At 74.3% G+C, this 113,993-nt stretch carries 97 protein-coding genes, 3 pseudogenes and 1 riboswitch (1 of these 101 running past the window's edge); of the genes and pseudogenes, 46 read left to right on the forward strand and 54 right to left on the reverse strand.

Annotated features, from left to right (window positions below; translation table 11 throughout):
• Window positions 1-180 (reverse strand): annotated as a pseudogene (locus AB0947_RS15920) (cytochrome ubiquinol oxidase subunit I); the annotation flags it as partial.
• Window positions 181-286: 106 nt separating this feature from the next.
• On the opposite strand from AB0947_RS15920, the pseudogene AB0947_RS15925 reads away from it, so the two are divergent.
• A pseudogene (locus AB0947_RS15925) lies at window positions 287-781 on the forward strand (sigma-70 family RNA polymerase sigma factor); the annotation flags it as partial.
• 211 nt (window positions 782-992) lie between these two features.
• Complete coding sequence (locus tag AB0947_RS15930; protein WP_366750932.1) at window positions 993-1,967, forward strand: CU044_5270 family protein; 975 nt, start codon at window positions 993-995, stop codon at window positions 1,965-1,967.
• A 424-nt stretch (window positions 1,968-2,391) separates the two neighbouring features.
• On the opposite strand, the gene AB0947_RS15935 is transcribed toward AB0947_RS15930, so the two are convergent.
• Both AB0947_RS15935 and AB0947_RS15940 read right to left on the reverse strand, forming a co-directional pair.
• A complete protein-coding gene (locus AB0947_RS15935) occupies window positions 2,392-3,240 on the reverse strand; it encodes a bifunctional 5,10-methylenetetrahydrofolate dehydrogenase/5,10-methenyltetrahydrofolate cyclohydrolase (protein WP_366750933.1) in 849 nt (282 codons plus the stop codon).
• A 26-nt stretch (window positions 3,241-3,266) separates the two neighbouring features.
• Window positions 3,267-3,347: riboswitch (ZMP/ZTP riboswitch) on the reverse strand.
• An 81-nt stretch (window positions 3,348-3,428) separates the two neighbouring features.
• The gene (locus AB0947_RS15940; RefSeq protein WP_366750934.1) at window positions 3,429-3,794 is read right to left on the reverse strand and encodes a nuclear transport factor 2 family protein; all 366 of its coding nucleotides are present in this window, start codon (window positions 3,792-3,794) and stop codon (window positions 3,429-3,431) included.
• Between the two features lie 188 nt (window positions 3,795-3,982).
• Here AB0947_RS15940 and AB0947_RS15945 point away from each other — a divergent pair, with 188 nt between their 5' ends.
• The 5 genes from AB0947_RS15945 (at window position 3,983) to AB0947_RS15965 (ending at window position 8,104) form a co-directional block, all read left to right on the forward strand.
• The gene (locus tag AB0947_RS15945; protein ID WP_366750935.1) at window positions 3,983-4,285 is read left to right on the forward strand and encodes a hypothetical protein; all 303 of its coding nucleotides are present in this window, start codon (window positions 3,983-3,985) and stop codon (window positions 4,283-4,285) included.
• A gap of 190 nt (window positions 4,286-4,475) precedes the next feature.
• The gene (locus AB0947_RS15950; protein WP_366750936.1) at window positions 4,476-5,564 is read left to right on the forward strand and encodes an S-(hydroxymethyl)mycothiol dehydrogenase; all 1,089 of its coding nucleotides are present in this window, start codon (window positions 4,476-4,478) and stop codon (window positions 5,562-5,564) included.
• Entirely contained in the window at window positions 5,564-6,193 is a 630-nt protein-coding gene (locus AB0947_RS15955) for an MBL fold metallo-hydrolase (RefSeq protein ID WP_366750937.1), read from the forward strand. The genes AB0947_RS15950 and AB0947_RS15955 overlap by 1 nt, the downstream gene beginning before the upstream one ends.
• A gap of 152 nt (window positions 6,194-6,345) precedes the next feature.
• Window positions 6,346-7,260: an SDR family oxidoreductase gene (locus tag AB0947_RS15960; protein WP_366750938.1), complete on the forward strand. Its 915-nt coding sequence runs from the start codon at window positions 6,346-6,348 to the stop codon at window positions 7,258-7,260.
• A gap of 52 nt (window positions 7,261-7,312) precedes the next feature.
• Window positions 7,313-8,104 (forward strand): SDR family NAD(P)-dependent oxidoreductase, encoded by a 792-nt coding sequence (locus tag AB0947_RS15965; RefSeq protein ID WP_366750939.1) that lies wholly within the window; start codon window positions 7,313-7,315, stop codon window positions 8,102-8,104.
• 3 nt (window positions 8,105-8,107) lie between these two features.
• Here the strand turns inward: AB0947_RS15965 and AB0947_RS15970 are convergent, their stop codons facing one another.
• A complete protein-coding gene (locus AB0947_RS15970; RefSeq protein ID WP_366750940.1) occupies window positions 8,108-9,496 on the reverse strand; it encodes a pyridoxal-dependent decarboxylase in 1,389 nt (462 codons plus the stop codon).
• Window positions 9,497-9,698: 202 nt separating this feature from the next.
• Here AB0947_RS15970 and AB0947_RS15975 point away from each other — a divergent pair, with 202 nt between their 5' ends.
• Window positions 9,699-10,394, forward strand: a complete 696-nt coding sequence (locus AB0947_RS15975) for a L,D-transpeptidase family protein (protein ID WP_366750941.1) — start codon at window positions 9,699-9,701, stop codon at window positions 10,392-10,394.
• Window positions 10,395-10,409: 15 nt separating this feature from the next.
• Here AB0947_RS15975 and AB0947_RS15980 read toward each other — a convergent pair whose 3' ends face one another.
• A complete protein-coding gene (locus tag AB0947_RS15980; RefSeq protein WP_366750942.1) occupies window positions 10,410-11,612 on the reverse strand; it encodes a Gfo/Idh/MocA family oxidoreductase in 1,203 nt (400 codons plus the stop codon).
• A gap of 140 nt (window positions 11,613-11,752) precedes the next feature.
• Between AB0947_RS15980 and AB0947_RS15985 the strand changes: the two genes are divergently transcribed.
• Together AB0947_RS15985 and AB0947_RS15990 are read left to right on the forward strand one after the other, a co-directional pair.
• Window positions 11,753-12,901, forward strand: coding sequence for an ROK family transcriptional regulator (locus tag AB0947_RS15985; RefSeq protein WP_366750943.1), 1,149 nt, complete (start codon window positions 11,753-11,755; stop codon window positions 12,899-12,901).
• Between the two features lie 142 nt (window positions 12,902-13,043).
• Window positions 13,044-13,229: a hypothetical protein gene (locus tag AB0947_RS15990; protein WP_171150422.1), complete on the forward strand. Its 186-nt coding sequence runs from the start codon at window positions 13,044-13,046 to the stop codon at window positions 13,227-13,229.
• A gap of 74 nt (window positions 13,230-13,303) precedes the next feature.
• On the opposite strand, the gene AB0947_RS15995 is transcribed toward AB0947_RS15990, so the two are convergent.
• Both AB0947_RS15995 and AB0947_RS16000 read right to left on the reverse strand, forming a co-directional pair.
• Window positions 13,304-14,680, reverse strand: coding sequence for a S1 family peptidase (locus AB0947_RS15995; protein ID WP_366750944.1), 1,377 nt, complete (start codon window positions 14,678-14,680; stop codon window positions 13,304-13,306).
• A gap of 138 nt (window positions 14,681-14,818) precedes the next feature.
• Window positions 14,819-15,649: an SAM-dependent methyltransferase gene (locus AB0947_RS16000; protein ID WP_366750945.1), complete on the reverse strand. Its 831-nt coding sequence runs from the start codon at window positions 15,647-15,649 to the stop codon at window positions 14,819-14,821.
• Between the two features lie 203 nt (window positions 15,650-15,852).
• Between AB0947_RS16000 and AB0947_RS16005 the strand changes: the two genes are divergently transcribed.
• Window positions 15,853-16,239 carry a PPOX class F420-dependent oxidoreductase gene (locus AB0947_RS16005; RefSeq protein WP_366750946.1) on the forward strand — a complete coding sequence of 129 codons (387 nt, stop codon included), beginning with the start codon at window positions 15,853-15,855 and terminating at the stop codon, window positions 16,237-16,239.
• A 261-nt stretch (window positions 16,240-16,500) separates the two neighbouring features.
• On the opposite strand, the gene AB0947_RS16010 is transcribed toward AB0947_RS16005, so the two are convergent.
• Together AB0947_RS16010 and AB0947_RS16015 are read right to left on the reverse strand one after the other, a co-directional pair.
• Window positions 16,501-16,917, reverse strand: a complete 417-nt coding sequence (locus AB0947_RS16010; RefSeq protein ID WP_366750947.1) for a zinc ribbon domain-containing protein — start codon at window positions 16,915-16,917, stop codon at window positions 16,501-16,503.
• Between the two features lie 157 nt (window positions 16,918-17,074).
• Window positions 17,075-17,791, reverse strand: coding sequence for a TetR family transcriptional regulator (locus AB0947_RS16015; protein WP_366750948.1), 717 nt, complete (start codon window positions 17,789-17,791; stop codon window positions 17,075-17,077).
• Window positions 17,792-18,091: 300 nt separating this feature from the next.
• Between AB0947_RS16015 and AB0947_RS16020 the strand changes: the two genes are divergently transcribed.
• A complete protein-coding gene (locus tag AB0947_RS16020) occupies window positions 18,092-18,934 on the forward strand; it encodes a hypothetical protein (protein ID WP_366750949.1) in 843 nt (280 codons plus the stop codon).
• Window positions 18,935-18,979: 45 nt separating this feature from the next.
• Here the strand turns inward: AB0947_RS16020 and AB0947_RS16025 are convergent, their stop codons facing one another.
• Both AB0947_RS16025 and AB0947_RS16030 read right to left on the reverse strand, forming a co-directional pair.
• The gene (locus AB0947_RS16025) at window positions 18,980-19,288 is read right to left on the reverse strand and encodes a hypothetical protein (RefSeq protein ID WP_366750950.1); all 309 of its coding nucleotides are present in this window, start codon (window positions 19,286-19,288) and stop codon (window positions 18,980-18,982) included.
• A 256-nt stretch (window positions 19,289-19,544) separates the two neighbouring features.
• Entirely contained in the window at window positions 19,545-20,129 is a 585-nt protein-coding gene (locus AB0947_RS16030) for a DUF488 domain-containing protein (protein ID WP_366750951.1), read from the reverse strand.
• 310 nt (window positions 20,130-20,439) lie between these two features.
• On the opposite strand from AB0947_RS16030, the gene AB0947_RS16035 reads away from it, so the two are divergent.
• The 4 genes from AB0947_RS16035 to AB0947_RS16050 all read left to right on the forward strand — a co-directional run bounded on the left by AB0947_RS16035 (window position 20,440) and on the right by AB0947_RS16050 (window position 25,821).
• Complete coding sequence (locus AB0947_RS16035; protein WP_366750952.1) at window positions 20,440-22,224, forward strand: N-acetylglutaminylglutamine amidotransferase; 1,785 nt, start codon at window positions 20,440-20,442, stop codon at window positions 22,222-22,224.
• A complete protein-coding gene (locus AB0947_RS16040) occupies window positions 22,221-24,440 on the forward strand; it encodes a prolyl oligopeptidase family serine peptidase (RefSeq protein WP_366750953.1) in 2,220 nt (739 codons plus the stop codon). Before AB0947_RS16035 ends, AB0947_RS16040 begins: the two co-directional genes overlap by 4 nt.
• A gap of 100 nt (window positions 24,441-24,540) precedes the next feature.
• The gene (locus tag AB0947_RS16045; protein WP_366750954.1) at window positions 24,541-25,224 is read left to right on the forward strand and encodes a peptidoglycan-binding domain-containing protein; all 684 of its coding nucleotides are present in this window, start codon (window positions 24,541-24,543) and stop codon (window positions 25,222-25,224) included.
• A 78-nt stretch (window positions 25,225-25,302) separates the two neighbouring features.
• On the forward strand, window positions 25,303-25,821 hold the full coding sequence (locus tag AB0947_RS16050) for a flavin reductase family protein (RefSeq protein WP_366750955.1): 519 nt from the start codon (window positions 25,303-25,305) through the stop codon (window positions 25,819-25,821).
• A 29-nt stretch (window positions 25,822-25,850) separates the two neighbouring features.
• Here AB0947_RS16050 and AB0947_RS16055 read toward each other — a convergent pair whose 3' ends face one another.
• The 5 genes from AB0947_RS16055 to AB0947_RS16075 all read right to left on the reverse strand — a co-directional run bounded on the left by AB0947_RS16055 (window position 25,851) and on the right by AB0947_RS16075 (window position 32,802).
• Window positions 25,851-28,271, reverse strand: coding sequence for a SpoIIE family protein phosphatase (locus AB0947_RS16055; RefSeq protein WP_366750956.1), 2,421 nt, complete (start codon window positions 28,269-28,271; stop codon window positions 25,851-25,853).
• Between the two features lie 132 nt (window positions 28,272-28,403).
• Window positions 28,404-28,784, reverse strand: coding sequence for a hypothetical protein (locus AB0947_RS16060; protein WP_366750957.1), 381 nt, complete (start codon window positions 28,782-28,784; stop codon window positions 28,404-28,406).
• A gap of 342 nt (window positions 28,785-29,126) precedes the next feature.
• Window positions 29,127-30,044: a MurR/RpiR family transcriptional regulator gene (locus tag AB0947_RS16065; RefSeq protein ID WP_366750958.1), complete on the reverse strand. Its 918-nt coding sequence runs from the start codon at window positions 30,042-30,044 to the stop codon at window positions 29,127-29,129.
• Between the two features lie 78 nt (window positions 30,045-30,122).
• Entirely contained in the window at window positions 30,123-31,850 is a 1,728-nt protein-coding gene (locus AB0947_RS16070) for a phospholipid carrier-dependent glycosyltransferase (RefSeq protein ID WP_366750959.1), read from the reverse strand.
• A gap of 301 nt (window positions 31,851-32,151) precedes the next feature.
• Entirely contained in the window at window positions 32,152-32,802 is a 651-nt protein-coding gene (locus AB0947_RS16075) for a nucleoside/nucleotide kinase family protein (protein WP_366750960.1), read from the reverse strand.
• An 84-nt stretch (window positions 32,803-32,886) separates the two neighbouring features.
• On the opposite strand from AB0947_RS16075, the gene AB0947_RS16080 reads away from it, so the two are divergent.
• A complete protein-coding gene (locus AB0947_RS16080) occupies window positions 32,887-33,627 on the forward strand; it encodes a beta-phosphoglucomutase family hydrolase (protein WP_366750961.1) in 741 nt (246 codons plus the stop codon).
• Complete coding sequence (locus AB0947_RS16085) at window positions 33,624-35,999, forward strand: glycosyl hydrolase family 65 protein (protein ID WP_366750962.1); 2,376 nt, start codon at window positions 33,624-33,626, stop codon at window positions 35,997-35,999. The genes AB0947_RS16080 and AB0947_RS16085 overlap by 4 nt, the downstream gene beginning before the upstream one ends.
• Window positions 36,000-36,296: 297 nt before the next feature.
• Here the strand turns inward: AB0947_RS16085 and AB0947_RS16090 are convergent, their stop codons facing one another.
• Window positions 36,297-37,190, reverse strand: a complete 894-nt coding sequence (locus AB0947_RS16090; RefSeq protein WP_366750963.1) for a M56 family metallopeptidase — start codon at window positions 37,188-37,190, stop codon at window positions 36,297-36,299.
• A 24-nt stretch (window positions 37,191-37,214) separates the two neighbouring features.
• Window positions 37,215-37,598: a BlaI/MecI/CopY family transcriptional regulator gene (locus AB0947_RS16095; RefSeq protein WP_366750964.1), complete on the reverse strand. Its 384-nt coding sequence runs from the start codon at window positions 37,596-37,598 to the stop codon at window positions 37,215-37,217.
• Between the two features lie 173 nt (window positions 37,599-37,771).
• Here AB0947_RS16095 and AB0947_RS16100 point away from each other — a divergent pair, with 173 nt between their 5' ends.
• The 4 genes from AB0947_RS16100 to AB0947_RS16115 all read left to right on the forward strand — a co-directional run bounded on the left by AB0947_RS16100 (window position 37,772) and on the right by AB0947_RS16115 (window position 41,909).
• Window positions 37,772-39,409, forward strand: coding sequence for a hypothetical protein (locus AB0947_RS16100; RefSeq protein WP_366750965.1), 1,638 nt, complete (start codon window positions 37,772-37,774; stop codon window positions 39,407-39,409).
• Window positions 39,406-40,353: a lysylphosphatidylglycerol synthase domain-containing protein gene (locus tag AB0947_RS16105; RefSeq protein WP_366750966.1), complete on the forward strand. Its 948-nt coding sequence runs from the start codon at window positions 39,406-39,408 to the stop codon at window positions 40,351-40,353. Before AB0947_RS16100 ends, AB0947_RS16105 begins: the two co-directional genes overlap by 4 nt.
• 73 nt (window positions 40,354-40,426) lie before the next feature.
• Entirely contained in the window at window positions 40,427-41,281 is an 855-nt protein-coding gene (gene prcB, locus AB0947_RS16110) for a proteasome subunit beta (protein WP_366750967.1), read from the forward strand.
• 139 nt (window positions 41,282-41,420) lie between these two features.
• On the forward strand, window positions 41,421-41,909 hold the full coding sequence (locus tag AB0947_RS16115) for a DUF5709 domain-containing protein (protein WP_366750968.1): 489 nt from the start codon (window positions 41,421-41,423) through the stop codon (window positions 41,907-41,909).
• Window positions 41,910-42,028: 119 nt separating this feature from the next.
• Here the strand turns inward: AB0947_RS16115 and AB0947_RS16120 are convergent, their stop codons facing one another.
• Window positions 42,029-42,235: a hypothetical protein gene (locus tag AB0947_RS16120; protein ID WP_171150396.1), complete on the reverse strand. Its 207-nt coding sequence runs from the start codon at window positions 42,233-42,235 to the stop codon at window positions 42,029-42,031.
• Window positions 42,236-42,456: 221 nt separating this feature from the next.
• Here AB0947_RS16120 and AB0947_RS16125 point away from each other — a divergent pair, with 221 nt between their 5' ends.
• Both AB0947_RS16125 and AB0947_RS16130 read left to right on the forward strand, forming a co-directional pair.
• A complete protein-coding gene (locus AB0947_RS16125; protein ID WP_366750969.1) occupies window positions 42,457-44,295 on the forward strand; it encodes a glycoside hydrolase family 15 protein in 1,839 nt (612 codons plus the stop codon).
• 198 nt (window positions 44,296-44,493) lie between these two features.
• Window positions 44,494-44,730, forward strand: a complete 237-nt coding sequence (locus AB0947_RS16130) for a hypothetical protein (protein WP_014676749.1) — start codon at window positions 44,494-44,496, stop codon at window positions 44,728-44,730.
• A 12-nt stretch (window positions 44,731-44,742) separates the two neighbouring features.
• On the opposite strand, the gene AB0947_RS16135 is transcribed toward AB0947_RS16130, so the two are convergent.
• The 3 genes from AB0947_RS16135 to AB0947_RS16145 all read right to left on the reverse strand — a co-directional run bounded on the left by AB0947_RS16135 (window position 44,743) and on the right by AB0947_RS16145 (window position 51,481).
• Window positions 44,743-46,071 (reverse strand): hypothetical protein, encoded by a 1,329-nt coding sequence (locus AB0947_RS16135; protein ID WP_366750970.1) that lies wholly within the window; start codon window positions 46,069-46,071, stop codon window positions 44,743-44,745.
• A gap of 68 nt (window positions 46,072-46,139) precedes the next feature.
• The gene (locus tag AB0947_RS16140) at window positions 46,140-48,881 is read right to left on the reverse strand and encodes a SpoIIE family protein phosphatase (protein WP_366750971.1); all 2,742 of its coding nucleotides are present in this window, start codon (window positions 48,879-48,881) and stop codon (window positions 46,140-46,142) included.
• 41 nt (window positions 48,882-48,922) lie between these two features.
• A complete protein-coding gene (locus AB0947_RS16145; protein ID WP_366750972.1) occupies window positions 48,923-51,481 on the reverse strand; it encodes a SpoIIE family protein phosphatase in 2,559 nt (852 codons plus the stop codon).
• A 323-nt stretch (window positions 51,482-51,804) separates the two neighbouring features.
• On the opposite strand from AB0947_RS16145, the gene AB0947_RS16150 reads away from it, so the two are divergent.
• On the forward strand, window positions 51,805-53,010 hold the full coding sequence (locus AB0947_RS16150) for a hypothetical protein (RefSeq protein WP_366750973.1): 1,206 nt from the start codon (window positions 51,805-51,807) through the stop codon (window positions 53,008-53,010).
• Here the strand turns inward: AB0947_RS16150 and AB0947_RS16155 are convergent.
• The 5 genes from AB0947_RS16155 to AB0947_RS16175 form a co-directional block, all read right to left on the reverse strand.
• A complete protein-coding gene (locus AB0947_RS16155) occupies window positions 52,964-53,707 on the reverse strand; it encodes a 2-phosphosulfolactate phosphatase (RefSeq protein ID WP_366750974.1) in 744 nt (247 codons plus the stop codon). The two genes, AB0947_RS16150 and AB0947_RS16155, sit on opposite strands and share 47 nt — an antisense overlap.
• Before the next feature lie 54 nt (window positions 53,708-53,761).
• Window positions 53,762-54,049, reverse strand: a complete 288-nt coding sequence (locus tag AB0947_RS16160; protein WP_366750975.1) for a YkvA family protein — start codon at window positions 54,047-54,049, stop codon at window positions 53,762-53,764.
• Window positions 54,050-54,115: 66 nt separating this feature from the next.
• Window positions 54,116-55,330 carry a hypothetical protein gene (locus tag AB0947_RS16165; protein WP_366750976.1) on the reverse strand — a complete coding sequence of 405 codons (1,215 nt, stop codon included), beginning with the start codon at window positions 55,328-55,330 and terminating at the stop codon, window positions 54,116-54,118.
• 331 nt (window positions 55,331-55,661) lie between these two features.
• Window positions 55,662-57,026, reverse strand: coding sequence for an FAD-dependent oxidoreductase (locus tag AB0947_RS16170; RefSeq protein WP_366750977.1), 1,365 nt, complete (start codon window positions 57,024-57,026; stop codon window positions 55,662-55,664).
• Between the two features lie 167 nt (window positions 57,027-57,193).
• Window positions 57,194-58,855 (reverse strand): C40 family peptidase, encoded by a 1,662-nt coding sequence (locus AB0947_RS16175; protein ID WP_366750978.1) that lies wholly within the window; start codon window positions 58,853-58,855, stop codon window positions 57,194-57,196.
• Between the two features lie 391 nt (window positions 58,856-59,246).
• Between AB0947_RS16175 and AB0947_RS16180 the strand changes: the two genes are divergently transcribed.
• Both AB0947_RS16180 and AB0947_RS16185 read left to right on the forward strand, forming a co-directional pair.
• Window positions 59,247-61,256 carry a DUF1996 domain-containing protein gene (locus AB0947_RS16180; protein WP_366751205.1) on the forward strand — a complete coding sequence of 670 codons (2,010 nt, stop codon included), beginning with the start codon at window positions 59,247-59,249 and terminating at the stop codon, window positions 61,254-61,256.
• Window positions 61,257-61,349: 93 nt separating this feature from the next.
• Window positions 61,350-62,006 (forward strand): GNAT family N-acetyltransferase, encoded by a 657-nt coding sequence (locus tag AB0947_RS16185; RefSeq protein WP_366750979.1) that lies wholly within the window; start codon window positions 61,350-61,352, stop codon window positions 62,004-62,006.
• Here the strand turns inward: AB0947_RS16185 and AB0947_RS16190 are convergent.
• Entirely contained in the window at window positions 61,993-62,703 is a 711-nt protein-coding gene (locus AB0947_RS16190; RefSeq protein WP_366750980.1) for a lipoprotein, read from the reverse strand. The genes AB0947_RS16185 and AB0947_RS16190 overlap by 14 nt on opposite strands.
• 112 nt (window positions 62,704-62,815) lie before the next feature.
• Window positions 62,816-63,457 carry a class I SAM-dependent methyltransferase gene (locus tag AB0947_RS16195; RefSeq protein ID WP_366750981.1) on the reverse strand — a complete coding sequence of 214 codons (642 nt, stop codon included), beginning with the start codon at window positions 63,455-63,457 and terminating at the stop codon, window positions 62,816-62,818.
• A 172-nt stretch (window positions 63,458-63,629) separates the two neighbouring features.
• On the opposite strand from AB0947_RS16195, the gene AB0947_RS16200 reads away from it, so the two are divergent.
• Window positions 63,630-64,088, forward strand: a complete 459-nt coding sequence (locus AB0947_RS16200) for an NAD(P)H-dependent oxidoreductase (RefSeq protein ID WP_366750982.1) — start codon at window positions 63,630-63,632, stop codon at window positions 64,086-64,088.
• A 41-nt stretch (window positions 64,089-64,129) separates the two neighbouring features.
• Here the strand turns inward: AB0947_RS16200 and AB0947_RS16205 are convergent, their stop codons facing one another.
• A complete protein-coding gene (locus tag AB0947_RS16205) occupies window positions 64,130-64,888 on the reverse strand; it encodes a GNAT family N-acetyltransferase (protein WP_366750983.1) in 759 nt (252 codons plus the stop codon).
• A gap of 931 nt (window positions 64,889-65,819) precedes the next feature.
• Between AB0947_RS16205 and AB0947_RS16210 the strand changes: the two genes are divergently transcribed.
• The 4 genes from AB0947_RS16210 to AB0947_RS16225 all read left to right on the forward strand — a co-directional run bounded on the left by AB0947_RS16210 (window position 65,820) and on the right by AB0947_RS16225 (window position 68,793).
• Window positions 65,820-66,695: a helix-turn-helix transcriptional regulator gene (locus AB0947_RS16210; protein ID WP_366750984.1), complete on the forward strand. Its 876-nt coding sequence runs from the start codon at window positions 65,820-65,822 to the stop codon at window positions 66,693-66,695.
• A 99-nt stretch (window positions 66,696-66,794) separates the two neighbouring features.
• Window positions 66,795-67,610: an SAM-dependent methyltransferase gene (locus tag AB0947_RS16215; RefSeq protein WP_366750985.1), complete on the forward strand. Its 816-nt coding sequence runs from the start codon at window positions 66,795-66,797 to the stop codon at window positions 67,608-67,610.
• A 96-nt stretch (window positions 67,611-67,706) separates the two neighbouring features.
• Entirely contained in the window at window positions 67,707-68,183 is a 477-nt protein-coding gene (locus AB0947_RS16220; protein WP_366750986.1) for an SRPBCC domain-containing protein, read from the forward strand.
• Window positions 68,184-68,292: 109 nt separating this feature from the next.
• Entirely contained in the window at window positions 68,293-68,793 is a 501-nt protein-coding gene (locus AB0947_RS16225) for a hypothetical protein (RefSeq protein WP_366750987.1), read from the forward strand.
• 106 nt (window positions 68,794-68,899) lie between these two features.
• Here the strand turns inward: AB0947_RS16225 and AB0947_RS16230 are convergent, their stop codons facing one another.
• Entirely contained in the window at window positions 68,900-69,658 is a 759-nt protein-coding gene (locus tag AB0947_RS16230; protein WP_171150380.1) for an NPP1 family protein, read from the reverse strand.
• 231 nt (window positions 69,659-69,889) lie between these two features.
• Window positions 69,890-71,032 (reverse strand): PP2C family protein-serine/threonine phosphatase, encoded by a 1,143-nt coding sequence (locus AB0947_RS16235; RefSeq protein WP_366750988.1) that lies wholly within the window; start codon window positions 71,030-71,032, stop codon window positions 69,890-69,892.
• 618 nt (window positions 71,033-71,650) lie between these two features.
• Between AB0947_RS16235 and AB0947_RS16240 the strand changes: the two genes are divergently transcribed.
• The 4 genes and pseudogenes from AB0947_RS16240 to AB0947_RS16255 all read left to right on the forward strand — a co-directional run.
• Entirely contained in the window at window positions 71,651-72,337 is a 687-nt protein-coding gene (locus AB0947_RS16240) for a hypothetical protein (RefSeq protein ID WP_366750989.1), read from the forward strand.
• Window positions 72,334-72,612 carry a BON domain-containing protein gene (locus AB0947_RS16245; RefSeq protein ID WP_366750990.1) on the forward strand — a complete coding sequence of 93 codons (279 nt, stop codon included), beginning with the start codon at window positions 72,334-72,336 and terminating at the stop codon, window positions 72,610-72,612. The genes AB0947_RS16240 and AB0947_RS16245 overlap by 4 nt, the downstream gene beginning before the upstream one ends.
• Window positions 72,609-73,340 (forward strand): metallophosphoesterase, encoded by a 732-nt coding sequence (locus tag AB0947_RS16250; protein ID WP_366750991.1) that lies wholly within the window; start codon window positions 72,609-72,611, stop codon window positions 73,338-73,340. The genes AB0947_RS16245 and AB0947_RS16250 overlap by 4 nt, the downstream gene beginning before the upstream one ends.
• Window positions 73,341-73,455: 115 nt before the next feature.
• A pseudogene (locus AB0947_RS16255) lies at window positions 73,456-73,539 on the forward strand (metallophosphoesterase); the annotation flags it as partial.
• A gap of 100 nt (window positions 73,540-73,639) precedes the next feature.
• On the opposite strand, the gene AB0947_RS16260 reads toward AB0947_RS16255, so the two are convergent.
• From AB0947_RS16260 to AB0947_RS16295, 8 genes are all read right to left on the reverse strand, one after another.
• The gene (locus AB0947_RS16260; protein WP_366751206.1) at window positions 73,640-74,938 is read right to left on the reverse strand and encodes an MFS transporter; all 1,299 of its coding nucleotides are present in this window, start codon (window positions 74,936-74,938) and stop codon (window positions 73,640-73,642) included.
• A 339-nt stretch (window positions 74,939-75,277) separates the two neighbouring features.
• A complete protein-coding gene (locus tag AB0947_RS16265; RefSeq protein ID WP_366750992.1) occupies window positions 75,278-76,267 on the reverse strand; it encodes an aldo/keto reductase in 990 nt (329 codons plus the stop codon).
• A 199-nt stretch (window positions 76,268-76,466) separates the two neighbouring features.
• The gene (locus AB0947_RS16270; protein WP_366750993.1) at window positions 76,467-77,693 is read right to left on the reverse strand and encodes a cytochrome P450; all 1,227 of its coding nucleotides are present in this window, start codon (window positions 77,691-77,693) and stop codon (window positions 76,467-76,469) included.
• Between the two features lie 108 nt (window positions 77,694-77,801).
• Window positions 77,802-79,013, reverse strand: a complete 1,212-nt coding sequence (locus AB0947_RS16275; RefSeq protein ID WP_366750994.1) for a cytochrome P450 — start codon at window positions 79,011-79,013, stop codon at window positions 77,802-77,804.
• Window positions 79,010-79,648: an ATP/GTP-binding protein gene (locus AB0947_RS16280; protein WP_366750995.1), complete on the reverse strand. Its 639-nt coding sequence runs from the start codon at window positions 79,646-79,648 to the stop codon at window positions 79,010-79,012. Before AB0947_RS16280 ends, AB0947_RS16275 begins: the two co-directional genes overlap by 4 nt.
• Window positions 79,629-79,976 carry a DUF742 domain-containing protein gene (locus AB0947_RS16285; protein WP_014676780.1) on the reverse strand — a complete coding sequence of 116 codons (348 nt, stop codon included), beginning with the start codon at window positions 79,974-79,976 and terminating at the stop codon, window positions 79,629-79,631. The genes AB0947_RS16280 and AB0947_RS16285 overlap by 20 nt, the downstream gene beginning before the upstream one ends.
• Before the next feature lie 41 nt (window positions 79,977-80,017).
• Window positions 80,018-80,425: a roadblock/LC7 domain-containing protein gene (locus AB0947_RS16290; protein WP_366750996.1), complete on the reverse strand. Its 408-nt coding sequence runs from the start codon at window positions 80,423-80,425 to the stop codon at window positions 80,018-80,020.
• Entirely contained in the window at window positions 80,422-82,260 is a 1,839-nt protein-coding gene (locus tag AB0947_RS16295; protein WP_366750997.1) for an ATP-binding protein, read from the reverse strand. The genes AB0947_RS16290 and AB0947_RS16295 overlap by 4 nt, the downstream gene beginning before the upstream one ends.
• A 469-nt stretch (window positions 82,261-82,729) precedes the next feature.
• Between AB0947_RS16295 and AB0947_RS16300 the strand changes: the two genes are divergently transcribed.
• A complete protein-coding gene (locus tag AB0947_RS16300; RefSeq protein ID WP_366751207.1) occupies window positions 82,730-83,581 on the forward strand; it encodes a hypothetical protein in 852 nt (283 codons plus the stop codon).
• Between the two features lie 267 nt (window positions 83,582-83,848).
• Complete coding sequence (locus AB0947_RS16305) at window positions 83,849-87,223, forward strand: pyruvate carboxylase (RefSeq protein ID WP_366751208.1); 3,375 nt, start codon at window positions 83,849-83,851, stop codon at window positions 87,221-87,223.
• A gap of 394 nt (window positions 87,224-87,617) precedes the next feature.
• Here AB0947_RS16305 and AB0947_RS16310 read toward each other — a convergent pair whose 3' ends face one another.
• From AB0947_RS16310 to AB0947_RS16325, 4 genes are all read right to left on the reverse strand, one after another.
• Complete coding sequence (locus AB0947_RS16310) at window positions 87,618-88,100, reverse strand: hypothetical protein (protein WP_366750998.1); 483 nt, start codon at window positions 88,098-88,100, stop codon at window positions 87,618-87,620.
• 94 nt (window positions 88,101-88,194) lie between these two features.
• On the reverse strand, window positions 88,195-88,971 hold the full coding sequence (locus tag AB0947_RS16315) for a polysaccharide lyase family 7 protein (protein WP_366750999.1): 777 nt from the start codon (window positions 88,969-88,971) through the stop codon (window positions 88,195-88,197).
• A 176-nt stretch (window positions 88,972-89,147) separates the two neighbouring features.
• Entirely contained in the window at window positions 89,148-89,480 is a 333-nt protein-coding gene (locus tag AB0947_RS16320) for a hypothetical protein (RefSeq protein ID WP_366751000.1), read from the reverse strand.
• Between the two features lie 198 nt (window positions 89,481-89,678).
• A complete protein-coding gene (locus AB0947_RS16325; protein ID WP_366751001.1) occupies window positions 89,679-90,686 on the reverse strand; it encodes a Ppx/GppA family phosphatase in 1,008 nt (335 codons plus the stop codon).
• 345 nt (window positions 90,687-91,031) lie between these two features.
• Between AB0947_RS16325 and AB0947_RS16330 the strand changes: the two genes are divergently transcribed.
• From AB0947_RS16330 to AB0947_RS16340, 3 genes are all read left to right on the forward strand, one after another.
• Window positions 91,032-92,186, forward strand: a complete 1,155-nt coding sequence (locus AB0947_RS16330; RefSeq protein WP_366751002.1) for an NAD(P)/FAD-dependent oxidoreductase — start codon at window positions 91,032-91,034, stop codon at window positions 92,184-92,186.
• Window positions 92,187-92,462: 276 nt separating this feature from the next.
• Window positions 92,463-92,657, forward strand: a complete 195-nt coding sequence (locus AB0947_RS16335; RefSeq protein ID WP_366751003.1) for a hypothetical protein — start codon at window positions 92,463-92,465, stop codon at window positions 92,655-92,657.
• 401 nt (window positions 92,658-93,058) lie between these two features.
• Window positions 93,059-95,599: a discoidin domain-containing protein gene (locus AB0947_RS16340; protein WP_366751004.1), complete on the forward strand. Its 2,541-nt coding sequence runs from the start codon at window positions 93,059-93,061 to the stop codon at window positions 95,597-95,599.
• 19 nt (window positions 95,600-95,618) lie between these two features.
• Here AB0947_RS16340 and AB0947_RS16345 read toward each other — a convergent pair whose 3' ends face one another.
• On the reverse strand, window positions 95,619-96,563 hold the full coding sequence (locus AB0947_RS16345) for a helix-turn-helix domain-containing protein (RefSeq protein ID WP_366751005.1): 945 nt from the start codon (window positions 96,561-96,563) through the stop codon (window positions 95,619-95,621).
• 132 nt (window positions 96,564-96,695) lie between these two features.
• On the opposite strand from AB0947_RS16345, the gene AB0947_RS16350 reads away from it, so the two are divergent.
• Window positions 96,696-97,037 (forward strand): ANTAR domain-containing protein, encoded by a 342-nt coding sequence (locus tag AB0947_RS16350; protein ID WP_366751006.1) that lies wholly within the window; start codon window positions 96,696-96,698, stop codon window positions 97,035-97,037.
• A 57-nt stretch (window positions 97,038-97,094) separates the two neighbouring features.
• Here AB0947_RS16350 and AB0947_RS16355 read toward each other — a convergent pair whose 3' ends face one another.
• Window positions 97,095-98,261, reverse strand: coding sequence for an amidohydrolase (locus AB0947_RS16355; protein WP_366751007.1), 1,167 nt, complete (start codon window positions 98,259-98,261; stop codon window positions 97,095-97,097).
• Between the two features lie 142 nt (window positions 98,262-98,403).
• On the opposite strand from AB0947_RS16355, the gene AB0947_RS16360 reads away from it, so the two are divergent.
• Window positions 98,404-99,867, forward strand: coding sequence for an ornithine decarboxylase (locus AB0947_RS16360; RefSeq protein WP_366751008.1), 1,464 nt, complete (start codon window positions 98,404-98,406; stop codon window positions 99,865-99,867).
• Between the two features lie 459 nt (window positions 99,868-100,326).
• Window positions 100,327-102,609: a catalase gene (locus AB0947_RS16365; RefSeq protein ID WP_366751009.1), complete on the forward strand. Its 2,283-nt coding sequence runs from the start codon at window positions 100,327-100,329 to the stop codon at window positions 102,607-102,609.
• 90 nt (window positions 102,610-102,699) lie between these two features.
• On the opposite strand, the gene AB0947_RS16370 is transcribed toward AB0947_RS16365, so the two are convergent.
• The 6 genes from AB0947_RS16370 to AB0947_RS16395 form a co-directional block, all read right to left on the reverse strand.
• The gene (locus AB0947_RS16370; protein ID WP_366751010.1) at window positions 102,700-104,367 is read right to left on the reverse strand and encodes a PP2C family protein-serine/threonine phosphatase; all 1,668 of its coding nucleotides are present in this window, start codon (window positions 104,365-104,367) and stop codon (window positions 102,700-102,702) included.
• A complete protein-coding gene (locus AB0947_RS16375; RefSeq protein WP_366751011.1) occupies window positions 104,351-105,415 on the reverse strand; it encodes a SpoIIE family protein phosphatase in 1,065 nt (354 codons plus the stop codon). Before AB0947_RS16375 ends, AB0947_RS16370 begins: the two co-directional genes overlap by 17 nt.
• Window positions 105,412-105,858, reverse strand: coding sequence for an ATP-binding protein (locus tag AB0947_RS16380; protein WP_366751012.1), 447 nt, complete (start codon window positions 105,856-105,858; stop codon window positions 105,412-105,414). Before AB0947_RS16380 ends, AB0947_RS16375 begins: the two co-directional genes overlap by 4 nt.
• Window positions 105,858-106,238 (reverse strand): STAS domain-containing protein, encoded by a 381-nt coding sequence (locus AB0947_RS16385; protein WP_171150354.1) that lies wholly within the window; start codon window positions 106,236-106,238, stop codon window positions 105,858-105,860. Before AB0947_RS16385 ends, AB0947_RS16380 begins: the two co-directional genes overlap by 1 nt.
• The gene (locus AB0947_RS16390; protein ID WP_366751013.1) at window positions 106,235-107,128 is read right to left on the reverse strand and encodes an STAS domain-containing protein; all 894 of its coding nucleotides are present in this window, start codon (window positions 107,126-107,128) and stop codon (window positions 106,235-106,237) included. Before AB0947_RS16390 ends, AB0947_RS16385 begins: the two co-directional genes overlap by 4 nt.
• A gap of 754 nt (window positions 107,129-107,882) precedes the next feature.
• A complete protein-coding gene (locus AB0947_RS16395) occupies window positions 107,883-109,067 on the reverse strand; it encodes an acyltransferase (RefSeq protein WP_366751014.1) in 1,185 nt (394 codons plus the stop codon).
• A gap of 197 nt (window positions 109,068-109,264) precedes the next feature.
• On the opposite strand from AB0947_RS16395, the gene AB0947_RS16400 reads away from it, so the two are divergent.
• Both AB0947_RS16400 and AB0947_RS16405 read left to right on the forward strand, forming a co-directional pair.
• Entirely contained in the window at window positions 109,265-110,053 is a 789-nt protein-coding gene (locus tag AB0947_RS16400) for a TetR/AcrR family transcriptional regulator (RefSeq protein ID WP_366751015.1), read from the forward strand.
• Window positions 110,050-111,195, forward strand: coding sequence for a PP2C family protein-serine/threonine phosphatase (locus AB0947_RS16405; RefSeq protein ID WP_366751016.1), 1,146 nt, complete (start codon window positions 110,050-110,052; stop codon window positions 111,193-111,195). The genes AB0947_RS16400 and AB0947_RS16405 overlap by 4 nt, the downstream gene beginning before the upstream one ends.
• Before the next feature lie 33 nt (window positions 111,196-111,228).
• Here the strand turns inward: AB0947_RS16405 and AB0947_RS16410 are convergent, their stop codons facing one another.
• Together AB0947_RS16410 and AB0947_RS16415 are read right to left on the reverse strand one after the other, a co-directional pair.
• Window positions 111,229-113,460 (reverse strand): xanthine dehydrogenase family protein molybdopterin-binding subunit, encoded by a 2,232-nt coding sequence (locus AB0947_RS16410; RefSeq protein ID WP_366751017.1) that lies wholly within the window; start codon window positions 113,458-113,460, stop codon window positions 111,229-111,231.
• On the reverse strand, window positions 113,457-113,993 hold the 3' portion of the coding sequence (locus tag AB0947_RS16415) for a xanthine dehydrogenase family protein subunit M (RefSeq protein WP_366751018.1). It continues 465 nt past the right edge of the window; the window shows 537 of its 1,002 coding nt (coding positions 466-1,002); the start codon falls outside the window, past its right edge; its stop codon occupies window positions 113,457-113,459. Before AB0947_RS16415 ends, AB0947_RS16410 begins: the two co-directional genes overlap by 4 nt.

The raw sequence follows: 113,993 nt of genomic DNA on the forward strand, positions 1-113,993 counted from the left end.
GAACTGCTCGTTCGACATGAACTGCAGGCCCGGCCGGGCCAGCTCGGCGCGCATCAGCAGCGCCATCACGCCACCGATCAGGAAGAACGCGAACGCTGTGACCAGATACAGCGTGCCGATCGTCTTGTGATCGGTGCTGGTGAGCCACTGCACGGCTCTGGTGTCTCGGATCCTCTTCACGCCCCGCCTGTGTCCGCGCCCCGCCCGCGGGTCACACTCGGGGGACGCGAGGAACATCACGACAGGAGGGTGTGACGATCCGGCCAGTGCCGGACACGAACCGGGCATGAGCAACGACGAGATCTTCGCCGCTGCCTATCGCGAGCACTACTGGGCGGTCAGCCGTTATGTCGCCAGGCGGCTCCAGGGGCGGACCGACGAGGTGGAGGAAGTGGTGGCGGAGGTGTTCACGGTCGCCTGGCGACGCCGGGCCGACCTGCCGGCCGCGCCGCTGCCCTGGCTGTACGGGGTGGCCCGGAACTGCCTGGCCAACGCGGTACGCGGTTACGGGCGCCGGCGCCGGCTGGTGCACCGGCTGGGCAACGACGAGGCGGCGCACGGCCGGCACATCGAGGCGGGCCCCGACACGGAGGCGCCGGGCGCCTGGGTGCACGAGGCGCTGGACCGGCTGTCCCCGGCCGACCAGGAGATACTGCGCCTCGCCGCCTGGGAGGAACTCGGCGCCGAGGAGATCGCGGTCGCCCTCGGCTGCGGACGCCGCGCGGCAGCCATGCGCCTCCACCGCGCCCGCCGCCGCCTGCGCACGGAGATCGACCACCTGAGCGCTGCGGCACCGCCGTTCGGGCCGCGCCCGAGCCCCGCGGCGCCGCCGCCCGGGGCACCGGCCGAGGTGTCCTCCGGGGAACCGCCGCGCGAAGCGCTGCCCGCGCCGTGCCCCGGCGGACCGCTGCCCGACGGCGACGCCCGTCCCGGCCGGCGGACCTCCCGTCCCGCGCCCACCACCGACGCGACGCTGCGCAAGGACCCCCGACATGCCTGACGAACTCGAACTCCTCCGGCTCGCCAACCCCGTACCGGACGACGGGCCGTACTTCGGCGACGGGCCCCTGGACCAGCGCGCCGAGTGGCGGCTGGAGCGGCTGCTGGGCCGGCCCCGCGCGCCGCGCCGCGCCCCCCGCGCCCGGCTGCTGTGGGGCCTCGCGGCCACGGGCGTCGTACTGGCGACCGCCCTCGCCGCGCTGGTCGGCGGGCCGAACACCCCGCCGGCCCTCGCCGCGCCCCGGCCGCTGGCCGTCCGCGCCGACTCCCCGCCCGTCCCGCTGACGCAGCTCGCCGAACTGGCCGCGACCGCCGCCGCCGACGGCTCGCCGCGCCTGCGCAAGGGCACGCACGTGCAGTCGTGGAGCCTGAGCATGGCCGACGGCAAGCCGCCCGTCACCCTGCCCGAGGAGAGGGTCGTGCGCTGGCGCGCGGACCACAGCCACACCGAGCTGGTCGTGGCGACCGACCCGCGCCGTCCGGGCCGCCCGGTCCTCACCGACGAGGGCGGGGACCCTCGCGTGGTGGCCGACGGCCACGTCCTCAGCCGGGCCACCTACCCGCCGAGCTGGAGCGACGCCCCGCCCGAGGCGCCACCGCCGCACACCCCGGCCGCCCTGCGCGCCTACCTGGCCGAGACCGTCCGTACCGACTCCCTGGACACCCCCGGGCTCCTCGACGCCGTCGCGACGCTGCTGGACCACTGGACGCTGGGCGCGCGCGAGTCCGCGGCACTGGTCAGGGTCCTCGCGGACGCCAAGGGGCTGCGGGCCGCGGGACAGGTGACCGACCGCCTCGGCCGCCCCGGGCAGGCCTACGTGTACGAGGGCGGGGGCGGCCGGCGGATGCTGATCCTCGACCCGCGCACCGGCACCGTCCTCGGCCTGGAGACCACCTTCACCCGCGACGCCCCCGAGTACGGCGTCACGGCGGGGGACGTCATGGACTACAGCGCCTGGCTGCGCTGACCGGTGCCGGGTGCTGCTCGGCGCCGCCCCCGGGCCACCGCCGGGCGTCGCCGGACGACCCCGGGCGGCGGGTCACTGGCAGGCGTTGCCGGGCAGCCGGCGGGTCGCCGCCTGGCGCCTGCTGCCGCCCGGGTCGGCCCAGCCGGCGGGCGCCGCTTCTCGGTGGTCCCTGCCGTCCAGCGCGGCTCGGCCCGCCGCCCGGCGCCGCCCCACGGGCCACCGCCGGGCGTCGCCGGACGACCCCGGGCGGCGGGTCACTGGCAGGCGTTGCCGGGCAGCCGGCGGGTCGCCGCCTGGCGCCTTCTGCCGCCCGGGTCGGCCCAACCGGCTGGCGCCGGCCGGTGCCGCTTCTCGGTGGTCCCTGCCGTCCAGCGCGGCTCGGCCCGCCGCCCGCGGGAATCCGTGCCGTCCAGTCCAGCCGGCCCTACACCCCCAGCTGCCGGGCGGCCGCCGTCACCGTTTGGTCCAGGAGCGTGGCGATCGTCATCGGGCCGACGCCGCCCGGTACCGGGGTGATCAGCGAGGCCCGCTCCACGGCCGAGTCGAAGTCGACGTCGCCGACGTTCCCCGGGTTGTAGCCCGCGTCGACGACGACCGCGCCCGGCTTGATGTCCTGCCCCCGGATCAGCCGCGGCCGGCCGACCGCGGCCACGACGATGTCGGCCTCGCGGACCACGGCCGAGAGCTCGCGGGTGCGCGAGTGGCAGTAGGTGACGGTCGCGTCCCGGGCGAGCAGCAGCATGCCCACCGGCTTGCCGAGGATCGCGCTGCGGCCGACCACCACGGCCCGCTTCCCGGCCGGGTCGACTCCGTACTCGTCGAGCAGCCGCAGGATGCCGCCCGGCGTGGCGGAGACGAAGCCCGGCAGCCCGAAGCTCATCGCGGCGAACGACGCGAAGGTGACACCGTCGACGTCCTTCTCGGGCGCGATCGCCTCGAACGCGGCCCGCTCGTCGACGTGGTCGCCCACCGGGTGCTGGAGCAGGATGCCGTGCACCCCCGGATCGGCCGACAACTCCCGCAGCGTCGAGACGAGTTCACCGGTCGTGGTGGTCGCGGGCAGGGCGACGTGCCGGGACTCGATGCCGGCCTTGCGGCTGCGGTTCTGCTTCATCCGGACGTACGTCACGGACGCAGGGTCCTCGCCGACCAGCACGGTCGCCAGACACGGCGCGGTACCGGTGCGCTCGGTGAGGGCGGCGGCCCTCTCCGCGGTGTCCTCGACGATGCGGCGCGCGGGCGCGGTGCCGTCCATCAGACGGGCCTGGGTCATGCTGCACACTCCTGGGCTGGATCGGCTCTCCTCGCCCAGGCGCGCGGCAACCAGCGCGGACCGCTCCCCGGTGGTACTCCACCTCAGCGCCAGTCACGGCCCGCGTACAGCGTAACCGAGGGTGCGTACGGCCTCCCGGCCCCGACCCCGCTCGGCCTCCTTCCCGCTCCCGCCGTACCCGGCCGGGGCTACTCGTCCCAGGCCTGGATGATCAGCTGATCCGAGATCTTGCCGTCCCGCAGGGTGACCATCGACTCGGCGAGGACCCGGGTGCCGTCCCCGTACTCGCAGGACTCGCAGTAGGCCGCGTGGTCGCCCTGGACGACGCACCGGTCCAGCCTGTGCGTCATGTCGCGGCTGTAGACGTCGTCCAGCAGTTCGGCGATCTGGCCCCGGCCGTGCAGGACCGTGGGGTGACTGGGCTGGTTGTTGCGGTCGACGATGCGGATCTCCGCGTCGTCCGCGTAGAGCGACAGAAGGTTGTTGCCGGTGTTGCCCTCGATGGCCCGGCGCAGTGTGTCGGTGTCGAAGGCGGACCCCGCCGCGGTACCCATGGTGACCTCCTTCAGGTGCCCGTGTGGTCCAGGCGCCGTGCGGTCCGGCCAGGAGCGGGCCGCACGGGCCCACCTCCGAGACTCCTCCGCCCGGGCGGCCCCGGCAAGCCCGGCCGCGCGCTCCACCTCACGGGTGAGCGCGGCCCGCCGCCCGTGTCCGCCCGGGGCCCGGCGCCGTTGCTGAGGGCATGATCTCAACACGACGTATCGCCGCCGCCGTCGGTCTGGCCGCCGGGATCGCCGGCCTCGCCGTACCCCAGGCGAACGCGGCAGGAGCGGGCGTACCGCTCGTCGGGAAGCTCGGCGCGCTGAGCACGCTCGACTCGCTCGCCGTCAGTGACCTCCCGGCGGAGCAGCGGGGCCGGGTGCCGCGGGTCACCGAACAGGTGCAGGAGCTGAAGCACCTCCAGGAGCTGAACCAGCTCAACCAGGTGGAGCAGGTCCTCGCGCCCGCCGCGCCGCTGCTCGGTCTGGCCGGCGCCATCCACTGATCCCGCCCGCCGGCACGAGGGCCGTCCCGCCGGGGCGGCCCTCACCGCTGCCCGGGCCCGCCGGGCGATGCCCGCGCGCCGGTCCGGGAAGATCCAATAACCTCCTCGTGGTCCGCCCCGCTACCGACCCGCTACGGATCGGTGCCGCGTAGTGTCGGTGGCGAAGGCAAACGAAGGAAGGAACCAGACCATGGCGCAGGAAGTCCGCGGCGTGATCGCACCGGGCAAGGACGAGGCCGTACGGGTCGAGACGATCGTGGTGCCGGACCCGGGGCCCGGCGAGGCCGTCGTACGCGTCCAGGCCTGCGGGGTCTGCCATACCGATCTGCACTACAAGCAGGGTGGCATCTCGGACGACTTCCCCTTCCTGCTCGGCCACGAGGCCGCCGGGGTCGTGGAGTCGGTCGGCGACGGCGTCACCGACGTCGCCCCCGGCGACTTCGTGATCCTCAACTGGCGCGCGGTGTGCGGGCAGTGCCGGGCCTGTCTGCGCGGCCGGCCCTGGTACTGCTTCAACACCCACAACGCGCGGCAGAAGATGACCCTCGCCGCCACCGGCCAGGAGCTGTCCCCGGCCCTCGGGATCGGCGCCTTCGCCGAGAAGACCCTCGTCGCGGCCGGCCAGTGCACCAAGGTCGACCCGGCCGTCTCCCCGGCGGTCGCGGGCCTCCTCGGCTGCGGGGTGATGGCCGGTATCGGCGCGGCGATCAACACCGGGAACGTCGGCCGGGGCGACTCGGTCGCCGTCATCGGCTGCGGCGGTGTCGGCGACGCGGCGATCGCCGGGTCGAACCTGGCCGGAGCGGCGAAGATCATCGCCGTGGACATCGACGACCGCAAGCTGGAGAAGGCCCGCACGCTGGGCGCCACCCACACGGTCAACTCCAGGGAGAACGACCCGGTCGAGGCGATCCGCGAGCTGACCGGAGGCTTCGGCGCCGACGTCGTCATCGAGGCCGTCGGCCGCCCGGAGACGTACCGGCAGGCCTTCTACGCCCGTGACCTGGCCGGCACCGTGGTCCTCGTCGGCGTCCCCACCCCCGAGATGAAGCTCGAACTGCCCCTGCTGGACGTCTTCGGCCGCGGCGGCGCCCTGAAGTCCTCCTGGTACGGCGACTGCCTGCCCAGCCGGGACTTCCCCATGCTGATCGACCTGCACCTGCAGGGCCGCCTGCCGCTCGACGCGTTCGTCACCGAGACGATCCAACTGGACCAGGTGGAGCAGGCGTTCGAGCGGATGCACCACGGTGACGTGCTGCGTTCGGTGGTGGTGCTGTGATGGCCGCGCGCATCGAACGCCTCGTCACCTCGGGTCAGTTCACCCTCGACGGCGGCACCTGGGACGTGGAGAACAACGTCTGGATCGTCGGCGACGAGCGCGAGGTGATCGTCATCGACGCCGCCCACGACGCCGAGGCCATCGCCCGCGCCGTCGGCGACCGCCGGCTGACCGCGATCGTGTGCACGCACGCCCACAACGACCACGTCAACGCGGCACCGGAACTCGCCGACCGCACCGGCGCGACGATCTGGCTGCACCCGGACGACCTGGCGCTGTGGAAGCAGACCCACCCGCACCGCGACCCCGACCGGCACCTCCTCGACGGCCAGGTCATCGAGGCCGCCGGCGCCGACCTCACCGTCCTGCACACCCCGGGGCACGCACCCGGCGCCGTCTGCCTGTACGACCCGGGCCTGGGCGCCGTGTTCACGGGCGACACCCTCTTCAAGGGCGGCCCCGGGGCCACCGGGCGCTCCTACTCGCACTTCCCGACCATCATCGACTCCCTCCGCGACCGCCTCCTCACCCTCCCGCCGGAGACCAAGGTCCTCACCGGGCACGGGGACGGCACCACCATCGGCGACGAGGCCCCCCACCTGGAGGAGTGGATCGCCCGCGGCCACTGACCACGGCCGCCACCGCGCCCCCGCCGCCACCGGGTCCGGTGGCGGCACATCGCGGGGCTCGGCGTAAAAGCCGACAGAAGATGTCCGGCTTCCCGGCGACAGTGGGCGACGACAACAGTCGCAGCGCAGTCGTACCGCACGGGAGGCCGGACATGTCAGGACCGCTGGAAGGCAAGGTGGCGCTGGTCGCCGGGGCGACCCGGGGCGCCGGGCGGGGCATCGCCGTCGAACTCGGCGCGGCCGGCGCCACCGTCTACGTCACCGGCCGCAGCACCCGCGCCCGCCGCTCGGAGTACGACCGCCCCGAGACCGTCGAGGACACCGCCGACCTCGTCACCGCGGCCGGCGGGCAGGGCATCGCCGTGGCCGTCGACCACCTCGACCCGACCGCCGTACGCGCCCTGGTGGACCGCGTCGCGGCCGAGCGGGGCCGCCTCGACGTCCTCGTCAACGACATCTGGGGCGGTGAGAACCTCTTCGAGTGGGACACCCCCGTGTGGGAGCACGACCTCGACAACGGGCTCCGCCTGCTCCGCCTCGCGGTCGAGACCCACGCCGTCACCAGCCACTACGCCCTGCCGCTGCTGCTGCGGCACCCCGGCGGCCTGGTCGTGGAGGTCACCGACGGCACCGCCGAGTACAACCGCGGCACCTACCGGGTGAACTTCTTCTACGACCTCGCCAAGACCTCCGTCCTGCGCATGGCCTTCGCCCTCGGCCACGAACTCGGCCCGCGCGGCGCCACCGCCGTCGCCCTCACCCCGGGCTGGATGCGCTCCGAGATCATGCTCGACGCGTTCGGCGTCCGCGAGGAGAACTGGCGGGACGCCCTGGCGCGGGAACCCCACTTCGCCATCTCCGAGACCCCCCGCTTCACCGGCCGGGCCGTCGCGGCCCTGGCCGCCGATCCGGACGTGTCCCGGTTCAACGGGCGGTCGCTCTCCAGCGGCGGCCTCGCCCGGGTGTACGGCTTCACCGACCTCGACGGCAGCCGGCCGGACGCCTGGCGGTACCTGGTCGAGGTGCAGGACGCGGGCAAGCCGGCGGACGTCACCGGCTACCGGTGAAACCGGGTGCCGGACCGGTGAAAGCGCGCCCGGGTGGCCGTACCGTCGGCCCATGACTGATCCGACTCGCTTCGCAGGACACGGAGTTCTCGTGACGGGCGGCGCCCGCGGCATCGGTGCGGCCGTCGCCCGGCGCCTCGCCGAGGAGGGCGGCCGGGTGCTGGTCACCGACCGGGACCCGGCCGCGGCGGAAGGGACCGCCTCCGCGCTGCGCCGACAGGGCCTCGCCGCCGAGGCGTTCGCCTGTGACGTGGCCGACCGCGCCTGCGTCGAGGCGGCCGTCGCCCACGCCGTCGCCGCGTTCGGCTCGCTCGACGTGCTGGTCAACAGTGCCGCCCACTGCACCGCGGACACACCGCTGTTCGAGGACGACCCCGACGAGGCGTGGGCGCGCGACCTCGACATCACCCTCACCGGCGCCTACCGCTGCTGCCGCGCCGCCCTGCCGCACCTCGCCGCCACCGGACGCGGCGCGATCGTCAGCATCGGCTCCGTCAACGGCGCGCAGGACTTCGGCAACCACGGCTACAGCGCCGCCAAGGCCGGCCTCGGCTCGCTCACCCGCACCCTCGCCGGGCACGCGGCGCCCCGGGGCGTGCGGGTCAACCTGGTCGTGCCGGGCACGGTCCGCACCTCGGCGTGGGAGGGGCGCGACGACGAACTCGACGCGGTCCGCCCCCTGTACCCGCTCGGCCGGGTCGGCGAGCCGGAGGACATCGCCGCCGCCGTCGCCTTCCTCGCCTCGCGCGACGCCGCCTGGATCACCGGGACCTCCCTCGTCGTCGACGGCGGGCTCACCGCCGTCAACACCGGCTTCCGCGCGGCCGTGCGGCACACCTCCTGACCCTCAGCCCGAGGCCGCGGCGAGCACGGCGAGCACCCGGTCCGTGTCGGCCTCGGTGGTCCGCCAGTTGCTGAACGCGGCGCGCAGCCCGGGCACCCCGCCGTACACCGTCGGCGTCACGTACGCCTCCCCGGACGCGGCGACCGCCCGGGCCAGCGCCGCCACCCGTTCCGCGGACGGGTCCGTGGCGAGGGTGAAGCACACGACGTTGAGCCGGACCGGAGCCAGCAGGGTGAGGCCCGGCAGCGCGTCGACGCCCGCGCCGAGCCGGCGGGCCAGCGCCACGTTCCGCTCCACGACCTCCCGGTGCCCGTCCCGCCCGTACGCCACCAGCGAGAACCAGGCCGGCAGGGCGCGCAGCCGGCGCGAGTTCTCCGGCGTCAGATGCAGGAAGTCGGGGTCGGTGCCGGGCAGGCCGAGGTACGGCGAGGCGTTGTGGAACACCGCCACCTGCAGATCGCGCCGCCGGGTGAACTGGACGGCCGCGTCATAGGGGACGTTCAGCCACTTGTGCAGGTCCACGCAGACCGAGTCGGCCGCGTCGAGCCCGTCGACCAGCGCGGCGTGTTCCGGGGACAGCGCGGCGAAGGCGCCGAACGCCGCGTCCACGTGCAGCCAGAAGTCGTAGCGCTCCTTCAGCGCCGCGACGGCCCGCAGATCGTCGAAGTCGACGGTGTTCACCGTGCCCGCGTTCGCGACGACCAGCACCGGCCGGCCACCGGCCCCGGCCAGCGCCGTCTTGAGCGCGGACACGTCGACGGCCTCCCGGCCACCGGGCAGCAGCGGCACCGGCCGCAGCCGGTCCCGGCCCAGGCCCAGCACCGACATCGCCTTCCCGATGCTGGAGTGCGGGCTGCCGGAGAGCACGTCGAGCGGCCCCAGCGCGGCGGCGCCCGCCCGGGAGACGTCCACGCCCAGCCGCTCGCCGGCCCACTCCCGGCCGATCGCGAGACCGACCGTGTTCGCCATGGCCGCGCCCGTCACGAACGCCCCGCTGTGCGCCTCGCCGAGCCCGAACAGCTCGCGCAGCCACGCCACCGTCTCCCGCTCCAGCTCCTGCGCCCAGGAACCGCCCGCCCCGGACAGGTTCTGGTCGAGGGCGGAGGTCAGCCAGTCACCGGCGACCGCCGCGGGGGTGGCGCCGCCGGTGACGAAGCCGAGGTAGCGCGGACCGGCGGAACCGGAGAAACCGGGCGCCCACCGTTCGGCGAACCGGGCGAGGGCGCGGTCACCGCCCACGCCCGCGGCCGGGAGCGGGTCCCGCCCGGGCACCGGTCCGGGCGCGGCGACCGGCCGCCCGGCGAGCCCCGCCACCTCCCGGACGGCGAGATCACGGGCGGCCTGGAGCAGTTCGGGGAGCCGGGCGAGGTCGTCGGCGAGAACAGGGTCCATGCGGCGCAGCGTAGAGGGTCACCGCGCACCGGCCGGGGCGCCGTACGGCCGGAAGTTCACCGTTTCGTCACAGCCTGACCGGAACCACAACCATCCCCGGCCGGGCCGGGTCTAGTAGTCCGACATCGCGGGAATCGCGCTGGAGAGCACCGGGGGAGGCCCGGGCGGACGAAACGGGCAAAGGGGAAGGGGAGAGGCTGACATGGGGGTCATACGCAGACGAGGTGCGGTCGCGCTGGGCGTCACGGGACTGGTGGCGCCGCTGGCGCTCGCGTTCACCGCGACGCCGGCCCAGGCCGCGAGCTGCACCACGCGGACGGGGCCGTACCAGAAGCAGGTGGAGAAGTTCCTGGGCCGGCCGGTCGACGGCAAGCAGTCCGCCACCGACTGCAAGGCCGTTCAGGCCTTCCAGAACAAGCACGGCATCACGCCGAACATCGGCTACGCCGGTCCCGTCACCTGGGGCGTGATGGACCTGATGAACAAGCAGAAGGCCGTCGGGAACAAGCCGAACAAGGACGGCAAGTGCCCGGTGAACAAGGGCCGCATCGCCTGCGTGAACCTCACGCTCCAGCTCAGCTGGATCCAGGACGGCAACCGGCTCGTCTACGGCCCGGTGCCGGTGCGCACCGGGCGCGACGGCTACGAGACCCGCACCGGCCTGAAGAAGATCTACTGGCGGGACATCGACCACGTCTCCACCCTCTACAACGTGCCGATGCCCTACAGCCAGTTCTTCGACGGCGGCCAGGCCTTCCACTCGGTGGGTCTGAGCATGTGGAACCCGCCCGGTTCGCACGGCTGCGTCAACATGACCACCGCGACGGCCAAGAAGTACTGGTCGCTGCTGAAGAACGGTGACGACGTCTTCGTCTACGGCCGCAAGCCCGGCACCTGAGCCCGCCGGGACCGGTCACGCCTCCGGCGCGTCCCCGAAGTCGGGGATCTCCAGCCGGACACCGCCCTGCCGTGCCGATTCGTGCGCGATGACGCCCGGCAGGGTGTAGCGGGCGGCCACCCACGCGTTCACCGACGGCAGCGTCCGCGTGGTGACGGCGGTGACGAAGTCGTCCACGAGGAAGTGGTGGCTGCCCTCGTGCCCGTTGTGCAGGTGGTCGAACTCCCGTGGCAGCCGTGACCGGTCGTGCACCGGCGCCGAGCCGGAGGTGAAGGCCGCGCGCAGCTCCGGCGCGATGTGCGCCAGCGAGGGGTCGTCGGGGGCCAGGGTCGGCTTCGGCTCCAGCAGCTCGCTGATGTCCTCGACCCCCTTCTTGTCCTGCCACAGCGCCACCGTCGCCAGCTGTTCCATGCTGGCCTCCGTCCCGAAGAACCGGAACCGGGACTCGCGGATGTGCGAGGGGTAGCCGACCCGCCGGAACTCGTTCGTACGGAACGATCCGCCGCCCGCCACCTCGAACAGCGCGGTCGCGTTGGACACGTCGTTGTCGAACTGGCTGACCGAACGGTCGAAGACGCCGTCGCCGCGCTCGTCGCGCACCCCGATCGCGGACACGCTCACCGCGTGCGTCTGCCAGGCCCCGAGCACCCCGCCCACCGCGTGCGTCGGGTACAGCAGCGGGGGATAGCTGGCGGTCGCCTTCCAGTTCTCGCCGCCGCTGTACTGGTAGGCCTCGTAGAACCCGAGGTCCATGTCGTGGACGTAGTCGCCCTCGGCGTAGAACAGCCGGCCGAAGGCGCCCGCCGCGATCTGGTTGCGGGCGTGCACGGTCGCCGGGTGGTAGTGGCTGGTCTCGCCCATCATGTACGTCAGCCCGGTCGCCCGGACCGCGTCGATGATCGCGGCCATCTCCTCCACGGTGATCGCCATGGGGACGGCCGAGTAGACGTGCTTGCCCGCGGCCAGTCCCTGGAGGACCAGCGGTCCGTGGGTCCAGCGCTGGGTGAAGATCGCGACCGCGTCGACCGCCGGCGACTCCAGCATCGCCTCGTACGACGGGAACGTGCCCGCGAGCCCCTGTGCGGCGACGAGCCGCTCGGCCCGCTCGGGCAGCAGGTCGGTGACATAGACGTCACCGACTCCGGGATGGGCGTGGAAGATGGTGGCGAACTGCCCGGAGAACTGTCCGGCGCCGACGATACCGAGGGAGAAGGTCATGTGGATTACTTTCGCCACGGAATAATTCGACCGTCAAGAGCCGGGTGAGATCTGCTCGCATCCGCTGTCCTGTGTGAGACGTCCGCGTATGCTGACCCGGTTACTTCTGCACCGGAAGAAAACCAGAGAGGTTCGCTGCCATGACCAGCTGGCTGCCGCTGAGCCCCGCGGAGCGCTCCGTGGCCATCGAGGTGCTGGTGCACGGCCCGCTGTCCCGCACCGAGCTGGCCCGCAGGCTGCGCCTCTCCCAGGGCAGCCTCACCCGGCTCACGAAACCGCTCATCGAGTCCGGGCTGCTGGTGGAGGCCGCCGAGGGGGGCGGGGCGGGCGAGAACCGCCAGGGGCGGCCGTCACGGCCCCTCGACATCGTCGCCGAGTCCCGCTCCTTCCTCGGATTCAAGATCACCGCCGACCGGGTCTACGGCGTCGTCACCAGCCTGCGCAGTGAGGTGACCGGCCGGCTGGACCGGCCGCTGACCACGCATGACCCGGACGCCGTCGCCGCGCTGCTGGCGGAGATGGCCACCGAACTGGCCGGACGCCACCCCGCCCCGGCGGGCATCGGCATCGGCGTGGGCGGACGGGTGCGGGAGCGTGCGGTGGTCGGCGAGTCGGCCTTCCTCGGCTGGCGGGACGTACCGCTCGGCACGCTCGTGCGGGAGCGCACCGGGCTGCCGGTCGTCGTGGAGAACGACGTCGCCGCCCTGGTGGAGGCCGAGACCTGGTTCGGCGCGGGCCGGGGACTCGACCGCTTCGCCGTGCTGACCATCGGCGCCGGCATCGGCTACGGGCTGGTGCTCGGCGGCAGCCGGGTGCCGTACGACGAGGAGGACCGCGGCTTCGGCCGGCACTGGATCATCGACCCGTACGGCCCGCTCACCCCCGAGGGCGCCCGCGGCAGCGCCACGTCGTTGCTCAGCATCCCCAGCATCCGCTACCAGGTGCGCGCCGCCACCGGCCGGGACGTCGGCTACGAGGAGATCCTCGCCGCTGCCGCCGCCGGTGAGCCCATGTCCTCCCGGGTCGTCGACGAGGCCGCCCGGGCCCTGGGCACCCTGGTCGCGCAGATCGCCAACTTCGCGCTGCCGCAGAAGATCCTGCTCGCCGGAGAGGGCGTCGGCCTGATGGACGTGGCGGGGAACACGGTCCGCGACACCATCCGCTCCCACCGGCACCCGCTGGCCGCCCCGGTCGACCTGGAGACGAAGGTGTCCGACTTCCACGACTGGGCGCGCGGCGCCGCCGTGCTGGCCATCCAGGTGCTGGTGCTGGGCCGGACCGGGGGCTGAGCCGGAACGGGCCGGGGGGACGGGGGAGCGGCACGGGCAGTGAATTCCCGCTTCCGGTTGACACATTGACGTGATGAGTAACACGGTCCGGAATGTCCGTATAGCGGGCACTTACTCACAGCGCCTTCACTTCGATCGGCATATGCTTCACAGCATGTCCACCACTGTTGAAGCCGTCTCCGAGCGATCGGCCGCGGAGGTCAACGAGGAGATCCGGGCCCTGTGGCGCCGGTCGGGCGGGACACTGACCACCGAGCAGCGCGCGGAGTACCAGCGGCTCGTGATGGAGTGGGCCGCCGCGGCCCCGCGACCGCACCGGGCTGCCTGACCGACCCCGCGCCGAACCGTCCCGGGCATCCGTGAACACACGGGTGCCCTTCTCATCGTTCTCCCCGGCCTCCCTCAGCCCCACGTCGCCGAGTAGTACCGCTGATACGCCTTGCGGTCCTGCTCGGCCCGGATGTAACGGGTCGCCACCAGGGCGATCAGACTGCCCGCGATGACCAGCAGCCCCGGCCCGACGTTCCGGGTGTCCGTCAGCCGCGCCAGCGGAGTGCCGCCCTGCGACGCGCCCGTGACCGGCGCCGAGGAGCCCGGCGAGGCCGCGTTCGGCGCCATCGCGCCCTGGGCCGCCGAAGCCGCGGGCGCGGGGGAGGAGGTGCCGCCCGGGGCGCCGCCCGCGTTCTGCGCCGACACGAGCAGCCGGACCCCGAGCGCCGTCAGCGCCTTGCTCACCGGCTGGAAGAACGTGGTCCCGCCCGCCGTGCAGTCTCCGTTCCCGCCCGAGGTGACGCCGAGCGCGATGCCCTCGGAGAACAACGGGCCGCCGCTGTCGCCCGGTTCGGCGCACACGGTGGTCTCGATGAGCCCGGTGACCGTGCCCTCCGGGTAGTTGACGGTCGCGTTCAGCGCCGTGACCTGGCCGTCGTGCAGACCGCTGGTGCTGCCGCTGCGGAACACCCGCTGCCCCACCGCCGGATCGGCGGCCCCCGTGATCCGCACCCCCTTGCCCCCGCCGATCGCGACGACGTCGGCGCCCGCGCCGGCCTTGCCGCCGGCGTACTGCACGAGCGAGAAGTCACTGCCCGGGAAGGAACTGCTGACCGTCCGGCCGAGTTGCTGGTCCCCCTGGTTGTCGGCGAACCAGGTGGACCCGGCGGGCCCGCAGTGGCCGGCGGTCAGGATGAAGTCCGACCGCCCATCGGTGACATTGAACCCGGCCGAGCAGCGGCCGCCCGTCGACAGGATCGGCTGCGCGCCGTTCAGCCGCGTGGTGAACGTGCCCTTCGTGCGCTCCATGTGCACGAAGCTGCCGATCCCCGTGGCGACCCGGGTCAGCCGCGACCAGTCCCCGGCCGACACGGTGCGGTCCGCCCGCACCACGACCCGGTTGGTCCGGTAGTCCACCGCCCAGGCCGTGCCCGGCACGCGCGGAGCCGAACGCAGGGCCGCCGTCGCCGACTTGAGCTCGTTCATGCTGTGCGACACGACCTTCGGCTCCGCCCCGGCCCGCCGCACCTCCCGCGCCGCGGCCTGGTCGGTCACCGCGACGACCGTACGCCCGTCGGCGCCGATCCAGTCGCCCGCCGTACGGGCCGTGCCGAGCCGTGCCACCAGTGCGGCGCCGGTACCGCCCGTGGCGGCGAGCGGTCTGGCGGCGGCGGGCGGTGTCTCGCTCGCCATGGCCGCCTGGGCGACCATCGCGCCCCCCAGGAGGAGTCCGCCGACCGCCGCCAGCCGTGTCACTCGCCGGACGACCCGTCGTCGTGCGTGCCGCATGCATGGCTCCCGAAGCCGAACCCGAACGCGCGCTGCCCGTACCGGCACCGCGAGGCCCCCGGATCGTCGAGGGCCCGCTCCTCCATACGGGGGCCGGGGCCACGGCGTTCACCGGCGCCGGTGAACTGCCGTGCGCGGTCAGTTCTTGCGGGCCACCCCGCCGAACATGGCGACCTCCTCCGGCTCGGCCCCGTCGCCGCCCTCCGGGCGCCACCGCGAGCAGGACACCACTCCCGGCTCCAGCAACTCCAGGCCGTCGAAGAACCGGACCACGTCCTCGGGGGTGCGCTGCTTCAGCTTCGGGGTGCCGTGCTCGTTCCAGAACTTCACCGCCTCGTCCACGTCCGGCATCGACGGGCTGGTGATGGTGTGCGACAGCACCAGGTGGCTGCCCGCCGGGAGCCGGTCCGTCAACTGCCGTACCAGGCCGTACGGGTCCTCCTCGTCGCCGATGAAGATGACCACCCCGAGCAGCATCAGCGCCACCGGCTGACTGAAGTCCAGTGTCTTCGCCGCGTGTTCGAGGATGGCGTCGACGTTGCGCAGGTCCTCGTCCAGGTAGTCGGTACGGCCCTGCGGAGTGCTGGTCAGCAGGGCGCGCGCGTGCGCGAGGACGAGCGGGTCGTTGTCGACGTACACGATCCGGGACTCCGGCGCGATCCGCTGCGCCACCTCGTGCGTGTTGTCGGCGGTGGGCAGCCCGGTGCCGATGTCCAGGAACTGCCGGATGCCCACCTCGCCGACCAGATGGCGCACCGCGCGGCCGAGGAAGAGCCGGTCGGCGCGCGCGTACTCCCCGATGCCCGGGTGCAGCCGGCGGATCTGGTCGCCGGCCGCGCGGTCGACCTCGTAGTTGTCCTTGCCGCCGAGCCAGTAGTTCCAGATCCGGGCGGTGTGCGGCTGGCCGGTGCTGATGCGGGAGCGCAGCGACGCGGCCACGTCGTCGGCGGCTGCCGGGTTGTCGGTCACGTGGGTCAGCTCCTGGGTGCCTGAAGGGATGCCTGAGGGGTGTCCGGCGAAGACGCCTGACGGGGACTGCACCGTGCAAGACGCAATCTAGACGCCCGAGTTGATCTCCGCCGCCCGGTCCGGGTTTCTCCGCCGGGAGCCGGCGGGCTTGCCCGCGTGCACCGGGCTTCGCCGGGCAGGGGCCGCTCTCCTACACTGCGGGCATGGACGACACGCGGCTCGACCGGCTCGGGTCCGGCACGTACCTGCTGGTGACCAGCTACCGGAAGAACGGCAGGCCCGTCGCGACCCCGGTCTGGGTGGTACGGGACGGCGACGCGCTCGGGGTGTGGACGGCGGCCGGCAGCGGGAAGGTCAAGCGGATCCGGCGCCGCCCGGACGTCCTCGTCGGCCCGTGCGACGTGCGCGGCAACCCGACCGGCGACCAGGTGCCCGCCACCGCCGAGATCGCCGATCCGGCCACCACCGCCCGCTACCGGGGCCTGATCGCCCGCAAGTACGGCCTCCTCGGCCGCCTCACCCTGCTGGGCAGCCGGCTCCGGCGCGGCCTGGACGGCACCGTCGGCCTCCGGGTGACCCTCGGGGACTGAGAGCCACCCGGGACCGGCGCCCTACGACGCGTCCAGCACCGAACCGGACGGTGCGAGGCCCCCGGTCCCCGGCTCCGCGGGCCGTGGGTCGGCCTGCCGGAACAGCACCGGCTCCGGGGACTCCCGCACCCGGTAGCACCCGGCGACCGCCCCCCGGACCGCCTCGACCAGCACGTCGTACGACGCGTCGGTGCCGTACCGGGTGATCTCCTGCGCCCAGCAGCAGGCGGTCCGCTCGCTGCCGGGCAGCCCGGCGGGGGGTCAAGTCCAGGCGCGGTACGGCTCGTCCACGAGCTGGAAGACCGGCTCCCCGCGCACCGGGTCCTTGGCGGTGGACAGCCGCACCCGGTCACCGCTGTGGATGCCGATCGGCGGGCCCATGACCCGGCCCCGGACGACGAACCCCTCGGCCATCTCTATCAGCGACACATTGCGCGCCGCCGGTGAGTTGCGGTGCACCACCGTGGAGTGGCGGACCGTGCCGACGCCCTCGCTGCGCTCCGTGCGCAGCTCACTGCCCTGGCAGACCGGACACAGCAGCCGGTGGTACATCGCGGTGCCGCACCAGGTGCAGCGCTGGAAGAGGATGGCGTCCTTGGAGTCCGTGGCGGCGGGATCGAGAACGCCCGCCGCGGCACCGGCCACCGGGTGCGAGGTGCTTGCTGAGGGGTGGTACACGCTGGTCAACTCCCTGCGCTCGGCCGGAATCCCGCGTGCCCGGGGCGGACCGGACACATGTGTGCGCGGTTGCCGTGCCACCGCGCACGCCGACAGGGTATGGCACTGAGTGTCACTCGTAAAGGCACTCGGTACCCCTAATGACCCCTGTTCCGGGTCAGTCCCGGCCGAGTGCCGCCTCCAGTTCCCGTACCACCCGCCACAGCGGCGCGTCCCGGCGGGACACCAGCACCACCACGTCGTCGGGCCGCCCCGCCTGCGCGCCGGCCGGCACCGGCCCCGGTCGGCCGAACGTCCTCTGCACGTACCCCAGCGCGTGGTCCACCTCGGCCCCCGGGTCACCCTTCCCCTCCGAACGCAGCCAGGAGCGCAGGGCGTTGTTGTGCGCGGCGACGACCGCGGCCGCGATCACGTCGGCGCGCAGCGTGCCGTCGGGCCGGTCCGCGAAACGGGCGCGGAGGTACTCGGCGAGCGCGCGTTCGTAGCGCCACACCACCGACAGCTCGTACGCGCGCAGCCCCGGCACCTGCCGGGTGAGGCGGTAGCGCTGCACGGAGAAGGCCGGGTTCTCGGCGTACATCCGCAGCACCAGCCGGGCCGCGTCGCACACCCGCCGCACCGGCTCGTGTTCGGCGCCGCCGGCCGCGAGGAAGGCGGTCATGTCGGCCAGGCAGCGCTCGTGGTCGGGGAAGACCACGTCCTCCTTGGAGGGGAAGTAGCGGAAGAACGAACGCCGGCCGACCCCGGCCAGGGCCACGATGTCGTCCACGGTGGTCTGCTCGTACCCGCGTTCCAGGAAGAGCCGGAAGGCCGCCGCCACCAGGGCGTCCCGGATCGGCGGCTTCGCGGCCGGCACCGCGCTGCTGGAGCTCATGGACGGGAACGTAGCACCCGGAGCGCGTGCGTGACACTCAGTGCAGCGCGAGCGACCTGTCGGGGGAACTGAGTGCTTTCAGGGCCACCTCCAGGCGGCCCGGCCGGACCACGGGGGCGCTGGGCGCGAGGGGGCGGTGACCGGGGGTGGCCGGAAGCCGCCGTACCCTGCGGCGTAACCTTTCTCCGCCGTCGCCGCCGCCGTCCAGGACGCCGCCGGCACCGGCACCGGCCCCGCACCGCGCCCGCACCACCCACCCGCCCCACGACCGCGGCCCCCGCGCCGCCCCGAGGAGCCCGCATGCCCGCCGCCCGCCCCCGCCTGCTCTACGTCACCGACCTGGCGTACCAGGCGCGCGGGCGCCGCTACTGCGACGAGGACATCCACCTCACCTCCCGGCTGCGCGCCCACTTCGACCTGGCCCTGTGCCATCCGGTGGACGCGGCGGCCCTGATGGACGGCTTCGACGCCGTCGTCGTCCGCAACAGCGGGCCCGTCCTCGGCTACCGCGAGGAGTACGACGCCTTCCGCGCGCGGGCGCTCGCCGCCGGTACCCGGGTGTACAACCCGCTCACCGGGAAGGCCGACATGGCCGGGAAGCAGTACCTGCTCGACCTGACCGCCGCAGGGTTCCCCGTGATCCCGACCGTCGACCGCGCCGAGGACCTGGACCGGCTGCCGGCCGCCGAGCGGTACGTGGTCAAACCGAAGCAGGGCGCCGACTCCCTGGGCCTGCGGATCGTCCCCGCGGACGGCGTCGCGGGACTCGCCACCGCGGACGTCCTGATCCAGCCGTGCGTGGACTTCGCCTACGAGGTGTCCTTCTACTTCGTCGACGACGACTTCCAGTACGCCCTTCACGCCCCCGACCCCGAGCGCCGCTGGGAGCTGCGGCCGTACCAGGCCACCGCCGCCGACCTGGAGTTCGCCCGCCGGTTCATCGACTGGAACGACCTCGGCCACGGCATCCAGCGCGTCGACGCCTGCCGCGCCGCGGACGGAAGCCTGCTGCTGGTCGAACTGGAGGACCTCAACCCCTACTTGTCCCTCGACGCGCTCCCGGAGGAGGCCAGGGACGCCTTCGTCACCGCGTTCACCGCGTCCCTGAGCCGGTTCGCGCGGGGAGCGCTGATCCCGGCCTGACGGTGATCGGCGCCCAGCCCGGCACCTCGCCCCCCGACGTGCCCCTCAGGGCCGGGGGTTGGTGCGGTGCCACCGGGGCCGGGCGTCAGGGCCGCGGCGCCCGGCCACGGACGCGCAGCGCGGGCACACGCGCCGCACCCGGTCCGCCGCGCCCCCGGACTCCGGGAAGGTGTCCGCCCAGCCGACGTGCGGGAAGCGCGTCAGCCGGGAGCGGCTGAGGGAGAGTCCGCAGACGGTCTGGTTCAGACCCGGTTCCCACGCGTGGACCTCGCCGGCGGGCAGCCGGCGCCGGCCGTCCTCCTCGTCGGTCCACTGTCCGGAGGCGGCGACGGCGTACCGCTTGGGGCGTCCCATGGCGTGCTCCGGAGCCGGTCAGCCGGCCGTGACGGCGACGCGCGGCCGTCCGGTGCGGCCGGTGCGGAGACCCGCGGCGGCCCCGTGTGCCGGGGGCCGAGCGGGCAGGACGCGGGAACGCTCGTGGTCGGTCATCGTGGCACCGTCCTCCGATCGGCTGGACCGCACTCCGCGTGCCCCGCCGGGCGCCCGCCACACCCGCGCGGCGCGGGCGGCCCCGCGGGCCCGGGACGCCGCGCCTCTCGGGCGGGGGGCCTCACTCCGCCGCCCGAGGACCGTCGTCGTAGACCAGCAGGCCGTCACCGCGGAGGCGGACACCGGGCGTCGGGCTGTGCGGCGTGAGGCGGCCGTCGTGCATCAGGTGCAGGACGCTCGCCCCGCGGGCCAGGACGGCGAAGTCGGCGATCAGCCGCCGGTGGCATCTCCACCACACCGCCTCGCTGCACATCACCGCGGTACGCTCCCCGCCCGCCTGCCGCAGCACGCCGTCCATCGCGGTCAGGAACTCCGCACTGCGGGTGTGAGCGGCGTAGCCCCGGAAGGACTCGTTGCGCCAGACGGTGTCCGGTGAGTCCGGCGGGGGCCTGCGCCAGCCGCCCAGCCGCCGCTCCCAGCGGTAGGCGATCCGCTCCTCGGGCAGCCACTCGGCCAGCCGCTGCCGCGACAGGTCCGGGTCGCGGCGACTGCCCGGTGCGGTCCTGACGTCCACGACGGCGGCGACGCCGGCTTCCCGCAGGAGCTCCGCCAGCGCCGTCCGGCCGGCCGTGCCGTGCCCGAAGGTGATCAGCTCCGGGCCCGAGCCGGGGGTCCCGCCCACGGGATCGGTCGGGACAGGGTTCATACACCGAGTGCACCACGTGCGGGCGCGCCGGGTGCGCGGGGTGGGGCTTACCTGCTCAGGGCGTGGGCACTCGAACACGGCACAAGCCGCCGCAGCCGCCCGGTGCCGGCCCGTGTGCGTCCGTGTTCCCCGAAGACGTCCGGGCGCCGGTCCGGCCCGCGTGCGCTGCGGCACGTCGGCGGTGGCAGTCGCCGCATCGGCGAGCCGCGCGACACGTCCTGTCGTCTACGGAAGGGAACGTCATGTATCGCAGTACCGCCCAGCTCCGCGCCGGAGGGTATGCCGGCGCGCCGGACGGAGGCGGGGCGTCATGTGCGGTCTGAGCGGGGAGGTCCGCTTCGACGGACGGTCGCCCGATCTCGCGGCGGTCGAGCGCATGACGGAGCGCCTCGCCGACCGCGGACCCGACGGGCAGGGCACCTGGAGACGGGGCGCGGTGGCCCTGGGACACCGCCGCCTGAAGATCATCGACCTGTCGGACAGCGGGGCCCAGCCGATGACGGACGCCCGGGGCGAGGTCACCGGCGTCTTCAACGGTTGCATATACAACTACCCGGAGCTGCGGGAGGAACTGCGCCGCCTAGGGCACCGCTTCGAGTCGACGTCGGACACCGAGGTGGTCCTCAACGCCTACCGGCAGTGGGGGACCGCCTGCGTGGAGCGCTTCCGCGGCATGTTCGCCTTCGCGCTCACCGAGCACCGGACCGGCCGCGTCGTCCTCGCCCGGGACCGGCTCGGGATCAAGCCCCTCTACCTGGCGCGGACGCCGGGCCGGCTCCGTTTCGCCTCCACGCTGCCCGCTCTCCTGGCCGCCGGTGACGTGGACACCTCGCTCGACCCGGTGGCCCTGCACCAGTACCTGAGCTGGCACGCCACGGTCGCCGCCCCGCACACCGTCCTCAACGGGGTGCGCAAGCTCCCGCCGGCCACCGTGCGGGTCGTCGAACCGGACGGCACGCACCGGGACCACTGCTACTGGCAGCCGTCCTACACGCGCCGGCCCGAGCACGCCGGCATGACGGCCGACGAGTGGCGGGACGCGGTGCTGGACGCGCTGCGCCTGGCGGTGCGCCGGCGGACGGTGGCCGACGTGCCGGTCGGTGTCCTGCTCTCCGGCGGCCTCGACTCCAGCCTGATCGTCGCGCTGCTGGCCGACGAAGGCCGGCGCGACCTGATGACGTTCAGCGTCGGTTTCGAGGCGGAGGGCGGCGAGGAGGGCGACGAGTTCCGCTACTCCGATCTGGTGGCCCGGGAGTTCGACACCGACCACCGCCGGCTGATGGTCCCCTCCGAACGGGTCTCGACGGCCCTGGACGGGGCGTTCGAGGCCATGAGCGAGCCGATGATCAGCCACGACGTGGTCGCCTTCCACCTGCTGTCCGAGCAGGTGTCCAAGGAGGTCAAGGTCGTGCAGAGCGGGCAGGGCGCCGACGAGGTCTTCGCCGGCTACCACTGGTACCCGCAGCTGGCGTCGGTCGCCCGCGAGGACGAGCCGGAGCGGTACGCCGCGACCTACTTCGACCGGTCGCACGCCGACCTCGCCCGGGTCCTGCGGCCCGAGCTGCTGCCCCGCGAGGACGTCTCGGGACGCTTCGTACGGGAGCACATGGCGCGACCGGGCGCGGAGACGGCGCTGGACGCCGCTCTCCGGCTGGACACGCACGTCATGCTCGTCGACGACCCCGTCAAGCGAGTCGACAACATGACCATGGCCTGGGGCCTGGAGGCCCGGGTGCCCTTCCTGGACCACGAACTGGTCGAACTCGCGGCGGCCTGCCCGCCGGAACTGAAACTGGCCGACGGCGGCAAGGGCGTGCTGAAGGAGGCGGGCCGCAAGCTGCTGCCCCACGAGGTCGTCGACCGGCCCAAGGGCTACTTCCCCGTGCCGGCCATCCGGCACATGGCGGGCCCCGTCCTGCGGCGCGTGCGGGAGGCCCTGGAGGCACCGGAGGCCAGGCGCCGCGGCGTGTACCAGGACGCGTACGTGGCGGAGCTCCTCAAGGCGCCCGACGAGCACCGGACCAGGCGGGGCGCGAACGCGCTCTGGCAGATCGCTGTGCTGGAGATATGGCTGCAGACCCACGGAATCACGTGACCGACGACCTGGGCGCGCGGGTGGCGCACGGCCCGGCACCCGCCGTCATCCGCTCCGGACCTCCGGGCCCGGCGGGTGCGGGCCCCGTCCGGTCCCCGGACCGCCGGACCGGGGACGTCCTCGACGCCGCCCGTGCCGCCGCCCCCGCGCCGGTGCCGCTGCCCGAGGCGGGCGGCCCGCGCGACGCGGTGACCCGGCTGCGCGCGCACGGCTGCTGGTACCCCTCCGCGAACGCCGACGGCAGCGAGACGGCGTTCATCTGTGACCGGGGAGGCGTCCCCCAGCTGTGGGCCGGGCCCGTCGACGGCGACGAGGTGCGGCTGCTGGACTCCTCACCGGACCCGGTCAAGGAGGTGTCCTGGTCACCGGACGGCCGGTGGATCGCGTACACCACGGCGCCGGGCGGCGGTGAGCACTCACGGGTGCTCTGCGTGCGGCCCGACGGCACCGGCCGCCGCGTCCTGGCGGGGGCCGACCCGGCCAGCTCCGCCTACCTGGGCTGCTGGGCGCACGACGGCTCGGCCGTCGCCGTCACCGTCGCGGCGCCGGCCGCCGCCGCGTACGGAACCCTCACGACACGGGTCCTGGCGGACTCCGGCCCGGCCGACGGCCTGCTCGCGGGGATGCGCCCGGCGGCCGACTGGGCGGACCGGGACGGTCACGCCACGCTCCTCGGCCCGGCCGCGTACGACGCCGCCTCGGGGGTGGCGCCGGACGGGACGCCGGCCGGCACCACGGCTCCGGCGGCCCGGCCCGACGGCGGCCTGTCGGTCTACCTGATCGATCCCGACGGCCTGGCCTCGCCCGTCCTGCTCACCACCGAGACCCACGCCGCCTCCCTGCGCGTCTGCGACCTCAGCCCCGACGGCGGCCTCGCGCTGCTGCGCCGGGGGCCGCGCGGACGGCGCGAGGCGGTCGTCCTGCGCACCGCCGACTCGGTGACCACCCTCGACATGCCGGTCGCCGACGGCGATCCGTGGATCGGCCGGTTCTCCCCGGACGCGCGGACACTGTGGCTGCGCAGCAACGACGACCGCGAGTACGCCGCCCTCCTCGCGGTCGCCCTCGACGCCGACGGAGGACCGCAGGCGGTGTCGGTCGCGGCGCAGCGCGCGGAAAGCGACCTGGAACTCTTCGCGCTGGCCCAGGACGGCCGCACCGCCGCGCTCGCGTGGAACGTGCGCGGCGCGAGCGAACTGGAACTCGTCGAGACCTTCCCGACGGGACGGACCCCGGACAGCACGGGCCCGGCACGGCCGTTGCCGCTGCCCCACGAGGTCGTCACCCGCGTGACCCCCGCCGGTGCCGGACGCCTGCTGCTCGCGCTGTCGGGGTCGCAGCGCCGCCCGGGCCTGTGGTGGGCCCACGAGGGCGTGTCCCTGCTGCGCACCCCGTGGTCCTCCCAGGACGAGGACGCCGTCCCGCCGGGCCGCCCACCGGTACGCCCCGTCCCCGTGCGGCTGACCGCGCGGGACGGGCTGCCCCTGCACGGCTGGTACTACCGGGCGCCGGGGCGCTCCCCCGACGAACCGGCGCCCTGTGTGATCCACCTGCACGGTGGCCCGGAGGAACAGGAACGCCCGGTGTTCAACCCGCTGTACCACGAGCTGGTCGGGCGCGGCCTGGACGTCTTCGCCCCGGACGTCCGGGGCTCCCTGGGGCACGGCCGCTCGTTCGTCGACGCCGACCTGGGCGCTGGCCGCTTCGCCGCCCTCGACGACGTCGCGGACTGCGCGGTCCACGCGGTCACCGCCGGCCCCGCCGATCCGACGCGGCTCGCGGTCATGGGCCGCTCGTACGGCGGCTACCTCACGTTCGCCTCCCTCGTGTGGCACCCGGACCTGTTCCGCACCGGGGTGGCCGTCTGCGGCATGTCCGACTTCCTCACCTTCTTCGCCGGTACGGAGCCGTGGATCGCGGAATCGGCGGCCCACAAGTACGGCCACCCGGAGCGCGACCGGGAACTGCTGCACGCCCTGTCGCCGATGAGCCGCATCGACGCGCTGCGCGTCCCGGTGCTGGCCGTGCACGGCGAACACGACACCAACGTGCCGCCGGGGGAGTCCCGGCAGTTCGTCCGGGCCGCCCGGGAACGGGGCGTCCACGCGGAACTGCTGACCCTGCGCGACGAAGGGCACGACTTCCTGCGCGCGGACAACCGGCGCCTGTTCCGCCGCGCGGCGGCCGACTGGATGCAACGGCACCTCCATCCGTGAACCCCGTGGGGAGTGCTGAACGGGGCCGCGGCGGGCGCCGTATCTGAGCACGCGGGCCGCAGGAGCCCCGCCCCCGCCGGAGGGACGGAAGGAGAGCCAGGTGCCGACACCGCCCGATCCCGGACAGCCGCCGCCCGGACCGGTCCCGGAGCCCGTCCGGGTGGTGCGCCTGCGCCGCTTCGACGGCCTCGCGGAACTCATGCGGGAGATCCGGCCGCCCGGTCCCGTACACCACGAGGACGACACCCGGGAACTCCCTCCCGTTCCGGCCCTGGTCCCCCGGCCCCCGGGTGTGCCCGGCGCGGGCCCGCGCCGGGCCGCCGTGGCCGCGGCCGTCGCGGCGGCGGCCCTCGCCGGCTTCGGCTGCGCGCTGCTCCTGCCAGGCCGTCAGCAGGCCGCCGCGACCGCCCGCCCGGCGCCCGCGGTCACCACCGCACCACCGGCCACCGCACCACCGGCCACGGCACCCGGCGGCCCGTCGGCCCCGGCCCCCACCGCGCCGGCCGGATCCACGGCCCCCGCCACCGCGCCCGACCCCGACGGCCCCAGCACCCTCCGCCAGGGCGACACCGGACCCGAGGTCGCCGAACTGCAGCGACGCCTGCTGCGCGTCCCGGACGTCTACCGCGACGGCTCCATCAGCGGCACCTACGACTCCGCCCTCACCGAGGCCGTGGCCCGCTTCCAGCTCTGGTACGGCATCAGCGGCGACGAGACGGGCGTCTACGGGAACGACACGCGCCGCGTGCTGGAGTCCCGCACCGACTCCGATGACGATTCATGAGCGGCGCACCGGGCACACGAGGACCACCGACGGCCCGCGCGGGCCGGCGGCGGACGACGGCGGACGGGAGCGAGCGGGATGGCGGACGAGAGCGGCACGCGGGGCCGGCAGGAGCGGCCGGACCTGGACGGCTTCTTCGACCGGCTGGACCCGGACATGTGCGTGGTGACCGCCGCGGCGAGCGGCAGGCGCGCCGGCTGCCTGGTCGGCTTCGCCTCGCAGTGCTCCATCCGGCCGCCCCGGTTCACCGTGTGGCTGTCCAAGGTCAACCACACCTACCGGGTCGCCCGGGACGCGCGGTTCCTCGCCGTCCATCTGCTCACCCGCGACCAGCGGGACCTGGCGGAACTCCTCGGCGGCGAGACGGGCGACGAGGTCGACAAGTTCGCGCGGCTCACCTGGCGGGAGGGGCCCGGCGGCACCCCCGTCCTGGAGGACACGGCGGCCTGGTTCGTCGGTGCCGTCCTGCGGCGCACCGATGGCGGCGACCACGTCGGCTTCCTGCTCGACCCCGTCGAGTCGGGCGAGGGCCGCGACGGTTCCCTGCTGCGCCTCTCCGACGCCGTCACCATCGACGCCGGCCACCCCGCGGACTGAGCGCGGCCACCGTGAGGAGTGCGGCGCCGTCAGCCCACCGCCTCCTCCGCCGCGTCCTGCACGCCCTCCAGGGGCATCCGGATGTCGAGCACGCAGACGTCGTCGCGCCGCTCGTCCGCCAGCATCGTCGCGAGCAGCGCGTCCAGGGAGCCGGACTCGCCGCTGCCGTGGGCGCGCACCGCCTCGGCCAGCCGGGCGAAGCCCGCGTCCAGGCCCTCGCCGGGGCGTTCGACCAGGCCGTCGGTGTAGAGCAGCAGCCGGTCGCCGGGTTCCAGCCGCAGCTCCCGCGACTCGTAGGCGGGGGCGGCCGTCGCGCCGAGCAGCATGCCGCCGGGCCGTTCGAGGAAGCGGACCTCGCCCCGGCGCACCAGCAGCGGCGGCGGGTGCCCCGCCTGCGCCCAGGCGAGGACCTGCCGTTCGGGGTCGTAGCGGGCGAGGACCATGGTGGCGGTGATCTGGCTGTCGCGGGAGTGCAGCAGCAGCTGGTTGAGCCGCGCCAGCGCCCCGGTGAGCGAGGAGCCGGTGCTGACCATGCCCTTCGCGGTGAACCTGAGCTGGGCCATGGTGGCCACGGCGTCGATGCCGTGGCCCGCCACGTCGCCGACCACGAACAGCGCGTCGTAGTCGGGCAGTTCGATGGCGCTGAACCAGTCGCCGCCGACGTGGATGCCGGCCTGCGCGGGCAGGTAGGCGACCTCGACGCGCAGCCCGGCCAGCAGCACCGGCTTGCTGGGCAGCGGCAGCAGGGCGTGCTGGAGCCGGGCCGCCAGCGCCCGTTCGGCCTGGAGGATGCCACGCTGGAGCAGCATCGCGCGCTCGCTCTCCACCAGCGCGAGTTCCGCGCTGCGCTGCGCGGTGAGGTTCTGGACGAAGCCGTGCACCTCGACCGGGGTGCCGTCGGGCGCCGTGACGGCCTCGGCGACCATCCGCAGATGCCGGACCCCCTCGGGCGTCTCGACGCGGAACGGCACGTCGAACGGCCGGCTGTGGGAGACGAGTTCGGCGATCGCGTGGGCCAGCGGCCCGGTGTCCTCGGGCAGGACCAGGTCGGGCAGCTCCTCCAGCCGGACCGGGCGCTGCCCGGGGCGCAGACCGAGCACGGCGTACGTCTGCGTGGCCCAGGAGATCTCCTGGGTGACCAGGTTCCAGTTCGCCCAGCCCAGGTTGCCGAGCCGCTGCACGTCGGCAAGGCGCTGCTCCTGGCGCTCCACCGGGTCGTGCCGCAGCCAGGTCACCACCAGGCGCTCGCCCAGCGGAGCGGCCCGCACGGTGTAGGTGGCGGTGACGGGCACCTCGCCCACCACGTCCTGGTAGGCGAACGGCTCGCCCTCGAAGGGCACCTTGGTCTCCAGGGCCCGCAGGTAGCCCCGCCACAGCGGTTCGCCCGCGACCGAGGGGTAGCTCTCCAGGACACGGCTGCCGACCATGGCCCGGCCGGTGCGGCCGAACACGTCGACCGCCTCCGGCGTCGCGGCGTCGATGAGGTAGTCCTCCACCTCGCCGGAGGGAGCGCGCAGCGGGGTCAGCAGGATCGCCGCGCCCGGCAGCGCGTCGAAGACCGCCTGCACGGTCTGGGAGACGTCCGCGGGCGCGCCGGCGCGCGGGCTGTCGAAGGCTCGCAGCCGGCCCGCGCACAGCCGGGCCACGGCCCGCAGCAGTTCCCGCTCGCGGTCCGTGAACGGCTCGCCGTGCCGGCGCAGCACCCCGAGGGCGACGCAGGCGGCGTCCCCGGCCGGCACCGGCAGCCAGGCCCGGGTGGGCCACTGCTCCGGGGGATCCCCGATGAGCAGGTACCGGGTGCGGTCCCGGGCGATGTCCTCCAGCCAGCGCGGTTCCCCGGACCCCAGGGCGTCCAGCGCGGCCACCCTGGTCACCGGGGGGAGCTGGCGCCACTGGGCGGCGAGGGCGGGGTCGAGGCCGGCGTACCCGATCAGTCCGAGCCCGCCCTCGGGAAGCCGCTCGTACAGCATCACCGCGTCGGCGCCCGCCTCGGACGCGAGGTGGTCCATGAGGCAGCCGGCCAGCTCGTGCGGTGAGCCGACCCGGAGCAGGTCGCGGCCGATGTGGCCCAGGACGTCGGTCAGGTCGGTGGTGCCGGCGGGCACGCCCTCCCAGGAGCGCACGGCGGTGGCCGCGGCGGGGGGCGTGGCGGACTGCTGCCGGGGCTGCAGGGCTCCGAGGGTGAGCCAGCACTGTTCGAGGAGGGTGCGGTTGCCGTCCTTGGCGCGCTGGACCAGCTCCTGGTGGGCGGCGTCCGGGGTGCAGGAAGTGATGGCCATCAGCGCGCCCTTGGCCCGCTCCAGGACCGCGGAGGTGGCGGCGAGGTCCCGCAGCCGTTCCATCTCGGCGCGCTGCCGGGCCACGACTTTGGCCAGCGCGGCGAGGTCGGCGCCGGTTCCGCGGTCCGCCGGGGGCAGGGGCTCGCTCGTCACGCGATGAGCATTGCACATCCGGGCCCGCTCGATCACTCGTCTGCCGGGTCGGGATGCACACGACCGGTGGACAGCAGGGGCGGCCCGGGAGGCGGCGCGGCGAGACGGCGGAAGAAGCGGTGAGGGGCGTGGGGGAGCGGCCCGGCCAGGTCAGCGGGCCGTGCCGCGGGTGGCCAGGGCCTCGCTGACCGCGCGCACGCTGCGGGCGATGTGCTGCAACTGCAGCACTTCCGCCGCGTACAGCTTGATCGTGTGCTCGATCACCGATTCGGGCAGTCCGAGCACGGGCAGCTCGGCCCGCGCGGTCTGCAGGGCGGTGCGCGCGACCCGGATCTCCTGCTGCACCTGGATCTGCGCGTGCCGGGCCAGCAGGACCGGGTACCGGATGAGCGCCGGGTAGCTGGCGTAGCGCGCGGGGATCAGCTCCCGCAGCCACTTGGCGGCCGAGCGCTCCCAGTCGTACGAGCCCGGCGTCTTGACCTGACAGGGCCAGTCTCGACTGATGCGCGTGCTGGTCAGGGTCATGTCCATCGCTTCCGGTGGTGCGGTGTCGGAGGGTGGCCGACGGGTTCGGGGCGGCCCCGGTCCAGGGGATGACCGGGGCCGCCACGGGCGCGTCGCGCAGACGGCGCGCCCCGGTGCACCCCGGGCGCCGACGTGGGTAGGGGACGCGGCGCGGGGTGTCCGTGCGCGGGCCCCGGACGAGCGGGGGAGCCCGCCGAGCAGTATTTATATATGCCGACCCGTTTTCAAGACGTATGAAAACATTCATGCGCGTTATGCGGTGAATCATCCCCGTCCACGGCACGGACGACCGCAAGATCTTCACGGATGCCCGCAACGGGCGGAAGGAGCGGCCGGACCGGCCCCGGCTCAGTCCCTCAGGAAGAACTGGTGCTGCTCGGAGAGCTGTTCGTACTTCTCCAGCCGGGCCTGGGTGCGCTCCGGATCGGCGTCGGTCATGGCCTGCAGCAGCGCCGCGGCCAGCACCCCGGGCGCCGCGTAGGAGTCGAACACCAGCCGGGAGCCGGTGCCGGTCGCGAAGGTGACGTCGGCCTCGTCGGCCAGCGGCCCCAGCGCCAGGTCCGTCACCAGGGCGACCTTCAGGCCCGCGCCGCGCGCCACCCGGACGGCGTGCAGCGTCTCCTGGGAGTGCCGGGGCATGGCGAAGGCCAGCACCCAGCCGCCGCCGGCCTCGCGGGCCTGCAGCAGCGCGTCGTAGGCCACGCTGCCGCCGCGGGTCACCAGCCGCACGTCCGGGTGGATACGGCGGGCCGCGTAGCCGAAGTACTCGGCGAGCGACACCGAGATGCGCAGGCCCAGCACGGTCAGCGGGGTGGAGCGGGACAGCTCGCGGCCGACGTGGATGACCCGGTCGGGGTCGGCGAAGTCCCGCCGCAGGTTCTCCAGGTTCTCGATCTCGGCGTCGACGGCCGCCTGCAGCTCGTTGGCCCGGTTCTCCTCGCCGGGACCCCCGGCGAGGCTGCTCAGCGCGATCGACTGGAGCTTCTCGCGCAGCGCCGGATAGCCGCTGAAGCCGACGGCGGCGGCGAACCGGGTGACGGAGGGCTGGCTGACCCCGACCCGGTCCGCGAGCTCGGTGATCGACAGGAACGCGGCCTCGGTGATGTGCTCGATCAGGTACTGGGCGATGCGCCGCTGCCCCGGTGACAGACGCGGGCCGTCGAACAGCTCCCTGAGCCGGGAGGTCGGAGCGGCCTCGGCCGCGGGCACCGTCCTGCCCGACGTGATCGCTGATGCCTGTGCGCGTGCCTGCTGCGGCGAGGGCACCGGTCGGCCTCCTTTGTCTGCCACGAGGACTCAACATAGCTCACTGCCCGTAGCGACCAGGGGGTTGAGACACCGGGCTCACCGCCGGTACAGGCCGATGGAATGGCCCACTTCGCCGACCGGCCGGCTGCTCGCCAGCAGCCGCGCGAGCCGGCCGCGCGCCTTGGCGGCGGCGGAGTCCGACACCACCAGCAGCCCGTGCACCCGCTCCGGCGGCACCGTGCGCGGATCGGCGGCTTCGATGCCGTAGTACGACGGGACGCCGCTGCCCTTGTACACCAGCCACACCCGCCGGCCCGGGTACCGCTCCCGCAGCCGGTCGGCGAGCCGTCCCAGGTCCTGGCCCCAGTCGACGTTCGAGTCGTGCAGCAGCCGGTGGGTGCGCTCCGGACCGCCGAACGCCTCGTTGGCGTACGGCAGGTAGTACGGGAACGTCCGCAGCGAGCTCACCGCCACCCACAGCACCAGGGCGCCGGTCAGGAGCCCGCGCCACCGCCACCGGAGGGCCGGCACACAGGCCGCCGCCACCGCGAGGAACACCGGCACGGACAGCGCGTACCGGGTGCCGAAGTCCCGCGACCCCGTCATCGCCGCCGCGAGCAGCACCACGGGCGGCACCAGCAGGTACGGCGCGGCCGGACGCAGCCGCCGTACCGCCACGACCGCGACCGCACCGGCCGCGCCCAGCGCCAGCAGCCCGAGCGGGGTCTTCACCAGCAGCGCGGCCGGCAGGTAGTACCAGAGCGAGCCGGTGTACAGGTGCCCGAACAGGTACCCCTGCCAGGGCTGCTGCTCCAGCCCGAACTGCACCCGCATCCCCGCCCGGTACGCCGGCGGCACCGGCAGCAGCTCCACCAGCCGCGCCCGCGCCCCGTGCACACCCGGCACCGGCCCGGCCGGTGCGAACCGCAGCCGGGGGTCGACGACGAGGTACGCGGCCCACACGACGGCGAGGGCCACGACCACGACGACGACGGCGGCGACCACCGCCGACACCGCCGGACGCCGCGCCCCGAGCCAGGGCGCGGGCCACCGCCGCGGGGCCGGGGCGGACCGGTGGGCGGCGAGGGCGGACACCGCCGCCAGCGCCATCAGCACCGGTACCGCGGGCAGGGCGCTCATCCTGGTCGCCGCGGCCGCGCCCAGCGCCGCCCCCGCGAGCGGCAGGTACAGGACGGGGCGGCGCCGGGCCCGCCACACCAGCCAGGCAGCGGTCAGGACGGCTCCGGCCGCCGGCAGGTCCAGCGTGGCCAGGGAACCGTGCGCGATCACGTCGGGCGAGAACGCGTACAGGGCGAGCGCGACCAGGCCGCCCGCCGTACCCGTCAGGTCCCGGGCGAAGGCGGCCACCACCAGCCCGCACAGCAGCGTCACCGCGATCACCGGCAGCCGCGCCCACAGCATCAGCCGCCAGGGATCGTTGCCCGACGCGTACAGCAGGTGCCGGCCCACCTGCCCCTGGTCGCCGGGGTACGACGGGTCGTAGCGCGGGTCCGCCACCGCCACCCCGGCCGCGATCAGCAGCTTTCCGAGCGGCGGGTGCTCGGGGTTGTAGCGCAGCCGGTGCTCGCGCAGATAGTCGGTGGCCGTGGCGACGTACACCGGCTCGTCGATGGTGGGGGTCTGCCGCACCGCCGTGGTGACCATCGCCGCGGCCATCTGCCCGAGGAGCAGGACGACCAGCACCGGCGGCAGCCACCGCCGGTGCCGGCGCAGCCGGGCCCACCGCCCCGACGGGTCCTGTCGTGCCGGGACCGCGGCGGGGGCGGCGGGGGTGAGGACCGGGTGCTGTTCGCGCGCCATCATCCGTCCCGCGGCGGAAGGGGCCGGGCGGCGGCGGGCGGGCCGCTGGGCCCGGTCACCGCCCCGCCCGCCGTCCCGCCGCCCCCGCGGCCCTCACCGCCGCACGAGTCACACCGGCAGACCTTCTGCCGTGTACACGGGTACGGCCCGCAGCCGCCCGGGGTTCACCCCGGCCCGCCACATCCCTGTGCCTGCCGGCACCGGCCTGCGGGAGCGGCCCCGCCGACGAGCGAGGAAGAACGGGCCCGTGACCGGCACCCGTCCGGGTCCGGTCGGCACGGCACCGCAGGCCGGTGCCGGGACGTCAGCTCACGGCGAGCAGCACACCGGCCGGCACCACCAGGTCCGCCCACTGCCGTGTCGTCGCCACCAGCTCGGCGTTGCGCTGGTCCGAGCCGCGCACCCAGGCCACGGCCGCCTCGTGCTCCTTGCCGAACTCCTCGTGGCGGGCGACCAGCCGGCGGATCCGCTCCTCCTCGGCGATCTCGCAGAACCACACCTCGTCCAGGCACGGCCCCACCCGCGCCCACGAACCCTCCCGCAGCAGCAGGTAGTTCCCCTCGGTCACCACCAGCCGGGCCCCCGGCGGCACCGGGATCGCGCCCGCGAGCGGCTGCTCCAGCACCCGCTCGAACCCCGGCGCGTACACCACCTCGCCGTTCTCCTCGCGCAGCCGCCGCAGCAGCGCCGCGTACCCGGCCGCGTCGAAGGTGTCCGGAGCGCCCTTGCGGTCCCGGCGGCCCAGCCGGTCCAGTTCGGCGTCCGCGAGGTGGAAACCGTCCATCGGCACGTGCGCCGCCCACGGCGGGCCGTCGCCGTTCAGCGCGCCCACCAGGCGCTCGGCCAGTGTCGTCTTGCCCGAACCGGGACTGCCCGCGATGCCGAGCAGGGCACGCCGGCCGTCCCGGGGCAGGGCGCGGGCACGGGCGATGAGATCGTCGAAGGTCAGCGGCACACGGAGAGTGTGGCATCCCCCGCCCGCCGGGAGTGTGGCGTGCGCCACTCACTGGACGGCCGCTTCGCGGGGAACAGTCCGGATATGACTCAGCTCGGTCTGCCCGACACCATCCAGGCCTGCCTCTTCGACCTCGACGGGGTCGTCACCAAGACCGCCGTCGTGCACGCGGCGGCCTGGAAGGAGACGTTCGACGCCTTCCTGCGCGACTACGAGGGGGAACAGGGGCGGCCGTTCGACGCCGCCTCCGACTACGACGAGTACGTCGACGGCCGCCCCCGTGCCGACGGCGTCCGCGCCTTCCTCGCCTCACGCGGCATCCACCTCCCCGAAGGCGGCCCGGACGACCCGCCGGACGCCCGCACCGTGCACGGCCTCGGCAACCGCAAGAACGACCTGCTGCTGGAGAAGATCCGCACCGGCGGGGTCGAGGCCTACGAGGGCACCCTGCGGTATCTGGAGGCGGTGCGCGCCGCGGGGCTGCGCACCGCGATCGTCTCCTCCAGCGCCAACTGCCGGGACGTGCTGCGCGCGGTCGGCGCCGAGCACTTCTTCGACGTACGGATCGACGGCGTGGTCGCGGCCGAGCGGAACCTGCCGGGCAAGCCGCACCCCGACACCTTCCTCGCCGCCGCCCGGGACCTCGGCGTCGAGGCGTCCCGCGCGGCCGTCTTCGAGGACGCGCTGGCCGGCATGGACGCCGGGCGCGCGGGCGGCTTCGGCCATGTCGTGGGCGTCGACCGGGTGGGCCAGACCGACGCGCTGTACGCGCACGGCGCCGACATCGTCGTCAAGGACCTGGCCGAACTGGGAGGCAAGCAGTGATCACCGACCGCTCCTACGGCGTCGAACCGTGGACCGTCCGGGAGACCGCCCTCGACCTCGACGTCCTCGCCCAGAGCGAGTCGGTGTTCGCCCTGTCCAACGGGCACGTCGGCTGGCGCGGCAACCTCGACGAGGGCGAACCGCACGGCCTGCCCGGCAGCTACCTCAACGGCGTCCACGAGGTGCACCCGCTGCCGTACGCGGAGGCCGGCTACGGCTACCCGGAGTCCGGGCAGACCGTCATCAACGTGACCAACGGCAAGGTCATCCGGCTGCTGGTGGACGACGAGCCGTTCGACCTGCGCTACGGCCGGCTCGTCGCCCACGAACGCGTCCTGGACCTGCGCCGCGGGGTGCTGGAGCGGACCTGCGAGTGGACCTCCCCGGCCGGCTCCACGGTCCGGGTGCGCTCCACCCGGCTGGTCTCGCTCACGCAGCGGGCCGTGGCCGCCGTGGCGTACGAGGTGGAGGCCGTCGGCAGCCGCAGCCGGGTGGTGATCCAGTCCGAGCTGGTCGCCAACGAGAGCCTGCCCGACCCCGACGGCGACCCGCGTGCGGCGAAGGCGCTGAAGTCCCCGCTGGAGCAGGAGGACGGCTTCGCCTCCGGCAACCGGCTGCGGCTGGTGCACCGCACCCGGCGCAGCGGTCTCAGGGTCGCCGTGGCCGCCGACCACGTCGTCACCGGACCCGAACGCACCACCAGCCGCAGCGAGAGCGGCATCGACGTGGCCCGGCTGACCGTCACCTCGGTGCTGGAGCCCGGACAGACCCTGCGGGTGGAGAAGCTGGTCGCCCACGGCTGGTCCGGCACCCGGTCGCTGCCCGCGATGGCCGACCAGGTCGACGCCGCGCTCGCCGCCGCCGGGCACGACGGCTGGCAGGGCCTGCTCGAGGACCAGCGGGCCTGGCTCGATGACTTCTGGGCCCGCGCCGACGTCGAGGTGGAAGGCGACGAGGAGATCCAGCAGGCCGTCCGGTTCGCGCTGTTCCACGTCCTCCAGGCCGGCGCCCGCGCCGAGCAGCGCGCCATCCCCGCCAAGGGGCTCACCGGCTCCGGCTACGACGGGCACGCCTTCTGGGACACCGAGATGTTCGTGCTGCCCGTGCTCACCCACACCGCGCCCGGCGCCGTCGCCGAGGCGCTGCGCTGGCGGTACAACACCCTGGACGAGGCCCGCGAACGCGCAGCCCAACTCGGGCTCGCCGGCGCCGCGTTCCCCTGGCGGACCATCGCCGGGCCGGAGGGCTCCGCGTACTGGCCGGCCGGCACCGCGGCCTTCCACGTCAACGCCGGCATAGCCGACGCCGTCGTCCGGTACGTCCAGGCCACCGGCGACACCGCCTTCGAGCGGGAGACCGGCGTGGAACTGCTGGTGGAGACGGCCCGGCTGTGGCGCTCGCTCGGCCACCACGACATCCACGGCGTCTTCCACCTCGACGGCGTCACCGGCCCCGACGAGTACAGCGCGGTCGCCGACGACAACACCTACACCAACCTGATGGCCCGCCAGAACCTGTTCGCAGCCGCCGACGCCGTCGAACGCCATCCCGACCAGGCGCGGCGGCTCGGGGTGGACGAGGAGGAGAGCGCGGCCTGGCGGGACGCGGCCGACTCCATGCACGTCCCCTACAACCACGAACTCGGGGTCCACGAGCAGCACGCCGGCTTCACCCGCTACCAGCGCTGGGACTTCGAGGGCACCCGCCCCGACCAGTACCCGCTGCTGCTCCACTTCCCCTACTTCGACCTCTACCGCAAGCAGGTCGTCAAACAGGCCGACCTGGTGCTGGCCATGTACACCTGCGGCGACTGGTTCGAGCAGGGGCACGACGAGGAGCAGATCGCCCGGAACTTCGCCTACTACGAGCCGCTGACCGTCCGCGACTCCTCCCTGTCCGCCTGCTGCCAGGCCGTCATCGCCGCCCAGACCGGCCACCTGGACCTCGCCTACGCCTACACCGCCGAGGCCGCGCTGATGGACCTCCAGGACCTGGAGCACAACACGCGGGACGGACTGCACATCGCCTCCCTCGCCGGCACCTGGATGGCCCTGATCGCGGGCTTCGGCGGCATGCGGCACGACGGCCACCGGCTGCGGTTCGCCCCCCGCCTGCCCGAGCGGCTGCGCCGCCTGGCCTTCAACATCCAGTTCCGCGGGCGCCGGCTGCGCGTGGACATCGGCGCGGACAAGGTGACGTACGCGCTCCTCGACGGCCCGCCGCTGACACTCCGCCACCACGGCGAACCGCTCACGGTCAGCACCGACGGCCCGGCCGTCCGCGCGGTACCGCCGGCCCCCCGGCGCCCCACGCCGCGACAGCCGCCGCACCGGGGACCGGGCGGCGGGGAAGGCGGCGCGTTCGGAGGGTGAGCGGCTGCCGGACCGGGCGGGACGGGGTGTCCGTGCGGCGGCCTGGTGGACGGGTCCGGGTGCCGGTGGTGGCCCGGCCCCGTCACCGGTCGGCGGCCGGGTGCCGCCGCGCATACGAAGCGCCACCGTGCCGGGCTCGCGCCCCGGTCGCCGACGGCACCGGCGGTGAGCAGGGCCGGGTGCCGGGTGCCGGGTGCTGCCGTGCGGGGCTCGTGGCCGTCAGCCGAGCGTGCCGGGGTGAGGAGGGCCGCGAAGGTGCCGGCGGCGAGGGGCGCTGCCGTGCCGGGCTCGTGGCCCTCAGTCGAGCGCGCCGGACAGCAGGTGCAGCAGGTCGCCGGTGGCGTCCGCGGCGAGGAGGGCCGGGAGGGTGCCGAGGGCGAGGACGGCCAGGGCCGCGGACGCAAGACGCGGGGGCGGGCTCGTCTGGAGGGCCGCGATCCGGCGGGTGACGGCCCGGTCGGTGAACTGCAGGGCGCACCCCACACGGGACCGGCCCGCGCTGAGCGCGGCGCGGGCCAGTGCCCGCGCGGTCACCCGCCGGTCCCCGACGACGGCCGCCGCCCGCTCGTCGGCCCACCGCTCCACCAGGAAGGCGACCGCCGCGCGCACCGGTTCCAGCAGCGGATCGGCCGCCGCCGCGAGCGTGACCGCCGACACCAGCAGCCCGTGCCGGTGCCTGAGGTGGGCCCGTTCATGGGCGAGGAGCACCTGTCGCTCGGCGGGGCCCAGCGCGCTCAGCATCGCGGAGGTGACCAGGATCCGGCCCGGCCGCCCCGGGATCGCGAACGCGCGCGGCACCTCCGAGGCGGCGACGATCAGCTCGGTGTCCGCCGGCTGCCCCGCGCCGAGCCGCCGTAGCGCGCGCCGCGTGCACCGCTCGGCGCGCACGGCCCGGTGGACGCGCACGGCGACGGTCGCCAGTGCCAGGCAGGCGGCCAGCCCGATCACCATGGGCACCGGGTCGGTCAGCGGGCGCCCGTCCTCGCGGGCCTCGCGGATCACCGGCGGCGCGTCCCCGAGCAGCGCGGCGGCCAGCAGGAGGAGCGACCACGTGGTGGCGGCCGCCGTCAGCACGGCGGCCGAGGCCAGCACGCGCGCGGCCAGCGCCGGCGCGGCCCGCCGGGCGAGCACGGGGGCGACGGCCGACAGCAGCAGCGACAGCACCAGCGGGGCGTACACGTCGAACATCATGCGCCGCACCTCATGAGCCCGGCCTCACGCGCCGTCCCCGGCGAGCAGGTCGCGCAGCGCCCGCTCCTCCTCGGCGCTCAGCCCCGTCACGAACTGCTGGAGCGCGGCGATCGGGTCCGGCCCCCGGTCCAGGGCCTCGTGCATCGCCTGGGCGGTCAGCTCGGCCGCGTTCTTGGCCGGCCGGTACGCGCCGCGCCGACCGTCGGCGTCCCGCAGCACCAGACCCTTGTCGTACAGCCGTTTGAGGATCGTGTGGACCGTGTTGTACGCGAGCCCGCCACCGATCTCGTGCTGGATCTCCGCCGGGGTCAGCGGTCGCTCGGTGGCCCAGAGGGCGGCCAGCACCTCGCTCTCCAGCGCCCCGGCGCTGCGCCGCTCCGCTCTGCCGCGGGACCTTGTGCCAGCCATGTCCCAACCTTACAGCGCGTAGGGCCGTCGGCCGGATGGCCCTGCCTGCGGGCACGAGCAGGGCGTTCGGGTTAGTTTGTCCGTGTTTTCCCCTACTCCCGTCTCCGGCCCTACAGGCCGTAGGGTGGCTGCGGGCCCTACGGGCTGTAGGGGACGGGGACGGAGGGGTGGAGATGGCCGGCAGTGCGCACGCGACAGTCGACGCGGCGAACCGCGAGCACGCGCGCCGCGCGTCCGCCGGCTCCGGGCGCGCGGTCTGGCCGACGGCGGCCGTCGCCGGGGCCTTCACCCTGGCCCAGCTGGTCCTCGTGCGCCCCGGTCTGGGGCTCGGCTGGGACGAGACGGTGTACGTCAGCCAGGTCAGCGGACACGCTCCCGCCTCCTTCTTCAGCGCGCCCCGCGCCCGGGGCGTCTCCCTGCTGGTCGCCCCGGTGGCGGCGTGGTCGTCGTCGACGGCCCTGCTGCGGACCTACCTCGCCCTCCTCTCCGGCCTCGCCCTGTTCCTGGCCCTGCGCGCCTGGCGCGGACTGTTCCCCGTCCGGGTCCTCGCCTTCGGCGGCGCCCTGTTCGCGTCCCTCTGGGTCACCCTGTTCTACGGCCCGCAGGCCATGCCCAACTACTGGGTGGCCGTCGCCGCCCTGGCCGCCGTCGCCTGCTTCCTGCGCGCCCCCACCGACCGGGGCGCGCTGTGGGGGCTGGCGGGGAGCGCGGCGCTGATGGCGTGGATGCGGCCGGTGGACGCGGTCTGGGCGGCCGTGCCGCTGCTCGCGCTCGGCCTGGCCCGCCGCAACCGGCGGGCCCTGCTCGTCCTCCTCGCCGGGCTCGCCGCCGGCGCCGCCGAGTGGGTGGCCGAGGCGTACACGAGCTACGGCGGTCTGGCGCGCCGGCTGTCCGACGGCTCGGCGATCCAGGGCGGCCTGGGCTGGCACCTCGCCGTCGTGGACCAGCTGCGCGCCCTGGGCGGGCGCACGCTGTGCCGGCCGTGCACCGGCGCCCTGCCGCACCCGCTGGTCACGCTCTGGTGGTGCACGCTGCCCGTGCTGGCCGCCCTCGCGCTGGCCGTCGCCCGGCGCGGACGGCGCCCGGCGGCCACGGTGCTGCCGCTGGCCTGTGCGGCGACCGCCGCGTTCCCCTACCTGTTCCTGATCGGCTACGCCGCACCCCGCTTCCTGCTCCCCGCCTACGCCCTCCTCGCGATCCCGGTCGCCGACGCACTGGCACACCTGGCCACGGGCCCCCGCCGGGCCCGGCCCCCGGACCACCGTCCCGCCTCGGGCACCGGCGGCCGGCTTCCGCTCCTGCGCCCGACCGCGCGCCCGGACCGTCGTCCGCCCCAGGACCCGGCCCGCCGACCCGGCGCACCCCCGGCCCTCCGCCCGACCCCCGACCACCTCCCCGCACCCCGCCCGGCCCGGCGGCCCCTGGCCCTCGTGGCGGTCGGTGCCTGCCTCGCCACCCATCTCGCCGTACAGCTCGTGGTCCTGCTGCACGTGGTGGGCGCCGCCACCGCCGCGCATGACGCCTGGGCACGCACCGCGGTCGAGATGCGACGCCGCGGGGTGCGGCCGCCCTGCCTGGTCACCGGGCAGGAGGCCATCCCCGTGGGCTTCGCCGCCGGCTGCGCCTCCGCCGCGACCAGCGGACCCAACGCCAACACGACCGAGGACGGCATCACCCGGACCGCGCGGCGGACGCCGGTCGCCACCCTCGTGCCGGCCGGGTCCGCGCCGCCCCGGTACGCCCGCCACTGGCCCTCCGTACCGGTCGGCGCGGTCCGGCTCTACTACGTCGTACCGGGCGCCGCCTCATGACCTCACCGGCCGGGCTCACCGCCTCCCTCGGCCGCCTGCGCGCCCGCTGGCAGGCGGGCGCCTGTCTCGCCGTACTGCTCACCGCGCTGTACCTGGTCCACCGGCACTGGCCCACGGTCGAGAGCGGCGCCGGCCGGCTGGCCGTGGCCGATCACGGCTGGCTGCTGGTCGGAGCCGTCGCGGCCATCGGCACCTGGGCGGCCTCCGCGCTCGCCCAGCAGGGAGCCGTCGTACCGCGGCTGCCCGGACCCCGGCTGGTCGCCGCCCAGTTCGCCGCATCCGCCGCGAACCACCTGCTGCCCGCGGGGCTCGGCGCGGGCGCGGTGAACCTGCGGTTCCTCACGCGCTGCGGGCTCCCGGCCGGCCGCTCGGCCGGCGCGCTCGCCGTCAAGGCCGCCGCGGGCGCCGCCGTCCGCCTGGCGCTGATCGCGCTGCTCGCCCCGGCCTGCCCCGGACTGCTGCGCCTCCCGCACCTCTCCCCGGCGGCGGTCGCCGTGGCCCTGGGTGTCGTCGCCCTCGCGGCGGCCCCGCTCGCCACCCCGTGGTGGCCGCGCTGCCGACGGGCGCTCGCCGGCGTGGTGGCCGACCTGCGGGCGCTGCACGCCTGCCCGGCCCGCGCCGCCGCCCTATGGGGCGGATCGCTGGCCTTCGCCGGGCTGCACGCACTGGTGCTGATCGCCGTCACCCGCGCCGTCGGCCTGCCGCTCGCGCCGCTCCAGGTGGCCCTGCTGTACCTCGCGGCGAGCAGTGCCGCCGCCCTGCTGCCCTCCCCGGGCGGCCTCGGCTCGCTGGACGCCGCCCTCGGTCTCGCCCTCACCGCCGCCGGGACCCCGGGAGCCGCCGCCGCGTCCGCCGTCCTCGGCTACCGGCTGCTGACCGTGTGGCTGCCGCTGCTCCCCGGCCTGCTGGTGCTCGGGGTGCTGGTGCGCCGCAAGGCCCTGTGAGCACGGGGGAGTTTCCCGCGCGCCGGCTCCAGGTAGGACTCGAGTACCGCCGTGCGGCACTGGAGGGGGAGTCATGCCGGGCAACGACAGCGCGGGCCTGCCGAGCGAGGCCTTCTTCACACCGGGGACGTCGTCCTTCACCGAGTTCCTGACCGCGCACCGCCCCGGGCTGCTGCCCACGGCGCCCCCGTTCCCGCCCGGGGTCCGGGTACCGGCGGACCGCTTCCCGCACGGCACCACCGTGCTCGCGCTCACCTACCGCGACGGCGTGCTGATCGCCGGGGACCGGCGGGCCACGATGGGCAACCTCATCGCCCAGCGCGACCTGGAGAAGGTGCACCCCGCCGACGACCACACGGCCGTCGCCTTCGCCGGCACCGTCGGCCTCGCCCTCGACATGGTGCGGCTCTACCAGGTCGAGCTGACCCACTTCGAGAAGGTCGAGGGCGTCCCGATGACGCTCGGCGCGAAGGCGACCCGTCTCGCGGCCATGATCCGGCAGAACCTCGCCCAGGCCATGCAGGGCCTCGTCGTCGTCCCGCTGCTCGTCGGCTACGACCTCACCGCGCCCGGCGGCGGACGCGGCCGGATCTTCGGCTTCGACGCGGCCGGCGGGCTCTACGAGAAGCGGCACTTCCACGCCGAGGGCAGCGGCTCCCCGTACGCACGGGGCGCCCTGAAGAAGCTGTACCGGCCGGACCTCTCCCGCCGGGAGGCGGCCCTCGCCGCGCTCCAGGCGCTCTACGACGCGGCGGACGACGACTCGGCCACCGGCGGCCCGGACCTGAGCCGCCGGATCTTCCCGGTCGTCTCGGTCATCACCGAGGACGGCTTCGAGCGGCTGCCGCAGACGGAGACGGAGGACCTGAGCCGCGAGACGGTCCGGCAGCGGGCCGGCCGCCCGGACGGCCCGCACGCCTCACCCTGACGGGCCCCGGGCCGTCAAGCGTGGACGGCCGGCCCGGCCGGACACTCCGCCGGCCGATCCGCCCGGGCGCCGGCGGGGTTAATGATCCGGTCACGGGAAACGCGGACCAGGACCGCCCGCGAACCCGGAGGAGGCGACCATGAGCGACCAGCAGTCCGAGCAGACCCCCATGGCGGACGACGTCTACCAGCCCACGGGCAGCAACGAGGAACAGGAGGACGCCGGCCCTCTGGACCTCCAGGACGCGGTCGGCGAGCGCTCCTACGACGACATGCTCGACGAGGGCTACTCCCCGCCCGAGCGGCCCCTCGGCGTCACCAAGCACGGCACCACCGCCGCCGAGCAGCACGAGGGGGAGACCCTGGACGAACGGCTCGGCCAGGAGGTCCCCGACGTGACCCCGCCGGCCGGCGACGAGATCGGCGACCTGCCCGGCGGGGAGGGCGAGCCGGTCGACCCCGAGGCCGGCGCGGCCCGCGCGGGCCGGCTGGTCGCGCCGGACGAGGGCGCCCACGCCGACACCACCAAGGAGGAGATCGCCGAGGACGTCGGCATCGACGCCGGAGCGGCCGGTGCGGAGGAGGCGGCGATGCACGTCGTACCGGACGAGACGCGACTGCCGGAGTGACCGCCGGCGGCGGCGCACCGCGGTGGCCCCGCCGCCTCCGCGCGGCACCCCGCACACAGGACACCGGCCGGGCGCCCGCCCGGCCGGTTCCCCGTTCGTCCCCGTGCTCCCCGGATCGCCTAGGGCAGCAGCTTCTCGATGGCCGCCGTGCCCTCCGACTCCAGCTTGCGACGCGCCCAGTCGAGGGTCTTCGGTGTGACGTCCCTGCCCGCCGCCATCACCAGGTCCTCAGGGGTGACGTCCCTGGCGGGCGCGGAGTGGAGCAGGGCGTCCGGGGTGCAGACGTCGTCCGACGAACGGGACTCTTCGGGTGTGGATGTCGACATGATGCCTCCTCCTCGGTCCGGATGACCGCATCCGTGCCGGTGCCTCTCGAACGGGGCACACTCTCACCATTGCCCTCCCCGGCGCACCCTGCATCCGGAAAGCGCCCCGGGGGCGGGTGAGGACCGCCTGCCCACCCCACGGCGAACCACTCGCCTAAGCTGGAAAACACTCGCAACAGGCACATACCGCCCGCACCGCCCCGCTCACCGGGAGGCCGCCGATGGCCGAATCGCCGTTCCACGGGAACGGACCCCGCGACCACCGCTACCTGCCCATCGCCGAGCACGGACTCATCGGCGACCTGCGCACGGTGGCCCTCGTCGGCAGCAACGGCACGATCGACTGGTACTGCTGCCCGGCCTTCGACTCCCCGAGCGTCTTCGCGGCGGTCCTCGACGCCGAGCGCGGCGGCCGCTTCGAGCTGGCCGCCGCCGTCCCGGCCCGCACCAAGCAGTTCTACTTCCCCGACACCAACGTGCTGATCACCCGGTTCTTCACCGAGGACGGCGTCGGCGAGGTACAGGACTTCATGCCGGTCGCCGGCGAGGAGCCCGGGGACGCGGGCCGGCACCGGCTGATCCGGCGCGTGGTGTGCGTCCGCGGCACCGTCCCCTTCCGGGTGCTGGTCGCCCCCCGCTTCGACTACGGCGCCGCCGCGCACACCGTGCGCCCCCTGGACGGCATGGTGGTGTTCGAGTCGGCCGTCCAGTCGCTGTCGCTCACCTCGACCGTCGCCCTGGAGTGCGACGGGCGGGACGCGCGCGCCGACTTCAAGCTCGGCGAGGGCGAGTCCGCCGTGTTCGCCCTCGACCAGGTCGACGGCGAGGTGTCCCCGCGCGGCTGCGCCCACGAGGAGGCGGAGCACCAGTTCAACGCCACGGTCACCTACTGGCGGCGCTGGCTGCACCAGTCCCGCTACCGGGGCCGCTGGCGCGAGATGGTGCACCGCTCCGCGCTCACCCTGAAGCTCCTCACCTACGCCCCCACCGGCGCCATCCTCGCCGCGCCCACCACCAGCCTGCCCGAACAGCTCGGCGGCGAGCGCAACTGGGACTACCGGTACGTGTGGGTGCGCGACGCCGCCTTCGCCGTCTACGCGCTGCTGCGGCTCGGCTTCGCCGGCGAGGCCGAGGCGTTCATGCGGTTCCTGACCACGCACATCAGCCCCGGCTGCGGCGACGGCTCCGGCCCGCTGCAGATCATGTACGGCATCGACGGCCGCACCGAGCTGCCCGAACGCGAACTGCCGCACCTCGAAGGTCACCTGGGCTCCGCCCCGGTCCGGGTCGGCAACGCCGCCGCCGGCCAGCTCCAGCTCGACATCTACGGCGCCCTGATCGACTCCATCTACCTCTACGACAAGTGGGCCCAGCCCATCTCCAGCGGCCAGTGGGACGACGTGTGCAGCCTGGTCGACTGGGTGTGCGACCACTGGGACCAGCCCGACGAGGGCGTGTGGGAGACCCGCGGCGGGCGCAAGGACTTCACGTACTCGCGGCTGATGTGCTGGGTCGCCATCGAGCGGGCCATCCGCCTGGCCACCCACCGCGGGCTGCCCGCCGACCACCGCCGCTGGCGCCAGGCCCGCGACACCATCTACCGGCGGATCATGGAACGCGGCTGGTCGCGGCGCCGGAACGCCTTCGTGCAGTACGAGGGCGGCGACGTGCTGGACGCGTCCCTGCTGATGATGCCCCTCGCCAAGTTCATCGCCCCCACCGACCCCAAGTGGCTGTCCACCCTGGACGCCCTCACCGAGGACCTCGTCTCCGACTCGCTCGTCTACCGCTACGACCCGCAGGCCAGCCCCGACGGACTGCGCGGAGACGAAGGCACCTTCTCCATCTGCTCGTTCTGGTACGTCGAGGCCCTCGTCCGGGCCGGCCGGCTCGACGAGGCCCGGCTGGCCTTCGAGAAGATGCTCACCTACGCCAACCACCTCGGCCTGTACGCCGAGGAGATCGGCCGCACCGGCGAGCAACAGGGCAACTTCCCGCAGGCCTTCACCCACCTGTCCCTCATCAGCGCCGCGTTCAACCTGGACCGCGCGCTCGGCTGAGGTCCGTCACCGGCATGTCACAGCCCGTACACGCGCCACAACGGCCGACGTCAACGACGACGGCCGCGCCGAACCGGCGGCCGCCGCGCCCGGCGAGCAGGGACGGCCCGATCCGGCGGTGTGCCCGCGGGGCGCACGGGTACCCGGCGTGCCGGCAAGCGGAATCGGCACAGGGTCGACAGAAGGAGGAGACCCCGGATGACCAGCACCAGTGAGACCGGCGACGTCACCGGCACCCGCGACAAGGACTACAACCTCATCTGGTACGTCGAGGCGTGCCTGAGCAACGCCCTGCGCCTGGAGCAGTACATCCAGGACGCGGAGCGGGACAAGGACAACGAGGTCGTGGAGCTCTTCCGCAAGGCACAGTCCGACAGCCGCAAGGGCGCCGAGCTGGGCAAGCAGCTGCTGCGCTCGCGGCTCGACGGCGGTTGAGCGCCGCTCGCCTCAGGCGAACCGGGAACTCGGGACCGGCCCGGCGGACCGCACACGCACCCGTTCGCCGCGCAGCCACGTGCCCTTCACGGCCGTGGCGAACGCGGCGAACTCCGTGTCGCCGTCCGCCGGGCCGTCGCCGTCCCCGGGGTCGGGCGACGGGTCCGCCGCGGTGATCCCGGCGGCGATCTCCGCCTCCGGCCGGTCGTCCGCCGGCCCCTGCTCGACCCCGCCGTCCGCCGACGGGCGCAGCTGCGGACCCCACGGCGCCACCACCGACTGGTACAGCAGGCCCGCGCTGTCCGGGGTGATGGCGGGCGGGTCCGTCCAGCAGCACGCGTGCGCGTGCAGCACCTGCCCCGGGGCGCGTTCGAACAGCTTCCCGATCAGCTCCGGCCCGCCGTCGTGCGCCGCGAGTCCGTCGAGGTCGTACGCCACGACCACCGTGTCCGCCCGGCCCGGCGCGAACGGCTCCGCCGGCAGGTCCAGCACCTGTGCCGCGGCCAGCCCGAGGATCCGTGAGTCCCGGTCCGGCAGCAGCGACACCGACCGGGGCCGCACCCCGGTGGCCGCCAGCAGGTCCCGCAGCCGCAGCAGACCGCGCAGACACCGGTCCGGGGTGTCCTGGAGCCAGGCGTAGCGGCCGTTCATGCCCGCGTCGAAGCCGTAGGGGGACAGCGTGCCGAGGACCGTGCCGCCGAGCACGTACTGCCAGCCCCGCAGATCGGCCCCGTCGAGCCGGCCCGCCCGCTCGGCATCGGCGGCCCGCGCCAGCATCCGGTGCTGCCGGTCCCGCGCCGGCCGCCACCGCTCGTCCTCCGGGTCGCCCAGCAGCGCGTGCTGACGCCGGGCCAGCTCCAGGTCGCCCCCGAAGACGGCGTTGAACACCAGCAGATACCGGTCCGGCCAGTCCTCCAGACGGTCCTCGTGGCGGGTGAGTTCGGCCACCGCCTCCCGGTGCCGGCCCCCGGCCTCGTACGCCGACACCAGCTCCCGCAGCACCCGCAGCGACCCGCCGCTGAGCCGAAGTGCCGCACGCAGCGCGGGAACCGCCAGATCCGGCACCTCGCGTTCGACACACGCGTACCCGAAGCGGTAGAGCGCCCGGGGGTCCTCGGGGGCGGCGGCCAGCGCGGCCGAGGCGTCGGCGAGGTCGTCGAAGCCGGCCGAACCCGCAGCCCGCCCCACCACCAGGGCCACCTCGGCGAGCGGCTGGTCCTCGCCGGCCTGCCGTACCTGCCGCAGCGCACCGGGTACGTCCCCGGCGTCCAGGGTTTCCCAGGCGGTGCGGAGGGCGGGTGACGTGAACCGGTCGGTGCGGCGATTCCTGCGCGAGAACATGCCGAAGATCATCACCCGGGGGACCACGGGTTCTCAAACGATTTGCCCGCACCCCGCACCCCGTACGCTCAGGGAAGCGGCTGCTCGGCCCAGATCACCTTGCCGTTCGGGGTGTACCGGGTGCCCCACCGCCCGGCGAGCTGGGCGACCAGGAACAGGCCCCGCCCGCCCTCGTCGGTGCTCGCCGCGTACCGCAGGTGCGGCGAGGTCGTGCTGCGGTCGGACACCTCGCAGATCAGCGTGCGCTCGCGCAGCAGGCGCACCCCGATCGGGGGGCGCCCGTAGCGGATGGCGTTGGTGACCAGCTCGCTCAGGATCAGCTCCGTCGTGAACGCCAGCTCGTCCAGGCCCCAGTCGGCCAGCCGCCGGGTCACCGAGTCCCGCACCTCGGACACGGCCGCCGGGTCGGACGGCACCTGCCACTGTGCGACCCGGTCGTCGCCCAGCACCCGGGTACGGGCGACGATCAGCGCCACGTCGTCGCTCGGCCGGGCCGGCAGCCGGTCCAGCACGGTACGGCAGGTGTCCTCCGGGGAGGCGCCCGGCGTCCGCAGCAGCGCGTCACGCAGCAGGCCCAGCCCCTCGTCGATGTCCCGCTCCCGGTCCTCCACCAGACCGTCGGTGTACAGCACCAGCCGGCTGTCCTCCGGTAGTTCCAGCTCGGCCGTCTCGAACGGCAGCCCGCCCAGGCCCAGCGGCGGTCCCGCGGGCACGTCCAGGAACTCCACACCGCCCTCCGGCCGCACCAGCGCGGGCGGCGGATGACCGGCCCGGGCCATCGTGCACAGCCGGGACACCGGATCGTAGATCGCGTACAGACAGGTCGCGCCCGTCACCACGGACGCACCCGTCACCGATGTCTCGTCGTCCTGGTCGAGCCGGCCGACCAGCTCGTCCAGCAGGCTCAGCAGTTCGTCCGGCGGCAGGTCCAGCGAGGAGAAGTTGTGCACGGCCGTACGCAGCCGGCCCATCGTCGCCGCCGCGTGCAGCCCGTGCCCCACGACGTCCCCGACGACCAGGGCCACCCGGGCACCGGACAGCGGCAGCACGTCGAACCAGTCGCCGCCCACCCCCGACTGGGCCGGCAGATAGCGGTAGGCGAGATCCAGGGCATCCTGCTCGGGCAGGGTGCGCGGCAACAGGCTGCGCTGGAGGGTGACCGCCATGCTGTGCTCACGGGTGTACCGGCGGGCGTTGTCGATCGACACCGCCGCCCGCGCCGCCAGCTCCTCCGCGAGGGCCAGCTCCTCGGCGTCGAACGGCTGCGGCTTCTCCGCACGCCAGAAGTTCGCCACGCCCAGCACCAGGGCGCCCGCCCGCAGCGGCACCGTGATCAGCGAGTGGATGCCGAACGCCAGCACCTGGTCGGTGCGCTCCAGGTCCTGCGCCCGCCAGCCGGGTTCGTCGCGCAGCCGCGGCACCACGACCGACTGCCCGGTCGTCAGGGCGCGCGCCTGCGGCGAGGTGGTCACGAACCGGATCCGCTCGCCGAGCGGATACAGCGGGGTCTCCTTGCGGATGCCCACGCAGGCCGTGCGGCGCAGTGCCGTCCCCGGACGCGGCTCCTCCCCGCCCAGCACCGCGTCGAACAGGTCCACCGTCGCGAAGTCCGCGAGCCGGGGCACCGCCAGCTCCGCCAGCTCCGCCGCGGTCCGGGTCACGTCCAGGCTGGTGCCGATGCCCACCCCGGCCTCGTACAGCATGTTCAGCCGCTCCCGCGCCACCTCCGCGCGGCCCGACAGGGCGCGCAGCTCGGTGGAGTCGCGCAGCGTGGTGACGCTGCCCGGCGGGCCGCCGCGCAGGTCCGTGGGCCGCTGGTTGACCGCCAGCAGCCGGTCCTTGACCAGGTGCACCTCGTCCGTGGCGACCCGCCCCGAGGCCAGCAGTCCCGCCGTCTCGTCGTCCAGGCCCAGCTCCAGCACGTGCCGCTGCTCGGCGTCCGCCGGCAGGTCCAGCAGGCGGTGTGCCTCGTCGTTGGCGAGCAGCAGCCTGCCGTCACCGCCGACGATCAGCACACCCTCCCGGACCGCGTGCAGCACCGCGTCGTGGTGCTCGTACATCCTCGTCATCTCGTACGGCCCGAGGCCGTGCGTCTGGCGCAGCAGCCGTCTGCTCACCAGGGCCGTGCCCGCGGTCGCCAGCGCGAGCGCGGCGGCCGCGGCGGCCAGCAGCAGCGGAAGCTGCTGGTCGGCGGCCCCGCCCACGTGCGCGGTGGTGATCCCGGCCGCCACCAGGCCCACCACCTGGCCACCGGTGTCCTTCACCGGCACCACGACCTGCACCAGCGGCCCGATGGTGCCGGTGATGTGCTCGGTGACCGTGCCGCCGGCCACGGCCGGGGCGATCGTGCCGACGAACTTCTGGCCTATGCGGCCGGGCTGCGGATGGGTGTAGCGCACGCCGTCGGTGTTCATCACGACGATGAAGTCCACGCCGGTCGCCTTGCGGGCCGCCTCCGTGCGCGGCTGGAGCACGGCCGTGGGGTCCGCGGAGCGCAGGGCGGCGGCCGTGCCGGGCGCGTTGGCGAACGTCTGGGCCACGGCGAGGGAACGGTTGCTCGCCTCGGTGTCGCTGTCGTGCCGCACCTGGAGCACCTGGGCGACCACCGCCGAGACGACCAGGAGCAGCACGATCACCACTTGCAGGACGAAGACCTGCCCGGCCACGCTGCGCCCGGTCACGGCCGCCCGGAGCACCCCCGGCCGGCTGCCGCCCGCGCCGCGGTCCCCCGGTGGCGGGCTGTGCGGTGCGCGCGGGTACCCGAAAGGTCGGGGCGGCCGGGTCACGGGCCGGCCGGGCAGTCGCACCATGTGCCCATGTCTACACTGCCCGGCGCCGTCAGGCGAGACCATCACCCGAGGCGACGGCAGCCGGGCGCCGGACCGGGCCCGGGGGAGCGCGGCGGCCGGTCACCGGCCGGTGCCGGGCGGCGGGCGGCCAGCAGGAGGGCCACGTCGTCGGGGCGGGCCGTGGCGTGCCGGGCGGCGGCCGTCAGCCGGTCGGCGACCCCGGACAGGGACCGCCCGCCGCCCCGGCCGGCCCCCGCACCGGCCTGGGCGAGCGCCAGCCGCAGCGCCGCGATGCCGTCGTCGATGTCGGCGCCGGGCCGCTCCACCAGGCCGTCGGTGTACAGGGCGAGGATCGCGTCCGGTTCCAGCCACAGCTGGGTCACCGGGTACCGGGCGTGCGGATCCACCCCGAGGACGACACCCCCGGCGATGTCCAGCAGCCGGGTCCGGCCGTCCGGGCAGCGCAGCAGCGGCGGCGGATGGCCCGCCCGGGCGATCCGGGCCAGGCCGGTGGCGGGGTCCAGGCGGAGGTAGCAGCAGCTGGCGAACTGGCCGGGGTCCAGGTCGATCAGCAGGTGGTTGGTGCCGCTGAGCACCTCGTCCGGGGGCCGGTCGCCCAGCGCGAAGGCGCGCACCGCGCTGCGGAGCTGGCCCATCGTGGCGGCCGCCTGCACCCCGTGCCCCTGCACGTCACCGATGACCAGGGCGAGCCCGTCCCCGGCCTCCACCACGTCGTACCAGTCACCGCCCACGTCCATGCCCTGTGTTCCCGGCAGGTACCGGCCCACGGTCTCCACCCGCGGATGCGTCGACAGCCGCCGGGGCAGCAGGGCCTGCTGGAGGCCGCGGGCGAGGGCCGCCTCGTCGTCGTAGCGCCGTGCCCGCTCCATCGCGTGCGCGATCAGCCCGGCGAGCGCGGTGAGGACCGCGCGTTCCTCCGTGCTGAACCCGCGCTCGTGGTCGAAGCCGAGGATGCAGGAGCCCACCCGCCGGCCGGAGGCGATCAGCGGCAGGAAGGCACGCGAACCCACCCGCGCGTCGAGGGGGAGCCCCGGATAGGCCGCCGCGAGCTGCCCCATGGACTCGAAGAACAGGGGACGGCCGGTGGTCAGGGTCTCCACACCGGGCACGTGCGCGTCGAGGCCGATGCCCTCGAACGGCGCGAGGAACCCCTGCGGGAACCCCGTCTCCCAGGCCAGGTACAGATGCCGGTCCTGGAGCAGGTAGATGGCCAGCCGCCGGCCGCCGAACGCGGGCAGCAGCTCCTGCATCACCACCGCCGACACCTGCCGGGCGGTCACCGCGTCCGTCAGCGCGATGGCCAGCGCGATCGGCCGGTACAGCGGCGCCATCGCGTGGGCGCCCGCCACCGTGTGCTCCGCGTCCTGGACCTCGGGCACCGGCCCGCTCGCGGCGTCCACCCGGCTGGCCGGGACGAGCACGCAGGTCAGCAGGTCCGTGCCGGGATGCACCGACACCGCCAGCCAGGCGCCCTCGCCGGGCCCGTCCCGGTCGCCGGCCGGCCGCCGGGCGTGGAAGTGCACCGGTTCGGGGCAGAGCAGGGCCCCGCGCAGGTGGTCGTCGTACGGCGGCCCGGTCAGCCAGGGCAGCTCGTCCCACAGCGGCTGCCCCAGCAGCCGCTCCCGCGCCCGGCCCGTGAGCCGGGCCGCCGCCGGGTTGGCGTACACGATCAGCCCCAGCCGGTCCACGCACAGCACGCCCTCCGGCAGCAGGTCGGCCGCACCGTCGGCGGAGGCGGCCGTACCGGGTTCGAACACCACCCCGTGGACCGCCGTCCCGGCCCGGTCCGCGGGGTCCGGCCAGAGGTCCAGCAGCCGCGGTGTGCCGTCGCAGGCCCGCACGTTCAGCGGTGCGCCCGGCGGTTTCCCGGCGGCCGTGTCGCGCAGCGCGGCCAGCACCCGGTGCGCGTCGGCGGGGGCCACGGCGTTCGCGAGCTCCGTCATCGTCCCCGCGAACTCGCCGGGGCGCAGACCGAGCAGCGCGTGCAACCGGTCGTCCGCACGGACCAGGGAGGCCGACGGGTCCCAGCTGAAGCGTCCTACGGCGGCCCGGGCGGGCCGGCCCGCGGGCGGCCGTACGCACAGCGGCTCGCCGTCCCAGGTGATCGCGCTCTCGTCCCCGTCGGCCAGGCCGAGCAGCTCGGTGCCCAGGCCCTCGGCCAGCCGGCCCAGCAGTTCCCGGTCCAGCAGGTCGTCCACGGTGTCCGTCACCGCCGGGTACAGGACCGTGAGCACCCCCAGCGGCCCGGTCCCGCCCGGTACCGGCACGTGCACCGACCCGAACGGGAAGGGCAGGCCGGCCGCGAACTGCGGATACCGGCGCATGGTCTCCGTGGCGTTCGGCAGGACCACGTGGACGCCGAGCCGGTAGGCGTCGGCGACCGGGAACGGCCGGCCCACGTGCAGCCGCCACCAGGACCTGAACAGCGGACCCGGCAGCCCCGTGAGCACCGCGAGGCGCAGCAGGCCCGGGGCGCGGGAGCGCAGGTACACGCCCGCCACCCGGCCGCCGGCCGAGGTGAGGGCGCCGGTCGAGACGTCCGCCAGCAGCGCGGTCAGCCGGGCCCGCGTACGGACCGCCTGCTCGTCGCTCCCGGCCATCGGTCCCACCTCGTCCCGTGCGGCTCCAGGTGGATGACACAGCAAGAATGCGCCACGAGACGCGCGGAACGCACCTGGGCGGGGCGGGGCGAGCGGGGGAGGGAAGGGTAGGGCCGGCGCGGGGGCCGGGGTACGGGCGGGGGGAACCGGGTCAGGCTCACCGTGGGGCGCCGGGTCAGGCTCACGGCGCGGGGAGCGGGGCGGCTCACACCAGTGCCCCGTCCGAGTGGCGGGCTCCCGTGCCCGCTCCTAGTAATGGACTCCGTGACGCGGCGACCGCAGACGGGGCGCGGGTGCGGTCGCACTCTTCTCCTGGAGCCGAGATGACGACCTGTTCCTCATCCCCTCGTCCCGACGACTCGGTGATACCCACGGCACCGGATGCCCCCGGCGTCCCCACCTCGTCCGCGGACCTGCTCACGCCGCCGGTACGGCCGCTTCCCCCGGAGGGACCCCTGCACGGCGACCCCCTGCGCGGCCTGGTCCACGCGGCCGTCGCCGACCGCCCGGTGGAGGACGTGGTCCGGCTCATCACGCTGCTGGAGAGCGCGCCCGAGCCGGCCCGGATGACGTCCGACGTGCTGCGCGCGGTCGCGGTCGAACGGTCGGTGGAGGACGTCACCCGTCTGGTGACGCTGCTGACCGAACCGCCCCGGGACAGCGACAGCGCCGACGAGGCGATCCGGGCCGCCGCCCAGCGCCGCCCCCTGGAGGACGTCTCCCGGCTGGTGCAGTTGCTGCACCGCGGCCCGGTGGAGTCATCCCACTGCGCGGAAGCCGCCGTGCGGGCGGTGGCGGTGCACCGGCCCGTGGAGGAACTCGCCGAGCTGATCGGCCGGCTGGCGGCGGAACGGGAGGCGGGCGAGGCCGAGGAGCGGCCGGTGTCCGTCGCCCCCGCGCCACCGGCGGTCGTGTGGGAGGTGGGGTGGTCGGCCCCGGAGGAACCGGCGGAGGCGGGGTGGTCCGCGGCGGGGGAGCCGGCGCCGGCGGCCCGGCCGGCCGACGCGGGGACGGTGAAGACGCGGCGCATCGTGGTCGATGGGCGCCCGAGGGCGCCGTGGTCCGGTACGGAAGGGCGGGCGGGAGGACGACAGGCCGCCGCGGACCGGGCCGGGGACGACCGGTCGCCGACGGCAAGCGTGCGGGCCGCCCGGTGTGCCGCGTCGCTGGTGTTCCTGTGCGGGACGGCACACGCCCCGCGCTACTGGGCCGGGCTGTCCCACGGCGCCCTCGGGGCCACCCTCCTCGCCTCGGCGCTGTGCGGCCTGCTGGCGCTCGCCCTCACCGCGCGCGCGGTGCCGGCCCGGCTCGTGGCGGCGACGGCCGCGGTCGGCGTCACGGCGGTGCTCGCCGCCGGACACGTGCTCGGCGGGCGGTTCGACCTGCCGGACCCGGCCCGGCTGCGCGCGGCGACCCTGGCACCGTCCTGGCTCGCCGGCCCGACGGCCGCGGCAGCGGCACTCGGCGCACTGGCGGTCCTGCTCACGGCCCTGACGACGGGCCGGGCCCAGCCCGCCGACCCCGGTTGAGTCCGGCCTGGGAGCCGGGCGCCCAGGGGCGCAGCACCAGGTGGCCGTCCTCCCGGGTGGCCGCCATCGCCGAGGGGAACGTATCCGTCTCCAGGCACAGGGCCACGTCCTCGGGACCGACACCGGCCCACCCGCGCCGCGCACCGTCGGCCAGCCGTGCGGCGGCGGCGGAGCGCCGGGCCCGCGCCAGGTAGGGGCCCGCGTCGGCGTCGTCCGTCCGCACGCGTTCCGCGATGTACTGCGCGCAGGCCAGATCCTCCTCGGCCCGTCCGCCGTCCCCGGTGACCACGAAGGTCACCGCGTCCGCCCGTACCCGTCGCAGCGCCCCGGCGGTCGCCCCCGCCACAGCGAAACTCGCGCACAGCAGCAGTCCGGCGTCCGCCACGGCCAGTGCCCCGGCCGTCCCGGCGGTGGTCTTCTGGACGACCGTACGGCCCCGCAGGTCCAGCGCACGCAGCCGGGCGGGCGAGTTGACCAGGTCGAACCCCGGTGACGGCGCCCCGTCCTGGCAGGCCGGCCAGTGGGGGTGACGGGCCTTCAGAGCCAGCGCCTCCCGCCGCGTGCGGGCGAAGACGATCCGCTCGGCACCGCGCCGGAACGCCCAGGCGGCCACGGTGAACGCGCGCATCACGTCGACGACCACGGCCACGCCGGGAGCCGTCGGGGCACCGGGTACGCCGGTGAACACGGGTCGCATCGCCCCATGGTGCGCGGCAGCGCCCGGGGTGCGGTACACCGCGCCCGGCCGTTTTCAGAGCTCGGTCGTCCCGGGCGGCAGCGGCCGGGCGGCGCGCAGGCTGCGCAGGGCGAGGAGCAGGACGCCGATGTCGTCCAGGTAGACCGGGTCGGGCAGCAGATCGGTGGGCAGCACCAGATACGCGACCGCGCCCCAGAACACCCACCGGGGCCCCGTCGGCAGCCCCGCCCGCCGCAGCGTCCGCCGCGCCCGCACCAGCCGCACCAGCAGACCGACCGCGACGGCGAGCAGCACCACCGCTACGACGGCGGCGAGTACCAGCAGGGTCGTGGTCGTGTCCATCTCGGCTCCTTGCGGGAGTGGGGCGTCCTGTGCACCGTACGACCGTCCGTGTACCCCGGCGAACGCCTACGATGAACGGCCGTCCGCATTACCGCCGGTGCCCGTGGCCCCGGCGCTGTCGTCCGCCGGCGCCGTGCCGTTCACGGCAGGATCCGCGGCGGACCCCTGCTGCTGCCTGCCCTTGGCCGTCAGCTTCAGCCGCTCGAACGTCCGCGTCAGCTGTTGCAGGGTGCCCGGTGCCCGCGAGGCGGGGCGCTGCTGGGGGAGGGCGGCCACGGGGACGTCGCGGTACGCCGCCAGGGCCTCCAGCGCCTGCTCGGCCGCCTGCTTGTACAGGTCCCGGGACTTCGTCATCGCCTCCAGCGCCTCGGCGTACATGGCGACCAGCCGCCGCTCGCGCTCCAGCTCCTCCTGGAGGGTCAACAGGGTCCAGTTCTCGCGCAGATCGGTCAGCGCCTCCTCGGCGTCCGCCGGCAGCGGCCGGGGCAGGGCCACGAAGTGCCGCAGCGCCGCGATGAGTCCGGCCGGCTCCGAACCGTCCAGGAAGACGGTGCGCACGCTGTGCTCCCGGCCGTCGTACGCCTCCGGCGCCGGATCCGGCGGCAGCAGCACCGCCCCGCCGCGCGGCACCTCCACGCCGAGGTCCTTCAACGCCCAGTTGACGGCGCGCAGTTGCTGCGGTGCGGCCCGGTGCTCGATCACGCGGTGCCGCAGCCCGGGCGGCAGCAGCCGCGCCAGCGGCAGCCGGCCCCGCTCGTCGGGTGTCATGGCCTCGTGCACGACGACATGGACGCACCACGCCTCCCGGGCCGCGTCCCGCAGCAGCCGCCGCATGTCCTTGTCGTCCTCCGGCAGCGCGTTGACGTGCCGGAGGCGCAGGCCCGCGACCGTGGCGTGGTGGTCCCAGGAGCCGTCGTCGTCCTCGCCCGGGCCGCCCTCGGGCCAGAAGAGCGTCGCGGGCGACGGCCAGGCGTCGTCCCACGGGCGCTCCGCCTCCGCGACCAGCCGCCACTCGTGGCCGGGCAGCCGGCCCTCCGGTGGTACGAGGGTGAGCCGGGCCCGCACGGTCACCGCCCCGTCCGCTCGCCAGCGGGCCTCGAAGACCCGCCGGTCCGGGTCCCCGGCCGGGGGCGGCTCGGCGAAGTCGTCGATGTCACCGCTCTCCTTGTGCCGTCGCAGGGTGCGGCGGACGGCGTTCTCGGGGGCGGGACCGGTGTGGCGGCCCCGGGCCGCCCAGAGGGTCTGCGGGGTGGTGGCGCGGTCGCCGGCGGAGTTCGACATGAGCCAATCTGCTGATGGGGGCGGGTGGGCCTCCCAGTATCACCGTTCGGCGGGGCGACACGGCGCTGGGGGCCCGGCCCCGCGCGTCGCCCCGGGGTGCGCACGGAGCGCGGGGCGGGCGCCGTACGCCCGGAGTGTGCGCGGTGCGCGTCGGGTGAGCGCGGTTCACCCGTGCCCGGCCGGCGGTCCCGGCCCCCGCAATGTCCGGCGAACGGGGCCCGCCCGTCCATCCGCTCAGGGGCGGCCCCGTTCACCCCTGCCGCCACGCACCGCAACGCGGCGGGGGCCGGCGCACCGGCGCCGGCCCCCAGGGGCCCGGAGGGAGGGGGTCCTACGCTCCGCTCTCCCGCAGCATGTCCTCACGCTCGACGAGCTTCACGCGCTCGCGGCCCTGCGGCTCGCCCAGGGCACGCTCGGCGGCGTCCAGCTTGTACCAGCCCTCCCAGGTGGTGAAGCGGACGTTCCGCTCGGCGAGGAAGGCGTCCACGGCCTCCGGCTCGGGGGAGGCCGGGGTGTGCAGACGGCCGCCGGCGTAGTCGTCCAGCAGGTTGGCCACGGTCTCGTTGGCGTCGCCCTTGGTGTGGCCGATGAGGCCGACGGGGCCGCGCCGGATCCAGCCGGTGACGTAGGTGGACTGCAGGTGGGTGCCGCCCTCCTCGATCACCCGGCCGCCCTCGTCCGGCACGGTTCCGGAGTCGATGTCCCAGGGCAGCTTGGGCAGCTTCTCGGACAGGTAGCCGACCGCGCGGTAGACCGCCGTGACGTCCCAGGTCTTGAACTCGCCGGTGCCCTTGACGTTGCCGGTGCCGTCCAGGGCGGTGCGCTCGGTGCGCAGGCCGACGACCTTGCCGTCCTCGCCGAGGATCTCGGCCGGCGACTCGAAGAAGTGGAGGAAGAGCTTGTGCGGGCGGTCGCCGGCGTCGCGGATCGCCCAGTTCTCCAGCGTCTTGGCGACCATGTCGGCCTGCTTGTTGCCGCGCCGGGTCTCGATCGAGCCCTCGTCGTAGTCGATGTCCTCGGGATCGACGATGACCTCGATGTTCGGGGAGTGGTCCAGCTCGCGGAGCTCCATCGGGCTGAACTTCGCCTGTGCCGGGCCACGGCGGCCGAAGACGTGGATCTCCATGGCCTTGTTGGCCTTCAGGCCGTCGTAGACGTTCGGCGGGATCTCGGTCGGCAGCAGCTCGTCGGCGGTCTTGGCGAGGATGCGGGCGACGTCCAGGGCGACGTTGCCGACTCCCAGCACGGCGACCTTCTCGGCCTCCAGCGGCCAGGTGCGGGGCACGTCCGGGTGGCCGTCGTACCAGGAGACGAAGGCGGCGGCGCCGTAGGAGCCGTCCAGGTCGATGCCGGGTATGCGCAGCTCGCGGTCGGCCATCGCGCCGGTCGAGAAGATCACAGCGTCGTAGAAGGCGCGCAGGTCGTCCAGGCTGAGGTCCGTCGGGTAGTCGACGTTGCCGAACAGACGGATCTGCGGCTTGTCCAGCACCTGGTGCAGGGCGGTGATGATGCCCTTGATGCGCGGGTGGTCCGGCGCGACGCCGTACCGGATCAGGCCGAACGGGGCGGGCATCCGCTCGAAGAGGTCGATGGAGACACCGGGGTCGGCGGCCACCTCGGACTTGAGCAGGGCATCGGCGGCGTAGATCCCGGCGGGGCCGGCTCCGACAATGGCTACCCGCAGGGGGCGCGGCATGATCAGGTTCCCTTCGAGCGTGAATGGGCGACGTGATCAGGAGCCTAAACTAAGGCACACCTAAGTCGGTACGCGGGTCCCGTCTATGACCTCATAAGCTGATCTTATGCCCCTGCCAGGGTTGCCTTATGGGCACGGCGGGGCCGGCCGCCCGGGGCCGGGCCCCGTCAGGCCGGCCGGACGATCCGGTGGATCGCGGCCTCCCCGGCGCCGTAGATCGACTCCTCGCGGATGGACGACCCCGGTCCGGGCGCGTGCACCATCATCCCGTCGCCGACGTACAGGCCCACGTGCCGGTCGTCCTTGAAGAAGATCACCAGGTCACCGGGTTCCAGCCCGGCGGTCGTGAGCGGCGTTCCGGCCAGCGCCTGCTCGTGCGCGGCACGCGGCAACGTGACACCGGCCGCCTTCCACGCGGCCTGGGTCAGGCTGGAACTGTCGTAGGAGTCTGGCCCGGTCGCACCCCACACGCACGGTTTCCCGAGCTGCGCCCGAGCGAAGGCGATGGCCTTCGCGGCACGGAGGGCGCGGGGCGAGTGGATGGGCGCGGGTGCCGGCAGGGGGAGAGGCAGGGGGAGGGGGACGGAGGTGTCGGTCACGGGAGCGGTGATGCCGACCGGCGGAGCGCTCGTCGTCGGCGCTGCCGGCGCAACAGGTTCCGCACTCTGTTGCTGCCACGGGGCGGCCGAGGCCATGACGGACTGCGCCGTCGCCGTCGCCGTCCCTGTCGCCGTCGTCGTCGCCGTCTGCGGCTGCGGCTGCGTCTGCGGCTGCGGCTGAACGGCGGCGTCCGGCGAGCCCGGTCGGGCGGTGCGCCCGGACAGCAGGTCCCGCGCCGTGTCGAGCTTCCGCCGCACCCCGGCCTTCCAAGCGGTGGGGGACAGGCGGACGAATCCGGCCGACCCGGGGAGGGCCCGGGGGGGCTGCACCGCCGCCCGCTGAACGACGGGCGGCGCGGCGACCGGCACGACGGCAGGGCTCGCCGGTCCGGCCGTGGCCCAGCCGACCGGTTCCGCCGTTCCCGTCGCGCCCCAGCCGGACGTCTCAGCCGTACCGCCGCCCCACCCGATCCCCGCGCCCGGAAGTTCCCTACCGCTCGCGGCATCGACCAGCGCGGTCGGACCGGTGTCCAGCACGGGCAAGGGTCCGGTTGCCTGGAGCCCGGCGGTCCGTGAGGGCTCCGACTGCACGGCCCCGCCCGGCAGGGCCCCAGTCGGCAGGGACCCGCCCGGCAAGGCCCCGCCCGACAGGAACCCGCTCGTCGGTGTCGTCACCGGGCCCGTCACCGGGCCCGTCGTCAGCTCGGCCACCGCCCGGCCGGTGTCCAACTCCCTTCCGGGGGACCGCTGTCCGGGCAGGCCGCCCGTCCCCAACGCCTGCCGCTCACCGCCCGGAAGGGCGCGGGTCTCCCCGCCGCCCGGGAGGCCGGGGAGTCCCAGGGTGTCGCCGCCACCCCTCGGGAGGCCGAGGGGCTCACCGCCGCCGGCCGGCAGGGCGCGGACCTCCCGCTCACCCCCCGGAAGCCGCGACTCGTCGATCGGCTCCCGCGAACGCGTCGGCGCGGCGGACCTGTCGGGCAGCCGGTCCGCCGGCAGTACGGCGGGGACGGTCGGGCCGACAGCGGCGCGTGCCGCGTCGAACCACTTCCGGGCGACCTCGTCCAGTGCCGGGTCCTGCCGCCGGCCCGCCCGCTTGGCCAGCGGTACGCCACGCGAACGCGTCCGGGCGGCCATGGCCCGGGTCGCGTTGAAGTTACCGGTGTCGTTCTCCGCCCGGTCGTAGAGGGATGCGATCCGCTGTCGCACCTCGTCGCGGCTCTCCGGCGACATGGAAGACGTGCTCCTTCCTTGCCCCGCAGGGCAGTTGGGCGGCTCGCCGGGGCAGAGCCGGGCGGCGGCCTCACGTCAACCTAGCCAACGTGTGTACCTCGTGTGAAGGTTGAGGTGTGAAATGTCCGATACATATTCGTGATGTTCGCGACGGCGTTCGACGGGGAAAGGGTGGCGACCATGGTTTCCTGTGAGGTCCCGGTGAATTCGCGATCCTGTTGAACACAGCGGCTCCGCCCGCCGTATGAAGCCGGGGAACTCCATGATCGGCCGCCGGCCACACCCACCGGCGGTCAGACCACCGGCGATCACACAGGGGACGACCTTGGTACGCAACAGGCGCAGACGCCCGACCGGCGCACGACGCGCGACCCTCGCCGCGGTCGCCCTGATGCTCGGGGGAGCCGGACTCGTCGGGGCGAACGTCTACGCCTCGGCCACCGAGGGCCGGGGCGACGGCTCCGGCGGCACGGACGCCTCCGGCCGCGTCCTGTCCTCGGGCATGGCGACCATCGACTGCCCCGATGTCGGCGGCCGGCTCACGGCCGTGCCGGACGCGGCCCGCCCCGAGGTCGACCGCGAACTCGCCGCGCTGGACCAGCAGATCGCGGCGGCGTACCAGCAGGTGCCGCAGGCGGGGCGGGCCGGCGGCCAGGACGCCGGTTCCGCCGCGGAAACCGTCATGAAACCGCTGGAGGAGAAGCGGTCGGAGTCCATCGGACGGATCGCCGACGCCATCGGCCGGTCGGGGGAACGTCCGCAGGGCCTGGACGATCTGGCCGCGTGCACCCTGCGCCCCGGCGACGACGGTCAGGCCACCGGCACGCCGGACGACGGCGGCCGGCAGGGCGGCACCGGCCAGGAGCAGGACGGCGCCGGCGCGGACCAGGGCGGCGACGCGCAGGGGCAGAACGGCAGCGGCCAAGGACAGACCGGCAGCGGCCAAGGACAGACCGGCAGCGGCCAAGCGCAGAACGGTGCCGGTCAGGGCGGCAACGGGCCCGTCGTCTCGGACTACGCGGACATCACCTCCGTACCGCCCGAGGCACCGGCCCCGCCGCCGCAGGCCGGCGCCTCGCGCGGCACCTTCACCTCCGACTGCGGGGTCAACGCGGGCGGCCTGTTCAACTCCGACAACGTCATCGTCGCCCCCGGCGTCTCCAACGGCGCCCACCACTTCCACGACTACGTCGGCAACCAGGGCAACAACGCCTTCGCGAGCGACGAGGACCTGGCCGAGGCCGGCACGAGCTGCGCGGACCGGGGCGACAAGTCGTCGTACTACTGGCCGGTGCTGCGCCTGCAGAACGGCACCCAGGAGCGGGACGCCGGAGCGCCGGGCGGCGGCACGGAGGGCAACGCGGGCCGGATCGTGACGCCCACGCAGGTCACGCTGACCTTCGTCGGCAACCCGCGCGGCAAGGTCACCGCCATGCCGCGCCTGCTGCGCATCATCACGGGCGACGCCAAGGCCTTCGTCAACGGCCCCGGCAACGCCAACGCCTCCTGGAGCTGCACCGGTTACGAGAACCGGCAGCTGAAGGACAAGTACCCGCTGTGCCCGCCGGGCAGCGACGTGGTGCGCACCTTCCGTTTCCAGAGCTGCTGGGACGGCCGCAACATCGACAGCGCCAACCACCGCACCCACGTGGCGTTCACGGCCGCCGACGGCTCCTGTCCGGCGGGCTTCGTGCCCATTCCGCAGCTGGTCCAGCGCATCGTCTACGACGTCGACGCGCCGAGCCTCGCGGACGGCGGCCGCACCGTCCCGCTGTTCGCGGTGGACTCCTTCCCCGAGCAGCTGCACAAGCCCGTCACCGACCATGGCGACTTCATCAACGTCTTCGACGAGAAGCTGATGCGCGAGATGGTCGACTGCATCAACTCCGGCCGCAGCTGCGGCCCCTCGGCCGACGACGACTCCACCGCGACACCGACGCCGGCGCCGACGGCGAGTCCGAGCGCCACCGCGGCGCCGGGTGAGGGCTCCGCCGAGGGCGGCGCCGGGAACGTCACCTCCGCGCCCGCGCCGTCGGCGTCCCGAGCCGGTGAGGCGCCACGGCACGACGCGACGACGGCGCCCGCCCGCACCACCAAGCACGACACGGACGACAAGGCGGCACCCGCCGCGTCCGCCAAACCACGGTCCACGCCGGCGCGTTCGGCACCGGCCCCGTCCGTCACCGCGCCGGGTCGGGCCGCCACGGCCACCGCCACCGCGCCGGGTCAAGGCGCCACCGCCGCCGCGTACGCCCCACCGGTGGCCGCGGCGACCGCACCCCAGGCGAGCCGGGGAGGTCTGGCGGAGACGGGCGCCCGGCTGTGGCCCGCGGCGATCGGCACGCTGCTCGCGCTGTCGGGTCTGTTCATGCTGCTCCGGGCCAGGCGCATGCGCTACTGACCGTTCGCGTACGGCGGCGGCCCCCTCCGAGGCGGTCGCCGCCATACGCCGCAACCCTCTTGTGAGAGCGCTCCCAAGACGTGAGGATGGGGCATGCCGTCCCTCCACCCGAACCCGCCGATACGGCCCTACCGTCCCGCCGACCGCGACGCCGTGGCCGACGTCTGCGTCCGCACCGCGCACAACGGGGGCGACTCCAGGGCCCTCTACCCCGACCAGCGCCTGATGCCGTCGCTCTTCGCCGAGCCGTACTGCCACTTCGACCCGGACCTCGCCTTCGTACTGGACGACGGCACGGGCCGGGCCGTGGGGTACATCGTCGGTACGGCGGACACCGAACGCTTCGTGGAGGACTTCCGGCGGAGCTGGATCCCCCGGCTGGCCGGCCGCTACCCGGAGCCCGCCGCGCCTCCCCGCACGCCCACGGAGGAGATGATCAGCCTCCTGCACCACCCGGAGCGGATGCTCGTCCCCGAACTGGCCGCCTACCCAGCCCACCTGCACATCGACCTGCTGCCACCCTGGCAGGGGCAGGGTCACGGCCGCCGCCTGCTCCACACCTTCCTGGACGCCCTGAGCGGACAGGGCGTCCAGGCGGTCCACCTCGGCATGGTCACCGTCAACACCGCCGCCCGCGCCTTCTACGACCGGGTCGGCTTCCACGAGATCCCGGTCGCCGACGCGGGACCCCTCACCTACCTGGGCCGGGCCACGGCGCGGGAGCGGGCGGCGGACCTCAACTCAGCCTGAGCGTCTGCTTGGCGAGGTCGTACGCGGGCCGCATCTCCTCGTGCTCCTGGGTGTCCATGCCCCCGAGGTGCAGGACGACCGGACCGTCGGGCGTGCTGACGGCGAAGGCGCTCTCCTTCTTCGTCTCGTCCAGCAGCTTGCTCGTGTACAGGTACTCGACCTCGACCGCCGAGACACCGCCGCCGGTCCTGAAGGAGTGGTACCTCGCCTTGCTGACGTTGTCCTCGGCGGCGACGAACGCGCGCAGCACACCGCCCGCGTCCTCGTCGCCGGCCTTGCCCGTCCACACCCGCAGGAAGCCGATGTTGCCGGCCGGCTTGGCGTCGATCTCACAGGCGGCCGTGACCGGGCCCTGCCGGAGGAAGGCGTCGGCGAGCGCCCCGCCGAGGCCGCCGTCCTCGCCCTTCGATGACGCGGCCAACTCCTTGGCGGCGTCTATCGGCTTGGCCTTCCAGTGCCGGGCGATGCCGAAGCTCACGGGCAGTTCGCAGGCCGAGCCGGCCGCGCCGATGGTGCCGCCGCGCGCCGCCGCGCCCTTGGCGCCCGCGCCCCCGGCCGTCGTACCCTTCTCGCTCGCCGACGCGCTCGCGGACTCCTTCCCGTCACCGTCCGCGGACTCGGCGCACCCGCCGAGCACCGCGGCGAGCGCCGCCGCCACGACGATGCGGCCTCCGACGGTCCCCACCCCGACCTGCACTGTTGCCTCCCCTTCGGTTCAGAGGCGTCACTGTAACCGAGGGCACCGACAACGCCGGCCGCGATGCGGCCCACCGGAAGCGGCTCACCGCGTGCCGCTCACCCGCTGCCCCTCACCCGGCCTCGCGCACGCAGTGCAGGAAGAGTTGCGGCTCGGGCTCCGCCTCGGGAGTGCCCGGGGTGAACAGGGCCTGCTCCTCCGCCAGGACCGTCAGGCCCGCGCCGCGGACCAGTGCGGTGAACGCCTCCGCGGCGAAGCTCGTGACCCGGACCGGCTGCCCCATGAAGAGGCCCTCGGCGTCCTCCAGGTCCAGCGGCACGGTGGCCAGCGCGACGAAGCCGCCGGGCCGTACCGCGCGGGCCAGTTTCGCCACGACGGCCGTCTGCTCGGCGCGGGACATCTGCAACAGCGAGAAGTAGGCGCACGCGGCGTCGAACGAGTCCTCCGGCAGCGGCGTCTCCCGGATGTCGGCGAGCCGGAACTCGGCCCCGGGCACCTGCCGCGCGGCCAGGTCGACCATGACCGGAGAGATGTCGATGCCCAGCACGTGGTGACCGGCCTCGGCCAGTGTCTGCGCGGTCGGGCGGCCCGTCCCGCTGCCCACGTCCAGCACCCTGCTGCCCGGCGCCAGCCCTTCCACCAGCCGGCGCAGCGACGCCCGGCGCGGTGCGGAGCCGGCGAACGCCTGCTCGTAGGCGAGCCCCAGCGCGTCGAACACCACGGCGGCCTGTGCCCTGCGGTCCTCGTCGACCACGACTGCTCCTCCTGTCGGTCTCCGGCCGCACGTCCCGTCCCCGGCAAGCCGGTCGCACGGCCTTGAACTGTGCCTCGAACTGCGCCTCGAACCGTGCCTCGAAGTCTGCCTCGAAAGGCGCCCCGGAGCGGCCGTTTGCGGGGGACGGTACGCGCACGGCAGGGTGCCGGGTGTGCCTACCCTGCTGATCGTCCATCACACCCCCTCACCGAACTGCCAGGCCCTGTTCGAGGCCGTCGTCTCGGGAGCCACGACGCCCGAGATCGAGGGCGTGCGCGTCGTACGCCGGGCGGCCCTGTCGGCCACCGCCTCCGACGTGCTCGAAGCCGACGGCTACCTGCTCGGCACGCCCGCCAACCTCGGCTACATGTCCGGCGCCCTCAAGCACTTCTTCGACCAGGTCTACTACCCCTGCCTCGACGAGACCCGGGGCCGCCCCTTCGGCTTCTACGTCCACGGCGGCAACGACGTCACCGGTGCCGTCCGCGCCGTCGAGACCGTCACCACCGGACTCGGCTGGCGCCGGGCGGCCGAGCCGGTGACCGTCACCGGCGAACCGGGCAGGGCCGATGTCCAGGCGTGCTGGGAGCTGGGGGCCACGGTGGCGGCGGGGCTGATGCCCGACGCCTGAGCCGCCCCGCTGATCCGCCGGTCCTAACGCCTCGGCTGGGCCTACGACGTACGGTGGCCGGACCCGGACCCGGACCGGGTGGCCGGGCGCCGTCGGGACGATCCCTGGCGGTCGCCGCAGTGCGCCGGCGTCCCGGTGTCGTGCCGGTGCCAGACGGCGTCCACGACGCGGCCGTCGGGCAGGGTGTGGCGGCGCGGGCCCTGGTCGGGGACGAGGCCCGCGCGGGTCAGGGCGCGCCGGCTGGCGGCGTTCCCGGGCTCGGCCCCGGCCCGGACCGTGGCCAGTCCGAGGTGGGCGTGGGCCAGTTCCAGGCCCGCGCGGAACAGCTCCGCGCCCAGGCCCTGGCCACGGCAGCCCGGCGCCAGCCAGCCGCCCATCTCGCCCGTCACGTGGTGCAGTTCGAGAGCACCGGCGTAACCGAGGCCGGACCGGTGCACGCAGACCAGCAGGAGGGGGTCGTCCGGACCGGGGGTGAACGGTTCCGCCAGCTCGCGGGGGATACGGCGGCCGTCCTCCCCGGCGGGCCGCCAGGCCAGCAGGGCCCGGCGGACGGCGGGGTCGGGCAGCACCTCGTCCGCCTTGGTGCCGAGCCACCGTTGCGCCTCCGCGTCGGCGCTCGCGGCGAGCGCCGCCGCCACGTCCAGTCGGGTGCGCGGGGTGAACAGCAACAGCCGCTCGGTGCGCAGGACATGCCGCCCGGGCGTACACCGCCCCGGCATCACAAGCCCCGACGCGATCCGGCCCCGGCGGAACAGCGACCAGCCCATGAGACCCCGCATCCCGGCACACACGGCGGACACGGCACCGGTCCACCGAGAGCACGGACGCTCCGCACCGGCGGTGAATCTAGCGGGTCGCGGCCGGGACGTCGTACGGGGTCTCCGGGAACCGGCGCCACCGGTCGTGGCCAGGACGCCGTGGTGCACGCACGCGCGCCGGGGGTCCGGCGGCTGGGGTGCCGGCGCCCGGGCCGGCCGCCGCTCGCGTCAGCCGGCCTGCTCCTGGGAGCCGGGCTTGGGACGGGTGCGGGTCCAGGACGGGTCGGCGGCCGGGGCGGGGGTGGGGGTGTGGTGCATGGCTGTCCTTCGGACGAGTGGGGGATGGTCCGGGGGCGGTGCGGTGAGCGCGCGCGGGGGTCGGTGGGGCCTCTCCCCGGGCGCGGCAGGGTCTCACCGCCCGTAGCGGTGCTCTTCGGCGGAGGGCGGGGGCGGGACGTGCGGCCCCGGAGGCGAGGCGGTCGGGGCCATGGGGCCCAGGGAGTCGACCAGAGCGCTCGCCTCCGGGTGGTCAGGGGCGCCGGCCGGGGCCGGCAGCCGGTGCGGCGCCGTCGCCGGCGAGGACGACGGCCGTTCCCGCACGGCGAGTCGTCCGTCCTGGCCGGCCGGTCGGGGGAACCGTCGGTGGGGGGAGGGCGGAGCCATCGCCGTGCGCCTTTCGTCCGGCCTCGCGGGTGAGGGTGCGGGCGTCGGCCGGCCGCTCGGGCAGCAGACGTCCCACCGCCTGAGGGCAGGCCGTGGCGGTGGCCTGCCTCCCCGGACCGGCAGCGTCGCCTGCTCCTCGGGTCGGCCGGAGCAGTGAGTCCACTCTGGCACCCGCCAACCACGCTCCGCAACCGACAGGTTGAAATTTGCAGGCGGCGAAGTGCATGCTGCATCGGCCGGAACGTGATCGAATGGGCGGCGCACACCGATCGCGTGCGAAGGTGTCCTGGGACCTGACGAGGGGGTGGGTGTGACCGCGGAGACCGACTGGGGCGGCGCCCCGTCCGTGCTGCGCATGATCCTCGGCAGACGGCTGGAGGAGCTGCGCACCCGGGCCGGCCTCAGCTACGCCGACGCGGGCGCCGCCATCGGGGTCAGCCACTCCACGATCCGCCGCATGGAGGCCGCCAAGGTGTCCCGGCTGCGGCTCGCGGACGCCGAGAAGCTCCTCCGGGTCTACGGCGTCACCGACCAGCAGGAGATCGACACCTTCCTGCAGTCCGTGCGGGAGGCCAACAAGCCCGGCTGGTGGCACACCTACCGCGACGTCATGCCCGACTGGTTCTCCGCCTACCTCAGCCTGGAACAGGCGGCCCTGCACATCCGGGCGTACGAGAACCAGTTCGTGCACGGCCTGCTCCAGACCGAGGACTACGCCCGCGCCTTGCTCACCACGGCCGGCCCGCACCTCTCCGCCGAGGCCGCCGAGCGCCGCGTCGCCCTGCGCATGCGCCGCCAGCAACTGCTCGCCAGAGCCACGCCGCCACGGCTGTGGGTGGTGATGGACGAGACCGCGCTGCGCTGGCCGGTCGGCGGCCCGGGGGTGATGCGCGCGCAGATCGACCACCTCATCGAGGTCAGCCGGCTGCCCCAGGTCACCGTGCAGCTCATGCCGTTCGCCAACGGCCCGCACCCCGCGCTGTCGGCCGGTGCCTTCCACCTCTTCCGGTTCCGGGCCCGCGAACTGCCCGACATCGCCTACCTCAGCGGCCTCCTCGGGGCCGTCTACCTCGACAAGGCCGACGAGGTCGTGGTCTACCGGGAGGCCCTGGACCGGCTCAGCGCCCAGGCCGCGTCCGCCCGGAAGACCGAGACCCTGCTCGCCGCGCTGCGCAAGGAGTGGTGACCCGCCCCGACACCGCCCGCCCCACCGCCTGCCCGCCCCGCCCTCGTACCTGCTGACGCGAAGCCCCGAGCCCCACCCGACCGAATGGGAGACACGGCGTTGCCCGACAACGGATGGCCGGCCGACCGGATCGACACCGAGAACGCCCACTCCGCCCGCATCTACGACTACATACTCGGCGGCAAGGACTACTACCCCGCCGACAAGGAGGCGGGCGACGCCATGTCCCGGGAGTGGCCCGCGCTCCCGGTGCACATGCGGGCCAACCGCGACTTCATGAACCGTGCCGTGCGCTGGCTCGCCCAGGAGGCGGGCATGCGCCAGTTCCTGGACATCGGCACCGGCATCCCGACCTCGCCGAACCTGCACGAGATCGCCCAGGCCGTGGCCCCCGAGTCCCGGGTCGTCTACGTCGACAACGACCCGATCGTGCTCACCCTCTCCCAGGGCCTCCTGGCCAGCGCCCCCGAGGGCCGGACCGCGTACATCGAGGCCGACTTCCGTGACCCGGCGGCCATCCTGGAGGCCCCCGAGCTGCGCGAGACCCTGGACCTGAACCGGCCCGTCGCCCTCACCGTCATCGCGATCGTCCACTTCATGCTGGACGCCGACGACGCGGTCGGCGTCGTACGGCGGCTGCTGGAGCCGCTGCCGTCCGGCAGCCACCTCGCGATGTCCATCGGCACCGCCGAGTTCGCCCCCGAGGAGGTGGGCCGGGTCGCCCGCGAGTACGCGGCCCGCAACATGCCGATGCGGCTGCGCACCCTGGACGAGGCCCACGCGTTCTTCACGGGTCTGGACCTGGTCGAGCCCGGCATCGTCCAGGTGCACAAGTGGCACCCCGACGGCAGCGGCGAACAGGGCATCCGGGACGAGGACATCGCGATGTACGGCGCGGTCGCCCGCAAGCCGTGACAGACCCGGGGCCGGGGTCCGACCCACCTCCCGGACCTCGGCCCCGCCTCCCGTCGTACGACGGCCGGGGCGGTCGCCGGCCGCTACCGTGAGCCCATGTACACCACCCGCGTCACCCGGCACGTGGCCGCGCCACCGCACACCGTCTACCGGGCCCTGACCGACCCGGAGGCGGTGGCGGCCTGGCGGGTCCCGGCCGGCATGAGCGCCCGCGTGCACACCTTCGACGCCCGCGAGGGCGGAACCTTCCGCGTCTCCCTCACCTACGACGACCCGGCGGGCGCCGGGAAGTCCGGCGGGCGCACGGACACCTACCGGGGGCACTTCGCCCGGCTCGTGCCCGGCGCCCTGGTCGTCGAGGTCTTCGCCTTCGAGACCGGCGACGACGCCCTGCGCGCCACGATGACCATGACGACGACGCTCACCGCGGCCGACGGCGGCACGGTCGTGGAGATCCGGCACGAGGGCGTCCCGGACGCGGTTCCGCCCGAGGACAACGAACGGGGCACTCGCATGGCCCTGGACAACCTCGCCCGGCTCGTCGAAGGGCGGGAGCCCCTGCCCGGGAAATGACCGGAAAGAGCGGAGCGGAAAGCGGAACCGGGGCGCGGGAAAAGCGGTCTTAAGGGCTGTCGACGACCGGGATCGGACCGGTCGCGAAGAAACCGGGGGAATGGGACACATGTCCATGCGCAGCCGTAAGACCCTGCTCACCGCCGCGGCCCTCACGGCCGGCCTCACGCTGGCCGCCGTCACACCCGCCCTGGCAGGAGCCTCCGCGGACGGCACGACCCGTGCCGCCGCCGTGTCGTCCGCGCAGGGCGACCCGCGGAACGTCACCCAGCACGTGGCCGACTTCTACGGCGCCTACATCGACGCCGTCTGGGCCACCGAGGACCCCACCGCCGCGGCCAGTGCCAAGGCGCTGCGCGGCTTCTACCTCTCCGCCGCCGCGCGGAAGAAGGTCGCCGCCTTCGAGAAGAGGGAACACGCCGACGGCATCCTCTTCGCGCAGAACGTGCCGGTGAAGTGGAAGGTCGCCTACACCGGCTCCGGCGCCGGTCACGCCACCAGCAGGGTCACGCTCACCTGGGGGGACGGGCCGCACCCGCAGGTCAGCCGGATCGATGTTCGGTCCGACCTGAAGACCCTGAAGATCACCGACCTGAAGCCGGCCGGCTGACCCGGGGCACCGGGCACGGGTCCCGCCCCGCCCCATTCGGAGCGGGGCCCGAGCCCACCGGCCGGCCGGGCGGGCGTGCCCGCGGGACCGGTGGGCGCGCCCGCGGTCAGGCGTTGGGGTCGAAGGGGATGCCCGACGGCATGGAGTGCGCCAGCGCGTACTGGAAGTCGCCGTCGTCGATCTTGATGGTGGCCGCGCCGAAGTCCGCGCTCAGCAGCTTCTCGCGGTAGCCCGCCGGATACCCGTTCCAGCCGACCAGCCGCGGGTAGAACCAGCCGCCCGTCACGTTCTCCGGCGGCTCGTCGTTGGTGTTGGCGAACCGGAAGCAGTGGGTCGAGACGCCGTCCTTGTGGTACACGATCTTCGGGTGGGTGCCGTCGAAGCGCACCGAGGAGCGGGCCGCCACCTGGTAGCCGGAGTGCTGGGACACCGAGACGTACTGGACGGTGTCGTCCTTGATCCACACCACGACGTGTTCCCAGTCGTGGGTGTGCCCGATGGCGGCGGGTCCGAGGGTCGCCTGGTCCTTCTCGAAGTAGCTGGCGTACATCACCGCGCACCAGCCGTTGTTGCACTTCTCGCGCGAGTAGGTGTTGGCGTTGGCGAGCTGGGCGTAGTCGTGGCAGTGGCCGTTGACGTCACCGCCCAGCTTCAGGCCGGGGTTGATGGTGCCGTCGCTGCCGATGGCGGCGGTGGCGTAACAGCCGTCCCCGTCGTAGTCGTAGGCGGGGGAGAAGGTCTGTTCCAGGCCGTCGGCGTTCTGCGGCAGCAGTTGCAGGACGCTGGCGCCCGCGGTGCCGGGCGAGCTGAGGACGAGGGCGAGCGCGCCGAGGGCGGCGGCGAGCGCGGAGGTCAACTGACGCACGTGGGCTCCCTGTTGTCGAGGCGCCGCAGATTCTCGCAACGTCTCGGCAGGGCGGGCCACCCTCCGAACTGAACTTTGCCACAAGGACAGTTGAACGCGGCGGCGGAAGGCGCCGGAGCGGGTGCCGTCGTACCGCTATCCGCCGGAAGTCAGGTGTTCGCCCTGGTTCCGGCCGTAAGGCGCGGATCGGGCCGATGGCCGGACCGTGTTCCGGCGGGGCCGGGGGGGGGCTCACCCGTGGCGGGCCGTCTCGCCGCGGCCGTGGTGGCGGCGGCGCTCGACGGGGGTGCGGTGTACGGCGATGAGCGCGGCGTCGTCGCCGAGCCGGCCGCCGGCGTGGGCGAGCAGATCGCGCCGCAGGCGGTGCATCAGCGCCTCGGGGCTGTCCTCGGTCCACCGCACGACCCGGTCGGCGAGCGGATAGAACCGGTTGTGCTCGTCCCGGGCCTCCATGACCCCGTCCGTGTAGAGCAGCAGCGTGTCGCCCGGTTCGAAGGAGAACACGTCCAGGGTGTGCTCGGCAGCCGCGTGCACCCCGAGCGGCGGAGCCGGGTGCAGGCTGGGCACGGTCACCACATGGCCGGGGCTCAGCAGCAGCGGCGGCGGATGGCCGCAGCTGGTCATGGTGACCGGGCCGCGCTCCGGGATGTCGAGCAGCAGCGCGGTGGCGAACCGCTCGCCCTCCTCCTCCGGACTCTCCAGATCGGCCGCGTAGCGGGTGACGCTCTGGTCCAGCCGGGTCGCCAGCTCGGCCAGCGGGATGCGCCGGTGGGCGCTCTCCCGGAACGAGCCGAGCAGCAGCGCGGCCTCGCCGATGGCGGGCAGCCCCTTGCCGCGGACGTCACCGATGAGGAGGCGGACCGAGCCGTCGGACACGGTCGCCGCGTAGAGGTCGCCGCCGATCTGGGCCTCGTCCTCGGCGGCCAGGTACAGCGAGGCGATCCGCAGCGGGCCGATCTGCTCGGGCAACGGCCACATCAGGACGTGCTGCGCGGCCTCGGCGACCGTGCGGACCTGGGCCAGCTGGGCCTGCCGGCGCTCGCGCAGGACGCTGTAGACGACGGTGAGCACCACGAGGATCACGAGGGTGACGAGCTGCACCATGTGATTGCTGGTGGCGAGCCCGCCGCGGTGGGTGCCGATGAGCAACTGGCCGCCCACCGCCAGTGCCCCGACGCCCGCCGTCACCCGGGGGCCGGCGAAGGACGGGGTGAGCGCGGGCGCGATGACCAGGGCCGGTCCGAGATGGATGTCCCAGGGCAGCCGCAGGTCCACGATCGTGATCACCACGATGAGCACGACCGGGAGCGCCAGCAGCGCGTGGACCGAGCGCCACGGCTGCCGGAGACGGACGCGCGGGGCCCCGGGTGCCATGCCTACCAGCGTGCTCCCGGCCTGGTCACCCGGCCACTCGCTGCCCGGCCGGCCGCCGGCCGCGGAACCGGCGGACCGGCCGCCGGGCAAGCCGCCTCGGGGGGCCGGCGCGGGCGATCCCCTGCGGCGGGTGCCACTTCGGGCGGTCCCAGCCTCGGGTGGTCCCGCCTTGGGTGGTCCCGCCTGGCGGTGTCACCCCGGGCGATCTGTGCGGGCGAGGACACTTCGGGGGCTGGTTCCAGAGCGGTCGGTTCTACCTCGGGGGTGCCAGCTCGGCCGTTCCCGTCTCGGGAGATCCTGTGCGGGCGAGCACACTTCGGGGGCTGGCCCCGCCCCGGCCTCGGCCGACCCTGCCCCTGGCCGATCCCTCCTTGGCCCCGGCCGACCCCGCCCCGGCCGTGTCCGTACCCCAACGCGCGGCACCCCAGCTACCGGCGCCCCGGCTGGCCCCGCCCCGGCCCCCGGCCATCCCGCCCCGGCCCCCCGGCAACCCCACCCCGGCCTCGGACGAGTGAAGCCTCTCGGTGACGTCGTGTTGCCGGCGGCGCGCCGGGTACCCGTACCGACCCCGGGGCCGATCCGGCCGTCCCGGGAAGCAGGGTGCCGAATGGAGAGGTCATGACGCACAACGGGGAGGACACCGCACCCCTCAGGCGACCGGATGTCACCGAACTCCGGCTCGCCTCGGACGGTCCCGACCTGGAGTTCTCGTCCGCGCCGGAACCGGCGCAACTGCCGCACGACCGCAGCCAGGCGATTCTGGAGGCGACGAAGGAGATCGGCTCGCTCCTCAAACGCGCGGGCCACCCCTTCGCGCTCGCCGGGAGTGTGGCCGTCTACGCCCACGGCGGCAGCCGCTACCTCCAGCACGACGCGGACTTCGCCATCCTTCCCGACGACGCCGAGGCGGTGGCCGCCACACTGAGCGAGGCCGGCCTGCCGGTGCGGACCCCACCGGAGGACTGGCTGCTGAAGACCACCTGCCACGGGCAGAACGTCGACATCATCTTCGCGCTGGCCCACCAGCCCGTCACCCGGGACATGCTCGACCGGGCCCACGTCCTGCCGGTCGACTCGGTGCTCATGCCGGTCCTGTCACCGACCGACCTCATCCGCAGCCTGATCAGCGCCTTCTCCGAGCACTACTGCGACTTCGGGTCGGTGCTGCCGGTGGCCCGCGCGGTCCGCGAGAAGGTCGACTGGGACGAGGTCCGCGCGACCTGCGGCGGCGAGCCGATGCCGGCCGCCTTCCTCTTCCTCCTCGAACGGCTGAACGTGATCGATGCCCAGGAGGGGCAGCCATGACCGAAACGAGCCCGCCGCCCCCGCCCGCGGCAGGGAATCTCGACTACCGTGTCGCCCACCTCGCCGAGCACCTGGCCTCCGGAGACCTCGCGGAACTCGGCGTACGGCTCGAACTGCGCGGCGACACCGTCCTGCTCACCGGCACCGTGCCGTCCACCCAGTGCCGGGACCACATCCTGCGCATGGCCCGCGAGGAACTGGCGGGGCACCCGGTCCACAACGACCTGCTCATCGCCGGGACCTCCTCGCCCGACCACGGAGAGGACCTGACATGATCCGCGTCGCGGCCGTGGGCGACATCCACATGGGCCCCGAGAGCCAGGGCACCCTGCGGCCCTCCTTCGAAACACTGCCCGAGTGCGCCGACGTCCTGCTGCTCGCCGGCGACCTCACCCGCCACGGCACACCGGAGGAGGCCGCGATCGTCGCCCGGGAGATCAAAGATCTCGGGGTGCCCGTCGTCGCCGTGCTCGGCAACCACGACCACCACGACGAACGGCCCGAGGAGGTCACCGCGATCCTCCGGGACGCCGGCGCGCACGTCCTCGAAGGGCAGGCGGCCGTCGTCACCGCCGACGGCGCCCGCATCGGGGTCGCCGGGACCAAGGGCTTCGGCGGCGGCTTCGTCGGCCGCTGCGCGGGGGAGTTCGGCGAACCGCTGATGAAGGAGTTCGTCCGCTACACCCGGCGGAGCGCCGACGGGCTGCACAGCGCCCTGAAGAACCTGCACGAGTGGGACTGCGACGTGCGGATCGCGCTGACCCACTTCTCGCCGGTGCCGGACACCCTGGCCGGGGAGCCGCTGGAGATCTACCCCTTCCTCGGCAGCTACCTGCTCGCGGAGGCCATCGACACCGGCGGCGCCGACTTCGCGGTGCACGGCCACGCCCACGCCGGCACCGAGCACGGCATGACCAGCGGGGGCGTGCGCGTACGCAACGTCGCCCAGCCGGTGATCGGCCAGGCGTTCCACGTGTACCACCTGCCTGGCCGGCACGACTGAGGGGCGGTGAGCCGGGGCCGGGCAGGTCCGGCCGGCGCCCGGTGGAGCTGTCGTATCCGGCGAGGCCCACGCAGCCCGCTCCCCGGGCTTCACGCCGTCGTGCTCAGCGCCCCGCGGGGGCGTGCGCGTACGCAACGTCGCCCAGCCGGTGATCGGCCAGGCGTTCCACGTGTACCACCTGCCTGGCCGGCACGACTGAGGGGTGGTGAGCCGGGGCCGGGCAGGTCCGGCCGGCGCCCCCCGGAGCCGTCCGGTGGAGCCGTCCGGCGGGGCTCACGTTGCCGCGCCCAAGCAGGGCGTCACGCCGCCGTGCTCAGCGCCTGGCGGCCCGTGACGTCGCCGTCCCGCGCGGCCAGTGCCAGGGGCACCGGCTCGCAGCGGCGGCGGAGCAGCAGGCCCGCGGCGATGGGCCCGGCGATGAGCAGTCCGCCGGCCACCAGCGCGCCGCGTGCGCCGGCCCACTCCATCAGCAGGCCCAGCAGCGGCGGACCGCCGAGGCTCCACACCGTGCCGACGCTGCTCCACACGCCGAGCACCCGGCCCCGCAGGTGCGGCGGCGGATCCGTCTGGAGGACGGCCGTACCGGCGGTGTCGGAGACGGACTCCACGATCGCCATCGGCAGCACCAGGACCAGCAGCACGGCCAGTGACGGCGAAAGCCCCGCCACCACCTGGAGCAGCGCGCCCCCCGCCGCCAGCAGACCCACGGTCCGCACGGACGGGCGGCGCAGCCGGGCACCGAGGACCGCGCCGAGGATGCCGCCGACCGCGAGCACCGTGGACACCGTGCCGAACGCCCCGGCGCCGCCGGCCAGCGGCCCGGTGACGAGGACGGCGAGCGTCAGGCCGTAGTTGCGGCCGAAGACGGAGCTGAGGCCGGTGATGCCCGCGAGCGCGACCAGGCGGGGCCGGCGCGCGAAGAAGGACAGGCCCTCCCGTACGGTCATGCCCGCGCGCGCCGGAACCGCCCGCGCCCCGGCCGCCGGCTCCCCGGCGGACCCGGGCGCCGGTCGCAGGAACGGCACCACGGCGGCCACGAACAGGAACGACAGCCCGTTCGCGGCGTACGCGGCGGACGTGCCGAGGAAACCTACGGTGACCCCGGCCAGCGCCGTGCCGGCCAGCCGGCCCGCGCTGTGCACCAGCGCGCCCACCCCGATCGCGGACGGCACGTCCGCCACCGGCACCAGATCGTTGCCGAGCAGGGCACAGGCCGGTCCGTCGACGGTGGCGATGAGGCCGGTCACGCCGGCCAGCACCAGCAGCGCCGTCATGTCGATCCGGTCCAGCGCCACGAGCAGCGCCGTGGTGAAGGCGACCGCGCCGAGCAGGGCCTGGCTGACCGTGACCGTCAGCTTCCGGGGCCAGCGGTCGACGGCAGCGCCGCCGAGCAGGCTCACGAACAGCGCGGGCGCCGCCTGGACGGACATGGACAGCCCGGTGGCCGCCGCCGAGCCCGTGATGTGCAGCACGAGCAGGTTCTGCACGGTGAGCTGCATCCACGTGCCGGCGTTGGAGACGAAGTTCGCGGCCGACCACCAGCGCATGCCCCGGTGCCGCAGGGAACGCCACGGCGAACGCGGGGCCGGGGCGGTGATGGACAGGGACGGGGGCTGGGCAGGGTCTGAAGACACGACGGGACACTCGACAACCGGGAAAACGGAACGACCGGCGAGCCCGTCGGATCGGCAGCGCTGCACGGCCGGGGCTGCCAGGTCAGGGCGCCGACCATGGTGGCAGACGGGACGGCACGGCCGACGCCGCGGTGTCCGCCGGTGTCCGGTGACCTCCGTCAAACGGCGGCTGCCCCCGGGGAGTTGGGGTGTGCGTGGGGTTCCTCACAGGGTCCGTTCCGCCCTGTCCGTCCCGGTACGCGAAGGGGTACGGGGAACCCGACGGCAGCCCGGCCGCCGGGTGGGGTCCCCCCGTCGGGCGCGCTAGCGGTTGACGGCCCTCATCCCGGCCTCGTCGTACCGCTCACCCGCCGCCGCGGGCAGCTCCGCGTCGATGCGGGCGAGGTCGTCCTCGGTCAGCTCGATGCCCACCGCGGCGGCGTTCTGCTCCAGGTAGGCGCGTCGCTTGGTGCCCGGGATCGGCACCAGGTCCTCGCCCTGGGCCAGCACCCACGCGATGGCCAGCTGGGCCGGGGTCACGTCCTTCTCGGCGGCGATCTCCTTCACCTTCTCCGCCAGCCGCCGGTTCGCCTCCAGATTGGCGTCCGTGAAGCGCGGGTTCGTGCGCCGGAAGTCGTTCTCGTCCAGCTCGTCGGGGGAGGTGAAGCGGCCCGCGAGGAAACCCCGGCCGAGCGGCGAGTACGGCACGAAGCCGATGCCCAGCTCCCGGCAGGTGGGCAGCACCTCGGCCTCCACGTCCCGCGTCCACAGCGAGTACTCGCTCTGCACCGCGGTGACCGGGTGCACGGCGTGTGCGCGCCGGATGGTCTCCGCGCTCGCCTCGCTCAGCCCGATGTACCGCACCTTGCCCTCGGCGACCAGCTCACCCAGCGCGCCGACCGTCTCCTCGATGGGCACGTCCGGGTCGACCCGGTGCTGGTAGTACAGGTCGATGTGGTCGGTGCCGAGCCGCTTGAGCGAGCCGTGCACCGAGCTGCGCACGTGCTCGGCCGAGCCGTCCTGCCGGCCGACCGTGCTCATGTCGCCGGGGACGGCGTCGTCCATCCGGTAGTTGAACTTCGTGGCGATGACGTACTCGTCGCGGTGGCCCCTGATCGCCTCACCGACGAGCGACTCGTTGGTGAGCGGCCCGTAGACCTGCGCGGTGTCGAGGAAGTCGATGCCGAGTTCCAGGGCGCGCCGGATGGTCGCGATGCCCTCCTCCTGGTCGGCGGAGCCGTAGAAGGCGGACATCCCCATGCATCCGAGTCCGATGGCCGATACCTGGAGGTCCCGCAGCCTGCGCTTGTGCATGTCCTGGTCACAGCCTTTCGTGCGTTCGTCGGTCGTGCTCCGGGGCGCGAGGGCCTTCTTCCATCTAGCGACGGAATCCGGCACCCGGCATCCCGTGGGGGGAGCCGGGTGCGGGCCGCGCGCACCGGCGCTCTGCGACGCTACGAGCTGGAGCGCTCTCGAAGTCAAGCCGTGCCGGACGGGAGGGTCTTCCGCGGCGTCACGGATTCAGCCGTACCGGCAGCTCGTACAGGTCGTTCTGCGTGACCACCGGCTTGTTGCGCAGCTCGGCCGCGGGGACCGCCAGGTCGAGGCCGGGGAAACGGGCGTACAGCGCGGGCAGGGCGACGCCCGCCTCGAGGCGGGACAGGGCGGCGCCGGGGCACACGTGCGGGCCGTGGCCGAAGGAGATGTGCCGGTTCCTCGTGTCGCGGGTGATGTCGAACTCCCCGGCGGTCGGGCCGTGGGCGCCCTCGTCCCGGCCGATCGCGCCGTACGACACGATCAGCGCGTCCCCGGCCGGGATCACCTTGTCGCCGACCGGCACGTCCTCGGTCGCGAAGCGGATCAGGACGTGGGAGGTGGGGGTGGAGTAGCGGAGGGTCTCTTCGACGACCGCGGACCAGTCGGCCCGGCCCGACAGCACCAGGTCGCGCTGTGCGGGATGGGTGGACAGGTTCACGACGGCGTTGACGATCAGCGAGATCGTGGTCTCGTGGCCCGCCGCCACCATCAGCTGGAGGGTGGAGACGATCTCCTCGTCCGTGAGGTGGTCGCCGTCCTCGGAGGCGAGGATCAGCGCGCTGGTCAGGTCGTCGCCCGGAGCGGCCCGCTTGGCCGACACCGTCCGCGCCATGATCTGCGCCAGCTCGGTGAGGGTGGCGACGACTTCCTCCGGCGGGGTCTGCGTGGAGAAGAACTTCTCGAACAGCACCTTCAGCCGGGGCAGCAGATCCTCGTCGATGCCCATCAGGTCGGCGATGACGTACATCGGCAGCGGATAGGCGAAGGCCGCCTTCAGGTCGACGGTCCCGCCGTCCGCGGGCAGCGCGTCCAGCAGGCCCTGGGTGAGCTTCTCGATCCGCTCCCGCATCCGCTCCACCCGGCGCGGGGTGAGCGCCTGCGCGACCAGGGTGCGCAGCCGGCGGTGGTCGGCGCCGTCCACCGTGAGCATGGAGCGGCCCGGGTTGGCCAGGCCGATCAGCGGCCAGTCCGCGGGTATCTCACCGCGCCGCCACGCGCCCCAGACGTTGATGTCCTTCACCAGCCGCGGGTCGGTGAGCAGTGCCTTGGCCTCGGCGTGGTGGGTGACGGCCCACGCCGGGACCCCGCCCGGGAGTTCGACGGCGGCGAGCGGGCCGGCCGCGCGCAGCGCCGCGCTCTCGGCGTCCAGGTCGGTGACGAAGGGATCGAGGGCGATGCGGGGTGCTTCGGTACCGGTCGTCATCGTGACGTGCCTCCCAGGGCGGGGGTCGGGTACGGCGGGTACGGCGCCGCGTCCGGGGACGGCCCCCGGGCGGGCGGCGGAACAGCGGTTCGGCCGGGGCGGCGCGGGTCAGCGGGCGGGTACGGGGCTGAACCGGACGGGCAGTGCGGACAGTCCCCGCAGCCAGGGCGAGGGCCGGCGCGTGAGGGACTCGGCGGGCACCGCCAGATCGATGTCGGGCAGCCGGTCCAGGACCACCTCGATACCGGTCCGCGCGATCACCTCGGCGATCTCCTGCGCGGGGAACGGACAGCGGTGCTCGCCGTGACCGAAGGAGAAGTGCGCGTTGTTGCCGCCGGTCAGCGCGGAGGCGTCGGTCCGCACCTGCGGGTCGGAGTTGGCCCCTTGCAGACCGAGCAGCAGCAGATCACCGGCCTTGACGCGGCGGCCGCCGAGGTGCGTGTCACGGGAGGCCCAGCGGCCCGCCACGTTCTGCGTCGGCGTGTCCTCCCAGAGCACCTCGTTCATCGCCTCGGCGACGCTGTTGCGCCCGCCGAACAGGGAGGCGGCGAACCGGTCGTCGGTGAGCATCAGCCGCAGCGAGTTGCCGATCCAGTCGGCGGTCGGCTGGTGCCCGGCCGCCATCATCACCATCAGGTCCTGCGCGATCTCCTCGTCGCTGAACCCGCTCTCGTCGGCCAGCATCCGGGAGACCACGTCGGCCGCCGGCTCCTTGCGCCGGTCGGCCAGCAACTGCGCCATGGACGCGGCCAGATGGGCCTGTCCGGCCAGCGCCCGCTCCCGCCCGTCGATCATGTCGTTCAGGGCGGTGACCAGCCCCGGGCCGTCCTCGTCCGGGAAGCCGTACAGCCGGGCCAGGACCCGCACCGGCAGCAGCATCGCGTACTGCCCGACCAGATCGGCCTCGCCCGCCGCGCACAGCGCGTCGATCAGCTCGTCCGCGAACCGCTCGGCGTGCGCGCGCAGTTCGAACGCGTCCACCGCCTCCAGCGCGTTGCTGATCATCGCCGCGCGCTGCCGGTGCCGTTCGCCGACCGTGTAGAGGATCGACGGCTGCTTGTGCCCGATCATCGGCAGCAGCGGCCAGTCCGCGGGGACGTTCTCCCACTGGTTCCACAGGTCCGAGTCCCGGCTGAACAGCACCGGGTCACCGGTCACCTGGTGCAGTTCCCGGTAGCCGAGCACCAGCCAGGCCGGGATGCCGCCGTCGAGCAGTACCGGCACGACGGCGCCGTGGTCGCGCCGCATCTCCCGGTACAGGCGGGCGGGTTCGGTCTGGAACCGGGGTCCGCTCAGCGGGACGGCGTCGGGCGTGGTCACACGAGCTCCTGTCGGGGCAGGACCGTCCGCGCGGACGGGTCGGCGTACCGGTTCTTCACGTGCTGCACCAGCGTGATCAGCACCTGCTTGCCCGACTCCCGGGAGCGGGCGTCGCAGTCGACCAGCGGCACCTGCGGATCCAGGTCGAGGGCCTCGCGGACGTCCGCGCCGGCGCGGACCGGACCGCCGAAGTCGTTGCAGGCGACGATGAACGGCGTGCCGTGGTGCTCCAGCCGGTCGATGGCGTACCAGGAGTCGTCGATGCGCCGGGTGTCCACCAGGACGACCGCCCCGAGCGTGCCGGAGAACAGCCGGTCCCACAGGAACCAGAACCGCTCCTGTCCGGGCGCGCCGAACAGGTACAGCACATTGCGGGCGTCCAGGCTGATCCGGCCGAAGTCGAAGGCGACGGTGGTGCCGGACTTGCCGCGCACCTGGCGGATGTCGTCCACGGTCGCACCGGCCTGCGTCATCGTCTCCTCGGTGTTGAGGGGACGGATCTCGCTGACCGAGCGGACCAGCGTGGTCTTGCCGACGCCGAAGCCGCCCACGACCACGATCTTGAAACCTTGGTCGGCGGAGGCACCCAGCGGGATGCGCGCGGGAGTGCGCGCGTCAGAGGTTGCGGAGTCCAACGAGCACCTGCTCCAGGATGTCGGGATCGGTAATGGCCGGTCTGCGCGGGTGCCGGGCGCTGACCCGGCCCGCCGCGAGCAGATCACACAGCAGCACCTTGGTGATGCCCACGGGCAGCCGCAGTTCGGCGGCGATCTCCGCCACCGAGGCGGGGAACCGGGTCAGCTCCAGGATCGCCACGTGCTCCGACTGCATGCCGGCCGCCGGCTCCGACTCGGCCACCACGAGGGTGACCAGGTCGAAGGGGTTGTCGGGGCCGGTGCGGGTGCGTCCCTGGGTGATGGTGTACAGCCGGTCGGGGGCGTCGTCCCGGCCCGGGCGGTTCATGCCCGGGCGGCCCCCGTCCGGCCGGTCGCTGTCCGGTCGGCTCATGACGTGCGGGGCGGAGCGGTGAGGTGCTCGCCGAGCTGCTCCACCAACTCGCTCATGTTGTGGCCGATGACGCCGGCGTCCGCGTCCTCCGTGGCGACCACGGCCAGATGGGCGCCGTCGCCCGCTTCCACGATGAACAGCACGCCGCCGTAGAACTCCGTCATCGCCGAGCGGACACCGCCGCTGCCGTCGCCGAACTCCACGGACGCGCCGTGCGACAGCGACTGGATGCCGGCGGCGATCGCGGCGAGCTGGTCCGCCTGGTCGACGCTCAGCTCCGGAGTGCGGCACAGCTTCAGCCCGTCCCGGGACAGCACGAGCGCGTGCCGGGCGCCCGGGGTCCTCTCCAGCAGGCCCTCCAGGAGCCAGGTGAGCTTGTCGTCGGCGGTGGTCGGGCCGGTCATGAAGTGGTGTCGCCTTCCGGGTACGCGTGCGGGTGGGAGGGGGCGGGGGAGCCGTGTTCGCCGGCGCCGTGCGGGGACTCGCCGGCCGGCACACCGTCGTCCGGCGGCGGGGTGGCGGCCCGCTCGTCCGGTGCCGTGGTGTGCGCGGGGTCGGTGGTGCGGCCACGGGACCGGTCCGGTGCCGAATCTCCCGGGGTGGAGCCGGGGCGGCGGGTGCCCGGTGCGGGCGGCCGCACCGCCTGACGGAAGCTGCTGAAACGGGCGGCGCGGGTCCTGCCCGTGTCGGCGGCGGGGGCCGCGCGGGGTGCGTCGGCGGCCGGGGAGGCGTGGTGCCGCGGGTCGTCCTGCGCGGTGCCGGGCTCGGCACCGGCGGCCGGTGCGGTGCGGTGCCCGGCGGTGTCCGTCGCGGTGGCGTGCGTGGCATCGTTCGACGCGGAGCGCGGTGCGTCGGTGGCCGAAGCGGTGCCGTGGTCCGCAGTGCCGCGGGCCGTACGGTGCCCGGGCGTGTCCGGCGTCGTCCGGGCGCGTTCCGCCCGGGCGAGGGTGCGGCCCCGGCGACGCCTGGGCAGACCGGCCGGGCCCTCCTCCGACGGCGCGGCGGGCTCGTGGACGACGCCGGTGTCCACGGCCTCCCGTACCGGCGCGGAAGGGGCGCTCTCCGGCCCCGGGGCCGCGGCGGACGGCTCGGCGGCCGCGGGGGCGGGGCTGGTCAGGATCTCCTGCGGGATGAGCAGCAGCACGCCCGTGCCGCCGCGCGCCGACGGCCGGAACGACACCGTGAGTCCGTGCTTGCGGGCGAGGCGGCCGACCACGGCGAGCCCGAGCCGGGTGCCGGTCAGACCGCCCAGCTCGAAGACGTCACCGGAGACCGCCCGCTCGGCGCGGCGCAGCTGCACCTCGCCCATCACCAGCCCGCTGTCCTCCACGGACACGATGACCCCGGCCGGCACCTCCTCCACGTAGACGTGGACCTCCGCGGTCGGCGGCGAGAAGTTGGCAGCGTTGTCGAGGAGTTCGGCGAGCGCGTGCATCACGCCCTCGGCGGCGTGCCCGGCGACGGCGGCCTCGCTGACCGAGTGCACCCGCACCCGCCGGTACCCGGCGATCCGTCCCATCGCGCCCCGCAGGATCGACTCCATCCCGATCGGCCGCGCCCAGCGGCGGCCCGAACGCGCCCCGGTGAGCACGGCGATGGAGTCCGCGAGCCGGCCGGCCTGGGCGGTGCGGTGGTCGAGGTGGAGCAGGTCGGCCAGCACGTCCTCGTCGGTGTGCCGGTCCTCCATCGCCCGCAGGTCGGCGAGGGTCGCCGTGGCGAGGGCCTGCATGCGGGCGGCCGCGTTGGAGGTCGCGGCGACCGCGGCGGCCCGGTCCCGCCGGGCCCGCTCCAGCTCGCCCGTCAGACGGGCGTTCTCCTTCGCCAGCCGGTTCAGCTCCCGTGCGCCGTCCTCCTCCAGGCGTGCGCGTTCGGCCGCGAAGGACTCCGTGAACTCGGTGCGCTGCTGCGCGAGTTCGTCGATGAGCCGCTGCTGCTCCTGGCGCGCCTCCTCGGCCGTACGGGCTTGTTGCTGGAGCAGCCGTCCGACGTCCTGGGTGACGCTCTCCAGCCGGCGCCGGGTGCCGCGCGCGGTCCGCAGGGCGTGCGCGGCCGTGGCGACCGCCGCGCTGAGCAGGACCGCCGCCGCGCCCGCGCCCGCGGCGAGCGGGGTGCGCACCGAGTCCGGTGCCGCCGCCACGGCCGCGCAGACCCCGAGGGCCGACAGCACACCGGTCACGGCGAGGGCGGAGACGAACGTACGGAGGGAAGGTCGGTCGCCGGGATGCGTGGGCGCGGTCATCGGTCCGGTCTGGTCCTTGCGGCGGAGGCGGCAGGCTGGGGCGGGGCTGGCGGGAACATCGGGTGGGTGAGACGTGACACCGGTGGTGAACTGGCCGTCACTATACGAGAGTTCGTGATCGAAATAGAAAGGTTCCGTGCCTGTTCTCGTCCGCGGTAGCGAAAAACGCCTGTCTCCGAGGACGGTTCCGCGGCGGCGCCGGTTGCCTCCCGGCCCCGGATTTCAGCGCCGTACGCCTGTGGGCCTTCCCACACCGGCGCGCCCCCACGGCGGATCTTGACGCCGGCCTCCCGGCTCGCTGGACTGCACGGGTGACGGGTCGGACCGGAGCGATCGGCGCATCCGTACGATGACGCCTGAAGCGGACGTATGACGGACGAAACGCCTCGCACGGTCGGACCGCCGGGCGCGAGGTGAAGGGGGCGGTGTGCGTGACGGGGGAACCGACGGCGACGGGCTGCCGTGCCTCATGACCGCTGAAGGGCGCACCCCGCGCGTCCGTCCGCTGCTCGCGCGGCTCGCCCGGTTCACCGGGCGGACGCTGTGGGGCGAGTGGCACGCCGTCGTCGTCGACCCGGTACGGCGGCTCGCGCGGCGCGGACTGTCCGGGCTGCTGCTGGCCTTCGTCGCCGCGTCCGGCGTCGTCTTCTTCCACGACATCGCCCAGCACCCCACCGGAGCGCTGTGGGTGGAGCGGCTCGGCGGGGTCCGGGCCGAGCTGCCGCTGTGGCTGTCCCTGCTGCGCACCCCCGTGTCGCTGTACGTCCCCGCGCTGGACCTGCCGGTCTGGGCGGGCATCACCCAGCTGTTCCTCGCCTTCGCCCTCGCCGAACTGACCCTGGGCCGGGCCCGGACCCTGGTGATCGCCTACGCCACCACCCTGGCGGGCACCCTCACCGCCCGCCTGATGATCGCGCTCGGGCCCGGCTGGTGGGGGTTCGGGCTGCCGCCCGAGGCCGGGCAGGTCCTGGACACCGGGCCCTCGGCGGCCGTGGTCGGTCTGTTCACCTACTTCTCGGTGGTCCGCCGCGCGCCCGTGGTGTTCACGCTGACCGGCGGCTCGATGGTGTGGGAGTCCATCGCCGTCCCCAACCTGGCCGGCCGCGAGCACCTGATCGCGGTGGCCGCGGCGCTTCTGCTCGGCCTGCTGAGCGGCCGGGGAGGACGGTTCCGCTCCGCCGTACGGTCCCTGTGGCCCGCGCGCCGACGGCCCTCGCGCACACCGCCGCCCGCCCCCGGCCCCACTCCGGCGGCCGACCGCCCCGGAAACGCCCGGACCAAGGTCCCGGCGCATTGCCTCGAACGCCAGGCCGGCCGGTGACGCCAGGCCGGCCGGTGACGCCCGACCCGCTCGGCGACGGCCGGCGAGTTCCGGCACCGGGCGCGGGTCCGCACCGGCCGTAACGCGAGGCGTCCGGCCTCCCGGGGCATCGCGTCGCGGCGCGCCCGTGTGGCGCGGCCCACCCCGTCAGTGTGATGGTTTTCGCACATCGACCCGTGCGGGCACCCCCTAGGGTGGCCGCGAGTACGGCAGGTGTGGCTGACACCAGGGTGTTCGTCGCCGGCAGGCAGCTGAAGGGAATCCATGATGTTCCGCAAGGTGCTGGTCGCCAACCGTGGAGAGATCGCGATCCGCGCGTTCCGGGCGGGCTACGAACTCGGCGCGCGCACCGTCGCCGTGTTCCCGCACGAGGACCGCAACTCGCTGCACCGGCTGAAGGCCGACGAGGCGTACGAGATCGGGGAGCCGGGGCACCCGGTGCGGGCCTACCTCTCCGTCGAGGAGATCGTGGGCGCCGCCCGCCGGGCGGGCGCCGACGCCGTCTACCCGGGCTACGGCTTCCTGTCCGAGAACCCCGAACTGGCCCGCGCCTGCGAGCAGGCCGGCATCACCTTCGTCGGCCCCAGCGCGGCCACCCTGGAGCTGACCGGCAACAAGGCCCGCGCGGTCGCCGCCGCCCGCGCCGCGGGCGTGCCCGTCCTCGGCTCCTGTCAGCCCTCCACCGACGTGGACGAACTGGTGCGCGCCGCCGAGGAGATCGGCTTCCCCGTCTTCGTCAAGGCGGTGGCCGGCGGCGGCGGGCGCGGCATGCGCCGCGTGGAGGACCCGGCTCAGCTGCGCGAGTCCATCGAGGCCGCCTCCCGCGAGGCCGCCTCCGCGTTCGGCGACCCGACCGTCTTCCTGGAGAAGGCCGTCGTGGAGCCCCGCCACATCGAGGTGCAGATCCTCGCCGACGGCGAAGGCAACGTCATCCACCTCTTCGAGCGGGACTGCTCGCTCCAGCGGCGCCACCAGAAGGTCATCGAGCTGGCCCCCGCGCCCAACCTGGACCCGGAGCTGCGCGACCGGATCTGCGCCGACGCCGTCCGCTTCGCCCGCGAGATCGGCTACCGCAACGCCGGCACCGTGGAGTTCCTCCTCGACCGCGACGGCAACCACGTGTTCATCGAGATGAACCCGCGCATCCAGGTCGAGCACACCGTCACCGAAGAGGTCACCGACGTCGACCTGGTCCAGGCCCAGATGCGGATCGCCTCCGGCGAGACCCTCGCCGGCCTCGGCCTGTCCCAGGACACGGTCACCCTGCGCGGCGCCGCCCTCCAGTGCCGCATCACCACCGAGGACCCCGCCAACGGCTTCCGCCCGGACACCGGCCGGATCAGCGCCTACCGCTCCCCGGGCGGCTCCGGCATCCGCCTCGACGGCGGCACCACCCACGCCGGTACGGAGATCAGCGCCCACTTCGACTCGATGCTGGTCAAGCTCACCTGCCGGGGCCGCGACTTCCAGGCCGCGATCGGCCGGGCCCGGCGCGCGGTCGCCGAGTTCCGCATCCGCGGCGTGGCCACCAACATCCCGTTCCTCCAGGCGGTCCTGGACGACCCCGACTTCCAGGCCGGCCGGATCACCACCTCCTTCATCGAGCAGCGCCCGCACCTGCTGACCGCCCGCTCCTCCGCCGACCGGGGCACCAAGCTGCTCACCTACCTCGCCGACGTGACGGTGAACCAGCCGCACGGCCGGCGGCCCGACGTGCTCGACCCGCTGACCAAGCTGCCGCCGCTGCCGGCCGGCGAGCCGCCCGCCGGCTCCCGCCAGCTCCTCGTGGACCTCGGCCCCGAGGGATTCGCCCGGCACCTGCGCGAGTCGCCGACCATCGGCGTCACCGACACCACCTTCCGCGACGCCCACCAGTCCCTGCTCGCCACCCGGGTGCGCACCAAGGACCTCCTCGCCGTCGCCCCGGTCGTCGCCCGCACCCTGCCGCGGCTGCTCTCCCTGGAGTGCTGGGGCGGTGCCACCTACGACGTCGCGCTGCGCTTCCTCGCCGAGGACCCCTGGGAGCGGCTGGCCGCCCTGCGCGAGGCCGTCCCCAACATCTGCCTCCAGATGCTGCTGCGCGGCCGCAACACCGTCGGCTACACCCCGTACCCGACCGAGGTCACCGACGCCTTCGTGCAGGAGGCCGCCGCCACCGGCATCGACATCTTCCGCATCTTCGACGCCCTGAACGACGTCGGCCAGATGCGGCCCGCCATCGACGCCGTGCGCGAGACGGGCACCGCGGTCGCCGAGGTCGCCCTCTGCTACACCGCGGACCTCAGCGACCCGTCGGAGCGCCTCTACACCCTCGACTACTACCTGCGCCTCGCCGAGCAGATCGTCGAGGCCGGCGCCCACGTCCTCGCCGTCAAGGACATGGCCGGCCTGCTGCGCGCCCCGGCCGCCGCCAAGCTCGTCTCGGCGCTGCGCCGCGAGTTCGACCTGCCCGTGCACCTGCACACGCACGACACCGCCGGCGGCCAGCTCGCCACGTACCTCGCCGCGATCCAGGCGGGTGCCGACGCGGTCGACGGCGCGGTGGCCAGCATGGCCGGTACGACCTCCCAGCCGTCGCTGTCCGCGATCGTCGCCGCCACCGACCACTCCGAGCGGCCCACCGGCCTGGACCTCCAGGCGGTCGGCGACCTGGAGCCGTACTGGGAGGGCGTCCGCAAGATCTACGCCCCGTTCGAGGCGGGCCTCGCCTCCCCGACCGGCCGCGTCTACCACCACGAGATCCCCGGCGGGCAGCTGTCCAACCTGCGCACCCAGGCCGTCGCCCTCGGCCTCGGCGACCGCTTCGAGGACATCGAGGCGATGTACGCCGCCGCCGACCGCATCCTCGGCCGTCTGGTGAAGGTCACCCCGTCCTCCAAGGTGGTCGGCGACCTGGCCCTGCACCTGGTGGGCGCCGGGGTCGGCCCGGACGCGTTCGAGTCGACCCCCGACAAGTACGACATCCCGGACTCGGTGATCGGCTTCCTGCGCGGCGAACTGGGCACGCCGCCCGGCGGCTGGCCGGAGCCGTTCCGCACCAAGGCGCTTCAGGGGCGGGCGGCGCCCAAGCCCGCGCCCGAGCTGTCCGCCGAGGACCGCGAGGGGCTGGCGAAGGACCGCCGGGCCACCCTCAACCGGCTGCTGTTCCCCGGCCCGGCCCGCGAGTTCGAGACGCACCGCCAGTCCTTCGGCGACACCAGCGTCCTCGACAGCAAGGCGTTCTTCTACGGCCTGCGCCCGGCCAAGGAGTACGCCGTCGACCTGGAGCCCGGCGTCCGGCTGCTGATCGAGCTCCAGGCGATCGGCGAGGCCGACGAGCGCGGTATGCGGACCGTGATGTCCACGCTCAACGGCCAGCTGCGGCCCATCCAGGTCCGTGACCGTGCGGCGGCCTCCGACATCCCGGTGACGGAGAAGGCCGACCGCTCCGACCCCGGCCATGTCGCGGCACCCTTCGCCGGCGTGGTGACCCTGGCCGTCGCCGAGGGCGACGAGGTGGCGGCCGGTGCCACGATCGCCACCATCGAGGCCATGAAGATGGAGGCCACGATCACGGCCCCCAAGGCGGGCCGCGTCTCCCGCCTCGCCATCAACCGCATCCAGCAGGTGGAGGGCGGCGACCTCCTGGCGGAACTGAGGTGAGCGGGGGCCGGGGCCGCCGCGCGTGAGCTGACCCCGGCCGATGAGGTGGCGCAGGCGGGCGAGAGGAGGTCCGGGTCGTGCCGGGTGGCGGACGCGGCACTCGGCACGTACACGGCTCGCCCCCGGACGGCCACGGAGGCCGGGTTCGACAGGCCCTGCCGTAGCCCACGCCGTGACCTGCCCAAGACCGGCCGTGCCGCCCGACCGGAGGAGGCGCCAGACGGTGCCGCGCGCTGGTGCCGGTGGCGTAGTGCCGGGCGGACGGGGGAGTCGGGGTATGTGACCCCTCCTCGGTCGGCGCGCGGGGTCACACCACCATGAGGGGGGAACGGGTCACCGGTGCGGGAGCCGGGGCCGCGGGACCGCCCGGCGGGGCGGTGCGCGTGGACCCTTGTCAGTCCCAGAGCGGATACGTCATGACCTGCTTGAAGCCCTCCGGACGACCCTCCTGGTAGGTGAGGCTCATCCGGCTGAAGCGCTGCACGTCGGGGTGCTTCTTCCAGGGCTCGGTGTCTTCGAGTCGGACGGTCACCGGGTACGCGTGGAAGGAGCCGGCCGCGCAGTACGGCTTGCAGTCGTTGACCATGTTCGTGCCCACCGCGGTGGCCCCCGCCGGACTCCACTTGGTCCAGTGCAGTCCGGTGAGACGGCTGTTTCCGTCGCCGCAGGCGAGGATGAAGTCGCCGGGGCGGACGGTGCGGTTGAACAGGCAGTCGACCAGGACCGGCTGCGACGCACCGGCGTGGGACGGCGAGGCGCCGGCACGTGTCCGCGTCGTGTCGGTGACCGGCGGACCGGCCGTTGCCGTGGTCATGGCCGCTGTCAGGAGGGCTCCCGCCGCCAGGAGGACCGCCGTTCCCGTCACTGATCCGCGCATGGTCGCTCCCACCCGTCGTGCTGTGTCCGACCGCGTGCACCCGACGCTACGACCGTCCCGCCGTTCGCACCAGTCGCGCAGGTCGGGCCGTGTGTCAGCCGTGCGAGACGGTCAGCCCGTAGAAGGCCACGCGGGCCCCGTTGGTGGTGCTGTCCGAGGAGGACTGGTTGTAGGAGCCCGCCTTGAAGTACTGCTTGTACGGCTTGAAGGAGGACGGGATGGCGTAGTGCGTGGTCGTGCCGTTCACGGTCAGGTCGATGGTGTTCCCGCCGGAGACGGCGATGGTGTAGCTCCAGGTCTTGCCGGTCGACACGTGCCCGACGGGGTGCTGGGTCTGGCCGCCGTCCGGCGAGTCCTCGGTGCCGAGGACGATGTCCCCGTTGGCGCGGTAGTACAGCTCCACCAACGGCTTGGTGGAGGAACCGCCGGAGCCGAGGTGGATCTGGCCGACGCAGACGTTCTTGGTCACGGACACCACGCGCAGCGTCGCGCTCAGCCGGTGGCTGCCGCTGAGCGCCCAGTCGGCGGCGGAGCCGTCGCGGTTCATCTCGCGCAGCTCGGAGCGGGCGTACTGGGAGTTCGGCGTGGTGACGCCCTTCTCGGGCGCCCAGAACGTCATGGCGCCGTCGCGGGTGTCGGTGTAGAAGTACGCGTCCTGGTAGCCGTTCGCGCCCTGGAGCCGGGACGACGGGATGGTGGTGGGCTTGCCGGGGGAGCCGACGGGTTCCTGGAGCTGCCACACGGACAGGTCGAAGTTGCCGCCGGGCGCGACACGCGGGTCGGCCGCGTCCGCGCCGCCGGTGCCGAGCGCGGTGAGGGCGAGGGCGAGCACGGCGGTGGCCGCCGCCGCGGGTATCCGGGATCGGGTCATGTGGGGGGTCCCTTCTTCGGACCGGATGCGGGCCGGTTACGGGCCGGGTGCGAAGCGGAGAAGCGTTCATGAGGGTGAACGCTGAACTCATGCTTGTTCGCCGATGACCCGAGAAGTTAAAGGTCTGAACCAGACACGTCAAGAGTCGGCGGCCGGTTCGCACGCGGACGCGTCCCTCACCAGGAGCCCTTCCGTACCGCTCGGCACCCCTGGCCCCTGACCGCGCTGGTGCCGACGTCGTCGACGCGGTCGCAGTGCCAGTCGTGCCGCCCGGCCCGGTCCTCGACCCAGACACCGTCACCCTCGGTGATCTCGGCGACCTTGGCGCATCCCTCGCCCGCGAGCGTGCCGGTCTCCTGGTGCTCGGAGGTGCTCGCGCAGTCGTAGGAGTAGGGCTGCGGCACGGGCGCGGCGAGGGCGGCCGGGGCCGGCAGCGCCCCGGCGCACGCCGTCAGCAGGCCGAGGCAGAGGGCGGTCACGGTCCGGCGGCACGTGGTGCGAGCGCGCATGAGGTGTCCCTTCCGGTGCCCGGCGGTTGAGCGGGCGGGGCGCTGATCCGGTCCCGGCCCCACGCGGTAGCGTTCCACCCGGCCGGCCGCCCTGAAGCACCGCTCACCCGAACGGGGACGGCCGGTGGGACCGCCGGTGGTCTCCCCGCGCGCGGCGAACCGTCAGGAGAACCCTCTCGGGCGCCCCGTGACCGCCCGTCACGGGGACGGGCTCGCGATGCGGAGCGGCGCCGCCGGGGCCGGCGCGGTGGCACCGGTCCCGCCGGTGGCGTCCGCCCACCAGTCGGCGCCGTCCTCGGCGTAGCGCAGCAGCACGCCCTCGCGGATCGCCCAGGGGCAGACGACGGCCCGGGGCAGGCCCATCAGCTTCAGCGCCGTGTGCCCGACGACCGCTCCGGCCAGGCTCTGGGCGGCGCGCGGCGCGGAGATCCCGGGCAGCTGGGAGCGTTCGGCGGCAGGCAGCCCGGCGAGGGCGTGCACCGCCGCGCGCAGGTCCCGGCAGGCCAGCTCACGGTCCACGAAGGGACCGAACCGGCCCGGCGCGGCCCCGCACAGCCGCGCCAGCTGCTGGAACGTACGGGACGTGACGGCGGCGGTGCGCGGACGCTCCCAGCGGATCCGCGCGGCCACGTCGCGCAGTTCGTGGCGGATACGGCGGCGCAGCTCCTTCAGCTCGCCCGGCCCGGGCGGATCCTGGAGGCCCAGATGCTCCCGGGTCAGCCGGCTGGCGCCGAGCGGCAGGGACGCGGCGAAGTCGGGCAGCCGGCCCCGGCCGAAGGCCACCTCCAGCGAGCCGCCGCCGATGTCGAGCAGGGCCAGGGGACCCGCCTTCCAGCCCAGCCAGCGCCGCGCCGCCAGGAAGGTCAGCTCGGCCTCCGTCTCACCGGGCAGGGTGCACATGCGGATACCGGTGCCGGACGCCACCCGTTGCAGCACGTCATGGCGGTTGGGGGCGCCGCGCACCACCGCGGTCGCGAAGGCCAGCGGGCCCGCCGCGTGCCACCGCCGGGCCGTGGCGCCCGCCGCGGCCACCGCCTTCACCAGCCGCTCCACCGCCTCGTCGGCGATGGTGCCGTCCGGGCCGACCTGTTCGGCAAGGCGGAGCTTCCACTTGACGGTGTGCACCGGCAGCGGAACGCCACCCTCCACATCCGCGATCACCAGTCGGACCGTGTTCGACCCCGCGTCCACCACACTCACCCGCATGGCGGGGAGGTACCCAGTTCCCCGGCAACCACCCTTCACACAGGGGGCGTGCCGGCGCACGGCGCAGCCGGCCACGTGCCTCGGGAGCGGCTCGCGCGGCGGTCGGAGGCGGACCGGGAGCGTGAGGTGCACGGGCCGGGAACCAGCGGACGCCTGCCTCGCACCAGGTTCACCCGAGGGCCGGTCACCGCAGTGGCAGCCGTCACACCACGTGCCCCGCCAGGCACTCGGGAGGGCCCGCGTGTCCGGATCCTGGCCCCGTGTGTTCCGGACGGCCCCACCGCTGCCCTTGGATGGTCACGGCCACGGTCGGTGCGCGCAGCGGCGGATGAGGGAGCGGACGCGATGAGGGTACTGGTGATCGGCGGCGGCATCGCGGGGACCGCGACCGCGCTGGGCCTGCACAAGGCCGGTGTCGACGTCACCGTCTACGAGGCGCACCCGGACACGGCCGAGGACATCGGCGCCTTCCTCACCCTGGCGAGCAACGGCATGCGCGCCCTGGCCGAGCTGGACGCCACGCACGCCGTCACGGCCGTCGGTTTTCCGCTGACTTCGCTGCGGCTGCTGGACAGCCGGGGCACCGAGCTCGCGCACGCACCGCTGGGCGAGGCGGACGACCCCGCCCTGCGCTACCGGTGCCTGCGCCGCGGCGAGCTGAACGCGGCGCTCCAGGGCGAGGCGGTCCGCCGCGGTGTCCGGCTGCGCCACGGTGCCCGGCTGGTGTCCGTGACGGACGGCCCGTACGACGTCACCGCCCACTTCGCCGACGGCTCGACGGCCACCGGTGACCTGCTCATCGGCGCCGACGGCCTGAACTCCACGGTGCGCGGCCTGCTCATGCCCGGGGCCCGGCCCGGGTACGCCGGCCAGCGGGTCTACTACGGCTACACCGCGAACGCGCCCGCACCCGGCCCGGACGGCGCCATCACCATGGTGCGGGGCGCCACGACCGCCTTCGGGTACGCGGTGTCGCCGGCGGGGGAGGCGTACTGGTTCGCCCGCACCGGCGGCGGTCCGCTCCCGGCCGAGGACCTCGCCGCGCCGCCCGCGGTCCTGCGCGCGCAGTTGCTGCCGCTGCTGAGGGAGGACGACACCCCCGCCGCCGCGCTGGTCGAGGCCTGCGCCGACGCCCTCATGGTCACCAACGCCACGGAGCTGCCGCTCGGGACCGTCTGGCAGACCGGGCGGGTCCTGCTCGTGGGCGACGCGGCCCACGCGGCCTCCCCGGCGACCGGCCAGGGCGCCTCGATGGCCCTGGAGGACGCCGTGGTCCTGGCCAAGGCCCTGCGCGATCTGCCCGGTGTGGGGGCCGCGTGTGCCGGGTTCGAGCGGCAGCGCCGTCCGCGGGCGGAACGCAACATCGCCGTCAGCGGCGGCCTCACCCGCGGCACCCGCCCCGCGCCCGGCACGCCCCCTTCCGCCGGTTCGGACGAGCAGCTCATCCGCCAACTCACCTGGGACACCCGGCTGTCCCCGCCCCCGCCCGAGCCGGGCTGACCCGCGCCGACCGCCGGGTGAGCGGGGGGCGACATCGGTACTTGAAGCCAAGGCCCTGCGCGACTGTCGAAGCGGCGGGGTCCGCGAGTGCCGGGTTCGAGCGGCACCGCGCACAACATCGCACGCCAACTCGCCTGGGACACAGCGCTGTCCGCAACCCGGCCCGGGCCGGGCTGACCCGCGCCCCGCCGCGTGCGGCAAGCGACCGAGCCGACTGCCGGGTGAGCGGGGACGACACCGGCAGTCGAAGCCAAGGCCCTGCGAGATCTGCCCGGTGTGGGGGCCGCGTGTGCCGGGTTCGAGCGGCAGCGCCGTCCGCGGGCGGAACGCAACATCGCCGTCAGCGGCGGCCTCACCCGCGGCACCCGCCCCGCGCCCGGCACGCCCCCTTCCGCCGGTTCGGACGAGCGCCTCATCCGCCAACTCACCTGGGACACCCCGCTGTCGGCGCCCCCGCCCGAGCCGGGCTGACCCGCGCCGACCGCCGGGTGAGCGGGGGCGACATCGATAGTTGAAGCCAAGGCCCTGCGCGACTGTCCGAAGCGGCGGGGTCCGCGAGTGCCGGGTTCGAGCGGCACCGCGCACAACAGCGCACGCCAACTCGCCTGGGACACAGCGCCGACGAGCAGCTCATCCGCCAACTCACCTGGGACACACCGCTGTCGGCGCCCCCGCCCGAGCCGGGCTGACCCGCGCCCCGCCGCGTGCGGCAAGCGGCCGAGCCGGCCGCCGGGTGAGCGGGGGACAGCACCGGCAGTTGAAGGAATCTGGTGTCCGAAGGCTTGTGGGACGGTTGGTTCATCTCTTAAATCAAAGCATGAACTAAGCCGTGGGTCTTACCCGTTGCATCCCCACACGTCTGGAGCCGCCGCATGAGACTGAGAGCACTGGGCGCAGTGCTGGCCGCCACGGCCGCGCTGCTCGCCCTGCCCGCCACGCACCCCTCGGCCACCGCCGCCGAGACCCCCCTGTCCCAGGGGAAGACCGCCACCGCGTCGTCCGAGGAGAACGGCGGCACCGCCGCCGCCAAGGCCGTCGACGGCGACACCGGGACCCGCTGGTCCTCGGCCGCGAGCGACGACCAGTGGGTCCGGGTCGACCTCGGGGGCACCGCCACCGTCACCCGGGTCGTCCTGAACTGGGAGGCCGCCTACGGCAAGGACTACAAGGTCCAGATATCCGGGGACGGGAGCACCTGGACCGATCTGAAGTCCGTCACCGGCTCCGACGGCGGCGACGACACGCTCGACGTGTCCGGCCGGGGCCGCTACGTACGGATGCTCGGCGTGCACCGGGCCACCACGTGGGGCTACTCCCTCTGGGAATTCCAGGTGTTCGGCACCGCGGACGGCGCCCAGGCGGGCTGCGGCACCGCGAACGCGGCCCAGGGCAAGGCCGCCATGGCCTCCTCCACCGAGAACGCCGGCACCCCCGCCTCCGCCGCCGTCGACGGCGACACCGGGACCCGCTGGTCCAGCCAGGCCGCCGACCCGCAGTGGCTGCGCATCGACCTCGGTTCCGTCCAGGACCTGTGCAAGGTGGACCTGAACTGGGAGGCCGCCTACGGCAAGGACTTCCAGATCCAGGCGTCCTCCGACGGGCAGAGCTGGAACACCCTCAAGAGCGTCACCGGGGCCACCGGCGGCACGGCGTCCTACGACGTCAGCGGCTCCGGCCGGTACGTCCGGATCTACGGCACCGCCCGCGGCACCGGCTACGGCTACTCCCTGTGGGAGGTCGCCGTGCACACCGGCGCCACCGGCGTCCCGCCCGTCCAGGGCGGCGGCGACCTCGGCCCGAACGTCATCGTCGTCGACCCCTCGACCCCGGGCCTGCAGCAGAAGTTCGACGACGTCTTCGCCAAGCAGGAGTCGGCCCAGTTCGGCACCGGCCGCTACCAGTTCCTGCTCAAGCCCGGCACCTACAACAACATCAACGCCCAACTCGGCTTCTACACCTCGATCTCCGGCCTCGGCCTGAACCCCGACGACACCCAGATCAACGGGGACATCACGGTCGACGCGGGCTGGTTCAACGGCAACGCCACCCAGAACTTCTGGCGTTCGGCGGAGAACCTCGCCCTCAAGCCCGTCAACGGCACCGACCGCTGGGCCGTCGCCCAGGCCGCGCCCTTCCGCCGCATCCACGTCCAGGGCGGCCTCAACCTCGCTCCCAACGGGTACGGCTGGGCCTCCGGCGGCTACATCGCGGACTCCAAGATCGACGGCACGGTCGGCCCGTACTCCCAGCAGCAGTGGTACACCCGGGACAGCTCGGTCGGCGGCTGGACCAACGGCGTGTGGAACATGACCTTCAGCGGTGTCCAGGGCGCCCCCGCCACCAACTTCGACAGCGGCCCGTACACCACCCTGGACACCACCCCGGTCTCCCGCGAGAAGCCGTTCCTCTACCTCGACGGCTCCGCCTACAAGGTGTTCGTCCCGGCCAAGCGCACCAACGCCCGGGGCGTCTCCTGGCCCGCGAACGCCGGTACGTCGCTCCCGCTCGACCAGTTCTACGTCGTCAAGCCCGGCGCGACCGCCGCCACCATCAACCAGGCCCTCGCCCAGGGCCTCAACCTCCTGTTCACCCCCGGCGTCTACCACCTGGACCAGACCATCGACGTCACCCGGCCGAACACCGTCGTCCTCGGCCTCGGCCTCGCCACCCTCGTCCCCGACAACGGCGTCGACGCGATGCACGTCGCCGACGTCGACGGGGTGCGGCTCGCCGGGTTCCTGATCGACGCGGGCCCGGTCAACTCCGACACGCTGCTGCGCATCGGCACCCCCGACGCCGGCGCCGACCACTCCGCGAACCCCACCACCATGCAGGACGTCTTCATCCGCGTCGGCGGAGCAGGGCCCGGGCTCGCCACCAACTCCGTGGTGGTCAACAGCGACGACGTGATCATCGACCACACCTGGCTCTGGCGCGCCGACCACGGCAGCGGCGTCGGCTGGGACACCAACCGCGCCGACTACGGCCTGCGCGTGAACGGCGACGACGTCCTGGCCACCGGCCTGTTCGTGGAGCACTTCAACAAGTACGACGTCTACTGGAACGGAGAACGCGGCCGGACGATCTTCTTCCAGAACGAGAAGGCCTACGACGCCCCGAACGCCGCCGCCATCACCCACGACGGCATCACCGGCTACGCGGCCTACAAGGTCGCCGACTCCGTCACCACCCACGAGGCGTGGGGCCTGGGCAGCTACTGCAACTACACGGCCGATCCCTCGATCGTCCAGGCCCACGGCTTCCAGGTGCCGGTGAAGAGCGGGATCAAGATGCACGACCTGCTGGTGATCTCGCTCGGCGGCAAGGGCCAGTACGCGCACGTCGTCAACAGCACGGGCCCACCCACCTCGGGGACCGACACGGTCCCGTCCAAGGTGACGTCCTTCCCGTAAGGACACCGGCCGGCCGCCGTCAGCCGCCGGCCAGGCTCTCGTGCGGGGCCCTGCGGTAGGTGCCCCGGTACAGGGAGGCGAAGCGGCCCGGGTGGTGGAAACCCCACCGGGCCGCGATCTCCGTCACCGTGGCCCCGCTGCCGGGATCGGCGGCCACCAGCTCGTGATGGGCGTGCGCGAGCCGCACCCGGCGCAGCTGGGCCAGCGGAGTGGTGTCCAGATGACGGCGGAAGGCGTACTGCAGCGCCCGTACCGTCACATGGGCCGCGGCGGCGATGTCCGCGACCGCGATGGGCTGGTCCGCGTGGTCGTCGATGTAGGCGAGCGCGCGCCGCAGCACCGCCGGGTGCGCGTCGGTGTCGTGGGCGGCGGGCTCGTCCAGCGCCGTGTTGGGGAACGCGGCCAGGACGCTCGCCGCCAGGTGCTGGGCGGCCGTGGCGGCGATCAGCGGCTGGTCCGCGATCTGGGCGTCGGACAGCACGTCGTCGCGCAGATGGGCGATCGTACGGGTGAGGTGGCGCGCCGCGGCGGCCGAGCGCGGCCGGTGCCCGGTCAGCCGTACCGGTCGCGAGCCGTCCCCGGCCACCTGGGCGAGCAGCGCGGGATCCAGCATGGTGATGTTGTAGCGGGCGTTGCAGATGCGGCCCTCGTACGGCAGGTCCGGCGGCGCGAACAGCACCGCGTCCCCCGGGCCGAAGGAGTCCTCGACACCCTGGTAGCCGTGGTCCCGCACGGTTCCCTCGTGCACGACGCACAGGCAGATCCGGCCCAGCGGTGACACCGAGTAGGACATCTCGAAGTCCAGCGCGAGTTCGTCGACGCTCACCCCGGGAATGCCGGCGCGGTGGATCTGGGCACGGGTCGAGCCGGGCGTCCCGCTTCTGATGCGCATCCTGGCGTAGGCCCGGCTGAGGAAGTCCTCCGTCACGTCCAGGTCGTGGCTGTCGAAGGTGAGGCTGTCCATGCCCGCCCGCTGCCCCCGAATCCCCCTTCCACGGCCCACCGACCAGCGATTTTTCGTTTTTTGTACGGCCTCTTGCCCTGTTGTTCGCCTGACGGCTGGCGCCCGGCGTCCGGGCTGCGGAGGGTGAGGCGCATGATCGGACCCGAGGAGCGGACGGACCAGCTGAAAGCACTTCAGGAGGAGGTGGAGCAACTGCGCCATGCCCTCGGCTCGCACGCCCTGGTCGACCAGGCGATCGGCGTGGTCATCACCGTGGGCGGGCTGCGTCCGGAGCAGGGCTGGGACGTCCTGCGGCACATATCGCAGCACAGCAACATCAAACTGCGGGAGGTCGCGCGCTGCCTGGTGGAGTGGCCGACGCGCCGCCGGCTGCCCGAGGTGATCCGCCGGGCCCTGTCCGCCGCCGTGGAGGAGGTGCGCGGCCGGGCGAAGGCCGCCGAACGGGAGGACGAACGCGAGGTCCGCTCCGGCTGACCGTCGTCCGCACGGCGGCACGGCGGACGGTGCGCGGGGCCGGCGCGCCCAGGGCCGTCAGTCCGCCGTCAGATGCAGGTCCGCCCACGCGCGACCGCGCAGGTCCGCGTCCCCCAGGAGGTCCACCGCCGTGCAGGCCAGCGCCTCCACCACCGCCGTCAGCACCCGGCGGGCCCGCTCCGAGGCCGCGGCCTCGGCGAACTCGGGCGTGTGGTCGGAGCCGTCGGCGCCCATGATCGCGACGAACGGGTGGATGGCCGGCACCCGGCCGCTGACGTTGCCGATGTCGGAGGAGCCCAGGTAGACGCCGGGCGTGGGCGCGGTCAGCGCGATCCCGGCGCGGTCCAGGTGCCCGGCGAACCGCTCGGACAGCACCGAGCTGTCCCGGAAGTGCTCGTAGCGCATGCTCGCGCGTTCCACCGTGACGGCCGTGCCGGTCGCCAGCGCCACCCCCTCCGCGGCGGTGCGCAGCTGTTCCGCCAGCTCGTCCAGGGCCGCCGTCGTGACCGCGCGCAGCCCGAAGCGGCCCTCGGCGTACTCCGGGACGATGTTCGTGGCCGTACCGCCCTGCGTGATGATCCCCTGGACGTGGGAGCCCTCCGGCAGCCGCCGCCCGAGCGCCGACACCACGTTGAACAGCTCGATCAGCGCGGCGAGCGCGTCGATGCCCTCCGTCGGGTTGCCCGTCGGGTGCGCGGCCCGGCCCCGGAAGCCGACCCGGTACTGCTCCTGCGCGGTCAGCGGCGCCCGCACCCAGTCGTACACCCCGGGATGGAACATCAGGGCGGCGTCCACCCCGTCGAACACCCCGGCCTCCACCTCCAGGGCCTTGCCGCCACCGCCCTCCTCGGCCGGCGTGCCCACCGCGAGGACCGTGCCCCCGGTGCCGTCCCGCACGGCCTCGGTGACCAGGGCCGCGCCGAGGCCCGCCGCCGCGATCAGATTGTGCCCGCAGGCGTGCCCGAGGCCGGGCAGCGCGTCGTACTCCAGGGGGAAGGCCACCACCGGCCGGCCCTCGCCCGCGCGGGCCGTGAACGCGGTCGGCAGGCCCGCGGCCTCCCGCCGCACCGCGAACCCCGCGCGCTCCAGTTCGTCCGTGAGCAGCTTCGCCGCGCGGTGCTCGGAGAACGCGGTCTCCGGATCCGCGTGCAGGGCGGTCGCCACGGTCCACAGCGCGTCGGCGCGGCGCTCGGTCTCCTCCCGGATCCGCTGGTACAGCGACACGAGACCTCCTGAGGGTTCGGCGGGCGTCTTCCGTGCCGGGGCCGGGTTCCACCGAACGGCCCCCTGACACCGGCCGCGTGTTTGGGGAGCGCGGCCGGTGCAACACGGTGGATGCGGCACCGACCAGCTCAGGAGGACTGCCATGGATCACTCTCGCGTACCCGTCCTGGAGGCTCTGCAGGAGTTCCGGCGGCGAGGAGACGTGGCGTACGGGCCCCCCGGGCACAAACAGGGCCGCGGCACCGATCCCCGGGTGGCCGAGATCATGGGAATGGACGTCTTCCGCTCCGACGTGCTCAGCCTCAACGGCCTGGACGACCGCCGCCAGTCCCAGGGCGTGCTGGAGCAGGCGCAGGAGCTGATGGCGGACGCGGTCGGCGCCGAGCAGGCGTTCTTCTCCACCTGCGGCAGCTCCCTGTCCGTGCGGACCGCGATGTGCTCGGTCGCCGGACCGGGGGAGAAGCTGCTGGTGTCCCGCAACGCCCACAAGTCGGTCATCGCGGCGGTGATCATCAACGGCGTGGAGCCGATCTGGGTCCACCCCAAGTTCGACGGCGAACGCCACATGGCGCATCCGCCCGAGGCCGACGAAGTGCGCAACCGGCTGCGCGAGCACCCCGACGCCAAGGGGATGCTGCTGATCACGCCCACCGACTGGGGCACCTGCGCCGATGTGCGCGCGGTGGCCGACGCCTGCCACGCCTTCGACGTCCCGCTCATCGTGGACGAGGCGTGGGGCGCCCACCTGCCCTTCCACGACGGCCTGCCCGTCTGGGGCATGAACGCGGACGCCGACCTGGTCGTCACCAGCGTGCACAAGATGGGCGGCGCGATCGAGCAGAGTTCCGTCTTCCACCTCCAGCACGACCGGGTCTCGCCCACCGTGCTCAAACAGCGCGAGGACCTGCTCGGCACCACCAGCGCCTCCAGCCTGATCTACGCGGCCCTCGACGGCTGGCGGCGGCAGATGGTCGAACACGGGCACGACCTCCTGGACGTGGCGCTGCACCGGGCCGAGCGCGTCCGTGCCCTGCTGCGCGAGCTGCCGGGGCTGAAGGTGATGGGCGGCGAGGTGATCGAGAAGGGCCTGGCCGCCGAGTTCGACCCCCTGAAGCTCGTCGTCGACGTACGCGACCTCGGTATCAGCGGCATGCAGGCGGCCGAATGGCTGCGCGCCAACCGCCACATCGACGTGGGCGGCTCCGACACCTGCCGGATCAGCGCCTCCATCACCCACGCCGACGACGAGGAGACCGAGAAGCTGCTCGTGGATTCCGTACGCTCCCTGGTGGAACGCGCGGACTCCATCGAGCGACGGCCCGCCGTGCACCTGCCCGAGCCCGGCGTCCTGGAACTGGAGCAGGCGGCGCTGCCCCGCGACGCCTTCTTCGGCCCCGCCGAGCAGGTGCCCGCCGAGCGGGCCGTGGGCCGGATCGCCGCGGAGACGATCAGCCCGTACCCGCCGGGCGTGCCGGTCGTGGCGCCGGGCGAGGTGATCACCGCGGAGGTCCTCGACTACCTGCGCAGCGGTGTCGCCCACGGCTTCCTCATCCCGGACGCGGCGGACTCCTCCCTGGAGACCCTGCGGGTCGTCGCGCGTCCGTGACCGGCGGACGGGGGCCGTACTCCAAGAGGTACCGCCGCGCCCGTCCCGAACTGCGCCCGGCGGGGGCAGCGCCTAGGGTGGCGTGTGCGGGCGGCCGCCGGGTGGCCGCCTGCCCCGGGTCAAGAAGCCGGCCCTGCTGACCAACACGTCCTCGGCAGGGGGCACTTGGCCCTGCCGGTGGTCCCCGGGTCCGGACCAGCGCGTCCGGCGGGCCTCCCGCCCCGGCAACACGACAGGAGACGGCCCGACTTCACCCCGACCGGAAATCCACCGTGGTTCCCGGTTTCGGACGTCCCGGCCCGGGGACCTCGGTACGAGCCCCCGTCCCACCTCTTTCCATCGACATCCGCCCGGTACGACTCCGATGCCGGCCGTGCCCGGGTGCGGGCAGCCGCGGCTCGGACACGCACCTCGTCCCTGCCGGGCCCGCCTCCGTGACCAGTGAAGGAATCAGAACTGATGAGCGAGACGAATCCCCTGAAACGAGCGGCGGACAAGGTGGCGGACGCCCTGCAGGGCGGACCGGCCGGCCCCGAGGACGGCATCCCCGGCAAGCCGGGACCCAAGTCGCCGCCGGTCGCCGAGCCGACCGACCCCCATGAGCCGTACCCGCCCAAGCCCGACCAGAGCGGCCCGGCCACCGTCTCGCCGACCGGGCAGCCGACCGGCGCCGACCAGGCGCGGATGGCGCAGAGCGGCAGCTACCTGACCAACGCACAGGGCACCCGGCTCTACGACACCGACCACTCCCTCAAGGCGGGCCCCCGCGGACCGGTGCTCCTCCAGGACCACCACCTGCGCGAGAAGGTCATGCACTTCGACCACGAGCGCATCCCCGAGCGCGTGGTCCACGCCCGCGGCGCCGGAGTGCACGGCATCTTCCGCAGCTACGGCACCGCCGCCAACGTGACCAAGGCGGCCTTCCTCGCCGAGGACGTCGAGACACCGGTGTTCGTCCGCTTCTCCACCGTGCTCGGCTCCCGCGGCTCCTCCGACACCGTCCGCGACACCCGGGGCTTCGCGACGAAGTTCTACACCAGCGAGGGCGTCTTCGACCTCGTCGGCAACAACATCCCGGTGTTCTTCATCCAGGACGCCATCAAGTTCCCGGACGTCATCCACGCCGGCAAGCCGCACCCGGACCGGGAGATCCCGCAGGCGCAGAGCGCCCACGACACCTTCTGGGACTTCGTCACCCTGCACACCGAGGCCACCCACCACACCCTGTGGAACATGTCCGACCGGGGCATCCCGCGCTCGTACCGCACCATGGAGGGCTTCGGCGTCCACACCTTCCGCCTGGTCAACGCCGCCGGGGAGACGACCCTGGTGAAGTTCCACTGGAAGCCGAAGCTGGGCGTGCACTCCCTGGTGTGGGAGGAGGCCCAGATCATCAACGGCGTCGACCCCGACTTCCACCGCCGCGACCTCTACGACGCCATCGAGGCGGGCGCCTACCCCGAGTGGGAGTTCGGGATCCAGACCTTCCCCGACACCCCCGACCAGACCTTCGAGGGCATCGACCTGCTCGACCCGACGAACATCGTCCCGGAGGAACTGGCCCCCGTACAGCCGATCGGGCTGCTCACCCTGAACCGCAACCCGTCGAACTTCTTCGCCGAGACCGAGCAGGTCGCCTTCCACGTCGGCCACCTCGTCCCCGGCATCGACATCACCGACGACCCGCTGCTCGCCGGCCGGCTCTTCTCCTACCTGGACACCCAGATCACCCGGCTCGGCGGCCCGAACTTCCCGCAGATCCCGATCAACCGGCCGCACTCGCCCGTCAACGACATGCTGCGCGACGGCTTCCACCAGACGGCCGTCCACCGGGGCGTGGCCCCCTACCGCCCCAACTCGCTCGACGGCGGCTGCCCCTTCACCCCCGGCACGGACCTCGAAGGCGCCTACGTCGAGACCCCCGTCCGCGTCCCCGAGGCGACCAAGGTCCGCGAGGCGCCCGAGTCGTTCCAGGACCACTTCAGCCAGCCCCGCAGGTTCTGGCTGAGCATGAGCCCGGTGGAGCGCGAGCACATCATCGGCGCCTACACCTTCGAACTCGGCAAGTGCTACGAACAGGCCATCCGGGAACGGGCCCTTCAGGTCCTGGCCAACATCGACCCGGAGCTGTGCGAGGGCGTCGCCGCCGGCCTCGGCCTGCCCGCGCCCGCGCCGACGGTGCCGCTCGTCGACGTCGAGCCCAGCCCCGCCCTCTCCCAGGTCGGGCACACCTGGCCCACCGACGGCCGGATCATCGGCATCGTCACCGGCCCCGACGGCGACCTGGACGGCGTACGCGCCGTACGCCAGCAGGTGCTGGACGGCGGCATGGTCCCGCTGATCGTCGCACCGGTCGGCGGCACCCTCGGCGACGGCGAGGACGCCCTGACCGTGCAGCGGACCTACGCCACCGCGCGCTCCGTGGAGTTCGACGCCCTGCTGGTGGCCGGCACCCCCGGCGTGGGCGCCGACGCCTACGGGGCCCGCGACGCCAAGGCCGGTCAGCCCAACGGCCGGCCGGGCACCCCCGACCCGCGGGTGGGGCTGCTGCTCGCGGAGGCCTTCCGGCACGGCAAGGCCATCGGCGCCGCCAAGGGCGGGGAGAGCGCCCTGGAGGCGTCCGGCATCCCGCTGGAGGCGCCCGGTGTCGTCGCAGACGACACCGCCACCGCCGTGCTCCAGCAGCTCACCCAGCTGCTCGGCGCCCACCGGGTCTGGGAACGCTTCCCGTCCGCCGCCTGACGGTCTCCGGGCAGTCGCCCGGACCGGCCGCCGTACGTGTCACGGCCCCGCGCCGGCTCCCCCCGCCAGGGGGAGCCGGCGCGGGGCAGCTCACTCCAGCGTGGTGCGGCACAGCAACAGGCAGATGTCGTCGTCGTGTTCGGAGTCGTGCAGCATCGGCTTCAGCAACGCGTCGGCCGCCCCGTCCAGATCCGCCAGGTCCGACCGGCCGAGGGCCCCCATGGCCTCGGCGAGGCGGTCGATGCCCGCGTCGATCCCGGCCGACCGCCGCTCCACCAGACCGTCCGTGTACAGCGCGAGCGTCGAGCCCACCGGAAGCTCCAGGGTGTGCTCCTCGTACGAGAACGCCATCGGAATCCCCAGCATGATCCCCGGTCTGCCCTCCAGCACCCTTACCTCGCCGTCCGGGCCGCGCGCGATGGCCGGCGGATGCCCGGCCGCCGCCCACACCACCCCGGGCTCGCCGGGCGTGAACCGGGCGATGGCGCAGGTCGCGTACAGCTCCGGCTGCTGGTGGCGGAGCATCCGGTGCAGCAGGGTGAGGATGCGCGCCGGGCCGTTGCCCTCGACGGCGTAGGCGCGCAGCGCGGTCCGCAGCTGGCCCATGATCACCGCCGCGCGCAGCCCGTGCCCCGTGACGTCCCCTATCACCGCGAGGACGCTGCCGTCCGGCTGCGGGAAGGCGTCGTACCAGTCACCGCCGATGTTCAGGCCGTGCGTCGCCGGCAGGTAGCGCGCGGCCAGCTCCAGACCCGGGGTGGTGGGCAGATCGGTCAGCTGCGCCCGTTGCAGGGCCTCGGCCACGTCCCGGTGCTGCTCGTACTGGCGGGCGTTGTCCAGGGCGATGCCCGCCCGCCGGGCCAGTTCCAGCAACATCACGGTGGTGTCCGGGTCGAAGCGCTCGCCGGGCGCCGACAGCGTCAGCACCCCCTGCACGGTGCGCGCGCCGAGCGGCAGGCACAGCAGCGGCCGCCGCGGGGAGACCGCTGAGGCCGGCAGGTCGTCCACGCCGGGCAGGTCGCCGGGGTGGGGGCCCGCGTGCTGCGGCCGGCCGGTGCGCGCCGCCGTCACCGTGGCGGCCGCCCGCTCGGCCGGCGGGACGCGCTCGTCGTCCACGAACCAGACGTCGACGTGCCGCGCGTACTCCGGGACCAGCAGCTCGGGCAGCCGGCGCAGGATGTCCTCGTGATCGAGGGAGGCGTTCAGCACGGCGCTCGCGTTGGCCAGGAAGGTCAGCAGACGACGGGCCTTCTCCGCCTCCGCGCGCGCCGTCCGCTCCGCGTCGAGGAGTTCGCGCTGCGCGAGCGCCGCCGCCTCCAGCTCGGCGTGCAGCGCCAGCACGCCCTGATTGGTCTGGTGCAGCTCCTCCCGGTGGAACCGCAGCAGCTCCTCCGTCTCCGCCAGGTGCGCCAGCAGGGCGGCGGCGTCCTCGTCGGCGCCCAGCACGGCCTCGGCGAGCGGGGCGTCGTCCAGGCCGGGCAGCGGGCCGGTCACGGGGGCGGGGCAGACGAGCGTGTGCCGCCACGGTTCCGGCCCGTCCAGGGCGACCCGCAGCTTCCCGCCCGCCCCGGCGGTCACGGCCAGCTCCGCGCCGCCGGCGTCGACGGCATGGCGCAGCCGGGTGCCGAGCGCGGTCAGGAACCGGGCGCGGTCGAGCGCGGGCACCCCGGCGTCCGCGGTGAGCCGCGCCAGCACGGCGCGGGCGCGGGCCGCGTCGGCGGCGCAGGCGATGGTCCAGTTGTCAGAGGCGGCTGTCATGGGCGCTGGTCCGGCGGTCGGGGGCCAGTACGGCCACGCTGGTGTCGTCGCGTGCGGGGCGGGCCGGGCTGCCCGCGTCGCGCAGGATGGCCGCGGCCACCGCCGACGGGTCGTGGGCGAGCAGCAGGGGGTCCTCCGGCGGCTGCCACCGGCTGGGCAGCCCGTCGCTGTGCAGGACGAGCAGGCTGTCCCCGTGCCACGGCACCCGGCGCACCGGCACCTGCGCCGGGAAGTACGCGCCGACGATCCCCGGATGCGAGACGAGGGACGTCCAGGAATCCCCCGTGCGCACCCGGGCGCCGACGTTGCCGACGCCCGCGAAGCTGAGTTCGGCCCGTTCCGGGTCCACCTGGGCCACCGTGACCGCCGCGCCCCGGGTCGGCCGCAGCACGGTGTGCAGCCGGCGCAGGATGTCGGCCGGCCGCAGATGGGCGACGCGGTGCAGCTCCGCCACGGCCGCGGTGGAGGCGTGCGCGGCCTTCGGCCCGTGCCCCAGACCGTCCGCGAGCAGCAGCGTCACCCGGCTCCCGGAACGCGCCCAGCTCCACGCGTCACCGCACTGTTCGGCCTGCGCGAGGGCGGTGGTGATCCCGCCCGCCGGCACCGGTGCCGCCGGTGCCCCGCGCCTGTTCGGCTCGGGATCGATCCGCGCCGCCGCGACCGTTCCCCGGCCCGGCAGGCTGTACAGGTGGAAGGCGTTGGCGCTGCGCTGACAGCTGCCGAGACCCGCGCCGAGCGAGCCGGCGGCGGTGGACCAGCCGTCCCGCCGCGCGGCGCCGACGTCGGCGATGCCCGGACCGTGGTCGAGCGAGAACAGCTGCACCGACCCGGTCTCCGCGCCGCCGGCGGGCACCGCCACCAGGTTGAACACCATGCGGCCACCGCCGGCGTGTTTGAGCAGGTTGGTGGCCAGCTCCGTGGCGACCAGTTCCGCGGCCGCCGTGCGCGCGGCGGCGAGACCCGCCTGTCCGCACGCCTCACGGGCCGCTATCCGGGCGTCCCGGACACGCGTGGAGTCGTGCACCGGGATCTCCCACACCCGGCTCATCCCACCCCCGGACGCGACGCGGGTACCTGGGCCACCCAGGCGACGGCGGTGACGGTCGTGCCCCGCCCGGGCTCGGTGTCCACACTGAACTCGTGCACCAGCCGCTTCGCTCCGCTCAGCCCGAGTCCGAGGCCGCCGCCGGTGGTGTACCCGTCGGTCATGGCCAGTTCCATGTCGCGGATGCCCGGACCGTCGTCGATGAAACTCATGCGCAGACCTCGGCTGCGGCCGTTGTCCAGCGGCGTGATCTCCGCCCGCCCGCCGCCGCCGTGCACCAGCGTGTTGCGGGCCAGCTCGCTCGCCGCCGTGACCAGCTTGGTCTGCTGCACCAGACCGAAGCCGAGCTGCGCCGCGCACTGCCGAACCTGCTGCCGGACCCAGGCCAGATCTGCGTCCGAGCCGATGGGCAGGCTCGTCGCGGAAGCCTGGCCGGACGACTGCATCAGCTCCCCCTCTGTGAGAGCAGTTCCATGGCACGGTCGACGTCCAGGGCGGTGACCAGGCCGGGCAGGGTGAGACCCAGCTCGACCAGCGTGATCGCCACGGCGGGCCGCATCCCGGCCAGGACCGTGCGGGCCGCCAGCAGGGCGGCCGTGGAGGCGATCTCCGCGAGGACCCGGCCGAGGAACGAGTCGACGATGTCCACACCGGAGATGTCGAGGACCACACCGGTCACCCGGCTGGTGGCGATGCGGTTGGTGATGTCGTGCTGCAACTGCTCGGCCATGCCGTCGTGCAGCTCGCCCTGCAACGAGACCAGCAGCACGTCGCCCAGGGCGAGCACCGGGACCTGGGACGGCTGGGCCGGGACGGGCTGGTTCACCGGGCGCTCGCACTCGTGTCCGCGCGGGACACCTCGATGCCCTGCTTGCCCAGTGCGTAGGCCAGCGCGTCGGACAGCGAGGCGCGGGTGAGCACCGAGCCCAGGTCGATGCCGAGCTGCACGATGGTCTGCGCGATGGCCGGGCGGATCCCGGACACGATGCACTCCGCGCCCATCAGGCGCGCCGCGGCCACCGTCTTCATCAGGTGCTGCGCGACGAGCGAGTCGACCGTCGGCACGCCGGTGATGTCCAGGATGGCGTACCGGGCGCGCTGGTCGACGATGGCCTCCAGCAGCGACTCCATCACGACCTGGCTGCGCGCGCTGTCCAGCGTCCCGATCAGGGGCACGGCGACCGTGCCCTCCCACAACTTGATGACGGGCGTGGCCACTTCGAGCAACTGCTGGCGCTGCCGCTCGATCAGCTCGGCGTTCGCGTCCAGCGCCGTCTCCATCACCACCAGGCGCAGCGTGCCCAGCAACAGCGTCAGCGCCATCACCAACTCCTGGGCCTGCGCGGTGGCGGGGTCGGTGAACTCCTCGCGCAGCAGGTCGACCACGGGGACGCGCAGGGCGGCCACCTCGTCGGCGATCTGGGCCGGGGTGGATCCGGTACGGGTCCGGGACTGGGTCATCCGGCCCAACTGGTCACGCACCGGCGTGAAACCGGGCGCCGTGATGTTCTCCAGCTGTCCGCTGGCCGCCACGTCGGACAGGGCGTCCAGGACGGCCTTGCACGCCTCGACCGCCTCGTCGCGGGAGACGGTGAAGACCGAGCGGAACAGGGGGGCGTCGGCCCAGCGCTGGGCGATCTGCTCCTTGCGCCGTTCCAGGAAGGCACTCACCACCTGCGGGGCCGATTCGGCCGCGTCCTGCTCGGGCACTCTCATCCTCTCCTCTCGCACAGCCAGGTCCGCCGGTCGGCCGGCTCCCCGTACCGATCATTGCCGACCGCCCACCGTAGCCCCCGCCGTCCGAGCGGGCCAAACCCACCTCCGACAACTTCCCCCAGGTCAGGGTCGTTTGACCGGGAATACCGCGCGGACCCCGCCGACCGCGCCGCCGGCCCGCCCGGGCCTGGGCCGGTGCCGGTCGGGGCGACTGGACCGGGACCACGACGGAGGCACCGGGCACGGTCCGGCAGGGGGAGGCCGGCGCGACCGGGGCGTCCGGGCGACGGGCACGCCGCACGGAGGACCGGCCGTACGCCGCTGTCCCACGCCACGGCTCCTCGCCCTGGGCAGGGGTCGTCGCGTTGTGGTGCCGTGTACGGGTGCGGACGGGAGCGCCGGGCTGTGGCGTACGGGCCGGAGCACAAGCCGGGCCGCGGGACCCCGTGCCGTGGCGCGGGGCCGGGAGCGGGCGGTGACCCGTCGTGTCGTTGTGCCGTGCACGGGTCACGCCGTCGCCTGGAAGGCAAGCCGTGCCGCAGGCCCTCGTGCCGGGGTGCGGCGGGAAAGGGAGGGCCGCGGGGGATGGCCCGGCCGTCGTCGGCCGCCGGCTCGTCCCGGTCTGCTTCCCGCGCACGTCGATGCGGCTCCTTCGGTGCGTTCACGTGGTGCCGGCCCGCCGGTGTGCCGCCGGGCCGGTGTCGGGGAGCCGCCTACCCCGAATCGCGCGGGACTCTCCTCGCTGTTGCGGACGTCACCCGTGCGTGCGACCGGCCTTGACCGCCGGGGCGTCCCGGCGGACCGGTGCCGGGTCCGGCTGCGGAGAAGGACGGCGACGGCGCAGCAGCAGGCGCCGTGCCGGGCGCTCCACCCCCTCGTACAAGGCCCAGGACAGGGCGAGCGACACGGTGAACGCGGTCGCGGTGACCGCCGCTCCGGTCAGGGCGCCGAAGTGCGGCTTCTTGCCCAGCACCTCCGTCGCCGCGCGCAGGACCAGCAGGTGGATCATGTAGAAGGCGAACGACAGCTCCCCGAGCCGTACCATCCGCCGGCGCCGCCACAGGGAGGGCAGCCCGTGCAGGTCGGCGACGGCCGCCGCCGGGATGAGCAGGGCGAACCCGGCGATGGTGCACACCGTGGCGGAGTAGCCGGGCGTGACCTGCGGCACCATGAAGTAGCCGATGACGGCCAGGGCGAGCGAGGCCTCCAGGCCGGGTCCGCGCCAGCGGCCGAGCAGCACCAGCCGCGCGGTGACCGCGCCGAGCACGAACTCGGGCAGCCGGGCGGCGGGGAACGAGTAGACCGAGTAGGTCCACCAGTGGTGCGCGTCGGACCAGGCCAGCAGCAGGACCGCCGCCGCCGACAGCCCGCCCAGCGCGGCCGAGGCGCGCGCCCCGAGCCGGCGCAGCAGCAGGAACAGCAGCGGGAAGGCGGCGTAGAAGAACGCCTCGCAGGCCAGCGACCAACTCACCGGGTTCAGCGTCTGCCACCACGGGCGCCACCAGGAGTGCAGCAGCAGCGCGTTCGCCAGTGACTGCTTCGCCGTCGGCCGTGCCTGGTGCGACAGCGTGTACGCCATGACGAGGGCGACGGCGAGGGTGGCCAGGTGCACCGGGTAGATCCGGGCGACGCGCCGCCGCCAGAAGGCGAGCGCCCGGTCGTGGGGCCGCGCCGACCAGGTCAGTACGAATCCGGACAGGACGAAGAAGAACGACACTCCGGTGGCCCCGGCCCCGAAGGCCCAGGAGACGAGGCGGCCACCGGTGCCGCCGAACCAGCCGAAGTTGTGCACGTGCAGTCCGAACACCAGCAGCGCCGCCATCCAGCGCAGCCCGGTGAGGGACGGCAGGGAGGGCGGGGCGGCCGGTGCGCCGGACCCGGCGGTCGCCGCGCCGGTCCGGGCGGCCGTCCGGAGCGCCGGGGTCGTCGCCGTGGTCATCACATCACCTGCCGCAGGGGGTTCGCGTGGGGCATGAAGGGGAACGTTGCCCGCCGGCCCCCGGTCCCTCACGTCGTACGGGAAACATCACACGGCTGCCGAACCGCGGACCGCCGTCCGGGCCACGGACGGCGGCACCACAGGCACGAAAAAAACAAGTATGTGCCGATTAAACGACCCTTGGTATCGTTGATAACGTGAGCAATAGATCGCTGATCCTGGAGGCGGCGACCGAACTGCTGGAGGCGTCCCCGACCGGGGACGTGGCCACCCGCGGCGTCGCCGAGAAGGCGGGTGTGCGGCAGCCCGTCATCTACCGCCTCTTCGGCGACAAGGACACGCTCCTGGCCGCGGTCGTGGATCGTGGGTTCGCGCGGTACCTGGCCGCCAAACGGGGCGCCGAGCCGACCGCCGATCCGGTCGCGGACCTACGGCGCGGCTGGGACCAGCACACCCAGTTCGCGCTGGAGCACCCCAATCTGTACCGCCTGATCGCCGCCCCGGGGCCGGCCTGCGTACCGAAGGCGATCGAGGAGATGCACGCGCTGCTGCACGCCACGCTGGAGCGCGTGGCACAGGCGGGGCGCCTCGCGGTCGAGCCCGGCCGGGCGGCCGACATCGTGATCTCGGCGAACACCGGTGTCGCGCTCACCCTGCTGACGCGGCCCGGGACGCGGCCCGGCACCGACCTGTCGGCGCGGGTCAGGGACGTGGTGCTGGCCGGTGTCCTCATCTCGGAGGCGTCCACGGGCGGCCCCTGCCCGCCGGTGACCACGCGGCGGGCCGCCACCACCCTGGCGGCGCTGCTGCGCTGCGAGCCTCCGTGCGCGCTCTCCCCGGCGGAGCGAGCGCTGCTGGCCGAATGGCTCACCCGCCTGACAGACGACGACGGCGCCACACCTGCCGACGACGGGTCCCGCACCGAATCCCGCGCCGACGGATCCCGCGCCGACGGATCCCGCATTACGGACCGGAGCACGACGTGACGGCTGCGACGACGAAGACACACACCAACGCGCCCCTGCCGGACTGGGACCGGTGTTCACCCCACCCGTTCTGGCTGGCCGCCCCGCTGCTGGTGATCATGGCCATCCCGACGGCCGACGCGTTCCTGCCGCCGGACATCCATCTCGCCCACCTCCTGGTCGTCGCCACCGCGTTCACCGCCATGGCCTACGGTCCGAAGGCCACATCGCTGGTCGGCGCGCTCGCCGTGCTCGCGCTGATCGTCGCCGGAACCGAGCGGGGCACCCTCGCCACCGAGAGCGTGCTGGTCGAACTGTGCACGCTCGCGGCGCTCTGCGCGCTGCTGGTCGTCTTCACCCACCTGCGGGACCGGCGAGGGAGGGAACTGCTCAGGGCACGTGCCGTCTCGGACACCGCGCAACGCGTCGTCCTGCGTCCACTGCCCACGCGCGCCGGACCGCTGGCCCTCGCCAGCGAGTACCACAGCGCCGAGGCCGACACCTACATAGGCGGCGACCTGTACGCCGCGGCCCGGACCTCCCGCTCCACCCGCCTGATCATCGGGGACGTCCGCGGCAAGGGCCTCGCCTCCATCAGCGACACCGCCATCGTGCTGGGCGCCTTCCGCGCCGCCGCCCACCGTCCCATCGCGCTGCCGGAACTCGTCGCCTACGTGGAGGACGCCGTCCACTGGGGCCTCAACGAGTTCTCGGAAGCCGATCCGTACGCCGAGGAACGCTTCGTCACCGCCGTCGTGCTCGACATCCCGGACGACCAGCCGGTGCTGCACATGATCAGCTGCGGGCATCCGCCGCCCCTCCTGCTGGGCCGGTCGTCCGGGGCCGCCACCGCGCTCCACGCCACCGACCCCGCCCCGCCGCTCGGCCTGGGCGCCCTGTCCGACAGCACGTACACCGCGGCGACCTTCCCCTTCCACGACGGGGACAGGATCCTGCTCTACACCGACGGCATCACCGAGACCCGCGACAGCGACGGCACGTTCTACCCGCTCGCCGAACGCCTCGCGAAGTGGTCCTGTCTCGAGCCCGGCCCCCTGCTGCGGGAGATCGTCGCCGACCTGCGCGACCACGCGGGCGGACTGGTCCAGGACGACATGGCCATGATGGTCGTCCAACGCGACGGGGCGCCCGCCGGCGGCTGACGGACGGGCCGTGCGGCCCGGCCCGTCCGGTCGTCACAGCAGGTCCTCGACGGTGACCGGGATACGCCGCACCCGGCGGCCGGTCGCGTGATGGACGGCGTTCACGATCGCGGCGGCGGCGCCGACCTGACCGATCTCCCCGACGCCCTTGACGCCCAGCGGGTTCACCACGCTGTCGTCGACCTCGACCAGTTCCACGTCGACGTCGGGCGCGTCCGCGTTGACGGCGACCAGGTACTCGCCGAGGCTCGCGTTGGCCCAGTGCCCGGTGCGCGGGTGCATGTGGTTGGCCTCCAGCAGCGCCTGGCCGAGGCCCCAGAGCATGCCGCCCATGAGCTGGCTCCGGGCCGTCTTGGGATTGAGCACCCGGCCGGGAGCGAAGGCCCCGGTCATGCGCCGCACCCGGACCTGGCCCAGTTCCGGGTCGACGGCCACCTCGGCGAACTGCGCACCGAACGTCATCGTCGCGAACCCGGAGTCCCGGCCCGGCGGACCCCACACGCCGAGCGCCTCGGCGTCGGGCTGGAAGGCGCGCTGGAGCAGCTCGGCGTACGACTCGGACGCCGTCCCGGCCGTCATCACCCCGTCGCGCACCACCACGCCGGCCGGGTCGGCGCCGTACAGCGGGGAGCCGGTGTCGGCGACGGCCCGGGCGACGAGCTGGTCGCGCAGGGCGGTCCCGGCACTGTGCACGGCGGCGCTGATCATGCCGGCGCCCGCGGAGCCCACCGCGGCCGCGATGGTGGGCAGGTCGGTGTCGCCGTACTCGAACCGGCAGAGGTCTGCCCGCAGGCCCAGGGCGTCGGCGGCGACCTGGGTCATGACCGTGGCGACACCCGTGCCGAAGTCGGGGGTGGCGGCCTGGACGACCGCGGTGCCGTCGGCGTAGAGGCGGGCCCGCGCCCGCTGCGGGTTGGCGGGCGGGGCGACCGGGTAGCCGGCGCTGGCCATGCCCGTCCCGATCAGCCAGTTCCCCTCGCGCCGCACACCCGGCCGAGGGTCGCGGCCCGCCCAGCCGAAGCGGGCGGCACCCCGTTCGTAGCACTCGCGCAGCCCGCTGCTGGACCAGGGCAGGCCCGAGGAGGGGCTGACGTCCGTGTGGTTGCGCAGGCGCAGTTCGACGGGGTCCATGCCGAGCCGCCCGGCCAGTTCGTCCATCGCGCACTCCAGCGCGAGCATGCCGCTGGCCTCGCCGGGCGCCCGCATGAACGTCGGGGTCATCGTGTTGGCCCGGAAGACGCGGTACACGCCGTCGAAGTCGGGGCAGGCGTAGATCTCCGAGGAGACGCCGATGGACGGCTCGGCCCAGTCGTCGAAGTGGGAGGTCGGCGACAGCTTGTGGTGCCTGATCGCGGTCAGCCGGCCGTCACGCGTCGCGCCCAGGGCGATGGTTTGCTCCTGCTCCTCGCGGTGCCCGACCGACGTGAACATCTGCTCGCGGGTCAGCACCAGCCTGACCGGCCTGCCGACCTCGCGCGCGGCCAGTGCGGCCAGCGCGGCATGGTCGTGGACCATGGCCTTGGAGCCGAACGCGCCACCCACGTAGTGACACACGACCCGGATCTTCGACAGCGGGATGCCGAGCAGCCGGGCGACGGTGATCTGGGTGGCGTTGACACCCTGGGTCGCGTCGTACAGCAGCAGCTCGTCGCCGTCCCACACGGCGGTGGTGCCCGACGCCTCCAGGGGGTTGTGGTGGTTCGCGGCGTATGTGTACGTCGCGTCCACCCGTACGTCCGCCTCGGCGAGGCCCGCCTCGCAGTCGCCGCGCCGGACACGGCCCGGCAGCCAGCCGCCGAAGATGCGCTCCGGCACGTACGCCCGGCCGCGGCCCTGGTCCAGGGTGATCACCGGCGGCGTCTCCTCGTAGCGCACGCGCAGGACGCTCGCCGCGTGCTGGGCCCGCTCCCAGGAGTCGGCCACGACGATCGCGATGTGCTGGCCCGCGTAGTGGACGACGTCGTCCTGCATCGGGAAGAACGTCTGGCCGGGCGCCGCGGTGCCGGCCAGCGAGGGGATCAGCGGAGGCTGCTCCGCGATCCTCGGCAGGTTCCGGTGGGTGAGGACGGCGAGCACACCGTCCTCCGCGAGCGCGCCGCTCGTGTCGATCGCGGTCACGCGACCGCTCGCGACGCGGGAGCCGACCAGGCAGGCGTAGGCCGTGCCGGGAACCGGTGTCTCGGCGGAGTAGCGGGCGCTCCCGGTGACCTTCGACCGGCCGTCGACGCGGTCGAGGGGCTGTCCGATCGCCGTCGCGGTCGTCATGCCGGGCCCCCGGTACCGCCGTCGGTGAGGGTCTCCAGGGCGCGCACGACGGCGCGCTGGGCGAGTTCGACCTTGAAGGCGTTCATGGAGGTCGGCCGGGCGGCGGCCAGTTCGGCCCGGGCCGCCTGGGCGAAGTTGACGCGTTTCGCGGGGGCGCCGATCATGAAGTCCTCCACCCGCTGGGCCCGCCAGGGCTTCGTGGCGACGCCACCGAGTGCCACGCGGATGTCCGCCACCGTGCCGTTCACGAGGGACAGCGCGGCCGCCACCGAGACGAGCGCGAACTCGTAGCTCTCGCGGTCCCGGACCTTCAGGTACAGCGAACGGCGGGCCACGGGCATCGCGGGCACCTCGATCGCCGTGATCAGCTCACCGTGCTCCATCGGGTGCTCGCGGTGCGGGGAGTCGCCGGGCAGCAGGAAGAACTCCTCGAAGGCATAGGTCCGCTCGCCGCCGGGGGCCAGGGTGCGCACCCGCGCGTCCACCGCCATCAGCGCCACGGCCACGTCCGAAGGGTGAGCGGCGATGCAGTG

This window comes from Streptomyces sp. NPDC047841 (assembly GCF_040704085.1).
GTDB classification, from domain to species: Bacteria; Actinomycetota; Actinomycetes; order Streptomycetales; family Streptomycetaceae; genus Streptomyces; species Streptomyces argyrophylli.

Coding starts and splice junctions, on each gene's coding strand:
- AB0947_RS16140 (WP_366750971.1), bottom strand. CDS start 48,881: ATGGTGCGACTGCCCGGCCGGCCCGTGACCCGGCCGCCCCGACCTTTC.
- prcB (WP_366750967.1), top strand. CDS start 40,427: ATGCCGGGCAACGACAGCGCGGGCCTGCCGAGCGAGGCCTTCTTCACA.
- AB0947_RS15995 (WP_366750944.1), bottom strand. CDS start 14,680: ATGCGGCACGCACGACGACGGGTCGTCCGGCGAGTGACACGGCTGGCG.
- AB0947_RS16090 (WP_366750963.1), bottom strand. CDS start 37,190: ATGATGTTCGACGTGTACGCCCCGCTGGTGCTGTCGCTGCTGCTGTCG.
- AB0947_RS16410 (WP_366751017.1), bottom strand. CDS start 113,460: ATGACGACCGCGACGGCGATCGGACAGCCCCTCGACCGCGTCGACGGC.
- AB0947_RS16100 (WP_366750965.1), top strand. CDS start 37,772: ATGGCCGGCAGTGCGCACGCGACAGTCGACGCGGCGAACCGCGAGCAC.
- AB0947_RS16225 (WP_366750987.1), top strand. CDS start 68,293: ATGTCCATGCGCAGCCGTAAGACCCTGCTCACCGCCGCGGCCCTCACG.
- AB0947_RS15935 (WP_366750933.1), bottom strand. CDS start 3,240: ATGACCCAGGCCCGTCTGATGGACGGCACCGCGCCCGCGCGCCGCATC.
- AB0947_RS16250 (WP_366750991.1), top strand. CDS start 72,609: ATGATCCGCGTCGCGGCCGTGGGCGACATCCACATGGGCCCCGAGAGC.
- AB0947_RS16395 (WP_366751014.1), bottom strand. CDS start 109,067: ATGACCACGGCGACGACCCCGGCGCTCCGGACGGCCGCCCGGACCGGC.
- AB0947_RS16295 (WP_366750997.1), bottom strand. CDS start 82,260: ATGACCGCGCCCACGCATCCCGGCGACCGACCTTCCCTCCGTACGTTC.
- AB0947_RS16350 (WP_366751006.1), top strand. CDS start 96,696: ATGATCGGACCCGAGGAGCGGACGGACCAGCTGAAAGCACTTCAGGAG.
- AB0947_RS16245 (WP_366750990.1), top strand. CDS start 72,334: ATGACCGAAACGAGCCCGCCGCCCCCGCCCGCGGCAGGGAATCTCGAC.
- AB0947_RS15950 (WP_366750936.1), top strand. CDS start 4,476: ATGGCGCAGGAAGTCCGCGGCGTGATCGCACCGGGCAAGGACGAGGCC.
- AB0947_RS16340 (WP_366751004.1), top strand. CDS start 93,059: ATGAGACTGAGAGCACTGGGCGCAGTGCTGGCCGCCACGGCCGCGCTG.
- AB0947_RS16320 (WP_366751000.1), bottom strand. CDS start 89,480: ATGCGCGCTCGCACCACGTGCCGCCGGACCGTGACCGCCCTCTGCCTC.
- AB0947_RS16015 (WP_366750948.1), bottom strand. CDS start 17,791: ATGAGCTCCAGCAGCGCGGTGCCGGCCGCGAAGCCGCCGATCCGGGAC.
- AB0947_RS15930 (WP_366750932.1), top strand. CDS start 993: ATGCCTGACGAACTCGAACTCCTCCGGCTCGCCAACCCCGTACCGGAC.
- AB0947_RS16345 (WP_366751005.1), bottom strand. CDS start 96,563: ATGGACAGCCTCACCTTCGACAGCCACGACCTGGACGTGACGGAGGAC.
- AB0947_RS16265 (WP_366750992.1), bottom strand. CDS start 76,267: ATGCACAAGCGCAGGCTGCGGGACCTCCAGGTATCGGCCATCGGACTC.
- AB0947_RS16020 (WP_366750949.1), top strand. CDS start 18,092: ATGCCCGCCGCCCGCCCCCGCCTGCTCTACGTCACCGACCTGGCGTAC.
- AB0947_RS16070 (WP_366750959.1), bottom strand. CDS start 31,850: ATGATGGCGCGCGAACAGCACCCGGTCCTCACCCCCGCCGCCCCCGCC.
- AB0947_RS15940 (WP_366750934.1), bottom strand. CDS start 3,794: ATGGGTACCGCGGCGGGGTCCGCCTTCGACACCGACACACTGCGCCGG.
- AB0947_RS15985 (WP_366750943.1), top strand. CDS start 11,753: ATGACCAGCTGGCTGCCGCTGAGCCCCGCGGAGCGCTCCGTGGCCATC.
- AB0947_RS16315 (WP_366750999.1), bottom strand. CDS start 88,971: ATGACCCGATCCCGGATACCCGCGGCGGCGGCCACCGCCGTGCTCGCC.
- AB0947_RS16155 (WP_366750974.1), bottom strand. CDS start 53,707: ATGCGACCCGTGTTCACCGGCGTACCCGGTGCCCCGACGGCTCCCGGC.
- AB0947_RS16130 (WP_014676749.1), top strand. CDS start 44,494: ATGACCAGCACCAGTGAGACCGGCGACGTCACCGGCACCCGCGACAAG.
- AB0947_RS16375 (WP_366751011.1), bottom strand. CDS start 105,415: ATGAGCCGGGTGTGGGAGATCCCGGTGCACGACTCCACGCGTGTCCGG.
- AB0947_RS16235 (WP_366750988.1), bottom strand. CDS start 71,032: ATGGCACCCGGGGCCCCGCGCGTCCGTCTCCGGCAGCCGTGGCGCTCG.
- AB0947_RS15965 (WP_366750939.1), top strand. CDS start 7,313: ATGACTGATCCGACTCGCTTCGCAGGACACGGAGTTCTCGTGACGGGC.
- AB0947_RS16380 (WP_366751012.1), bottom strand. CDS start 105,858: ATGCAGTCGTCCGGCCAGGCTTCCGCGACGAGCCTGCCCATCGGCTCG.
- AB0947_RS16005 (WP_366750946.1), top strand. CDS start 15,853: ATGGACGACACGCGGCTCGACCGGCTCGGGTCCGGCACGTACCTGCTG.
- AB0947_RS16055 (WP_366750956.1), bottom strand. CDS start 28,271: ATGTGCAATGCTCATCGCGTGACGAGCGAGCCCCTGCCCCCGGCGGAC.
- AB0947_RS16185 (WP_366750979.1), top strand. CDS start 61,350: ATGCCGTCCCTCCACCCGAACCCGCCGATACGGCCCTACCGTCCCGCC.
- AB0947_RS16105 (WP_366750966.1), top strand. CDS start 39,406: ATGACCTCACCGGCCGGGCTCACCGCCTCCCTCGGCCGCCTGCGCGCC.
- AB0947_RS15990 (WP_171150422.1), top strand. CDS start 13,044: ATGCTTCACAGCATGTCCACCACTGTTGAAGCCGTCTCCGAGCGATCG.
- AB0947_RS16125 (WP_366750969.1), top strand. CDS start 42,457: ATGGCCGAATCGCCGTTCCACGGGAACGGACCCCGCGACCACCGCTAC.
- AB0947_RS16390 (WP_366751013.1), bottom strand. CDS start 107,128: ATGAGAGTGCCCGAGCAGGACGCGGCCGAATCGGCCCCGCAGGTGGTG.
- AB0947_RS16330 (WP_366751002.1), top strand. CDS start 91,032: ATGAGGGTACTGGTGATCGGCGGCGGCATCGCGGGGACCGCGACCGCG.
- AB0947_RS16300 (WP_366751207.1), top strand. CDS start 82,730: ATGACCGCTGAAGGGCGCACCCCGCGCGTCCGTCCGCTGCTCGCGCGG.
- AB0947_RS16240 (WP_366750989.1), top strand. CDS start 71,651: ATGACGCACAACGGGGAGGACACCGCACCCCTCAGGCGACCGGATGTC.
- AB0947_RS15955 (WP_366750937.1), top strand. CDS start 5,564: ATGGCCGCGCGCATCGAACGCCTCGTCACCTCGGGTCAGTTCACCCTC.
- AB0947_RS16035 (WP_366750952.1), top strand. CDS start 20,440: ATGTGCGGTCTGAGCGGGGAGGTCCGCTTCGACGGACGGTCGCCCGAT.
- AB0947_RS16160 (WP_366750975.1), bottom strand. CDS start 54,049: ATGGACACGACCACGACCCTGCTGGTACTCGCCGCCGTCGTAGCGGTG.
- AB0947_RS16135 (WP_366750970.1), bottom strand. CDS start 46,071: ATGTTCTCGCGCAGGAATCGCCGCACCGACCGGTTCACGTCACCCGCC.
- AB0947_RS16290 (WP_366750996.1), bottom strand. CDS start 80,425: ATGACCGGCCCGACCACCGCCGACGACAAGCTCACCTGGCTCCTGGAG.
- AB0947_RS15945 (WP_366750935.1), top strand. CDS start 3,983: ATGATCTCAACACGACGTATCGCCGCCGCCGTCGGTCTGGCCGCCGGG.
- AB0947_RS16305 (WP_366751208.1), top strand. CDS start 83,849: ATGTTCCGCAAGGTGCTGGTCGCCAACCGTGGAGAGATCGCGATCCGC.
- AB0947_RS15970 (WP_366750940.1), bottom strand. CDS start 9,496: ATGGACCCTGTTCTCGCCGACGACCTCGCCCGGCTCCCCGAACTGCTC.
- AB0947_RS16310 (WP_366750998.1), bottom strand. CDS start 88,100: ATGCGCGGATCAGTGACGGGAACGGCGGTCCTCCTGGCGGCGGGAGCC.
- AB0947_RS16095 (WP_366750964.1), bottom strand. CDS start 37,598: ATGGCTGGCACAAGGTCCCGCGGCAGAGCGGAGCGGCGCAGCGCCGGG.
- AB0947_RS16150 (WP_366750973.1), top strand. CDS start 51,805: ATGACGACCTGTTCCTCATCCCCTCGTCCCGACGACTCGGTGATACCC.
- AB0947_RS16145 (WP_366750972.1), bottom strand. CDS start 51,481: ATGGCCGGGAGCGACGAGCAGGCGGTCCGTACGCGGGCCCGGCTGACC.
- AB0947_RS16050 (WP_366750955.1), top strand. CDS start 25,303: ATGGCGGACGAGAGCGGCACGCGGGGCCGGCAGGAGCGGCCGGACCTG.
- AB0947_RS16060 (WP_366750957.1), bottom strand. CDS start 28,784: ATGGACATGACCCTGACCAGCACGCGCATCAGTCGAGACTGGCCCTGT.
- AB0947_RS16285 (WP_014676780.1), bottom strand. CDS start 79,976: ATGAACCGCCCGGGCCGGGACGACGCCCCCGACCGGCTGTACACCATC.
- AB0947_RS16370 (WP_366751010.1), bottom strand. CDS start 104,367: ATGACAGCCGCCTCTGACAACTGGACCATCGCCTGCGCCGCCGACGCG.
- AB0947_RS16360 (WP_366751008.1), top strand. CDS start 98,404: ATGGATCACTCTCGCGTACCCGTCCTGGAGGCTCTGCAGGAGTTCCGG.
- AB0947_RS16220 (WP_366750986.1), top strand. CDS start 67,707: ATGTACACCACCCGCGTCACCCGGCACGTGGCCGCGCCACCGCACACC.
- AB0947_RS16115 (WP_366750968.1), top strand. CDS start 41,421: ATGAGCGACCAGCAGTCCGAGCAGACCCCCATGGCGGACGACGTCTAC.
- AB0947_RS15975 (WP_366750941.1), top strand. CDS start 9,699: ATGGGGGTCATACGCAGACGAGGTGCGGTCGCGCTGGGCGTCACGGGA.
- AB0947_RS15960 (WP_366750938.1), top strand. CDS start 6,346: ATGTCAGGACCGCTGGAAGGCAAGGTGGCGCTGGTCGCCGGGGCGACC.
- AB0947_RS16180 (WP_366751205.1), top strand. CDS start 59,247: ATGCTCGGGGGAGCCGGACTCGTCGGGGCGAACGTCTACGCCTCGGCC.
- AB0947_RS16170 (WP_366750977.1), bottom strand. CDS start 57,026: ATGCCGCGCCCCCTGCGGGTAGCCATTGTCGGAGCCGGCCCCGCCGGG.
- AB0947_RS16270 (WP_366750993.1), bottom strand. CDS start 77,693: ATGACGACCGGTACCGAAGCACCCCGCATCGCCCTCGATCCCTTCGTC.
- AB0947_RS16025 (WP_366750950.1), bottom strand. CDS start 19,288: ATGGGACGCCCCAAGCGGTACGCCGTCGCCGCCTCCGGACAGTGGACC.
- AB0947_RS16365 (WP_366751009.1), top strand. CDS start 100,327: ATGAGCGAGACGAATCCCCTGAAACGAGCGGCGGACAAGGTGGCGGAC.
- AB0947_RS16030 (WP_366750951.1), bottom strand. CDS start 20,129: ATGAACCCTGTCCCGACCGATCCCGTGGGCGGGACCCCCGGCTCGGGC.
- AB0947_RS16120 (WP_171150396.1), bottom strand. CDS start 42,235: ATGTCGACATCCACACCCGAAGAGTCCCGTTCGTCGGACGACGTCTGC.
- AB0947_RS15980 (WP_366750942.1), bottom strand. CDS start 11,612: ATGACCTTCTCCCTCGGTATCGTCGGCGCCGGACAGTTCTCCGGGCAG.
- AB0947_RS16175 (WP_366750978.1), bottom strand. CDS start 58,855: ATGTCGCCGGAGAGCCGCGACGAGGTGCGACAGCGGATCGCATCCCTC.
- AB0947_RS16165 (WP_366750976.1), bottom strand. CDS start 55,330: ATGTCGAACTCCGCCGGCGACCGCGCCACCACCCCGCAGACCCTCTGG.
- AB0947_RS16325 (WP_366751001.1), bottom strand. CDS start 90,686: ATGCGGGTGAGTGTGGTGGACGCGGGGTCGAACACGGTCCGACTGGTG.
- AB0947_RS16080 (WP_366750961.1), top strand. CDS start 32,887: ATGACTCAGCTCGGTCTGCCCGACACCATCCAGGCCTGCCTCTTCGAC.